Here is a 115343-nt window from a genome sequence, read left to right as displayed (position 1 = left end):
TGCGTCCAGCGGTCCGTCGACCAGGCCCGCGAAACCGATCGCGATGCGAGCACCGCCGATCGGCAGCAGGCCGACCTCGGCCTCGCCGCCCGGGTCGAAGCGGACCGACGATCCGGCGGGGACGCACAGCCGCATTCCGTACGCCGCGGCCCGGTCGAAGTCGAGGCGCGGGTTGGCTTCGAAGAAGTGGAAGTGCGAGGTGACGCTGACCGGGACGGTCGCGGTGTTGTGCACGGTCAGCCGCAGCGCGGGCTCGGGCTCGGCGTGCGGCGGTGCGGGCAGTACGGCGCCGGGTGCGGCGTCGCCGAGCCCTCCCCCGATGGGCTCCGAGACGACCGCGAGCCGGGATCCGTCGTCGAAGACGGCCTCCACATGCACCTCGGTGACCACATCCGCCACACCGGGCAGGACGTCGTCGGGCCCCAGCACGCCGCGCGCGGCCTCGATCGCCTCGGCGAGCCGCTTTCCGTCCCGGGCCGCCTCGCAGACGGTGTCCGCTATGAGCGCGGTCGCCTCGGGGACATTGAGCCTCAGCCCACGCGCCCGGCGCGCCCGTGCCAGTTCGGCGGCGCCGAAGAGCAGGAGCCGATCTCGCTCGGTAGGGGTAAGTCGCAAGTCAGTACACCTCCAATTTGAACGCCACTCTAATCAAGAATTCCCTATTTGAGAACCGTTGTCGGAGAGCTTCGCTCTGGCTCATATAGAGCGGCACTCAAACTGTCGAACGTCAGGGGCGGCCTCATGCCGATAGAACAGCGCGGAGTCGACACCCCGTGGGCGGTGATCACCCTGATCGGCCTGGTCCGATGTCGCGGTGTCTACGGCTCGCAGGCGCAGCCGTCCGCCGTGTCCTGAACAGGAACGACGACGCCCGCCCCGGCTGCTGCCGGGGCGGGCGTCGCGGTACGGGACCGTGGCTCAGCCGAGCGGGTGCATCCAGCCGTGGGTGTCCTCGACAACGCCGCGCTGGATGTCCAGCAGGCGCTCACGCAGCTTCATCGTGACCTCGCCGGGCGCGCCGTCGCTCTGGGTCCACTCGCCGCCCGCGGACTTCACGATGCCGACGGGGGTGATGACGGCGGCGGTGCCGCAGGCGAAGACCTCGGTGAGGCTGCCGTTCTCGGTGTCGGCGCGCCACTGGTCGATGGAGACGCGGCCCTCCTCGGACTCGTAGCCGAGGTCGCGGGCGACCTTGAGCAGCGAGTCGCGGGTGACACCGGCGAGCAGGGAGCCGGTCAGGGCCGGGGTGATGATCTTGTTCCCGTACACGAAGTACAGGTTCATCCCGCCGAGCTCCTCGACCCACTTGTGCTCGACCGCGTCGAGGTAGGCGACCTGGTCGCAGCCCTGCTCGGCGGCCTCGGCCTGGGCGAGGAGGGAGGCGGCGTAGTTGCCGCCGGTCTTGGCGTCGCCCATGCCGCCGGGGACGGCGCGGACGCGGTTCTCGGAGAGCCAGATGGAGACCGGCTTGACGCCACCGGGGAAGTAGGCGCCGGCGGGCGAGGCGATGACGACGAAGAGGTACTCGTTGGCGGGCTTCACACCGAGGCCGACCTCGGTGGCGACCATGAACGGACGCAGGTAGAGCGACTCCTCGCCGCCGTGCGCCGGAACCCATGCCTTGTCCTGCTGGACCAGCACGTCGCACGCCTCGATGAACGTCTCGACGGGCAGTTCCGGCATGGCCAGCCGGTGCGCCGAGGCCTGGAAGCGCTTGGCGTTCGCCTCGGGGCGGAACGTGGCGACGCTGCCGTCGGGCCGGCGGTAGGCCTTGAGGCCCTCGAAGATCTCCTGCGCGTAGTGCAGGACGGTGGTCGCGGGGTCGAGAGAGAGCGGGCCGTAGGGGACGAGCTGGCCGTCGTGCCAGCCGCGGCCCTCGGTCCACCGGATCGTCACCATGTGATCGGTGAAGTAGCGGCCGAACCCGGGCTTGACCAGGATCGCCTCGCGCTCCGCGTCGGACAGCGGGTTCGAGGAGGGCTTGAGCTCGATCGTGGGCGTCGTCATGTGTGCGTGTCCTTCACCGGTTGTGTGTGTTGGACCGCGCTCACGTCGCCCCTGAGACAGGTGCTAGGACGTCCGAGCTTCACCGCGAGCGACGGCCCCGTTCGATTATCGCTCCGGGGTGGCCGTGCACGAAATGACGTGAATGCGGTCCAGTGGTCGATGGTGGCACCCGGGACCGCATAGGAGAAGCCGCCGGGTGCGGTTGCAACCCGGCGGCTTCGAAAATTCGAGTCGTCGGGTCAGCTCGCTACTCGTACCGCGAGCGCGTCGCCGATCTGGTCGGTCGTACGGGTCGTCCCTCCGTCGCGCTCCGCGAGGTCGGCGGAGACGGCGTCCTCGATGCGCACGGCCTGGGCCTCGTAGCCGAGGTGGCGCAGCAGGAGGGCGACGGAGAGGATCGTGGCGGTCGGGTCGGCCTTGCCCTGTCCCGCGATGTCGGGGGCAGAGCCGTGGACCGGCTCGAACATCGACGGGAAGGCGCCCGTCGGGTTGATGTTGCCGGACGCGGCCAGGCCGATGCCGCCGGTCACGGCAGCGGCGAGGTCGGTGAGGATGTCACCGAAGAGGTTGTCGGTGACGATGACGTCGAAGCGCTCCGGCTGGGTGACGAAGAAGATCGTCGCGGCGTCGACGTGCAGATAGTCGGTGGTGACCTCGGGGTATTCGGTCGCGACCTTGTCGAAGGTGTTCTTCCACAGGTGGCCCGCGTACACGAGGACGTTGTTCTTGTGAACGAGCGTCAGCTTCTTGCGGGGGCGGGCGTTGGCCCGCTCGAAGGCGTCACGGACGACGCGCTCGACACCGTACGCGGTGTTCACGCTGACCTCGGTGGCGACCTCGGCCGGCGTACCGGTGCGCAGCGAACCGCCGTTGCCGGTGTACGGGCCCTCGGTTCCCTCTCGGACGACGACAAAGTCGATGTCCGGGCGGCCGGCCAGCGGCGTCGCGGTGTTCGGGAACAGCTTCGACGGCCGCAGGTTGATGAAGTGGTCGAAGGCGAACCGCAGCTTCAGCAGGAGCCCGCGCTCCAGGACGCCGGACGGCACGGAGGGGTCACCGATCGCGCCGAGCAGGATGGCGTCGTGGCCCTTGAGGGCCGCCAGCTCCTCGTCCGGGAGGGTTTCACCGGTACGGTGCCAGCGCCGGGCGCCAAGGTCGTACTCCTTGGTCTCCAGCTTCACATCTTGCGGGAGAACAGCGTTGAGGACCTTGAGGCCCTGGGCCACGACCTCCTGGCCGATACCGTCACCGGGGATCACTGCGAGATTGATGCTGCGAGACATGCCCGCACCTTACTGCGCGTCCCACCTCCTGACACGCCACGTCCACCATACGGACACATGGCGACTCCCGGCGCCGGACGGCATGCCCGTATGAAGGTCACCGCGCTCGCCGAGTCGGGCGAGCGCATCGACCACTTCGAGATCGGCCGCGGCTGAGCACCGACCGGGCGGCCGGTCTCAGCGGCCGGTCTCAGTGGCCCGTGGAGCCGCCGTTGTCCCTGCGGTCGAGGGCCCGCTGCAGGGCGGCGGCGGCATTGCGGCGCTCCGACTCGGTCGGGCGGTGGGCGTGACGGACGCGGCGGACAGTCGTCTCGGCCATGGTGATCGACTCCTTGAGATCGCGGGGATTTCGAGATCGAAAAATCGTGAACGTGATTTCGAGATCAGGATTTCGAGGCGCCGGAAGGGGCGGGGAGCGGGCGCCGCAGGGGTTGCCTGCACGAGGGCGCGCACTCACGACCGCCAGTCGCTGGATCTAGCGAGACGTTCGGCTCCTACAAAGTTAGGACAGCTCGGCCGGTCTGTCTCCACAATTACTCGGACTTCCTACTATCTGAGACGGAAGGTTTACGACTGGCCAGCCCCCTGGTACGGGCTGATGTCGAACCTGCGGGCCCGCAACGAGCTGGGGCACCAGCCGCTGTACCCGTCGGTGTGGACGGCCCGGGAAGCGGGAGCGCTGCAGGAGGCCGCCCGGCGCACCCGGCTCCGGTCACAGCACATCGCCGTCCCGCCAGTCGAAGACCAGCGTGCCGGAGGCGGCGGGCAGCGCGTGGCCGGTCGTGGGCCGGATGTACGTGCTGCCCTCCTCGTCCGGCAGCCGCTCCATCCCGTGCCTTCCCTGTACGGCGATCCGCCCCGGCCACACCCGCCAGCCGCGCCCGGCGTACAGCGGGGCCCCGGCAGCCGACGCGGACAGGGCCCCGAAGGCGTACGCCCCGTCGACGACCTCCTCCAGCGCGGCCATCACCCGGCCCCCGAGCCCCTCCCGGCGGCGGTCGGCGCGGACGGCCACGGCCTCCACGTAGCCGATCCGGTACGAGCGGCCCTCGTGGATCACCCGGCGCTGGACGACGCTGCCGTGTGCGAGCAGCCCGCCGCCGTCCCGCACGTACGCGTGGATGCCGCCGAGGCCGTGGTCCCAATCGTCGTCGCTGAAGCCGCCCTCGAAGGCGGTGTCCAGGAAGGCGCGGATCTCGTCGAGGGCGGCCGGGGTCAGGCGGTAGGTGTGCGCGGTGCGCAGCGTCGGCTCCGTCATGTGTTTCGGCCTCCAAGGTTGTGAACCTGCGCGGACAGAGCGAACGTTCGCCGTCCTGCTGGCAGCGGTCCCGCGTCGGTGATTCCTGGTGGTCGATGATTCCTGGTGGGGGGCCGGGCAAAGGTGCGGGCCCCGTTCCCTGCGGGAGGCCACGAGTCCGCGTCCTGCCTCATGACCCGTACCGGCTGAATCCTGATGTCTGCCACGTCCGGCCGTCGGGCAGGACGGCGAGCGCCTCGTGGCCGTCCAGTGCTTCCAGCCAGTCCCGTGCGTCCTCGCCCCTGGCGAACGCCGCGGTGGTGTAGGCGTCGGTCGTGGTCAGCCGGGGCCCGATGACGGTGAGGGAGGCGAACGCGGTGGCCGGTGTGCCGCTGTACGGGTCGAGGATGTGGGCGCCTCTTTCGGCGGTGCCCGAGGTCGCGACGGCCAGGTCGTGGCGTGCGGTGATGACGGTGGCCAGTTCGCCGGGGCGCAGGGGGTGGGCGATGCCGATGCGCCAGGGGGTGCCGGCGGTTGCCCGGCCGCGGAGTTGGAGGTCGCCTCCGCCGTTGACGCAGGTGTGGTGCGCGCCCGCTTCGTGGAGCAGCCGGGACGCGGCTTCGGTGGCCCAGCCCTTGACGAGTCCCGAGGGGTCCAGGGCACCGGCCGGGACGATGCTGAACCAGCCGTTGGTGACGTGGCCGGCCCCCGCGCAGAGGGACAGCACTTCATGGACTTCGGGAGGGCAGTCGTTCAGGTGGATCTCGCCACGGTCGAGGCGGCTGATGTGGCTGTCGGACCGGTAGGTGGAGAACACGGCGTCGACCCGGTGAAGCTGACGCACGGCCTCGGCGAGGGCGCGGTGGATGGCCGGGGTGGGCTTGTCGCGGATGTCGAAGGAGAAGACGGTGCCCATGACGTGTTCGACGTGGCGCAGTCCGTGTGCGGTGTCAGGCATGAGCCCGGTCCAGGGCGCTCTGCAGGGATTGGATGTAGCCCTGGCTGGTGTAGCTGGCGCCGGTTACGGCGTCGATGTGCGCGCTCTGGGCGCCGATGGCCTCGTGGGTGAGACGGGGCAGCGCGTAGGAGGCGATCTGCTGGTCGCGGCCGTTCTGGTCCGGGGCCTGGAGAACCTTGACGGCAGTGATCCTTCCCTGCGAGAGGGCGGCGGCGACCTGCACGGCCCCGTAGGGGGTGTCGATGGGATCGCCGGTGAATGTGCCGGTGCCGGTGGATGCGCCGGATGAGGTGCCCGCGGGGGTGCGCGGGGAGGCGGAGTCCGTCGGGGAACGGGGGGCCACCCCGGCGAGGGCCGGGAACTGGTGCGGTTTGAGGGCGAGCAGCGCGACGACGAGGGCGCTGATCCCGGTGGTGGCGACGACGGCTCGGCGCATGGTGGTTCTCCTCAGAACGCGAACGACTCGTGGTGGATGCTTCGTGCCGGGACGCCGGCGTCGCGCAGGGCCTGGATCGCGGCCTGTGTCATGCCGGGCGGACCGCAGAGGTAGACGTCGTGCGCGGCGAGATCCGGAACCAGGGCGGTCAGGCCCCGGGCAGTGAGGGGTGAGGAGTATCCGGCCGGTTCGTCGACGACGTAGTGCACGGTGGCCCGTCGGTGGGCGGCTATCGCGTCGATTTCGCCGCGCAGGGCGAGGTCGTCGGCACGGCGCGCCCGGTAGACGAGGGTCACCTGTCCCGGCAGCGTCTCGAAGAGCGTGCGCAAGGGGGTGATGCCGACGCCGCCGGCCAGGAGCAGGACCTTGGGAGAGGTGCGGCGGTTCGCGGTGAAGCCGCCGTACGGTCCCTCTGCCCACACCCGGGTACCGGGCGCCAGGCCGGCGAGGGCGGCGCTGTGGCCACCGGCCGTCTTCACCGTGATGCGCAGACGTCTGGGGTGGGCGGGGGCGGAGAGGGAGTACGGATTGGCGGTCCACCACAGACCGCGGGTCATGAAGCGCCAGCGCAGGAACTGCCCCGGCTCGCCCCCCAGCTCGTCGAGATGTTCGCCGGTGAGGTGGACGGAGACGACGCCCGGCGCCTCGGGGTGGACCGCGCTCACGCGCAGGCGGTGGCGCAGTCCGCGCCGCAGCGGTACGGCGAACCGGTACCACGCGACCAGCGCGGCGACGCCGAGGAACAGCGTGTACCAGGCGATCTGGGCGACGCGGTTGCCGACGAAGTCGGCTCCGTTGGAGAGCTGGTGTCCGAAGGTGAGGAAGACGGCCAGGTAGGTGGCAAAGTGCAGGTAGTGCCAGGTCTCGTAACTCAGCCTGCGGCGGGCCGCACGGGCCGAGAGAACTCCGGTGACCAGGAACAGCAGGAAGCCGGCCGTGCCTTTGAGGAGGTCGGGATAGTGCAGGACGAGCCTGGAGGTCTGGCCCACCACGCTGGTGTGGGAGGTCAGTGAATAGCCCCAGATGATCAGCAGGGTGTGGGCGAGGGCCAGGGAGATGGTGCAGCGGCCGCCCAGGGCGTGCCAGCGGGCGAGCCGGTCGGTTCCGATGGTGTGGTCCAGCAGCGGAACACGGGCCATCAGGGCCAGCAGCACCGCGCAGGCGTACCCGGCCAGCAGCCCCGTGATGCGCCCCGCCCCGGTCAGCCAGCCCGCTGGGCCGACCACCGCAGTCGTGTCGCTCCACCACAGGGCCAGCACCCCCGCCCCGCCGGCCCCGATCACCAGCGGCGCCAGGAACGGCACAAAGCTGCGGCGCGGGCGCCGGTGGCGCATCCCGCGGCTCTCGTAGGTGGTGCTGGTGAACGTGGTGGTCATGGGCTCCTCCGGATAGGACTCGCTCCGGCGATGGGCGGCCAGCCTCACAGCCCAGCCTCTGCGTTCCTTCTGAATCCGCCCCGCCGGCCACCCTCGGCGCCGATTCAGACGAATCTCACAGACACCGCCCGCCCCGCTACGGCCCTCGCCGGGGGGATGCTGAAGGAACCATGGACAAGCCGCATACGACATCGCTTCTGCACCGCCCCGACGGAGGATCCGTGCGGGTCCTCGTCGTCGACGACGAACCCGACGTCACCGACGTCCTGAGCGGCGTCATGACCAGCGAGGGCTGGCAGGTCCGCACCGCCGCCGACGGCGCGGCCGCGCTCGCGACCGCCCGTGATTTCCGGCCCGACGCGGTGGTCCTGGACTGCATGCTGCCCGACCTCGACGGCCTGCAGGTCCTGCGCGCGCTCAGACGCGAGGCACCCAGCGTCTGCGTGCTGTTCCTGACCGCCCGCGACGCGGTCGAGGACCGCATCGCCGGCATCACGGCCGGCGGCGACGACTACGTCACCAAGCCCTTCAGCCTGGAAGAGGTCCTGGCCCGGCTGCGCGGACTGCTCCGGCGGGCCGGCATGACCGCCGAGCCGGGGGCACACCGGCTCACCGTCGGGAACCTCACCATGGACGAGGAAGCCAGGGAGGTCAGACGCGGCGGGGTCACCGTCTACCTGTCCCGGACCGAGTTCGAGCTCCTGCGCTTCCTCATGCGCAACCCGCGCAGAGTCCTGTCCAAGGACCAGATCCTCGACCGGGTCTGGGCCTACGACTTCGGCGGCCGCGCCCACGTCGTCGAGCTCTACATCAGCTACCTGCGCAAGAAGATCGACGCCGGACGGACCCCGATGATCCACACCGTGCGCGGCGTCGGCTACGTCCTCAAGCCGGATTCCCCATGAGACGCCCACTGCCCCGCAGCCTGCGCGGCCAGCTCACCGCCGGACTCGTCGCCCTGCTCGCCCTCGCCTGCCTCGCCGTCGGCATCACCACCGCCCTCGCCCTGCGAGGCTTCCTGGTGGGGCGCCTTGACGATCAGCTCTCCGCCTCCGGCGGCCGGTTCGCCGCCAGCCTGGAACACGAGGCCAGGCCCGACGCCGACAACCGCCCCGACACCCGGGGCCAGGCCGAATCGACCTTCGGCGCCCGCCTCGTGAACAGCTCCGTCACCCGGGCCGCTGTCGTCGACGACGCGAGCGACCGCCCCCTCCCCCTCTCCCCCGGGGACCGCCGCGCCCTGGCGGGGATCCCCGCTGACGGGCACGGACACAGCATCCGCGTCTCCGCTCTGGGGATCTACCGCGTCACGGCTGTCCGGGGCGACGACCAGGACATCCTGATCACCGGGCTGCCCCTGCGCCCGGTGGAAGAGACCGTTCACCGCCTCGAAGCGGTCGAAGCCGCACTGTTCGGCGCTGCCCTCACGGTCACCGGCGTCGCCGGGGCCCTGTGGGTCAGGTTCTCCCTGCGCCCCCTCCAGCACGTCACCGCCCGGGCCGCGGAGGTGGCCGGGCTGCCGCTCGCGAGCGGCGAGGTCGCCATGCCGGGGCCGCTTCCCGACACCGACCCCCGCACCGAGGTCGGTCAGGTCGGCACCGCCCTCAACCACATGCTCGGCCACATCGAAGACGCTCTCACCCGGCGCCAGGCCGGCGAGGAACGGCTCCGGCACTTCGCCGCCGACGCCAGCCACGAACTGCGCACCCCTGTCGCCAACATCCGGGGCCACGCCGAACTCGCCCTGCGCCACGAAGGCCCAGTTCCCGGCGCGGTCCGCCACGCCCTGGAACGCATCGAAGGCGAGTCGCAGCGCATGACCGTCCTGGTCGACGACCTGCTCCTGCTCGCCCGGCTGGACGCCGGGCGCCCCCTAGGACACGATCCGGTCGATCTGACCCTGCTGATCCTGAACGCGACGGACGACGCACGCGCCGTCGGCCCCGACCACCGCTGGCTCCTCGACCTCCCCGAAAAACCGGTCACCGTCACCGGCGACGCCCACCGGCTCCAGCAGGCCTTCGGCAACCTCCTCGCCAATGCCCGCACCCACACCCCGCCCGGCTCCGAGGTGACCATCACCCTCACCGCTGATCAGGCCGGCGTCGCCGTGAGCGTGAGCGACAACGGGCCAGGCATTCCCGAAGAGCTCCAGCCGGAGGTCTTCGGACGCTTCGTCCGCGCCGACCACGCCCGCTCCCGCACCACCGGAAGCACCGGTCTGGGCCTCGCCATCGTCCACGCCGTCATCACCGCCCACAGCGGAACCGTTGCCGTCACCAGCCGCCCGGGACGCACCACCTTCCGCCTGACACTCCCCGGCTGACGCCGTGCACCCAGGTCACCGCACCGGAGGGGCAGGCCGGAGGGCAGACCCGCACCACGGGCCGGCCGCGTGTGCCGGTTCTGTCCGACGCCTGGAGAGCCGTACCGTCCGGTCCCCTACCGCCCGGAGCGGACCCTGGCAGATGAGTCCCTCGCGCGTGCCGCGCGGCTGAGACGGCGGATGGACGAGCACAGGACCGTACGCCGGTTCTCGGCTCGGCCCGGCACGGCGGGTGGGCCCGGAAATGGAAACCGCCTCCCGGCCGGCAGGGGAACCGGGCGGGAGGCGGAAATCGTGGTGGGGCGCCGGGGGGTGTGCGGCGCCCCGGAGGGGGTCAGCCCTGGAGGGGGTCAGCCCTGGTGGGGGTAGGTGTAGTCGGTCGGCGGGACCAGCGTCTCCTTGATGGCCCGGGTCAGGGTCCAGCGCTGGAGGTTCTGCGGGGCGCCCGCCTTGTCGTTCGTACCCGAGGCACGGCCACCGCCGAAGGGCTGCTGGCCGACGACGGCACCGGTCGACTTGTCGTTGATGTAGAAGTTGCCCGCGGCGTACCGCAGCTTCTCCATCGTGTACGCGGCCGCGGCGCGGTCGCCCGCGATGACGGAACCGGTCAGCGCGTAGTCGGAGGCCGACTCCATCTGCTCCAGCATCTCGTCGTACTTGTCGTCCTCGTAGACGTGCACGGCGAGGATCGGGCCGAAGTACTCGGTCGTGAAGACCTCGTTGGCCGGGTCGGTGCACTCGATGACGGTCGGGCGGACGAAGTAGCCCACCGAGTCGTCGTACGTGCCGCCCGCGATGATCGTGCAGGACGGGTCGGCCTTCGCGCGGTCGAGCGCGGCCTTGTTCTTGGCGAACGAACGGTCGTCGATGACGGCGCCGATGAAGTTCGACAGGTCGGTGACGTCACCCATGGTGATGGAGTCGACCTCGGCGGCGAACTTCTCCTTGAAACCGGAGTTCCAGATGGAGGCCGGGACGTACGCGCGGGAGGAGGCCGAACACTTCTGGCCCTGGAACTCGAAGGAGCCACGGGTCAGCGCGGTCTTCAGGATGGCGTGGTCGGCCGACGGGTGGGCGACGACGAAGTCCTTGCCACCGGTCTCGCCGACGAGCCGCGGGTAGGTGCGGTAGTTGGCGATGTTGTTGCCGACCGTCTTCCACAGGTGCTGGAAGGTGGGGGTCGAGCCGGTGAAGTGGATACCGGCCAGGTCGCGGTGGTTCAGGGCCACCTCGGAGACGGCGATGCCGTCACCGGTCACCAGGTTGATGACGCCCTTGGGCAGACCGGCCTCTTCCAGCAGCTGCATCAGCAGCACGGCGGCGTGAGTCTGCGTCGGGGACGGCTTCCACACCACGACGTTGCCCATGAGGGCAGGGGCGGTGGGCAGGTTGCCCGCGATCGCCGTGAAGTTGAACGGCGTGATCGCGTAGACGAAGCCCTCCAGCGGGCGGTGGTCCATGCGGTTCCACACGCCCGGCGAGTTGGCCGGAGGCTGCTCGGCCAGGATCTGGCGCGCGTAGTGCACGTTGAAGCGCCAGAAGTCGACGAGCTCACAGGGGGTGTCGATCTCGGCCTGCTGGGCGGTCTTCGACTGGCCGAGCATGGTGGACGCGGCCAGCGTCTCGCGCCACGGGCCGGACAGCAGCTCGGCGGCACGCAGGATGATCGCGGCACGGTCGTCGAAGGACATCGCGCGCCAGGCCGGGGCAGCGGCCAGCGCGGCGTCGATGGCATCCTGCGCGTCCTGCTGCGTGGCGTGCGCGAACGTACCGATGACGGCCTTGTGGTTGTGCGGCTGCACGACGTCGAAGCGCTCGCCGCCGCCCATCCGCTTCTCGCCGCCGATGGTCATCGGCAGGTCGATCGGGTTCTCGGCGAGCTCCTTGAGCTTCACCTCCAGGCGGGCACGCTCCGGGGAGCCCGGGGCGTAGGAGTGGACCGGCTCGTTGACCGGCGCGGGAACCTGGGTCACAGCGTCCATGAGTGCCTTGTCTCCTTGCTTCAGCGGGGTGGGGGCAGCGGGGCGGGCGGGTCAGCCCTTGGTGAGGATGGAGCGGGCGAAGAACAGCAGGTTGGCCGGCTTCTCCGCGAGGCGGCGCATGAAGTAGCCGTACCAGTCGGTGCCGTACGCGGTGTAGACGCGCATCCGGTGTCCCTCGGCCGCGAGCCGGACGTGCTCGTCGCTGCGGATCCCGTACAGCATCTGGAACTCGTACTCGTCCAGTTTGCGCCCGGCCTTGCGTGCCAGCTCCTGGCTGATGGCAATCAGCCGCGGGTCGTGGGACCCGATCATCGGGTAGCCCTCGCCCTCCATCAGGGTCTTCAGGATTCGGACGAACGCCTTGTCGATCTCGGCCTTGTCCTGGTACGCGACGGAGGCGGGCTCCTTGTAGGCGCCCTTCACGATGCGGACGCGGCTGCCGGCGGCGGCCAGGCGGCGGGCGTCGTCCTCGGTGCGGAACAGGTACGCCTGGATCACACAGCCGGTCTGCGGGAAGTCCTTCCGCAGCTCCTCGTGGATGGCGAACATCGAGTCGAGGGTGGTGTGGTCCTCGGCGTCCAGCGTGACCGTGGTGCCGATCGCGGCGGCGGCCTCGACGACCGGACGGACGTTGGCGAGGGCCAGCTCGTGGCCGCCCTCCAGCGCCTGGCCGAACATCGACAGCTTGACGGACATCTCGGCCTTGGTGCCCAGGCCGAGGTCCTTGAGGCGGTCGATCAGCTCCAGGTAGGCGTCGCGCGCGGCGGTGGCCTGCTCCGGCGTGGTGATGTCCTCGCCCACGACGTCGAGGGTGACCTCCAGGCCCTTCCCGGTGGCGTCCTTGATGATCGGGACGACCTGCTCGACCGTCTCACCGGCGATGAACCGGTCGACGACCTGCTTGGTCCCCGGGGCGGCCGAAATGAATCGGCGCATCTTGTCGCTGCGCGACGCAGCGAGAATCACGGGAGCCAGCACGGGGCACCTCCAACAGAAAGGTATGTACGAGGGCCGTATCGGCAGGAACTGAATCAGACCGGTACAGCACGGAGAACCACCGTGAAATCTAAGGATCTCCCCGATCCTGTGCCATCGACAGCTGTCACGCATCCGTTCACCGGATCTCAGACATATGTCTGAAGTGGGTGCGAGAATGGCCGGGTGAAGGGCGATTACCAGGAGCTGGTCGACGAGATCTCCGGGCTGCTCGGCGTCCCCGCGACGCTGGAGAACCGGGATTTCGGCCTGGTCGCCTTCGGCGCCCACGACAGCGACGACGACACGGCGATGGATCCGGTCCGCACCCGCTCGATCCTGACCAGGCGCTCCACCCCCGCGGTCCGCGCCTGGTTCGAGGGCTTCGGCATCGCCCGCGCCACCGGCCCGGTACGCATTCCGGCCGCCCCGGAGGCCGGCGTGTTCCGGGGCCGGATCTGTCTGCCGGTGCGCCATCGGGGTGTCGTGCTGGGTTACGTGTGGCTGCTCGACGCGGACCCCGGGCCGACCGACGAGCAGCTGAACGCGGCGATGGAGGTGGCGGCCCGGATCGGGGGGCTGCTCTCCGACGAGGCGCGGGCCGGCACGGACCTGTCCCGGGAGTTCGGTGCGGTCCTCACCGCCGCGCGGGGCTGGCAGCGCGACATGGCGGTGGCCGCGCTGCACGAGGCGCTGGGCCGGGACGCGGAGGGGCTGCACACAGTGGTGTGCGTGACCCCGTGGACCGACGATCCGCCGTCCGTCCGTACGGTGCCCTCGGCGTCGGCGCTGACCTCGGTTCCGGCCCCGGGGGCGGCCGGGGCGGCCTCGCTGGCCGCACTGGTCCGACTGCGCTCCACCGAGGTCCTCGACCCGGCGCTGACCGCCGCGGACCGGCTGCGTTCCGCGGCGGGCCCGGGCGCCACGGCCGGGGTCGCAATACCCCGCCGGGGTCTGGCGGAGCTGGCGGCGGCCTGGCACGAGGCGTCGGCCGCGGCCCGCGCGGCGGCGGCCGAGGCCCGCTTCGGCCCGGTCGCCGAGTGGTCGGCGATCGGCCCGTACCGGCTGCTGACCGCGCTCCCCGCCGAGGCGGCCGCGGACACGGCGGTGCGCGCCCTGCTCTCCCCGCCGCACAAGGATCTGGCCCGCACCGCCGAGGTGTTCCTCGACTGCGCGGGCCAGGCGTCCCGGACGGCCGCGGCGCTCGGCATCCACCGCCAGACGCTCTACTACCGGCTCTCCCGGGTCCAGCAGCTCACCGGCCTCGACCTCAATGACGGCGAGGACCGGCTACTGCTGCACATGGCGCTCAAGGGCGCCCGGCTCTGACCACACGCCGATGCCGTCGGGACGGCCCTCAGCGCTCGTCCGGGGCGGTGACCGGGCTGGTGCTGACGAGGGCCGCCAGCACCAGCGGCGCGTCGCCGTCGCTGTGCCCCACGCTCACGCCCACCCAGCGGTCCGTGCCGCCGACCGGGCCCCAGACGGACAGGTCACCGTAGAGATCCTCGTCGAACAGTGCGCCGAACAGCGGCTCGACGGGGGCACCCTCCTGCCGGCTCAGCAGCGGCAGGTGCAGCGGCACCGCACGGTGCGGGCCCCATCGGCGGTCCAGTTCCCCGACGAGGGCGGCGAGATGGGCCTCGGCCGCGTCCTCGGCGTCGTTCCACTCGGGGGCGTACACCCCGGTCAGCGGGTCGCCCTCCCAGAGCGGGACGACACGGAAGCCCTCGCCGCCGGTCGCGGTCCACTCCCCCGTTTCCGGGTCCCCCTCGGCCGCGGTGGGCCCGGTCGCCGGTACGGGGCCGGCCAACAGCTCCTCGATGTCGGCCAGCGCGCGGGCCGCGTCGAAGGTCTCCCCGGCGCGGCAGCTCACAGGACGGCCCGGTCCATCGGGCGGGGCAGCGGATCGAGCGCCCCGGCCTCGCGGAGCCGCTCGTAGGCCGTCACCACCTCCGCGCTCGCGCCGGGGCCCGCGATGCGCAGGAGCACGCCGCCGCCGGGCAGTTCCTCCCGGGCCGCCTTCAGGCTGTCCGGGACGAGGGCCGCCCGGCCCGGGGAGAGGTATCCGACCCGGCCCACGACGGGATCACCGATGGAGAACCCGGCGTCGTCCTCCAGCGCGTCGAGCACGTCGTCGTCGCTCACGTCACCGAAGTCCGGCTCCCACACCCGGGCGAGGACGGCGAGGAGTTCGGCCTCCGGAACCTCCGCCCCGTCCGGCGCGTGGAGCGTCACCACGAGCGACTGGAGCAGGAACTCCGGGGCGCCCCCGCCCAGTCCGCTGATCTCCGTCTGCCAGCCGGGCGCACCCGTGCGGACCAGCCGCAGCGCGGTGCCCGTGAGGTCGGACCAGTCCTCGGCCGCCTGCACCACGCGCAGCGCGCCGAGCAGCGCTCCCTCGTCCGCCGGCAATTCGGCCCCGGCCCCGGAGCCGTGGACGTGCCGCCAGGGTCCGGCTCCGGCCGCGCCGCCGGCCGACGCCGCCTCGGGGAGCAGTTCCGTGAGCCCGTCCAGCGTCCGCTTCCAGCGTCCGGCAAGCGCTTCGGCCGGCTCCGGACGGGGGCCCCAGAAGCCCCGCACCACACGTCGCATGCACTTTCCTCCGTCGAGCTTCGTCCGTCGGGCGTGGCGCCGGGACAGGCCCCAGTGCCTCTCGTCGGGGTCATGCCGGGCTCGCGTGCCCCGGCGCCGCCGGGCGCCGCTGCGTGCAGGCTACTCGTCGAAGGCACCCGGTTTCCTGGTGCTGTCGTTCGGCTTCGGCTTGGTGTAGACGACCTTGATCGGCAGCTGCTCGTCGCGGAACGCCTGGCGGGCCGCCTTGGCCACGTCCGGGTCGGAGAAGTGCCACTCCACCGCCCGGCCGCCGGCCGCCTCCACCTGGGCCTGCGCCTCGGCGATGAACTTGTCCTTGCCGGACTTGGTGAGCGCGCCCTGTCCGGTCTGGGACAGATAGCTGCGGTAGCCGTTCTTGGCCTCCAGGAAGGTCTGCCTGCTCGAGTCCCAGCCGTCGTACTCCACGGCCGACTTGCCCTCCCTGGGGTGCGGTACGACGTACTCCTGGCCCCGGTTGGTGCCGGTGATCTGCTCCTGGTACCGCAGCCAGGACTCGTTCTTCCAGTTCGGTGCGGGGTTGCGGTCGCGGCTCGCCCAGTATCCGTCGCCCAGGTCCGCGTCGCCGAGCTTGTGGTCCTTGAGGTCCTTGCCCCAGGACGGCGGGTTGTAGTTGCGCGGGTCGGAGGTGTCGTTGCGCTTCGGCTCCGGGTACTTCTTCTTCTCCAGCTCGGCCTTGCGGGCGCGCTCCGGCTCCTCCAGGCGCTTCTGTTCCAGGTGGGCCGCCCGTTCCTGGGCGCGCGCCTGGGCGGCCTTGGCCTTGGCCGCCTCGTCGCACCCGCCGTCCGCGAGGACGACCCGGCGAGCGGGACCGGAGGCCAGCACTCCGGTGCCGGAGCCGCCGACTCCCGTGGTACCGCCGCCGTAACGCACGAGGGGCGGCCCGGAAGCGATGACACACCCGGTCCGGCGTGCCGCGTCCTCCGCCGCGTCCGCGGCGTCGTCGGCCTCCTTGGCGGCCTTGCGGACTCCGTCGAGGTCTCCGAGTTCGGCGGCCTTGCGGGCGCGGCGGGCCGCGGCCCCCGCGTCTGTGGCGGCCTCCGCCACCTTCTCGGCGACCTTGCCGAGCTTGCCGAGTCTGCCGACCTTGCCGACGACCTTCGCGACGTCGTAGCCGGGGATGAAGATGGAGCCGATGTTCCAGACGACATCGGTGACGGCACGGGTCTTCTCGCCGTTGTTCCAGCGGTCGCGGACCTCGTCGCCGACGAAGACGTCGTCGCCGACCTTCACCACGGTGTTGACCGACGCCTTGCCCCAGTCCCAGACCGCACCGAGGTAGTCGCCGTTGCCCCACTTGTCGCCGGCGTCCTTGGAGTCCTGAATCCACTGGTCGCCGAGTTGCTTGCCGTAGCCCGCGATGCCGGACCACGTCTCGGGCTTGAACAGGTCGATGATCCCGGTGACGTCGCCCCAGACCCCGTCGACCGCGAGCCCCTTGACGACCTGGGTCGTACGGTCCCAGGCGCAGCCGAAGAAGCCCCAGCCGCCGCAGTCCTCTTCCTTGGCCTTGTCGCCGCCGCCCTGGTCGTTCCCGTTGTCGTCCTTGTCGGACGCGGGTACGTCGTAGTCGGCCTCGGGTTCCTCGCCGTTCTCGGGATAGGTGTCGACCCCGCTGCCCGGACGGCCGTCGTCGGGGCCCCCGGTGCCGCCGCTCACGCTCGTACCGCCGGAGGAGCCCCCGACCGCGTTCCCGCCGGTCGTTTTCCCGCCGACCGCGTTCCCGCCGCTCGCGCTGCCGTTCCCGCCGGTCGTTTTCCCGCCGACCGCGTTCCCGCCGCTCGCGCTGCCGTTCCCGCCGGTCGTTTTCCCGCCGACCGCGTTCCCGCCGCTCGCGCTGCCGTTCCCGCCGGTCGTTTTCCCGCCGACCGCGTTCCCGCCGCTCGCGCTGCCGTTCCCGCCGGTCGTGTTCCCGCCGACCGCGTTCCCGCCGCTCGCGCTGCCGTTCTCGCCGGTCGTGTTCCCGCCGCTCGCGTCGCTGCCGCCGCTGCTGCCGGCCGGGCCGCCGTTCGTACCGCCCGTCGAGCCCGTACCGCCGGTGACCGTCGTGCCGCCGTCCGCGCCCGCGGCGCTGCTCGCGTCGGCTCCGCCGCCCGTGGCGCCGCCGTCCCGGCCGCCGCCCGCCTCGGCCTGGCCCGTGCCGTCGCCGGAGGCGGGGCACGAGTAGCCGCTCAGCGAGCAGATCGCCGACTGGAGCTCCGCGGTGATCCGGCCGCCGAGACCGCTCAGCGCCATGGCCGCGATCAGCGCGACCACGATCAGCACCAGGCCCAGGTACTCCATGGCCGTCTGTCCCCGGTCCCGGCGCCAGGTGATCATGTGCGGGAGCGAGAACTTCGGCCGCTCGCCCCGTTCCTGCGGCGGCAGCAGGAACCACGCCCGGCTCTGCTGCCGGGTGAGGAAGACCAGGATCAGGACCGGGAGCAGCAGCTGGGTGAAGCCGTGTGCCGACCCGTCCCCGATGTTGGCCACGCCGCCGAGGACCAGCCACACCTGGACGGCGATCAGTCCCCACCAGACCCGCTTGCCGCCGGTCCGTACGTGCCGCGCCAGCAGCAGGCCGAGGACTCCCGGCGCGGCGGCGTACAGCAGGATGCCGATGACTTCGGCGCCCAGCGCGTCCACCGCGAGCGCCGAACCGAAGAGGCCGAGCGCGCCCAGGACGGTCGCGCCGAACAGCACGAGGAGCAGCACTCGCACCGTGTTGAGCGGGCGCGGGAGCTCCCGCCGCCCCGCACCCCCCTGCGCCGGACCTTCAGGAACCGGTATGCCACCCATAGCAGACATACGCGCCCCGCCCCCCGGCGTCAGTGAGTGCCATGACAGTCACTCACCCTAGGGTCGGGCGCCGGGGGCGTCATGGGCCTCAGGGCCCAACATCGTCCCCATGTGGGCCCCATGAGGTGCCGTCACCGGGGCCGCGTCACGGCGTCCGCTTCCGCGGCACCCGCGACCGCCGGCCCCGCCACCCGACCCTGCCCTACCGGCCCACCCGTCCCTCCAGCACCGCCTTCAGACCGTCGGTCAGGTCCTGTGCGGACGGGGCGGATTCGCTGTCCATCAGCCACTGCACCATCACGCCCGCGAGCAGCGCCTGGCAGAACAGCCCGGCCACCCGCGCCTTCTCCGGGTCCGTCTCCGGATCGATGCCGAGCATGTTCTCGGCGAGCCCGTTCCGGCCCTCGCGCTGCGGGCCCACGAGGGCCTTCCGCAACTCCGGGTCCTGGTCGATCCTGGAGACGACCTCCATCTGGAGCTGCCAGACGGACCGGGTCTGCTCATAGCTGTCGATCACCCGTTCCCAGGTGTCGCGGAACTGGTCCAGCGGCGCCCGGGGCCCGCCGTCCGCGTCGCCGTCCACGGCCTCGTCCGGCTGCTCGGTGAGCACATCGCCCCACTCCTCCGTCACCTTGAGGAAGGCGAGGTTGAGCAGGGCTTCCTTGGAGCCGTAGTGGTAACCGATGGAGGCGAGGTTCGTCCCGGAGACGGCCACGATGTCGCGCGCCGTCGTCCGGGCGTACCCCTTCTCCAGCAGGCAGCGCTTGGCGCCTTCGAGCAGATCCTCACGATGTCCCATGAACGCAGCGTACCCGGCATGCAGACGTTTGTGTAAGACGCACGTCTAGATGCCGGGTACGCGGGGCCCTCGGGCCTTCGTCAGTCGGTCAGGTTCACCGTACGGGCCGACGCGGCCCCGATCTCCGAGGAGATCTCGGCGAGCACCGACGCCGGGACGTCGTCGTCGACGGTGAGCACGACCAGCGCCTCGCCGCCCACGCCCGACCGCGAGACCTGCATGCCCGCGATGTTCAGACCGGCCTCGCCGAGGATCCGGCCGACCGTGCCGACGACGCCGGGGCGGTCCTCGTAGCGCAGCACCACCATGTGGTCGGCCAGGGCCAGGTCCACGTCGTACTCGCCGACGGCGACGATCTTCTGGAGGTGCTTGGGTCCGGCCAGCGTGCCGGAGACCGCGACCTCCTCGCCGCCCGAGAGCGTGCCGCGGACGGTGACCACGTTGCGGTGGTCCGGCGACTCGGAGCTGGTGGTGAGGCGGACCTCGACACCGCGCTCCTGCGCGAAGAGCGGAGCGTTCACGTACGACACGGTCTCGTCGACGACGTCCTCGAAGACACCCTTGAGCGCGGAGAGTTCGAGCACCTTGACGTCGTGCTGAGTGATCTCGCCGTACACCTCGACGTCGAGGCGGACCGCGACCTCGCCCGCGAGCGCGGTGAAGATCCGGCCGAGCTTCTCGGCGAGCGGCAGGCCCGGGCGCACGTCCTCGGCGATCACGCCGCCCTGGACGTTGACCGCGTCCGGCACGAGCTCACCGGCGAGGGCCAGCCGGACGGACCTGGCGACCGCGATGCCGGCCTTCTCCTGGGCCTCGTCGGTGGAGGCGCCGAGGTGCGGGGTGCAGACGACCTGGTCGAACTCGAACAGCGGGGAGTCCGTGCAGGGCTCCTTCGCGTACACGTCGAGGCCGGCACCGGCGACCCGGCCCTCCTTGAGGGCGGAGGCGAGTGCGGCCTCGTCGACGATGCCGCCGCGCGCGGCGTTGACGATGCGCACCGAGGGCTTCACCTTGTGCAGCGCCTCGTCGCCGATCAGGCCGAGCGTCTCGGGGGTCTTGGGCAGGTGCACGGTGATGAAGTCGGCGACCTGGAGCAGCTCGTCCAGCGACAGGAGCTTGACGCCCATCTGGGCGGCGCGCGCGGGCTGCACATAGGGGTCGTACGCGACGATCTTCATGCCGAAGGCCGACATGCGCTGCGCGACCAGGACGCCGATGCGGCCGAGGCCGACGACGCCGAGGATCTTCTCGCTCAGCTCGACGCCGGTGTACTTGGAGCGCTTCCACTCGCCGTTCTTCAGGGCGGTGTTGGCCTGCGGGATGTTGCGCGCGGTGGCGACCAGCAGACCGCAGGCCAGCTCGGCGGCGGTGACGATGTTGGAGGTCGGCGCGTTCACGACCATCACGCCGGCCTTGGTGGCGGCGGAGACGTCGACATTGTCCAGACCGACGCCCGCGCGGGCGACGACCTTCAGCTTCTTCGCGGCGGCGATGGCCTCGGCGTCGACCTTGGTGGCGGAGCGCACCAGGATGGCGTCGACATCGGCGATCGCGGGGAGGAGCTCGGCGCGGTCCGCGCCGTTGCAGTGCCGGATGTCGAAATCCGGGCCCAGCGCGTCAACCGTGGCAGGCGACAGCTCTTCAGCGATGAGTACGACAGGTTTCGAGCTCACGTGGGTCCTCACAGATCCAGTGCGGACGGCCGTCCCGACGGCCGCAGGCGGTGGAGGGGCTTGCCGCGTGGAAGACGCACGACACTGTGGGCCTGACGCGTGTATGTGTGGAGAAGTGTAGTCATGCGCCAGGACGCGTACTGCGCCCCGATGGAAGGATCACCCACACGAGGGTGGACGACTTGTACACACGTACGACGCCGCCTCTTCCAGCGGTGAAGGGGATACGCCCCGGGGGCGGGTCGAGGAGACCCGCCCCCGGGGCGTCGGTGTTACGCGTCCTCGTCGTTGACCCAGCTCATGAGCTTGCGCAGCTCACGGCCGGTGGTCTCCAGGAGGTGGTCGCTGTCCGCCTTCTTGTACTCGTTGTACTTGGGCAGACCGTTGTGGTACTCGGCCATCCAGTTCTTGGCGAAGGTGCCGTCCTGGATCTCCGCGAGGACCTTCTTCATCTCGGCCTTGGTGGCGTCCGTGATGATCCGCGGGCCGGTGACGTAGTCGCCCCACTCGGCGGTCTCCGAGATGGACCAGCGCATCTTCTCCAGGCCGCCCTCGTACATGAGGTCCACGATGAGCTTCAGCTCGTGCAGGCACTCGAAGTACGCGATCTCCGGCTGGTAGCCGGCCTCGGTCAGGGTCTCGAAACCGGCCTTGACCAGGGCGGCGGTGCCACCGCAGAGGACGGCCTGCTCACCGAACAGGTCGGTCTCGGTCTCCTCGGTGAAGGTCGTCTTGATGACGCCGGCGCGGGTGCCGCCGATGCCCTTCGCGTACGACAGGGCGAGCGCCAGGCCGTTGCCCGAGGCGTCCTGCTCAACGGCCACGATGCACGGAACGCCGCGGCCCTCCTCGTACTGACGGCGGACCAGGTGGCCCGGGCCCTTGGGGGCGACCATGCAGACGTCGACGCCCGCCGGCGGCTTGATGAAGCCGTAGCGGATGTTCAGGCCGTGACCGAAGAACAGCGCGTCGCCGTCCTTGAGGTTGCCCTTGATGGACTCCTCGTAGACCTGGGCCTGGATCGGGTCCGGGACCAGGATCATGATGACGTCGGCCTCGGCGGCGGCCTCGGACGGCGTCACCACGCGCAGGCCCTGCTCCTCGGCCTTCGCCTTGGACTTGGAGCCCTCGTGCAGACCGACACGGACGTCGACACCCGAGTCACGCAGCGACAGCGCGTGGGCGTGGCCCTGGCTGCCGTAGCCGATGACCGCGACCTTGCGGCCCTGGATGATGGACAGGTCGGCATCGTCGTCGTAGAACAGCTCGGCCACTGGGTCTCTCCTTGGTGTGCAGGTGTTGCGTCCCACCGTACGGCGGGGTGCGTCAGATACGTTTTCGGGTCTCGCCATGCGAGCGGCGAGGGGGGTGGCGGCCGTGATCTGCCGGACAGGCCTCAGGCCGTACGGTCCAGGGCGCGCAGCGAACGGTCGGTGATGGAGCGCGCGCCGCGCCCTATGGCGATCGTGCCGGACTGGACCAGCTCCTTGATGCCGTACTGCTCCAGCATCTTGAGCATGGCCTCCAGCTTGTCGGCGCCGCCGGTCGCCTCGATCGTGACGGCCTCCGGGGAGACGTCCACGGTCTTGGCGCGGAACAGCTGGACGATCTCGACGATCTGGGAGCGGGTCTCGTTGTCGGCGCGGACCTTCACCAGGACGAGCTCACGCTGGATCGCAGCGGACGGCTCGAGTTCGACGATCTTCAGGACGTTCACCAGCTTGTTGAGCTGCTTGGTCACCTGCTCAAGAGGCAGGTCCTCGACATTGACGACGATGGTGATGCGCGAGATGTCGGGGTGTTCGGTGGTGCCGACCGCGAGCGAGTCGATGTTGAAGCCGCGGCGGGAGAACAGGGCGGTGATCCGGGCGAGGACACCGGGCTTGTTCTCGACCAGGACGGAGAGCGTGTGCTTGGTGGACATGGAGTCGGTCTCTCTCTGTCTCTCAGTCGTCTTCGTTGTCGCCGAAGTCGGGGCGGACTCCGCGGGCGGCCATGACCTCGTCGTTGGAGGTGCCGGCGGCGACCATCGGCCACACCATGGCGTCCTCGTGGACGATGAAGTCGATCACGACGGGGCGGTCGTTGATGGAGTTGGCCTCTTCGATGACCCTGTCCAGATCGGCCGGGTCCTCGCAGCGGATCGCGTAGCAGCCCATGGCCTCGGACAGCTTGACGAAGTCCGGGACGCGGGTGCCCTTCGCCGGGACGCCCTCGGTGTCGGCACCGGAGTGCAGCACGGTGTTGGAGTACCGCTGGTTGTAGAACAGGGTCTGCCACTGGCGGACCATCCCGAGCGCGCCGTTGTTGATGACTGCGACCTTGATCGGGATGTTGTTGAGCGCGCAGGTGGTGAGTTCCTGGTTGGTCATCTGGAAGCAGCCGTCGCCGTCGATCGCCCAGACCGTACGGTCCGGCATGCCGGCCTTGGCGCCCATCGCGGCCGGGACCGCGTACCCCATCGTTCCGGCGCCGCCGGAGTTCAGCCAGGTGGCGGGCTGCTCGTACTGGATGAAGTGCGAGGCCCACATCTGGTGCTGGCCGACGCCCGCCGCGAAGATCGTGCCCTCGGGGGCGAGCTCGCCGATGCGCTGGATGACCTGCTGCGGCGACAGGCTGCCGTCCTCGGGCAGGTCGTAGCCGAGCGGGTACGTCTCGCGCCAGCGGTTGAGGTCCTTCCACCAGGCTTCGTAGTCACCGACGTGACCTTCGGTGTGCTCGGCCTGGACGGCCTGGACCAGGTCGGCCAGGACCTCGCGGGCGTCGCCCACGATCGGCACGTCGGCCTCGCGGTTCTTGCCGATCTCGGCCGGGTCGATGTCGGCGTGGACGATCTTGGCGTACGGGGCGAAGCTGTCCAGCTTGCCGGTGACGCGGTCGTCGAAACGGGCTCCGAGGGCGACGATCAGGTCGGCCTTCTGCAGCGCGGTGACGGCGGTGACCGCACCGTGCATGCCCGGCATTCCGACGTGCAGCGGGTGGCTGTCGGGGAATGCGCCGAGCGCCATCAGCGTGGTGGTGACGGGCGCTCCGGTGAGCTCTGCGAGGACCTTCAGTTCGGCGGTGGCCCCCGCCTTGATGACGCCTCCGCCGACGTACAGCACCGGGCGCTTGGCCTGGGTGATGAGCTTGGCGGCTTCGCGGATCTGCTTGGCGTGCGGCTTGGTGACCGGGCGGTAGCCGGGCAGGTCCAGGGCGGGCGGCCAGCTGAACGTGGTCCGCGCCTGGAGGGCGTCCTTGGCGATGTCGACGAGGACGGGGCCCGGACGGCCGGAGGAGGCGATGTGGAAGGCCTCGGCGATCGTGTGCGGGATGTCCTCGGCCCTGGTGACCAGGAAGTTGTGCTTGGTGACCGGCATGGTGATGCCGCAGATGTCGGCTTCCTGGAAGGCGTCCGTCCCGATCGCCTTGGAGGCGACCTGGCCGGTGATCGCGACCAGCGGGACGGAGTCCATGTGGGCGTCGGCGATCGGCGTGACCAGGTTGGTGGCTCCGGGGCCCGAGGTGGCCATGCACACGCCGACCTTGCCGGTGGCCTGTGCGTAGCCGGTGGCGGCGTGTCCCGCGCCCTGCTCATGACGGACCAGCACATGACGGACCCGGGTGGAGTCCATCATCGGGTCGTACGCCGGAAGGATGGCGCCGCCGGGAATGCCGAATACCGTGTCGGCCCCCACCTCCTCGAGAGACCGGATGAGGGACTGCGCGCCCGTGACGTGCGGGGCGGAGGCGGCGGACGATCCGCCGGTACGGGCCCGCGGCTGGGGATGGTGGGCCCCGGTGGCCTGCTCGGTCATCGGCATTCTCTTCTCGAAGCTGAGGGTTTTTGCGGGTGTCTTGCGGGTACTTTGCGACGTTTTGCCTGGTGCCGGTGCAACAAAAAACCCCTCGTGCCGTGAGGCAAGCGAGGGGAGCACGTCGGTGTGGTCTGCAGAGCCTCAACGAGGGACTCTGCTTCAGCCGACGCGCTTTCCAAGTACGAGAATTCGGGTGCGCATGGCAATGACCCTCTCTCCGACGCACACGGGGTGTCAAGTGGGCGGGACGGGAGTCTCAGCATGTGAGCCGCTGAGCAGGGAAATCGAGCCGCCCGTCAGGACCGGCTGGGCGGTGCCGCTGCCGGGCACCGGGAACTCGCCGCGGGCCAGGGCGCGGCGCAGCCGGTACTCGTCGAGCGGCCCGGAGAAGGCCATTCCCTGGCCGTGCGTACAGCCCATGGCGCGCAGCGCGAGGACCTGCTCCGGTACGTCGACCCCGTCGGCCACGGACTGCATGCCGAGGTCGCAGGCGATGCGCAGGAGGCCGCTGGTGATCTTGTGCAGCCGGGCGGATTCCACGACGCCCTCGACGAGTCCGCGGTCCAGTTTCAGTACGTCGACGGGGAGCCGGCGCAGGGCGTTGATCGCGGCGTAGCCGCTGCCGAAGCCGTCGAGCGCGATGCGGACGCCGAGCCTGCGCAGGGCGACGAGGCGCCGTTCGAGCTCGTCGAAGGAGATGCGGGGGTCGCTGTCGGAGACCTCGATCATGAGGGCCCCGGAAGGCAGGTCGTGGCGGGTGAGCAGCGCCTCGACGGAGCCGAACGGCAGGCCCTTGTCGAGGAGCCTGCGGGCGGAGAGCCGCACGGCGACGGAGACGGGGTGGCCGGCTCTGGCCCGGTCGGCGGCCTGCTCGACGGCCTTTTCGAGGAGCCAGCGGCCGAGCTCGGCGGTGCGGTCGCTGTCGTCGGTGACGCGGAGGAATTCGGCCGGGGTGAACAGGATGCCCTGGGCGGAGCGCCAGCGGGCCTGGGCGGCGACGGCGGCGACGGTGCCGCTGGCGAGGTGTACGACGGGCTGGTGGAGCAGGGCGAACTCGCCGTCGCGCAGTGCGGTGCGCAGTCGGGCCGCCAGCTCGGAGCGGCGTACGACTTCGGCCTGCATCTGCGGGGCGTACAGCTCGACGCGGTCCTTGCCGCCGGCCTTGGCGCGGTACATGGCGAGGTCCGCGTTGCGCATGAGGTCGCTGGGGGTGATGCCGGGCTCGGCGAAGGCGACCCCGATGGACGCGGCGACCCGGACCTCACCGGTGCCGATGCGGTACGGCTGGGAGAGCGTGAGGCGCAGCCGGTCGGCGATCTCGTGGACCTGGCACTCGCGGGCGGACTGGTCGCGGGTGCCGTCGCCGAGGATGATGGCCGCGAATTCGTCACCGCCGAGGCGGGCGGCGGTGTCGTCGGCCCGTACGGATTCGTGGAGGCGGCGGGCGGCCTGGACGAGTAGCTCGTCGCCCGCCTGGTGGCCGAGACGGTCGTTGACCGCCTTGAAGCCGTCGAGGTCGATGAAGAGCACGGCGGTGCCCGGGTCGCCGGAGCGGCGGCCGCCGAGGGCCTGGCGGACCCGCTCGGTGAACAGGGCGCGGTTGGGCAGGTCGGTGAGCGGGTCGTGCTCGGCGTTGTGCTGCAGCTGGGCCTGCAGCCGTACCCGTTCGGTCACATCGCGGCTGTTGAGGATCAGGCCGCCCTGGTGGCGGTTGACGGTGGATTCGACGTTGAGCCAGTCGCCCGTACCGGATCTGAACCGGCACTCGATCCGGGTGGTGGGTTCCTCGGCCGGGGAGGCGACGAGGAACCGGCGCACCTCGTGGACCACCCGGCCCAGATCGTCGGGGTGGATGATCGAGGAGAGCTCGGCGCCGACGAGGTCTTCGGCTTCGCGCCCGTACACCCCTGCGGCGGCGGGGCTGACGTAGCGCAGGACGCCGGTGGGAGCGGCGATCATGATGACGTCGCTGGAGCCCTGCACCAGGGAGCGGAAGTGGTTCTCCTTCTGCGCCAGTTCCTGGGTGAGGGCGATGTTGTCGACGAGCATGATGCCCTGCCGGACGACCAGGGCGAGCACCACCGTGCAGCCGGTGAAGACCACGACGCGGTCCACTCGGCGGCCCTCGATGACGTTGTAGAGAATGCCGAGGGTGCAGACGGCGGCGGCGAGATACGGCGTCAGCGCGGCCAGCGATCCGGCGATGGGGCGGCTGGTCGGCCGTGGCGCGCCCCGCGGCGGGAAGGCGTGGTCCGGGGCGTTGGCCGCGCCCCAGGGGGCATACGCGAGGAGCAGGGATCCGGCGAACCAGCCCGCGTCCAGCAACTGGCCGGAGTGGTAGGTCTGGCGCAGCAGCGGTGAGGTGAACAGGGCGTCGCACAGGACCGTCAGGGCGAGGGCGGCGATGGCGGTGTTCACCGCGGAGCGGTTGATGTTGGACCGCCGGAAGTGCAGGGCCAGCACCATGGAGACCAGCACGATGTCGAGCAGCGGATAGGCCAGCGAGAGGGCGGCGCGGGCCACGCTCGCGCCCTCCGCGTCCACGAGGTGCGCGGTGTGGGCGAGGGCGAGACTCCAGGAGAGCGTGAGGAGCGATCCGCCGATCAGCCAGGAGTCCAGTGCGAGACAGACCCAGCCGGCCCGGGTGACGGGGCGTTTGGCGAGGACGAGCAGTCCGACGATGGCCGGCGGCGCGAAGCAGAGGTAGAAGGCGTCGGCGAGGGAGGGGCTGGGCACCTGGAGTCCGAGCACGACCTCGTACCACCCCCAGACGGCGTTGCCCCCGGCGGCCATGAGCGAGGAGAGCGAGAACAGCAGCCAGGCGGGGCGGCAGCGGTCACCGCCGGCCCGCCCGTAGAGGAAGCAGGAGACGGCCGCGGCCAATGCGGCGGCGCTGAGGCCGAAGTCCCCCATGAACAGCGCGAGTTCCTTCGAACCCCAGCCGAGCGCGGCCCCCACCGCGTAACCCCCGCAGACGAGGCCGAGCAGGACCTGCGACACCAGCGAGGACGCGCCGCCGACGGTCGCCCGCCGGGAGAGGAGCGCCCCGAGGGCGCCGGCCGGCGCGCTCACTGTGGCACACCCGGCGACGGGTGCGCACGCACCCGGCGCCCCGCCGGGGTTCCCGTCGCGATGCCCGGCACCCACGGCATTCGCCACGCGGCCGGGCCCGTCCGCGTACGCCCGGTGTGCACAAGCCCCTCCGCCGCGCGGTCACACGCACCACGCAACGCGACGCCCGCACCGCGGACGGGGAGCAGGAAGGCCCGAGCTGCCCCGGGTCGCCGTCGGCTGTGCTGCGGTGTCGGATCGTTCGCCCATCGGCCGTGCATCGCCCGTCCCCCTCGCGTGTTGCGTCCTCCCTGGCGCCGCCCCCTCCTCGGCGCAGCGCCCCTTTCGCGACGATACACCAGACCAGTCACAGAGGGACATAGCCTCTCTACTCTCCGTGACGATGAACGCAGTTGTCGGTACGGTACGCAGCCGGGCGGACCCGTAGCGTGGTCAGCCGGTGGTGTGTACGACGTTCCGCACCGGCTCCCCCGCGGCGAACCGGCTCAGCTGCCCGGCCACCAGGCGCTTGGCGCGCGGCAGGAACGCCGAGGTGCTGCCGCCCACATGAGGGGTGATCAGGACGTTCGGAGCATGCCAGAGAGGATGACCGGCGGGCAGCGGTTCCGGGTCGGTGACGTCGAGAGCGGCGTGCAGTCGGCCGGACTCGAGTTCGAGCAGCAGCGACTTGGTGTCGACGACGCCGCCCCGTGCGACGTTCACGAGCAGCGCTCCGTCCGGCATCGCGGCGAGGAAATCCGCGTCCACCAGCCCTTGCGTGGACGGGTTCAGCGGGGTGGACAGCACGACGACGTCGGCCTCGGGCAGGAGTGCGGGCAGGTCGTCGAGTGTGTGTACGGGGCCGCGTGCGGTTGTCCGCGCAGAGCGCGCGACGCGCGCCACCCGCGCGCACTCGAAGGGCGCGAGCCGGTCCTCGATGGCGGCGCCGATCGAGCCGTATCCCACGATCAGCACGGACTTGTCGGCGAGCGCGGGGTAGAAACCGGACCGCCACTCCTCCTTGTCCTGACCGTGGACGAACCCGGGGAAGCCGCGCAGGGAGGTGAGGATCAGGGCGAGGGTGAGCTCCGCCGTCGACGCCTCGTGGACCCCCTTGGCGTTGCACAGCCGTACTCCGTCCGGCAACAGGCCCAGGCCCGGCTCGACATGGTCGATGCCCGCGGTCAGTGTCTGCACGACCTGGACGTGTGTCATGCCGGCGAGCGGACGGACCGAGATCTCCGGACCCTTCATGTAGGGCACGACGTAGAAGGCGCAGTCGGCCGGGTCGGCGGGGTAGTCCGGTCCGCCGTCCCAGAAGCGGTAGGCGAGGCCATCGGGGAGCCCCTCGATCTCGTCAGCGGGAATCGGCAGCCATACGTCGGGAGTCTTCGTCGAAGTCATGGCCAGGAGGCTAATGCCGTAACCGGCAATGTTTGCCCGGGGCAAAGCTTGCCGGGAGGGGCACCAGTCGCCGGGAGGCTGCGCGAGGGAGGGTGATCGGCAGAGGTTACTTTGGGGTGCGTTGCGGTCCCGTGGCGGGGGCGGAAGGGTTGGGGGAGTTGGAGCGCAGGAGTCTCGGTGCGGCGGCGCTCGCCGTGGGGGCCGTCGGTCTCGGCTGCATGCCGATGAGCTGGGCGTACAGCGCGTCGCAGCAGCGCGGTGACCGTGCGTTGCGTGCGGTGCACGCCGCGCTCGACGCGGGCGTTCAACTGCTCGACACGGCCGACATGTACGGCCCCTTCACCAATGAACTGCTGGTGGGCCGGGCGCTGAAGGGCCGCAGGTCCGATGCCTTCGTCTCCACCAAGTGCGGGCTGCTGGTGGGCGATCAGCACATCGTCGCCAACGGCCGCCCCGGCTATGTGCGGCGGGCCTGTGACGCCTCGCTGCGTCGGCTGCAGACCGATGTGATCGATCTGTACCAGCTGCACCGGGCCGATCCCGAAGTGCCGGTCGAGGAGACCTGGGGCGCGATGGCGGAGCTGGTGACCGCGGGCAAGGTGCGGGCGCTCGGGCTCTGTGCGGTCGGGGCGCGGGCCTCGCGCAGGCCGGGTGCCCGAATGTATGACGAAACGATCCGTCAGCTGGATCGGGTGCAGCAGGTCTTCCCGGTGAGCGCGGTGCAGGCGGAACTGTCGGTCTGGTCGCCGGAGGCGCTGGAGTCGTTGCTTCCGTGGTGTTCGGCGCGGGGTGTGGGGCTGCTGGCGGCGATGCCGCTGGGGAACGGCTATCTGACGGGCACGCTGACCCCTGGACAGGGCTTCGAGCCGGAGGATCTGCGGGCCAGACATCCGCGGTTCACGGCCGAGATGATGGCGGCGAACCAGCCGGTGGTGGTCGGGTTGCGACGGATCGCCGAGCGGCACGGGGCGACCGCGGCGCAGGTGGCGCTGGCCTGGGTGCTGCGGCAGGGGCCGCATGTGGTGCCGGTGCCGGGGACCAAGCGGGAGCGGTGGGCGGTGGAGAACGCGGGAGCGGCCGGGCTGACGCTGACCGCGCAGGATCTGCTGGAGATCGCCCGGCTGCCCGCCGCGCGGGGGTCGTGGGACTGACACCCACCGGGTCGACGGCACCGTCCTCGGGGTCGGCGATCGAGGGAATCGGCGGGTACGGGGAACCCTGGGCGGCTCGGCGGTGTAAGAGACAGTAGTCAGGTGGCCGTCGAAGGGATCGATGCTGTGCGCGGTGTTGGGTTCGGATCTGTACGAGGCCCCGCGGGGCGTGGGGGGTTGCGGGGACGGCGCCGGCGCGGAGGCGTACGACGCGGGTCGGTGGCCGCGCTGGCCGCGGGTCTGCTGCTGACCGCGGGCTGTTCCTCCGGGGACGGTTCCGGCAGCGCGCCGGGCGTCGGCGACCTGCCGTCCCGCTCCGCCCCCGCCGCCTCGGGCCCGTCGGCCTCCCCGTCCCCGTCGGTCGCCGCGCCGCCCGCGAAGGGCTCGGTGAAGGTGGTCTCCACGCTCACCGACGGCCTCGCCTCGCCGTGGGGGCTGGCCGAGCTGCCCGGTGGCGATCTGCTGGTCTCCTCGCGCGACAAGGGCACGATCACCCGGATCGACGGGAAGAGCGGGAAGAAGACCCTGCTGGGCGCCGTGCCCGGGGTGTCGCCCGGTGGCGAGGGCGGGCTGCTGGGCATCGCGGTCTCCCCCACGTACGGTTCGGACCATCTGGTGTACGCGTACTTCACGACGGCGTCCGACAACCGCATCGCGCGCATGCAGTACGACGAGAACGGCACGACGCCCGGCCGGCTGCTGGGCGCTCCGGACACGATTCTGCGGGGCATCCCGAAGGGCTCGATCCACAACGGCGGGCGGATCGCGTTCGGCCCGGACCACATGCTGTACGCGGGCACCGGGGACACGGGCGACGACCGCCTCGCGCAGGACAAGAAGTCCCTGGGCGGCAAGATCCTGCGGATGACCCCGGACGGTCAGCCGCTGCACGGCAATCCGGCGGCCGACTCCGTGGTGTATTCGTACGGGCACCGCAATGTGCAGGGACTGGCCTGGGACGAGCGGAAGCAGCTGTGGGCGTCCGAATTCGGGCAGGACACCTGGGACGAGCTGAACCGGATCGTGCCGGGTGGGAATTACGGCTGGCCGGAGGTCGAGGGCAAGGCCGGGAAGAAGGGGTTCATCGATCCGGTGGCACAGTGGAAGACGTCCGAGGCGTCCCCGAGCGGCATCGCCTTCGCCGAGGGTTCGATCTGGATGGCGGCACTGCGCGGCAAGCGGCTCTGGCGGATTCCACTGTCCGGCAGGGGCGACGGGGAACTGGTCGCGGCCCCGCAAGCGTTCCTGAAGGGTACGTACGGCCGTCTGCGCACCGTGCTCGCCGCGGGCGGCAACAAGCTCTGGCTGGTCACGAGCAATACGGACACCCGTGGCACCCCGAAGCCGGGAGACGACAGGATCCTGGTGCTTGCGGTGCGGTAGCGGCTACAGCAGGTGAAAGGGCGTGCGGGCGGTGTTCAACTTCTTCGAGGAACTCTTCGCGCCGGGCCGCAAGCATGTCGCCGAGGAGCAGAAGCGGCTGGAGCTGACCCGGGTGGATCTCGGTGTCGGTGACCCGGGGCGCGGGCCGATAGACCTGGCCTCCGGGAAGGTGATCGTCAGAGCGCCCGGTGACGGCGACGGTCCCGACAGCGACAGTGACGGCGACAGTGACGGTGACGGCGACGGCGACGGCGACGGCGACGTGGAGGCCGGTGCCGGGGGCCGCGAAAGGGCTCCCGGGCCGGATGTGGCCGACGGTCCGCAGGACGGATCTGACCACGGGCCCGACGCCGGCCCCGACTCCGGGCCCCAGAAGGCTCCGGAGACCGGGCCGCGGGCCTGACCGGACCACGGACCTGACCGGACCACGGGCCTGACTGGGCCGCGGACCTGACCGCACTGCGGGCCTGACTGGGCCGCGGACCTGACCGCACTGCGGGCCTGACTGGGCCGCGGACCTGACCGCACTGCGGGCCTGACCGGGCCGCGGGCCTGACCTTGAAGGGGCCCCGATGCGGCCGGTCCGCGGCTCCGGGGCGTCAGGAGCTGTTCCGGGCGGCGGTGGCGGGGTAGAGGCGGAGCCGGTGGGCCAGGGCGGCCGCCTCGCCTCGGCTGGAGACGCCGAGCTTGGCGAGGATGTTGGAGACGTGCACGCTCGCGGTCTTGGGCGAGATGTAGAGCTCCTCGGCGATCCGGCGGTTGGTGTGACCCGCGGCGACCAGTCGGTGCACATCCTGTTCGCGTCGCGTCAGTCCGAAGGACTCCACCGCCGCCGCGGCCGCCTCGCGCAGGTGGTCCTCGGCCTGCTCCCGGTCCGCCGCCTCGTCGGCGGCCTGGGCGGGGACGGTGACGGCGTCCGGTATCTCGTGGGCGGTGCCGTGGGCCGGGTCCGGGGCGGCGAGGGTGATGCGGGCGCGGCCGGCCAGCAGCTCGATGGTCTCGGTCAACGGGCGCGCGCCGAGCTGCCCGGCGGTGCGGTGGGCGTCCCGCAGCAGGGTGGTGGCCGCGGGCCGGTCGCCGGAGGCGATGAGCAGCGCCTCGGCCCAGCGGTGGCGGATCTGTGCCAGCTCGTACGGGCGGTGGAGCGGAGCGAAGGCGGTGGCGGCGCGGGACCAGTGGTCAGGGGTGTCGAGACCTTCGGCCCGGGCCAGTTCGGCGTCGACCAGGAGACCGTGGGCGGCCCATACGGGGACGAGCATCGGCAGCCGCTTCAGGTGGGCCCGGACAGCGGCGAGGATCGCCGGCCGGCCGGCGTCGGCGGCGGGCAGGCCCCGTGCGTCGGCCTCGGCAGCGGCGGCGGCGTGGAGCAGCGGCAGGGCGTACCGCTGGGTGCCGGGCGGGAAGCCCTGTTCCGACCGGGCCTCGAACTCGGCCCGCGCCTCGGCGAGCCTGCCCTGCTGCGCGGCGAGGATCGCGGCATGCCGCACGGAGGGGATGAGGTGCTGGGGCTGCGGGTCCCGGGTGCCGAAACAGCGTCGGGTAAGGGCGAGTTGGGTTTCGGCCTCGGCCAGGTCGCCCTGGGCGAGGGCCAGTTCGGTACGGCGTGAGGCGACGAGCCCTTGCGCCTTGCTGGACCGGGCGACGCGGGCCGCCGCGTCGACCGTCGCCCGGCATTCGTCCCAGTGGCCGAGGGAGAAGAGCGAGGCTGCCTGGTTGCAGCGGACCCATGCCTCCATGTCGGCGATGCCGTGGCTGCGGCTGATCTCGATGCCGTGGTCCGCGGCGGCCACGGCCTCCAGGGAGCGGCCCATGGCTTCGAGGGTGGAGGGGAGGTTGATGCCGGCCCGGCTCATGATGCCGACCAGATGCAGCTCATCGGCGCGGTCGCGGACGGCGTACATCTCGGCGATGCCTTCGTCGACGCTGCCGGCGTCGGCGGTGAGCCGGCCGCGGGTGAGCCGGGCGTGCAGTTCGGTGTACTCGTCGTCGACGAGCCGGGCGTACTCCACGGCCCGTTCGACGGCGAGCAGCGTCTCGGCGCCGGGGCGGTGCAGGGCGCCCCAACCCGCAACGCTCGCCAGGACGTCGGCGTGGACGACGGACGGGGGCAGTCCGCGGACGAGTTCCTGGGCGTTGGCCAGTTCCTGCCATCCGTCGCCCCGGGTGAGGTCCTGCATGAGCCGGGACCGCTGGACCCAGAACCAGGCGGCGCGCAGCGGGTCGTCCTCGCCCTCCAGGACGCGCATGGCCTTCTTTGCGATGGCCAGGGCCCGTTCGCGGTCGCCGCCGAACCGGGCGGCTACGGTGGCCTCGGCCATGAGGTCGAGATAGCGCAGCGGGGTGGCGTCGGGGTCGCAGCTGCAGATGGGGTAGCTCTCGGCGTAGTCGATGGGGCGCAGGGTGTTGCGTACGTCTTCGGGGACGTCGTCCCACAGCTCCATCGCCCGTTTCAGCAGGCGGAGTTGTTCGGAGAACGCGTAGCGGCGGCGGGCCTCGACCGAGGCCTTCAGTACGGCGGGCAGGGCCTTGGCGGCGTCGTGCGCGCCGTACCAGTAGCTGGCGAGCCGGGTGGCGCGTTCGCCCGCGCGGACGAGGGTGGGGTCGGCCTCCAGGGCTTTTGCGTAGCGCCGGTTGAGCCGGGAGCGTTCGCCGGACAGCAGATCGTCGCTGACGGCCTCGCGGACCAGGGAGTGCCGAAAGCGGTAGCCGTTGCCCTCCGGGGTGGTGAGCAGCAGGTTGGCGCCGACGGCTGCCCGCAGTGCCTCGATGAGGTCGTCCTCGGCGAGCCCCGCGACTGCGGCCAGCAGCTCGTACTCGACGGCGGAACCGCCCTCGGCGACGATCCGGGCGATCTTCTGGGCGTCTTCCGGAAGCGCTTCGACGCGGACGAGCAGGAGGTCGCGCAGCGAGTCGGAGAGCCGGGAGTCGTCGCCGCTCTCCAGGCTGCAGGCGAGTTCCTCGACGAAGAAGGCGTTGCCGTCGGACCGTTCGAAGATCTCGTCCACGAGGGCGGCCTCGGGGGTGGCGGCGAGGATGCCGGTGAGCTGGCGGCGGACCTCCGCGCGGTTGAAGCGGGCGAGTTCGATCCGGCGGACGGTACGGAGCCGGTCCAGCTCGGCAAGGAAGGGGCGCAGGGGGTGGCGGCGGTGGATGTCGTCGGAGCGGTAGGTGCCGATCACGACGAGGCGGCCGCTGCGCACGGTGCGGAAGAGGTAGGCGAGGAGATGGCGGGTGGAGGCGTCGGCCCAGTGCAGGTCCTCCAGGACGAGGACGACCGTGCACTGCGCGGAGATGCGTTCCAGGAGTCTCGCGGTGAGTTCGAAGAGGCGGGCGGTGCTGTGCTCGTCGGTGGCGTCCCGGTGGGCCTCGCCGAGCTCGGGGAGCAGCCGGGCCAGCTCGCCCTCCTGCCCGGCGCAGGCGGCGGCCATCTCGTCGGGCAGGGTGCGGCGCAGGGCACGCAGGGCGGTGGAGAACGGGGCGTAGGGCAGCCCGTCGGCACCGATCTCCACGCAGCCGCCGACGGCGACGACGGCCTTGCGGCGCACCGCCGCCGTGAGGAACTCCTCGACCAGCCGGGTCTTGCCGACGCCCGCCTCGCCGCCGACGAGCAGCGCCTGCGGCTCGCCGCCGGGGCCGTCGGCCCGGCCGGTGCCCTCGCCGGTGGCGCGGCTCAGCGCATCGATGAGCGAGGCGAATTCACCTGCGCGGCCGACGAATACGGGACTGACGGACCTGGTCTCCACGTCGCCGAGCATCGCACACGGGTCCGACACCACGGGCCCCGTATTCCGGTCGTCGGCATGGCTCGACCGCGTCACGTGGCTGTCAGGCCGCGTGGACGAACCGGTCCCGGTCCGTACTCGCCGGCCCCTCGGCCTCCTTGATCACGGAATCACGACGGGCGACCCGGCGCGCGGCCCGGCGGGCGCGAAGGATCTCCCGGGCGAGCCGCTCCTGTTCGGCCCGGCGGTGCAGTTCGGTCGCGTACATCTTGTGGAGTTCGAGCGGGTACATGTGCTTCTCCCGGAGGACGACGGCCCGTTGGGGCCTGGGGGCGGCAGTGCTTCTGCCGTGCCCCCACTGTCGTCTCCCAGGGGGTGCCGTCACATCGGGCGAGTTCCGCATCTTCGCGGCGTGCGGGGCCTTAGCCGGGTGCGGACACCGTCGCATACGGGTCGGTGCCGCACCGGCGGATGTCTTAGGCGGTCGGGGCGTTGTGCGTACTCACCGGGTGGCGACCGCGGTCGGCAGGGGCACGATGAGGTCGAAGTACATGCCTGCGGAGATCACCACGCCGAGAACGCCGAGCGCGATGCCGGCGGTCGCGACGGCCCGCACCCAGCCGGGCTGCGGGTTCGGGGAAGGCGCGCCGAAGGCCGGGCGGACCAGGGCGAAGATGCCGACCAGCAGGGCGAGCAGCGCGAAGAGGCCGTTGACCAGTGCCGTGGAGTGCCAGGCGTCGCCGTAGATCTCGGAGATCTGCTGGGCCGCGGTGCCACCGGACGAGGTCTTGATCTGCCCGATCAGGGTCTCGCGCTCGGCGGCGACCTTACCGGTCCAGGACCCGGTGAGCGCGACGATGCCGAGAGCGGAGGCGGCGACGGCCGCGGCGGCCGAACCGAGACCGGACGGCTTCTTGTCGGCGTCCTCGAAGTCGAGGTCGTCGAGGTCTTCGGGGTCGAGGCCGGCGAAGTCGGGGTTCGCGGACTCGGATGCCTCAGACCCGGATGCCTCGGACCCGGAGGCCGTGAATCCGCCGTCCTTCACACCGCTGTCCTTCACACCGGCGTCCTTCAAGCCGCCGTCCTTCACTTCGGCGTCCTCGACACCGGCGTCCTTGACGTCCGCGTCCTTTACGTCGACGTCCGGGGCGGAGCCCGTTCCCTCGTTGTCGGCCGGAGCTGCGGGGTCGGTGGGGGTGGTGGGCTTTGTCGGGATCCTGGGGTTCATGCTCCGCACGCTAGGCGGGGCAGATGAGAACCCTCTTAACGCCAGGTCCCGGCCCGTGCCCGCAGCCGGTCCTGCCCCCGCCCCCGCCCCGCCCTCAGGACTTCCGCGCCCGCCACTGCGGAGCCAGCACGGACCAGATCTCCGAGTCGTGCCGCTCACCGCGGTACAGGTAGTTCTGGCGCAGCACCCCGTCGCGCGTCATGCCGAGCCTCTTGGCCACGGCGACGCTGCGGGTGTTCGCGGCGGAGGCGTCCCACTCCACGCGGTGCATGCCGCGCTCGTAGACCGCCCAGTCGATCAGCTTCTCCGCCGCCCTGGTGATCAGTCCGCGCCCCTGCCCCGCCGGTTCCAGCCAGCAGCCGACCTCACAGTTCCCCGACTCCGCGTCGAAGATCCGGAACAGGACGCCGCCGACGAGCGTGCCCTCCAGCCAGATGCCGTACAGGCGTCCCGTGTCCGCCGCCTGCTTCTCCGCGTACCGCTGGAGCAGGGCGCGCGCCGACTCCAGATCGGTGGCGAAGGAGGCGAACGGGATCCACGGGTCGACGAGCTCGCGGGCCCGGTCCATGTGGGCGAGGAATTCCGCCGCCTGCCAGATCTCCAGCGGACGCAGTTCCGCGCCGTCGTCGCCCAGGGATATTGCGAACATCATGCTCCTTCTCGAACCGCTTCCGCCGCGCGCACTGTCTGCGCGCCTTCCGCCGGCTCCACCGGTTGTGCTGCCTGCGGGATCTTCGCATGCAACGCGTCGCACTCGGGAGCCTCGATGCTGATCCGCGGCAGCCGCCGGTCAAGCCAGCCCGGCAGCCACCAGTTCGCGCCGCCCAGCATGTGCATGAGGGCGGGCACCAGCAGCGTACGGAGGACGAACGCGTCGAGGGCCACGGCCGCGGCCAGCGCGATGCCGAACATCGCGATGACCCGGTCCCCGCTGAGGACGAACGCGAGGAAGACCGAAATCATGATCACGGCCGCGGAGTTGATCACGCGGCCGGTCTCGGCGAGGCCGACCCGGACCGCCCGTCTGTTGTCCCCGGTCTCCAGCCACTCCTCGTACATCCGCCCCACCAGGAACACCTGGTAGTCCATGGAGAGCCCGAAGAGCACGGACACCATGATCACCGGCAGGAACGGTTCTATGGGCCCGGAGCTGCCCAGTCCCAGCAGTTCGCTCCCCCATCCCCACTGGAAGATCGCGACGACGACTCCGAACGAGGAGGCGACGGCGGCCACATTCATCACGGCGGCCTTCAGCGGAATGCCGATCGACCGGAACGCCAGCAGCAGGAGCAGACAGCCGAGCCCTATGACGACGCCGATGAAGAGCGGGAGCTTGCCGATGATGACCTGGGCGAAGTCGTCGTAGCCGGCCGTCACCCCGCCCACATGGGCCTGGAGCGAGGTGTTCGCCTCGGCCTTCGGGAGGACGTCCGTACGCAGCCGCTCGACGAGCTTGCTGGTCTCCCGCGACTGCGGTGCCGATTTCGGAACGACGGTGACGAAGGCCGTACTGCCATTGCTGCTGTACGTGACCGGGCCGGTCGAGGCCACACCGTCGGTGGCCCGCAGGGTGGCCGGCAGGCCGTCCATCGCGAGCCGTTCGTCGGCGCCGTCTATCTGCGCGGCGATCGTCAAGGGGCCGTTGACGCCGGGCCCGAATCCGTCGGCCAGCAGGTCGTACGCCTGCCGGGTGGTCGATGTGGAGGGGTTGTTGCCCTGGTCGGAGGTGCCCAGATGCAGGGTGAACGTGGGCAGCGCGAGCACCAGCATCACCACGGCGGCGAACGCGCCGAGCAGCTTGGGGTGGCGTTCCACGAAGGCGGACCAGCGGGCGGCGAAGCCGGTGGGCGGTTCGGGCTGCGGCCCGCGCTCGGCGAGTCTTCTGCGCTCGCGCCTGCTCAGCGCCCGCATGCCGATGAAGGACAGCAGGGCGGGCAGCAGGGTCACGGACGCGGCCACGGTCAGCACGACGGTGAGCGAGGCGGCGATCGCCACGCCGTTGAGGAATCCGAGCCGCAGGATCAGCATGCCGAGCAGCGCGATACAGACGGTGGCCCCGGCGAAGACGACGGACCGCCCGGTCGTCACGACGGCGTTCTGCGCCGCCTCGGTGACCGTCAGACCTCTGCGTAGTCCGCTGCGGTGCCGGGTGACGATGAACAGCGCGTAGTCGATGCCGACGCCGAGCCCTATCAGCATGCCCAGCATGGGCGCGAAGTCGGCGACGGTCATCGCGTGGCCGAGCAGCACGATGCCCGCGTAGGCCGTGCCGACGGAGACGAGGGCGGTGGCGATGGGCAGCATGCTGGCGGCGAGGGAGCCGAAGGCGAGGAAGAGGACGACCGCGGCGACGACGACCCCGATGGCCTCGCTGAAGTGGACGGACGGCGCTTCGGTGAGGGCTATCGCCGAGCCGCCCAGTTCCACCTGGAGGTGGTCGCCGGCGGCCGCCTTCGCGGTGTCGACGACGGCCTGGACCTGCTGCGCCGGGATGTCCTCGGTCTGCTGGTCGAAGGTGACCGTGGCGTAGGCGGTGTGTCCGTCCTCGCTGATCTGTCCGGCGCCGGACGCCCCGTAGGGTCCGGTGACGGCGCCGACACCGGGCAGTTCCTCGACCGCGTGCAGGGTGCTGGTCATCGTCTGACGGACGTCGGCGGCCCGCACAGTGGAGTCGCTGGTGTGCCAGACGATGGTGTCGGTGTCACCGCCCAGGTTCGTGAAACCGCTCTTGAGGAGATCGGTGGCCCGGCCGGCCTCGGTGCCTGGCACGTCGTAGTTGTTGGAGTATGCGGAGCCCGCGAATCCCGCCACGGTGACCGTGCCCCCGAGGGCCAGCAGCCAGATGAGTACGGCGATGAGACGGTGCTTGATGCACCAGCGGGCAATTGCAGCCAACGGACATGCTCCCTGCCGGTTCGTGGCTCCTCAGCGGGACAACACATGAATTACCCGCAAAGAGCGCATGACCTGAGAACTGCCACTCTGGCAGCCAATGGTGATCGTTTGCCCCTTTCGTGGCCATACTCACAAATGGTCCCGGCGGGAACGCCGTGCCCCGCCACGACGTACGGCGCCCCCGCACGGACCCGGATCAGCCGGAGACGCTCGCCCGGCCGTTCTCGATGTGCCCCATCAGCCGACGCCGGAAGACGTCGTCCCCGTCGACGGTGACGGCCAGGTCGTACCAGCCGTGCGCGTCGGCCGCCGAGTGCACGACCGTACGGCTCCGTCCCGGCTTGACCTTGACCGTCCGGGTCCAGTCCCGCAGATCCTCCTCGTCGACGTATCCGAGCGGCCGGACGGTGAAGGTGAGCGTCGTGCGTCCCGTGTTGCGCAGCGTGAGATGCAGATCCCGTTCACGCGCGTCGACCCGTGAGGCGACTTCGGCCCCGGCCGAGGCGCCGTCCTGTGCGGGCCCGGCGAACTCGCGCCGGAAGCCGTTCGGCCCCGTCACGGTGAAGCGGTACGCCGTACCGGTAAGGGGCACCGTCCATTGCGCCGTGCCCCTTACATCCCGGTGCTGCGGTACGGGGAACTCGCCCGCGTACGGATACAGCGCGAAGTGCGCGGACGAGCGCCCCGTATTGGTGAGGGCCACCTGCACCGCCCCGTCCACCAGCTTCGCCTGGGCGTCCGGCTGGTACGGCAGCGGGCGGGCCGGTCGGGCCCCGGGCTCCTGTACGGGCATCTGCTGCACGAGCGGCGGCTTCGGCGACCAGCGTCCGCTGAACGGCGGGATGGTGCCGGGCTGCTCCACGTCGGGCCGGCGCTGCGCGCGCGTGAAGTCGAAGGCCGAGGTCAGATCGCCGGTGACGGTGCGCCGCCAGTCGCTGATGTTCGGTTCCTCCACGCCGGTCCAGCTCTCCAGGAAGCGGATCACGGAGGTGTGGTCGAAGACCTCGGAGCAGACGTAGCCGCCCACGGTCCACGGCGACACGACGAGCAGCGGCACCCGTATCCCGAGACCGGTGGGCTTGCCCTCCCACTGCTCCCCGGTCACCTCGGGCGGCGCGACCGGCGGCGGCACGTGGTCGAAGAAGCCGTCGTTCTCGTCGTAATTGATGAGGACGGCGGTGTGCCGCCACACGTCGGGGTGCTTGCCCAGCGCGTCCAGGACCTTGTAGACGATCGTCGCGCTATGGATCGGCGAGGAGACGCTCGGGTGCTCGGAGTCGACGGCCGAGGGCACCAGGTAGGAGACCTCGGGCAGTGTGCCCGCCGCCACGTCCTTGGCGAACTCCTCGGCCAGCGTTCCGGTCTTCACGCGGCGCAGCGCGCGCTCGAAGAGGCTGCGTTCGGTCTTGTCCAGGGTGGCGACCCCCTCTTCGAGCAGGCCGAACAACCGCTCCCGCTCGGTGGCGTCCGCCTTCCGGACCGCCGAGTAGAACGACTCCATGTACGTATGGCCGCCGGTCTTCGCCAGTGCCTTGCGGGCGATCGCCTTGAAGGTGGCGAAGAACTCGATCTGGTTGTCGGTGAAGTTCTCCCACTCGGTGTACGTGCGCCAGCTGCGGCCGGCCTTCTCCAGCCGCTCCGCGTACGTGCCCCAGTCGTACCCGGGGTGCGTGCCCTCGTTGTACGCGTCGTTCCCGACGGCCCGCTTGCCGTTCGCCTCGTTGCCCGTCTTCCCGCTCCACAGGTGGTTGCGGTTGGGGCTGGTGGAGGTGTGGATGGAGGAGTGGTAGGCGTCGCAGACCGTGAAGGTGTCGGCCAGTTCGTAGTGCAGCGGGATGTCGCGGCGGTCGTAGTACGCCATGGTGGCGGCCGTCTTCGCGGTCACCCAGCCGTTCATCCACCCGCCGGCCCACGCCTTGCCGCCGCCGCTCCAGGAGTGGTCGAGCGCGCCGATGTACTGGAGGTCCTTCTTCTGCGTCTCGGCGGCGTTCCGCACCGGGAACGGCAGTACGGAGGCGCCCAGCGGGGCGGGCTGCTCGAAGACCGGCTTGCCGGAGGGCAGCTCGACGGCATTGCGGTCGCCGAAGCCGCGCACTCCCCGGAGCATGCCGAAGTAGTGATCGAAGGAACGATTCTCCTGCATCAGGATCACCACGTGCTTGATGGCGTCGAGCCCGTCACCGCCGGACCCCGCCGAGGGCGCCGGCTGCGCGGCGATCGCGGCCTGCAGCGACGGCGGCAGCAGCGACCCCGCCGCCGCGACGCCGAGCGCACCGCCGCCGAGCGCGAAGAGCCTTCGCCGTGAAATGTCCGTGGTCAAGTGAGCCTCCCGAGTTCGGTCGTACAGCCGGGAAGCTATGCAAGCGAGGTGGCCTCGGGAAGGATTTCGTACGGCTCCGTGGTGAACGTCCAACAGGTCGGCCGGGAAAATCCAACCGCCGCCCCGCATCGGGTCACACCCCGATCAACCGCAGCGCACCCCACAGCGCCACCGTCGACGCGACCAGCGTCGCCGGTACGGTCAGCAGCCCGAGGCGGGTGAAGTGGCCGAGGTCGGGCGCGGCGCCGTGGGTGTGCAGGATGCGGCGCCAGAGCAGCAGGGACGCCGAGTCGGCCAGGTGCGCACAGGCGTGGACGTACGGGCGGGGGCGGACGCCGACGCGGGCCGCGGTGGCGAGGACGACGGGGGTCAGCAGGACCACGGTCGAGCACGACGGAGACGATCTCGGCAGTGACGGTGTTCGGCGGACTTCGGCTCTCCGGAAGGCCGAGGGGGCGGTGCACCCGATCATCGGGTGCACCGCCCCCTCGCCAGACGTGCGTCGACCGCCCGGTGTACGGAGGGCGGGTCAGCCCTCGACGCCGAGCTTCTCCAGGATCAGCTCGCGGACCCGGGCCGCGTCCGCCTGGCCGCGGGTGGCCTTCATGACCGCGCCGACGAGCGCGCCCGCCGCCGCGATCTTGCCGCCGCGGATCTTGTCCGCGACGGCCGCGTTGGCGGCGATGGCCTCGTCCACGGCCGTGGACAGCGCGCCCTCGTCGGAGACGACCTTCAGGCCGCGCTTCTCGACGACGGTGTCCGGGTCGCCCTCGCCCACGAGGACGCCCTCGATGACCTGGCGTGCCAGCTTGTCGTTGAGGTCGCCCGAGGCGACGAGCTCGGCCACCCTGGCGACCTGCGCCGGCGTGATCGGCAGCTCGTCGAGGGCACGGCCGGTCTCGTTGGCGTTACGGGCCAGCTCGCCCATCCACCACTTGCGGGCCTGGTCCGAGGGGGCGCCCGCGTCGGTCGTGGCGACGATCAGGTCGACCGCGCCCGCGTTGAGGATGGACTGCATGTCGTGCTCGGAGACGCCCCACTCCTCCTTCAGCCGCTTGCGGCGCAGCCGCGGCAGCTCGGGAAGGCCCTTGCGGAGTTCCTCGACCCACTCACGGGCCGGGGCGACCGGCACCAGGTCGGGCTCGGGGAAGTAGCGGTAGTCCTCGGCGTTGTCCTTGATGCGGCCGGCCGTGGTCGAGCCGTCCTCCTCGTGGAAGTGCCGGGTCTCCTGCACGATCGTGCCGCCCGAGCTCAGCACCGCGGCGTGGCGCTGGATCTCGAAGCGGGCGGCGCGCTCGACGGAACGCAGCGAGTTCACGTTCTTCGTCTCGGAGCGCGTACCGAACGTCTCGGTGCCGTTGGGGCGCAGCGACAGGTTGACGTCGCAGCGCATCTGGCCCATCTCCATCCGGGCCTCCGACACACCGAGCGCCTTGATGAGCTCGCGGAGCTCGGCGACGTACGCCTTGGCGACCTCGGGGGCGCGAGCGCCCGCTCCCTCGATCGGCTTGGTGACGATCTCGATGAGCGGGATACCGGCCCGGTTGTAGTCGAGCAGGGAGTGGGACGCGCCCTGGATGCGGCCGGTGGCACCGCCGACGTGGGTCGACTTGCCGGTGTCCTCCTCCATGTGGGCGCGCTCGATCTGCACCCGGAAGATCTCCCCGTCCTCCAGCTGGACGTCCAGATAGCCGTCGTAGGCGATCGGCTCGTCGTATTGGGAGGTCTGGAAGTTCTTCGGCATGTCCGGATAGAAGTAGTTCTTCCGGGCGAAGCGGCACCACTCGGCGATCTCGCAGTTCAGCGCGAGACCGATCTTGATGGCGGACTCGACGCCGATCTCGTTGACGACCGGCAGTGCGCCGGGCAGGCCGAGACAGACCGGGCAGGTCTGGGAGTTGGCGTCCTGCTTGAGCTCGGTCGAGCAGCCGCAGAACATCTTGGTCTTGGTGCCGAGCTCGACATGGACCTCCAGGCCCATGACGGGGTCGTAGGACGCGAGCGCGTCCTCGTACGACACCAGGTCGGTGACAGTCACGGTGAAACTTCCCTCTCAGCCCAGCAGTACGTCGTCATCGCCGAGGCGCTTGAGTTCGCGCAGCAGCAGGGCGACACCGGTGGCGATGGCGGCGGCGGAGACAACGGCGTCGATCAGTCGGAGCGTGTCGTGCTCGTAGCGGGCCTTCTTGGCCTGCTTGATGACGCCGAGCGCCCCGAACGCGGTGGTGCCGATGGACAGATACGTACCGGTCTTGGACTTCTTGAAGCCCTTGGCCTTGGTCAGTGCGCTCACAGTGACGGAGCCTCCTCCAGCAGCGGGTGCCCCCACTTTTCCACGAAGGCGGCCTCGACGGCGGCTCCGACCTTGTAGAGACGGTCGTCCTTCATGGCGGGGGCGATGATCTGCAGTCCGACCGGCAGGCCGTCCTCGGGGGCCAGGCCGCAGGGCAGCGACATGGCGGAGTTGCCGGCGAGGTTGGTCGGAATGGTGCAGAGGTCCGCGAGGTACATCGCCATCGGGTCGTCGGCGCGCTCGCCGATCGGGAAGGCGGTGGTGGGCGTCGTCGGGGAGACGATGACGTCAACCTGCTCGAAGGCCTTCTCGAAGTCCTGGGTGATGAGGGTGCGGACCTTCTGCGCCGAGCCGTAGTACGCGTCGTAGTAGCCGGAGCTGAGGGCGTACGTACCGAGGATGACGCGGCGCTTGACCTCGTCGCCGAAGCCGGCCTCGCGGGTGAGCGCGGTGACGTCCTCGGCCGACCTCGTGCCGTCGTCGCCGACGCGCAGGCCGTACCGCATGGCGTCGAAGCGGGCCAGGTTGGAGGAACACTCGGACGGCGCGATCAGGTAGTACGCCGACAGGGCCAGGTCGAAGGACGGGCAGTCCAGCTCGACGATCGTGGCACCGAGCGACTTCAGCAGCTCGACCGACTCGTTGAAGCGCTGGACGACCCCGGCCTGGTAGCCCTCACCGGCGAACTGCTTGACGACGCCGACGCGCATGCCCTCGACGCTGCCGTTGCGTGCGGCCTCGACGACCGGCGGGACCGGGGCGTCGATGGACGTCGAGTCCATCGGGTCGTGCCCGGCGATCGCCTCGTGCAACAGGGCCGCGTCCAGGACGGTGCGTGCGCAGGGCCCGCCCTGGTCCAGGGAGCTGGAGAACGCCACCATGCCGTAACGGGAGACGCCGCCGTAGGTGGGCTTGACGCCGACGGTGCCGGTGACGGCGGCGGGCTGGCGGATGGAACCGCCGGTGTCCGTGCCGATGGCGAGCGGGGCCTCGTACGACGCGAGCGCGGCAGAGGAGCCGCCGCCGGAGCCGCCGGGGATGCGGGTGAGGTCCCACGGGTTGCCGGTCGGGCCGTAGGCGCTGTTCTCGGTGGAGGACCCCATGGCGAACTCGTCCATGTTGGTCTTGCCGAGGATGACGATGTCGGCGGCCTTCAGCTTCTTGGTGAGGGTCGCGTCGTACGGCGGGATCCAGCCTTCGAGGATCTTGGAGCCGACGGTGGTCGGCATGCCCTCGGTGGTGAAGATGTCCTTCAGTGCGAGCGGGACACCGGCCAGCGGACCCAGCTTCTCGCCGGCCGCCTTCTTCGCGTCGACGGCGCGGGCCTGCGCGAGCGCGCCCTCGCGGTCGATGTGCAGGAAGGCGTGGACCTTCTCGTCGACCGCGTCGATCCGGGCCAGGTGGGCCTCGGTGACCTGGACGGCCGTGAGTTCGCCCGACGCGATCTTCGCGGCGATCTCGGCCGCGGTGAGCTTGATGATGGTGCTGTTGTCCGTCATGGCTGTTAGTCCTCCCCCAGGATCTGCGGCACCTTGAAACGCTGCTGCTCCTGGGCCGGGGCGCCGGAGAGCGCCTGCTCGGGGGTGAGCGACGGACGGACCTCGTCCGCGCGCATGACGTTCGTCAGCGGCAGCGGGTGGGAGGTCGGCGGTACGTCTTGGTCGGCGACCTCGGAGACGCGGGCGACCGCGCCGATGATGTCGTCGAGCTGACCGGCGAAGTGATCGAGCTCTTCGCCCTTCAGCTCCAGACGCGCCAGCCGGGCGAGGTGGGCGACCTCCTCGCGCGTGATGCCAGGCATGCAGCGATCCTCAGGGGTTGGTGTGTGGTTTTGGACCAATCCTATGGTGTCGCCCGCGGCCCCTCCCGCCACCCGGGCGAACACCCCTGATATCGGCCCGCCCCACCCGGTCGCCGAGGCCGTCGCTCAGGCGGTCGCCGGGCCCGGCTTCACCGGGCGGCCCGTCGGCCGGTGCTCCAGCTCCGCGGCCGCTCTGGCAGCGGCGGCCGCCGCTGCCGCCAGCTCCGCGGGCCGCCGCCACCCGTGCTCGCCGCGCGCCCGCAGCCAGGCCGTCGTCTCCTGCGGCGGCATCGCCGCGGCGACCAGCCAGCCCTGCACCGCGTCGCACCGCAGATCCCGCAGCCGCTCCCAGGTCTCGTCGTCCTCGACGCCTTCCGCGACGACCAGCAGTCCGAGGGAATGGGCCAGGTCGATGGTGCAGCGGACGATTTCCGCGTCCTCGTTGTCGACGGCCAGCCGGGCCACGAACGAGCGGTCGATCTTCAGCTCGCTGACCGGCAGCCGGCGCAGGTGGACCAGCGAGGAGTACCCCGTACCGAAGTCGTCGAGGGACATCTTCACGCCGTGCCCGGTGAGCCCGGCGAGGGTGTCGGCGGCGCGCTGCGGGTCCTCCAGCAGCACATGTTCCGTTATCTCCAGCTGCAGGGCCCCGGCCGGGACGCCGTGCCGGGCGAGCCGGGCCGCGACGCCGCCCGCGAATCCGGGGGTGTGGACGTCGCGCGGGGAGACGTTGACCGCGACCGGGACGAACAGGCCCTGCGCCCGCCACCGGGCGACCTGGGCCAGCGCCGTCTCCAGGACGTACTCCGTGAGGTGCGGCATCAGGCCGGACGACTCGGCGATGGCGATGAACTCGTCCGGGGGGACCCGTCCGCGCTCCGGATGTACCCAGCGCACCAGTGCTTCGAGGCCGGCCACCTGGCCGTCGAAGCGGACCTTCGGCTGGTAGTGGAGCTCCACCTCGCCGGCGTCCAGCGCGCGCCGCAGATCTCCGAGGAGCCCGAGCCGGTCCGGGGTGTTGCTGTCACGCTTCGACTCGTACACCTCCACTCCCGTACGGTCGCGCTTGGCCTGGTACATCGCCACGTCCGCGCGCCTGAGCAGCCCTTCGGCGTCCAGCGCGTGGTCGGGGTAGACGGCGACTCCGGCGCTCGCCTCCAGGACCAGGGTCAGACCGTCCAGATCGAGCGGGGAGGACAGCTCGGCGACCAGATGGCGGGCGACCCGCTGGGCGCTGGTGGTGGAGTCCGCGGTCGGCAGGAGCACGGCGAATTCGTCACCGCCGAGCCGCGCGGCCTCCGCTCCGCGGGGGAGCGCCAGCCTGAGGCGTTCCGCTATCTGCAGCAGCAGCCGGTCCCCCGCCAAATGACCGAGAGTGTCATTGACCGCACGGAAACGGTCGAGGTCGATCAGGACGAGAGCGGATCTGGCGCCGGTGGACTCTGCGTCCTCCAGGGCCGTCCAGGCGCGTTCCAGCAGCCATTGCCGGTTGGGCAGTCCGGTCAGCGGGTCGCGCAGCTGCTCCTCGGCCCGGGCACTGGCGATCCGGAGGGTGGAGTCCAGGGCGATCAGCGGGACCGCGAAGAGCGGCAGGAGTACGGGCATGGTCGTCGCGACGACGCAGATCAGCGGTGCGATGCCGAGCAGGGCGACCGCGATGAGGCCCTGGCGCAGCAGGGCGGTGCGGGCGACGGTCGGCAGGCCGCCGCCCTGGGGTGCCCGTGCGTACCACAGCAGGACCCGGGTGACCAGCAGATAGGTGGAGGCGGCCAGCAGGACTTCGGGGACGGCGTCGATGCCCCAGTCGAGTGGCTGCCAGGGGGATTCGACGGTCTGCACATCGTCGAACGCGGCGAGCACCAGGGCTGCCGCCCCTATCCCCAGGATGTCCACCGCGCCGTGCAGCAGCCCCTGCCGCCAGCGGTGTCTGCGGGCGATGCCGACGAGGACGACGACGACCAGGCTGACCAGCCCTGCGGGGACCCAGCCGTAGACCAGCAGCACGGCGAGGGTGACGGCGGCCCCGGAACCGGTGCCGCCCCACCAGCGGTCGTGTCCGAGCGCGACGAGGTGGCCGACGATGATGCCGGTGAGGACGGCGAGGGACCAGCCGGCCCTGCCGTCGGGGAAGAGCGCGTGTCCTTCGCTCACGGTCCGGTAGAAACCGGTCGCGAGCTGAACAACGGCGATCGCCACGACGACGGCACCCACTCTGGGCGTGAGGCCGACGAAACCTTGCAGCCGCGACACCGGGGCGGCGCTCTCGGTCGGTTTCATTCCGTCCCTCTCACAGCCGGCGGTGCCGATGTCACCCGATGGTTCGGCTCCATGCCACCACGACCCGTTATTTCCACCCCGTGGCCGGCACGGCAGGTGCACATCTCAACAGTAGGCCGCAGAGGGCCTCTACGGGCAGCGCTCTACAGCTCTTGCCCGAATGCGAACCGACCGACCGTCAGCATCTGGTATGCGCCGATCGGGTGAATTCGACCACCCGACGCCACCCCTTGCCCCTGCCCGTCCCCCTACACCCTTTCTGCGCCTCCCCGTTCACCGTTCACCCATCGCCCGTCCTCCGACCACCCGTCAACCGGTCCCGTTCCATCGATTCCCGGTCAATATTCTGTCCCGTTCCGCTTGTTGATCCATCCCGTTTCGTCCGTGCCGCCCGTCCTCCGAAAGGGGTCTGTCCATTCCGAAGCAGATCTGTCCTATTCCGCCGGTTCTGCGACGGGGACGGCCGCCTCGCGTGCGGCGTCCGGGCCTTGTTCGAGCAGCACGGCGAAGCCGTCCTCGTCCAGCACGGGCACCTTCAGCTGCATCGCCTTGTCGTACTTCGAGCCCGGGTTGTCGCCGACGACCACGAAGGAGGTCTTCTTCGAGACGGAACCCGTCACCTTGGCCCCCCGGCCCTGGAGCGCCTCTTTCGCGCCATCCCTGGTGTGGCCGGACAGTGTGCCCGTGACGACGACGGTGAGTCCTTCGAGCGGGCGCGGCCCCACTTCCTCCCCCGCCGCCTCGTCCTCCATCCGGACCCCGGCCTCCCGCCATTTGCGCAGGATCTCGCGGTGCCAGTCCTCGGCGAACCATTGCTTCACCGATGCGGCGATGATCGGACCCACCCCGTCGGCCTCGGCCAGCTCCTGTTCGGTCGCCTCGTCGATCCGGTCGATGGAGCGGAACTGACGGGCCAGTTCCTGGGCCGCGATCGGGCCCACGTGACGGATGGAGAGCCCGGTGAGGATCCGGGCGAGCGGAGCCTCCTTGGCCGCGGCGACGGCGTCGAGCATGGCGAGGGCGTTCTTCTTCGGCTCGCCCTGCTGGTTGGCGAAGACCCAGGCGGTCTTCTCCTCACCGGTCTTCGGATCGCGCTTGGGCAGTCCGCTGTCCGGGTCCAGGACATAGGCCCGGATCGGCAGCAGTTGCTCGACGGTCAGCCCGAAGAGATCGCCCTCGTCGCGCAACGGCGGCTCGGCGGGCTCCAGCGGCTTGGTCAGGGCCGCGGCCGCGACGTAGCCGAAGTGGTCGATGTCGAGGCATTTGCGGCCCGCGAGGTAGGCGAGACGCTCCCTCAACTGGGCGGGGCAGGAACGCGCGTTGGGACAGCGGACATCGACGTCGGCTTCCTTCATTGGCTTCAGTTCCGTACCGCACTCGGGGCAGTGCGTCGGCATCACGAACGCCCGCTCGGTGCCGTCGCGCAGATCGACGACCGGGCCGAGGATCTCCGGGATCACATCGCCCGCCTTGCGGAGCACCACCGTGTCCCCGATGAGGACGCCCTTCGCCTTCACCACGTTCTGGTTGTGCAGCGTGGCGAACTCGACCTCGGAGCCCGCCACCTCGACCGGCTCGACCTGGGCGTACGGGGTGACCCGGCCGGTGCGTCCGACGCCGACGCGGATGTTCACCAGCTTGGTGTTGACCTCCTCCGGCGGGTACTTCCAGGCGATCGCCCAGCGCGGGGCGCGCGAGGTCGAGCCAAGCCGGCCCTGGAGCGGGACCTCGTCAACCTTGACGACGACACCGTCGATCTCGTGCTCCACGGAATGCCGGTTCTCGCCGAAGTACGCGATGAACTCCCGTACCCCGTCGAGGGAGTCCACCACCTTGTTGTGCCTGGCGGTGGGCAGGCCCCATTCGTGCAGCAGCTCGTAGGCGTGCGAGAGGCGGTCGATGTCGAAGCCGTCGTGGGCGCCGATGCCATGCACCACCATGTGCAGCGGGCGGGTGGCGGTGACCTTCGGGTCCTTCTGCCGCAGTGAACCGGCCGCCGCGTTGCGCGGGTTGGCGAACGGTTTGTCGTCGGCCTCGACGAGCCGGGCATTGAGCTCCTCGAAGGCCTCCATCGGGAAGAAGACCTCGCCGCGGATCTCGACCAGCGCCGGAATCCGGTCCCCCTTCAGCCGGTGCGGGATCTCGGAGATCGTACGGACGTTGGGGGTGATGTCCTCGCCGGTGCGGCCGTCGCCCCGGGTCGCGGCCCGGGTCAGCCGACCGTGCTCATAGGTGAGGTTGACCGCGAGACCGTCGACCTTCAGCTCGCACAGGAAGTGGTGGTCCGAGGTGCCGACCTCCTTGGCGATCCGCTCGCCCCAGGCCGCCAACTCCAGGTCGTCGAAGGCGTTGTCCAGCGAGAGCATCCGCTCGCGGTGCTCGACGGAGGTGAATTCCGTCCGGTACGGCCCCGCGACCTTCTGCGTCGGCGAATCCGGCGTGCGCAGCTGCGGATACGTCTCCTCCAGGGCCTCCAGCTCGCGCATCAGCCGGTCGAACTCGGCGTCGCTCACGACCGGCTGGTCGTTCACGTAATAGCGGAAGCGGTGCTCCTCGATCTGCTCGGCAAGGAGTGCGTGCCGCTCCCGTGCCTGTGCGGGCACTGCCATCTGCTGTTCGCCGGCCATCGTCTCGTCCTCCAGTTACCCGTTGCCCCGTTACTCAGGGTTGTCTGCGAGCGATCTCGCGGCCCGGGCGCAGTGGGCGAGCGCGGCGCGCGCATACGCGGGCGAGGCACCCGCGAGCCCGCACGACGGGGTGATCACCACGGACTCCGTCAGAGTCCCCGGATTCAGCCCCAGCCTGCGCCACAGCGTCCTGACACCCATGACGCTACCGCCCGGGTCTGACAAATCACCCGAGGCCGGGTCGGTGCCCGGAACCACCCCGAGGAAGAGCTGCGTGCCGCCCTCGACCGCTTCCCCGATCGCCTCCTCCTCACGCTCGGTGAGCAACGAGAAGTCGAACGAGATACCGTCCGCCCCGGCCCGGCGCAGCAGCGCGAACGGCACCTCGGGCGCACAGGTGTGAACGACCGTCGCGCCGTCCCCGCCCGCGGCCAGCACATCGCGCAGGGTTCCCTCGACGACCTGGCGGTCCACGGCCCGGTAGGTGCGGTAACCGCTCGCCGTCCTGATCCGGCCGTGCAGGACGCCGGTCAGCGACGGTTCGTCGAGCTGGAGGATCACCTCGGCGCCGGGCACCCTGCGCCGTACCTCCGCGAGGTGGGCGCGGAGGCCCTCGGCCAGTGAGCCCGCCAGGTCGCGGCAGGCCCCCGGGTCACCGAGCGCGGCCTCGCCGCCGCGCCGTTCCAGTGCGGCGGCGAGCGTCCAGGGGCCCACGGCCTGGACCTTGAGCGGTCCCTCGTACCCCTGGGTGAACTCCTCCAGCGCGTCGAGGTCCTCGCCGAGCCAGGACCTGGCCCGGCGGGTGTCCCGTCCGGGCCGGTCGCTGATCCGCCAGCCGCTGGGCTCGACATGGCCGTAAAGGTCGACGAGCAGCCCGATGGTCCGCCCGATCATGTCCGCGCCGGGTCCGCGGGCCGGCAGTTCGGCCAGGTACGGCAGGCCCTGGCCGTCCCCGAAGGACCCGGTGACGGTCTTCGCCGCCTCCCGTGCGTCTGACCCGGGCATGGAACCGATTCCGGTGGCCGGGCGAACCCTGAACTTACTCTTCTCGCTCACACGGGAAGCCTAAGGCCGTGCCAGGCCCCGTCCACCGGCGGCGGTCCGGGGCCGCGGAGACTCAGCGCCCGGGTCGCACCGTGAGGTCGTTGACCTCGGCGTCGCGCGGCAGGTCGAGGGCCATCACGATCGTGGTGGCCACCGACTCCGGGTCGATCCAGCGGGAGGCGTCGTACTCCTTGCCCTCCTGCTGGTGGACCTTGGCCTGCATGGGACTGGCGGTGCGCCCCGGATAGACGGAGGTCACGCGGATCCCGTTCGCGTGCTCCTCGTGGCGCAGCGCGTCGGCGAGCGCCTTCAGGCCGTGCTTGCTCGCGGCGTACGCGCTCCACTCGGCGCTCGCGGAGAGGCCGGCGCCCGAGTTGACGAAGAGCACATGCCCCTGGGCGACCCGCAGTTGCGGCAGGAAGAGCCGGGTCAGCTCGGCGGGCGCGACCAGGTTGGCGTTGAGCTGGAAGTGCCACGCCTTGGGCGTGAGGTCACCGACCTGGCCGAGCTCGACGACGCCCGCGATGTGCAGCAGCGAGTCGACCCGCTCCGGCATCGCCTGCTGGGCGAGCGCCCAGGAGAGCCTGTCCGGGTTGGAGAGGTCACCGACGAGCGTGCGAGCGCCGGGGTGGAGCGCGGCCAGCTCCTTCGCGCGGCCCGCGTCACGGGCCATCAGCACGGTCTCGTCGCCGCGCCCCAGGAGACGACGGGTGACGGCTGCGCCGATGCCGGAGCCGGCGCCGGTGATGACATGAGTGGGCATGCCCCCATGATCGCATCCCACCCGATCGCATCCGGCCAGATCGGGCCCCGTCCGATCTCGCCCGGCCGACTCACATCCCGCTCGATCAAGCCCCCCTCACGCCCGCACTCCCCTCACTCCCCGCCGCCGCGTCACCGCAGGCCGGAACCCTCCTCCAGGTAGGCCAGGGCGCCCACGCCGTCCTTCGCGAAGAACACCAGATCGCTCAGCGGAAGCGGCAGGAAGCCCTCGTCCTCCATGCGCTGGAACTGCTGGCGCAGCCCGTCGTAGAAGCCCGCCGTGTTGAGCAGGACCACCGGCTTGTCGTGCTTGCCGTGCTTCTTCAGCTCCAGGATCTCGGTCGCCTCGTCGAGCGTCCCCGTACCGCCCACCATGATCACGATCGCGTCGGCCTTCTCAAGGAGCAGCGCCTTGCGCTCGGCGAGATCGCGCGCGATCACCATCTCGTCGGCGTTGGTACGTGCCTTCGCGGCCAGGAAGTCGACCGACACCCCGACCAGCCGTCCGCCCGCTTCCTGTACCCCGTCGGCGACGACCTTCATCAGCCCGCTCTCCGACCCTCCCCAGACCAGCGTGTGTCCGCCCCGGCCGAGCAGCTCGGCGAATTCACGGGCGGGCTGGGTATAGCGGTCGTCGAGGTCGGCGGCGGAGAGGAAAACGCAGATGTTCATGCAGACACCGTAAAGGCCGCCTCTGACACTCCCGGGTGGACGGGTGGAAATCCGGCCGTCGTCGGGGAAGAAACCGGCCCGCGATGCTGCTGAACCAGACATGACTTCCGCACAAGGCCACGTCATCACCGTCGAACCCGGCACCGAGCATGTACGTGTGGTGCGCGACGGACAGGTGCTCGCCGAGAGCCGGCGCCCGCTCGTGCTGCGCGAGACGGGCTGTCCGCCCCGCTACTACCTGCCGCCCGAGGACGTCCGTACAGAACTGCTGACGGCTTCGAACACCCACACCCACTGCCCGTTCAAGGGCGACGCCTCCTACTGGTCGCTGCCGGACGCGGTCGATCTCGTCTGGGCCTATCCCGAGCCGAAGCCCGAAGTCGCCGCGATCAAGGACCACTTCTGCTTCTACGACACCGAGACCATCTCCGACTGATCGCCAAGCACCCCTGCGACCTGCGGAGTTGAAAATCCTCAAAAAATTCACGGCCGCAGCGATAACTTTTTGACGGAATCGCAGTCCTCCTCACATGGACAAGACTCTCTCCCGCGACGGAACCTTGATCGCGTATCGGCGCCGGGGCGAAGGACCGCCGGTGATCCTGGTCGGCGGAGCATTGAGCACGGCGGCGACCGAGGCCCCCTTGGCGCGCCTCCTCGCGCCGCACTTCGATGTCGTCACGTACGACAGGCGCGGCCGCGGCTCCAGCGGCGACAGCGGGCCGTACAAGGTGGAACGCGAGATCGAGGACCTGGCCGCGCTCGTCACCGCGGTGGGCGGCCGGGCCTCGGTGTTCGGCCTGGGGGCCGGCGGGGCGCTGGCCCTGGAGGCCCAGGCGGCCGGGCTCCCCGTCGACCTGCTGGCGGTGTACGAGCCGCCGTACACCCCCGGGCCCTCCGGTGTGCGGTTCAAGGCGCGCTGCACGGCCCGGCTGCACCGGACACTGTCCGCCGGTGACCGCGACGGGGCGGTGGAGCTGTTCCTGTCCGTGACGGGCGTCCCGGCCGACGTGATCGCCCGCATGCGTCGCGCCCCGCTGTGGCACGGCCTGGTGTCGATGGCGCACACACTCGCGTACGACGACGCGCTGCTCGGCGACGGCACGATCCCGGCCGAGCGGTTCGCGTCCGTCACGGCGCGCACGCTGGTGGTCTGCGGCGGCTCCAGCCCCGCCCGCGCCCGGCTCTCGGCCCGCGCCCTCGCCGACGCACTCCCCCGCGCCCGCCACCGCACCCTGACGGGCCAGACACGCGAACTGGCGCCGCAGGCGATGGCCCCGGTCCTGGAGGAGTTCTTCGGCAGGGACATGTACGCACGCCAGGCCTCCTGAACCGACGCCCCGCCCGGTGACGCCCGTACGGGGGTCGGACGTGGCCGCGCGGGGCCTCGCCGAGCTCAGGCTCCGAGCCCGAGCTCGAACCAGACGGTCTTGCCGCCCGGCCCGTACGCCCCCTCCCCTATGGCACACCCGCCCCAGCGGTCGGCGACGAGTTCGAGGATGGCCATGCCTCGCCCGGCTTCGGCGTGGGGGTCGGCGGGCGGGGCGTAGAGCTTGGGCAGGTCCGGGCTCATGTCCCAGACGCTGATCCGGAGCACAGGGTGCCGCCACTGGAGCCGGACGGCTGCGGGACCTTTGGTGTGCCGCACGGAATTGGTGGTCAGTTCTGACGTCAACAACTCGGCTCGGTAGCTGAGTTCGGCCAGTTCGTGGGCGCCGAGGATGGCTCGGAGTGTGGTGCGGGCGATGCGGGGGCTGCGCGGGTCGCAGGGGAAGGCGAGCTCGTACTGCCAGGGTTCGGCGAACGGGATGGGGGCGGGGTGGCGGGTGTACGGGGTGCAGGGGGTGGATTCAGCCCTCACGGGCACCTCCTGGGGTGCGTGCGAGTGGTGACAAGTGGACGTGCGCCACGGGTGATTGCGGTCGGGGTGGCGGTGGCAATGCCGGTCCGGAGCCCGCCGTTCCCGGGTGGGCGGGGTGGATCGGTGCGCTTCCGCAACCCACGGTCACGTCGGCGGCGCAGGTCATAAACTAAGGCACTGCGACTCACGTGTGAGCACTTTTCCACGAATGAGTGAGTCGCCATTTGACTCGCTGGACCGCTTCACAGGCCCCTGCAAGACTGTGCGCGCACGAGAGAGGACTCATGGCTTCACGAAATGCACCCACAGGCCGCCAGCGTCGCCTGGCCGTTGAAGTCCGGCGCATGCGCGAGCAGGCCGGCATCTCGATCCTGGAGGCGGCCGCAATGCTCGGCGCGGACCGCACGATGATCTCCAACATCGAGGCCGGCCGCACCGGGCTCAGCGAGGAACGCGTCCGCCAGATCGCCTGCCACTACGGGTGCCCGGACTCGGCTCTGATCGATGCACTCGCCTCAATGGCAGGCGGTCGACGGGCGCGGCACTGGTGGGACGAGTACCGAGGCAAACTCCCCGACGGCCATCTCGACGTCTCCGAGATCGAGCACTTCGCCACACGCATCCGGACGGCACAGACCGTCCACCTGCCGGGCCTCTTCCAGATCGAGGAGCACGCGCGGGCGATCTTCGACTTCGCGGTGCCACAATTGCCCCGACTGGAAGTGGAACTCCGGGTAGCCCACCGCATGGGTCGCCAGGCCGTCGTCACCGGAGAGAACCCGACGCCGTACCTCGGCATCATCCACGAGGCTGCGTTGCGGCTCGAGTTCGGCGGCCGGGACGTGTCCCGCCGACAGCTCGACTATCTCGCGGACGCATCCGAGTTGGATCACGTGACTCTGCTGGTCATCCCGTTCAGTGCGGGCCCCTTCCACGGCGCCGGACAGTCGGTCCTCTACGCCGAGGGCTCCGTCCCACAGCTTGACACGGTCCAGCTCGACACCTCGTTCGGCGGTCAATTCGTCGATGCCCCGACGCCACTGGGGAACTATCGTTCCCTTTTGGACCTGATGGAAGGCTCCGCGCTCTCTCCCGAGGAGTCGCGAAGGCTCATCCGGTCGATCGCCCGCGAGCTGTGAGAGGTCACGATATGCCCGAACGTCACTGGCACCGCTCTTCATTCTGCGCAGGGGGCGGCAACAACTGCGTCGAGGTTGCCGCAGCAGAGGGCACAGACATCGCGATCCGCGAGAGCGAGAGCCCGGAACGCGTCGTCACGACGAACCGGGCCGCACTCCGTGCGCTGGTGCTCGGAGTGAAGGCCGCCGGCATCGACCGCAGCTGAACGGGAAACACTGAACTCCGGGAGAGACACCCGGACGGCCCCAGCGTCCGGCCCGACCTGGCGCCCTCGCAGACCGGCTCGGCCGCCAGGTTCCAGGGCACTTCAGCGGTCCGGGCACGCGGACAACAACGTCTACCAGGAGCTTCACTCCGCACCGCCCGGCCACGCCGCCAGGTTGGAATGGGGCTCTGTGCCGGCCCCGGCGGTCAGCCGGAAGCCGCCGCCGTTTCCCGGCGCGCCGTCGTCGCGATGGTCGCCGAGCCGACCACTCGGGAGCCGTCGTACAGGACGACCGCCTGGCCGGGGGCCACGCCGCGTACCGGCTCGGTGAACGAGACGTTCAGCGTCCCGTCCACCAGTTCGGCCGTCACTTCCGTCTCGCCGCCGTGGGCGCGGAGCTGGGCGGTGTACGTGCCGGGGCCGGAGGGGGCGGTGCCGCACCAGCGGGGCCTGATGGCGGTGAGGGCGGTGACGTCGAGGGACTCGACCGGGCCGACCGTCACCGTGTTGTTCACCGGGGAGATGTCCAGGACGTAGCGCGGCTTGCCGTCGGCGGCGGGGTGGCCGATGCGCAGGCCCTTGCGCTGGCCGATGGTGAAGCCGAAGGCGCCCTCGTGGGTGCCGACCTTCGTGCCCGACTCGTCGACGATGTCGCCCTCGGCCGTGCCGAGCCGGCTCGCCAGGAAGCCCTGGGTGTCGCCGTCGGCGATGAAGCAGATGTCGTGGCTGTCGGGCTTCTTGGCTACGGCGAGGCCCCGGCGCTCGGCCTCGGCGCGGATCTCGTCCTTGGTGGTGAGGGTGTCGCCGAGCGGGAACATCGCGTGGGCGAGCTGCTTCTCGTCCAGGACACCGAGGACGTACGACTGGTCCTTGGCCATGTCGGAGGCGCGGTGCAGTTCGCGGCTGCCGTCCTCACGCAGGACGACGGTGGCGTAGTGGCCGGTGCACACGGCGTCGAAGCCGAGCGCGAGGGCCTTGTCGAGCAGTGCGGCGAACTTGATCTTCTCGTTGCAGCGCAGGCACGGGTTGGGGGTGCGCCCGGCCTCGTACTCGGCGATGAAGTCGTCCACGACGTCCTCGCGGAAGCGTTCCGCCAGGTCCCAGACGTAGAACGGGATGCCGATGACGTCCGCGGCGCGGCGCGCGTCGCGGGAGTCCTCGATCGTGCAACAGCCGCGCGCTCCGGTACGGAAGGACTGTGGGTTCGCGGAGAGGGCGAGGTGCACACCGGTCACGTCGTGTCCCGCCTCGGCGGCGCGGGCCGCGGCGACGGCGGAGTCGACACCGCCCGACATGGCGGCGAGCACACGGAGGGGGCGCTGGGAAGTCTGAGTCATAGCTCCACCAGGGTACGGGGCGTCGGGAACCGAATGCTCACGGATAAGCGTTGTCGATCACATGGGGACCAAGGGGAGGGCGGGCGCCAAGGGGTCCGCAGGGGCGAAGTCCGGGCACGGCATCAGCCGGCGCGGGCTGCTGATCGGCGCTGCCGTCACGGCCGCGGGTACCGCAGTGCTGGCGAGGGAGAAGCTGGAGCGCGCTTGGTGGCGATTGCCCGGGGTGGACAAGCCCCGCACGCCGGGCGAGGTGGACTTCGCACGGGCCGAGTGGATATCGGCGTCCGCGGCGAACTGGCGGCGGGCCGACCGTCCCGCCGACTATCCGATCGACCGGGTCGTCATCCATGTCACCCAGGGCAGCTATCAGAGCGCGGTGAAGGTCTTCCAGAACCCGGGGCACGGGGCGGCGGCGCACTATGTGGTGCGCAAGGACGGCCATGTGACGCAGATGATCCGTGAGCTGGATGTGGCGTTCCACGCGGGGAACAGGTCGTACAACGAGCGCAGTGTCGGCATCGAGCACGAGGGGTTCGTGGATCGCCCGCAGGACTTCACGGCGGCGATGTACGGGGCGTCGGCGCGGCTGACGGCGGCGATATGCGGGCGGTACGGGATGCCGGTCGACCGCAAGCACATCATCGGGCATGTGGAGGTGCCGGGCACGGACCACACCGATCCCGGGAAGCACTGGGACTGGGACCAGTATCTGAAGCTGGTCCGGGCGGCGGCCACGCGGTGACCGGGTGGCCCCGCCAGTGACCGCGTGGCCCCGCCGATGACCACGCGGCCCCGCCCGATCCCGGACAGGGCCGAGAGGCCCTAGCTGAGTCCCGCCGTCCGTGCCCGCTGCACCGCCGGTCCGATCGCGCGGGCCACCTCGTCGATGTCCTGCTTGGTGGACGTGTGGCCGAGCGAGAAGCGCAGGGTGCCGCGGGCCAGGTCCGGGTCGGTGCCGGTGGCCAGCAGGACGTGGCTGGGCTGGGCGATCCCGGCGGTGCAGGCGGAGCCGGTGGAGCATTCGATGCCCTGGGCGTCGAGCAGCAGGAGCAGGGAGTCGCCCTCGCAGCCGGGGAAGGTGAAGTGGGCGTTGGCGGGAAGCCGGCCGCCCGGGGCCGGGTCACCGCCGAGGACGGCGTCCGGCACGGCCGCCAGCACCGCCGCGACGAGGTCGTCGCGGAGGGCGCCGATCTCGCGGGCGAATTCCTCGCGCCCGTCGGAGGCCAGCCGTCCCGCGACGGCGAAGGCGGTGATGGCGGGCACGTCGAGGGTGCCCGAGCGTACGTGCCGCTCCTGGCCGCCGCCGTGGAGCACGGGTACGGGGGTGTACTCGCGGCCGAGCAGCAGCGCGCCGACGCCGAACGGTCCGCCGATCTTGTGCGCGCTGACCGTCATCGCGGCCAGCCCGGACCGGGCGAAGTCGACTTCCAGCTGTCCGAACGCCTGCACCGCGTCGGCATGCATGGGTACGTCGAACTCGCGGGCCACGGCGGCCAGTTCACGTACCGGCATGATCGTGCCGATCTCGTTGTTGGCCCACATCACGGTGACCAGGGCGACATCGTCGGGGTTACGGAGGATCGCCTCGCGCAGGACGTCCGGGTGGACGCGTCCGTGTTGATCGACGGGGAGGTATTCGACGTTCGCGCCCTCGTGTTCGGCGAGCCAGTCGACGGCGTCCAGCACCGCGTGGTGCTCGACCGGACTGGCCAGCACCCGGGTGCGGTGGGGGTCGGTGTCGCGGCGGGCCCAGTACAGGCCCTTCACCGCGAGGTTGTCCGCCTCGGTGCCCCCGGAGGTGAAGACCACCTCGCTCGGGCGTGCGCCGAGGGCGTCGGCGAGGGTCTCTCTCGACTCCTCGACGGTACGGCGGGCCCGGCGCCCGGCGGCGTGCAGTGAGGACGCGTTACCGGTGACGGCGAGCTGGGCGGTCATCGCCGCGATCGCCTCCGGAAGCATCGGCGTGGTCGCGGCGTGGTCGAGGTAAGCCATGGTGGGCTCGATTCTACGAGCCCGGGGGGTGCGGGGTGTGTGCCGGGCGGATTGCCGCCCGGCACCCGGGGGCGGGGTGTGTGCCGGGCGGATCGCGACCTGGTAGCCGCACCGGGCGGGGCACCGCGCCTCGCTCCCCCGTGCGGCTATGCGCGCGGAGCCCTGGCCAGCTGGCGGGACTGGGCCACCAGTCGGTCCGCGCTGTCCCAGACGTCCGCGTCCTCCTCCAGGAAGCCGCCCGCGAGGTTGCGGGTGGTGATGGAGACGCGCAGCGGGCCGGGGGCGGGGCGGCAGCGGATGTGGGTGGTGAGTTCGACGGTCGGCGTCCAGCCCTTGAGGCCCAGCTCGAAGGAGGTGGGCGGCAGTGCGTCGACGGTGAGCAGCAGCGAGAGCGGGTCGGCGTCGCGGCCGTCCGCGAGACCGAACCAGCCGCGCATCTCGCCCTTGCCGGAGGGGGCGCCGACGGCCCAGCCGATCGTCGCGGGGTCGAGCCTGATGTCGAGCCGCTCGGTGATGGCGGAGCTGCCGGGGATCGGGGCCGGGCCGTCGCTCGGGCCGAGGCAGTGCGCCGGCGGCGGGATGGCCGGCGGCTTCGCCGATGTGCGGACCTCGTCGGACAGTGCGTCCAGATCGCCGTAGGTGGCGATGACACGGATGCGCTCGATCTCGGAGCCGTCCTCCGCGTACTGGAAGAGGGAGGCCTGGCCGGTGGAGAGGGTGCGGCCGGTGCGGACCGTCTGGGTGCGGATCACCGCGGGGCCCGGGACGGACGCGGTGAGGTAGTGCGCGGAGACCGAGAAGGGGTCCGGATGCGGCAGGGCCTCACCGAGCGCGCGGCCGAGCATGGCCAGCAGATAGCCGCCGTTGACTGCGCGGATGATCGTCCACCCGGCGGAGAGCTCGGCGTCGTAGACGCCTTCTTCGCGAAGGGTGACGGCGGTGTCGCGGTCGAACTCGCTGTCCCCGATGGTTGCCTGCGCGGTCCGCGTCGCCTGCTCTGCTGTCTGTGCCATGCGATGCACCGTACACCGATTGTATTACTGAGCGGTAGCTTTCTGACGGTCGAAAGATGTCATCCTTCGGCGTCGGCGCGAGGCTTGCCAGGCGCGGGACTCGTCAGGCGCGGGACTCGTCAGGTGGCCTCGGACCCCTCCTCGGCCGTCGCCGACCGCCGGTTGTAGGCGCGCGGGGCCCGCCAGTGGTAGCGCATCGAGAGCAGCCGCAGCACGAAGGCCGTGATCACCGCGGCACCGCTGGTGAACGCGTTGAGCACCTCGAAGCGGATGCACAGCACGATCACCGTGGCGCCGACGATCGCGGGTACCGCGTACAGGTCGCGGTCCCAGCGCAGCAGCGAGGGCACCTCGTTGGCCAGGACGTCACGCAGCACACCGCCGCCGACCGCGGTGGCCAGGCCCAGCGTCGCCGACGCGGTGAGGCCGAGGCCGTAGCCGTACGCCTTGACCGTGCCGGTGACGCAGAACAGCCCGAGGCCGGCCGCATCGAAGACGTTGACGCCCACCTGGATCCGTTCGACCTGCGGGTGCAGGAAGAACACCAGGAAGGCGGCGATGAGCGGGGTGGTGAAGTAGCCGAGGTCGGTGAAAGCCGCCGGCGGGACCGCCCCGATGACGATGTCACGGAACAGCCCCCCGCCCAGCGCGGTCACCTCGGCGAGTACCGCGATGCCGAAGACATCGAAGTTCTTGCGTACGGCGAGCAGTGCGCCGGAGATCGCGAAGACGAAGATTCCGGCGATGTCGAGCGCATGCTGGACGGAGGACGTGAACAGTTCGTTGAGCACCGGGCAATTGTGCCGGTACTACTCCTTCGGGCTGTCCTCCGGCGTTTCGGGCGTTGCGGCGCCGTCGCCGGCCGCGCTCTTGTCGGCCGTGCCGCCCTGGGCCCCGCTCCCCTCCGCCGCGTTCCCCTCCTGCGCGTTCTCGTCGGGCGCGTTGCCCTGGGCCCCGCTCTCCCCCGCCCCGCTCTCCTCCGCCGCGTTCTCGTCGGCCTCCGGCTCCCGTACGACGTCGGCCTCCGGCTCCCGTACCGCGTCGGCATCCGGCTTCCCCACCTCGACGACCTCGATCGCCTCGCGCGCGGCCGCCGTCACCGTCTCGCCGGGTACCTGGTCCGGCGCGTTCTCCGGATGGTGGCAGGCCACCTGGTGCCCGGTCTTCAGCGCGACCAGCGGCGGCTCCTGCGTCTTGCAGACCTCCGTGGCCTTCCAGCACCGGGTGTGGAAGCGGCAGCCGCTCGGCGGCGAGATCGGCGACGGCACGTCGCCCTTCAGCAGGATGCGCTCACTCTTGGCCGAGCGGCGCTTCGGGTCCGGGATCGGGACCGCCGAGAGCAGCGCCTTGGTGTACGGGTGCATCGGCGCCTTGTAGAGCGACTCGCGGTCGGCCAGCTCCACGATCTTGCCGAGGTACATCACCGCGATCCGGTCCGAGACGTGCCGGACGACCGAGAGGTCATGGGCGATGATCACGTACGTCAGGCCCAGCTCGGCCTGGAGGTCGTCGAGCAGGTTCACCACCTGCGCCTGGATGGAGACGTCCAGCGCCGACACCGGCTCGTCCGCCACGACCAGCTTGGGGTTGAGCGCGAGCGCGCGGGCGATCCCGATGCGCTGGCGCTGGCCGCCGGAGAACTCGTGCGGATAGCGGTTGTAGTGCTCGGGGTTGAGGCCCACCACCTCCAGCAGCCGCTGCACCTCCTTCTTGACGCCGCCCTCGGGCGTGACGCCCTGCAGCTTGAAGGGGGCACCGACGATCGTGCCGATCGTGTGCCGGGGGTTCAGCGAGGAGTACGGGTCCTGGAAGATCATCTGCATGTCGCGGCGCATCGGGCGCATGGCGCCGACGCCGAGGTGCGTGATGTCCCTCCCCTCGAACTCGATCTTCCCCGCGGTGGGTTCGAGCAGCCGGGTGATCAGCCGGCCCATCGTCGACTTCCCGCAGCCGGACTCCCCGACGACGCCCAGGGTCTCGCCCGAGCGCACCTCGAAGTCGATCCCGTCGACGGCCTTCACGGCACCGGCGCCGCGCTGCAGCATGCCCTTCTTGAGAGGGAAGTGCTTCTGCAGCCCGGTCACCTTGAGCAGCACCTCGCGGGAGGCTGCGTCCTCGACCGCCCCGCCGTCCCCGGCAGACCTCTGCGCCGGAACGTCCACGCCCTTGTCCTCGCTCGTCACGGCCTTGTCCTCGCTCACAGCTTGGGCGCAATCTCTTCGGTCCAGATACGCTCCCGCTGCTCCTGCGACATGTGGCAGGCCGCCCAGTGCCGGCTGCCGACCTCCTGCAGCTCGGGCCGTACGGTGCGGGTCACGTCGTCCTTGGGTACGTCCGCGTACGGGCAGCGCGGGTTGAAGGCGCAGCCCGACGGGATGTTGATGAGCGACGGCGGGGAACCCTTGACCGGGATGAGCCGGTCGGTCTGGTCGCGGTCGAGGCGCGGCATCGAGCCCAGCAGTCCCCAGGTGTAGGGGTGCCGGGGCTCGTAGAACACCCGCTCGGCCGGTCCGCGCTCGACGCAGCGCCCGCCGTACATCACCAGGATGTCGTCGGCGAGCTCGGCCACGACGCCCAGGTCGTGGGTGATGATGATGACCGCGGAGCCGAACTCCTTCTGCAGGTCCCGGATCAGGTCGAGGATCTGCGCCTGGACGGTGACGTCCAGTGCGGTCGTCGGCTCGTCTGCGATCAGCAGCTCGGGGTTGTTGACCAGCGACATGGCGATCATCGCGCGCTGGCGCATGCCGCCGGAGAACTCGTGCGGGTAGCTGTCGACGCGCTTGTCGGGCTGCGGGATGCCGACCCGGTCGAGCATCTCGATCGCCCGCTTGCGGGCGGTCTTCTTGTCCACGGCGTGATGGACGCGGTACGCCTCCACGATCTGCTTGCCGATCGTGTAGTACGGGTGCAGCGCGGACAGCGGGTCCTGGAAGATCATGGCCATGTCGCGGCCGCGCAGCCTGCGCACCTCGTCGGGGTCCGCGGACAGCAGTTCCTTGCCGTCCAGCCAGATCTCGCCGGAGACCTGCGCCTTGCGCTTTCCGTACTGACCCGCGGTGTGCAGGCCCATGATGCCCAGCGACGTGACGGACTTGCCGGAGCCGGACTCGCCGACGATGCCGAGGGTCTTGCCCTTCTCCAGCTGGAAGTTGAGCCCGTCGACGGACTTGACCAGGCCGTCGTCGGTCGGGAAGTGCACCTTGAGGTCGCGCACTTCGAGGAAGGCGGTGGGAACGGGCGAGCCCGCCGGGGCGGGTTCGCCCAGCGTGGCACCGCTCTTGTGCAGTTCGGTCATCCCAGCCTCACTCGCGGGTCGATGACGGCGTACAGAATGTCGACGACGAGGTTGGCGACGGCGATCGCGAGAGCCGCGAACAGTGTGACGCCGAGGATCACGGGCAGGTCCTTGTTGCTGATGGCCTGGACCGCCGCGAGCCCGAGCCCCGGCAGGTTGAACGTGGACTCGGTGAGGACGGCGCCACCGAGGAGCACACCGATGTCGAGGCCGAAGACGGTGAGGATCGGCGTCATCGCGGAACGCAGGGCGTGCCGGGTGATGACGGTTCCCTCGCCCAGGCCCTTGGCGCGGGCGGTGCGGATGTAGTCCTCGCCGAGCACTTCGAGCATGGTGGCTCTGGTGAGCCGGGCATACATCGCGGCGTTCAGGAAGGCGAGCACGATCCACGGCAGGATCAGCGTCTGGAACCAGGTGCCGATGCCGTCGTCCGTGGAGAGGTTGTCGGCGATGTGCACCCAGCCGAGGGTGTGCACGAACAGGCCCATCGCGACCATGCCGGTGAAGAAGATCGGCAGGGAGACGCCGGCGAGGGCGGTGGTCATCGCGGCACGGTCCCAGATGCTGCCGCGCCGGAGCGCGGAGACGACACCGGTGGCGACGCCGCCGAGGAGCCACAGGACGCAGGCACCCGCGGCAAGCGCGCCGGTCACGGGCAGGGCGTCCTTGAGGGTGGTCCAGACCGGCACTTCGGTGCGGAAGGAGTAGCCGAAGCAGGGTGCGGCGCAGTGGGTGACGTCGTCACCGTTCGCGTAGTCGCGCCCCATCGGGATGCCCTTGACGAAGTCCCAGAACTGGACGAGGAGAGGGTCGTCGAGACCCAGTTTTATCCGGATGCCCTGGAGCTGCTCGGCACCGGAAGCCTTGCCGGCGAAGAGGACTGCGACGTCCTGACCCGCCCACTTGGGCAGCATGAAGAAGATGGTGAAGGTCGCGAGCAGTACGACGAGCACCATGATGACTACGGCGAACAGGCGCCGGATGAGATAAGCAAGCACTGTGCGCGGCCCGCCGGTGACCGGGAACCCCTTGTGGGGGCTCCCGGCCACCGCCCCGGGCCATCACCTGCCCTTCGGACTGGCGGGTTTCGGCGGCGGTAGAGCAGTCAACCGGGTTGACTGCACATGCTGTTGACTACAGCGATTACTTGACGACGCCGAGCGAGACGTAGTCGTAACGGCCGTTGTACGCGTCGGACATGTAGGCGTTCGTCAGTCGCTTACCGCGCCAGGTGATGTTCTTCTCGTAGATGAAGGGCATCCAGTCGGCCTGGTCCAGGATCCGCTTGTCGAGGTTCTTGTAGATCTCGCCGGCCTTGACCGGGTCGGTCTGCGCGATCGCCTCGTCGAAGAGCTTGTCGATCCCCGGGTCCTTGAGCTGCGACTCGTTGTAGTTACCGGTCTCGGACAGGAACCGGCTGTCCCACAGCGGCTGGCCGAAGCCCTGGCCGGACGGGAAGTCCGGGCCCCAGCCGCTCATCGTCATGCCGTAGCCGCGCTTCTTCACGACGGACGGCGAACCGGTGATGCTGGAGGCCTCGGCACCGTCGATCGGGTCGACCTCGATCTTGATGCCGACCTTGCCGAGCTGCTCCTGGAGCGCCTCGGCGACGTCGACCTCGCCCGGGTTGTTGTTACGGGCGGTGAGCTTGGTCGAGAAGCCGTTCGGCTTGCCGCAGGCCTTCAGCTCTTCCTTGGCCTTGGCGGCGTCCGGCTTGCCCTTGCGGGCGAGGACACCGTACGGGTCGTAGTCGCTGTGACCCTTGATGGAGGCCGGCAGGGTGCTGTTGGCGATCGCGCCACCGGCGATCTCGCCACCGCGGGTCTGCTGCAGGGCCGCGAAGTCCGTGGCGTAGAAGACGGCCTTGCGGCAGTGGACGTCGTCCAGCGGCTTCGCCGTGTGGACGAGCGCGACGTAGCGGACGAAGGACGTCTGCATGTTGTCGACGCTGTCCTTGTGGTCCTGGACAGCGGTGACACGGCCGGACTGGGTCATGCCGGTGCCGTTGAGGTCGACGTCGTAGTCGCCCTCCATCAGCTTCTTGTCGTTCTCCTCCAGGTTGGCGGAGATCGTCACGGTGATCTTGTCCGGCAGCGCGGGACGCAGCGGGTCCGAGGACTTCTGCCACTTGTCGTTGCGGACGAGCACGATGCTCTTGCCCGGCTTGTACGTCTCGAACTTGTACGGGCCCGAGGAGAACGGCCGCTGGGTGTACTTCGCCTTGGTGTCCTCCGACGCCTTCACGGGCGAGCCCGAGGGCATGGCGAGGAACTGCTCGAAGTCACCGTTGGGCTTGGGCAGCTTGAAGACGATGGTGTTGTCGTCGGGCGTCTCGATCGCCTTCAGACCGAGCTTGTCCGCGGAGGAGTCCTTGTACGGGCCCTTGTACTCGTGCTTGGGGTCAAGCGTCTGCATCAGGTACTGCGGGCCACCGGTGATGGTGTCCGTCGCCCAGATGCGCTCGATGCCGTACTTGACGTCCTTGGAGGTCAGCTTGGAGCCGTCCTCCCAGGTGAGGCCGTCCCGCAGCTTGTACGTGTACGTCTTGCCGCCGTCCGAGATCACACCGGGGCCGGTGGCGAGGTCGCCGACCAGCTTGGTGGAGGCGGCGCCGGGCTTGGTGTCGTACGTGACCAGCTGGCGGGTGTAGAAGCGCATGAAGTCCCAGGCCATGCCGTAGTAGGCACGCTGGGGGTCGGCGGAGTCGAGGTCCTGCTTGCCGACCATCTTGAGCGTTCCACCCGTTTTGGTGGACGGGTTGGCGACCTTGTTGAACGCCGCGTTGAAGCCGGCGCCCTTCGCCGTGCTGCTGCCGCCGCCGCTGTCGCCGTCGTCGCCGCCGCCGCACGCCGAGGTGGTCATCAGCGCCGCGACCACGAGGGCCGCACCAGCGGTGAGCCGTCGTTTCGAGGTAACTGTGGACATTTTCTCGTAACCTCCGAGATCGCGGTCCCAGGCCATTGCTTGCCGGAGAACCATGGGAAGAGCCACCTGACAGTGCGGCAGGGGCAAGTCGTGGGTTATCGGGTTCCCTTGGGATCCAGGGCATCGCGCAGCCCGTCCCCGAAGAGGTTGAAGGCCAGCACGGTGATGAAGATCGTCACGCCGGGGACGACCATGAACATCGGGTCGTGCTCGTACGTCTCCAGGGCGTCCCGCAGCATGCCGCCCCAGGAGGCCGTGGGCGGCCGGACACCGGCACCGAGGAAGCTGAGGGCCGCTTCGGTGAGGATGTTGGTGGGGATCATGAGCGTCGCGTAGACGGTGATCGGCGCCACCAGGTTCGGCAGCAGCTCGCGGAAGAGGATGTGCCCGCGCCCGCCGCCGAGGCTGCGCGCCGCCTCCACGTACTCGCGCTCGCGCAGTGAGAGCGTCTGGCCCCGGACGATGCGTCCCACGTACGGCCAGCCGAAGAAGCCGATGACGGCGACGAGTACGGCGATGCGCACCCCGCTGCCGGTGAGGCCGAGCAGATCGTCGGGGAGGACGGAGACGAGGGAGATGATGAACAGGAGCTGCGGGAACGACAGCAGCACGTCCATGGTCCGGCTGATCACTGCGTCGACCCAGCCGCCGAAGTAGCCGGCGATGATCCCGAAGAGCGTGCCGAGCGCCACCGCGACCAGGGCCGCGAGGAACGCCACGAGCAGCGAGATCCGGGCGCCGTAGACGATCCGGCTGAAGATGTCGCGCCCCTTGTTGGGCTCGACGCCGAAGAGGAAGTCGCCGCTCACGCCACCGAGGGAGCCGGTGGGGAGATTGGTCAGCGGGTCGAGCTTGTCCTGGTGGAACTCGTTCGGCGGGTGCCCCAGCAGGCCCACGATGAGGGGCGCGAAGATCGCCACCACGATCAGGACGAGGACAACGATGCCACCCGTCAGCGCGACCTTGTCCTGCTTCAGGCGATTCCAGGCGATCTGCTTGAGAGAGCGCCCCTCGACCTTCTTCACCCCGGAGTCGGCTGCGGGACCACCGGTCGCGATCGGGTCCGCTTCCGTGGTCGGCTCATGCAGTGGTGCCGTCATCGTGGCAAGGACCCCTCTCAACCGGCGGTGGCCGGGCCGAACTGGCCGCTGTGGCGGCACGGATCAGTCAGTCGTACACAGAGGCGGCAGGACGCCCTTGCTGCGGGAGTCTTCATTGCCGTTGCGCGCGGTAGCCATACCGTCAGACGAATGGATGCCTAACCGTGATGCGGTCAGGGGTGTTCCGTTATCCGGACGGATGTGAACGCCCGCCGAACACAGGGCAGTTGAGGCGGAAGGGGGCACGCGCGTAGATTTACGTCGCTTTCGCCATCAGATCTCCCCAGTACGGAGATCTCAGACATCGGGAGCGGGAAACCCCGCGGAGGGTTTCCGCGAGGCGCGCACGGGAGCGCGACGGCATGCACAAGGACCAAGAACGCGGGCCGGGATTCGGGGAGTTGGTGCGGTATGCGTACGTTACGTTCCGGTAATCAGGACCATACGCATGCTTTCCCCGTGCACCCGGCACGTACACCTGTGTTCCGGGTGCACCGGAGTGCGCCGGAGTGCCCCGGTACGTACACGACTGCCGGCAGGCTCAGTACGCGCCCTGCGGCGGCGGGTAGCCGTAGCCGGCCGCCGGGGCGTGCGCCTCGCGGTCGTAGAACGGGCGGGTGTTGGCGCGCAGCCACATCGCGACCGGGTCGTACTCGTCGGACATCGCGACCGTGGAGACGGGCAGCCCGTCCGGGACCGCGCCGATCGACTGCTGCATCATCGCGCGCACCGCGTCGACCGAGGGCTGGCTGGTGTCGTAGAGATCGAGGCCGATGGCGAGATACGGAACCCCGAGCGCGGGCTGCACCCAGGCGCGGCGCAGCGAGCGGATCGCGGGGGTGTGGTGGGCGTTCTGCGTGAGCAGGGCATAGAACTGCGGGATCTCGATGGCCGGCTCGGTGAGCCGGAGCGGGCCCGCGGGCATCCGGTCGAGGCCGGTGGCGATCCGGCGCAGGTCCAGCCAGGGGATGCCGACGCCGCCGCCCGGGGCGTGCGGGTTGAGCCAGATGCCCCAGCGGTCGGGGAAGAGGGCGCGGGCGATGTCGCGGCCGGTGACGAGCTCATGGGCCCGGTTCCAGCCGCTGGCGGAGAGCTCCTGGGCGGAGGTCACACAGGGGGCGTAGCCGAGGCCGTCGACCTCCATGTTCCCGTACTGGGCGTCGGGCGAGCCCGCCTGACCGTGCCAGAGGAGCATCCAGATCCGGTCGTTCGCGAGGGCCTGCAGCAGTGCCTCGTACGCGTCGTAGCGCCCGGGCGTCACTTGGCGCAGCATGTGCTCGACCTGCCCGGCCGCCGCGGTGCCTGACGCACTCACCTGGTCCCGCCCCTCTTCGATCCACTGTGTCGGCCCGCCGCTCCCGGGGCACACGGGTGCGGCACGGTGCCGTGGTACCAGCCATCAAACCAGCTTATGCGCCGGTCCTGACACCGACTTGACGCCTCGGCCCGACGCGGCGATCGGCTTCTGAGGCGTCGGCGTGCTATTGGGTCTCGCGCCGGTAGAACGGCTTGACCTTCTCCCGCATCCAGTCGCCGACCGGGTCCTGCGCCACGTCGAGCAGAACCAGATTGACCGGCCAGGGCACCTCGACGCGGCCGAGCGCACGGCCGAGGGCGTCCATGGGGGCATTGCGTCCGGCGCCCTCCCAGGTGGAGAACTCCACGCCTATGAAGAGGACGGGCTCGCCCCCTTCGATGCTGGCCAGGGCCCGGCGCGCGGTGAGCACGACACCGCTCTCCTCGAATTCACCGGCCGCCGCGGCGAGGAAGTCGACGGGCTCCTCCTTCCAGTCCGGCTCGTACAGCCGGACCCGGCCGCCGCTGGCCGGTCCGTCCAGCGGGGTGCGTCCGGCGCGGCAGAGCTCGGCCACGGCGGGCGGCGGCAGCGGCATCCCGACGGCGCCGCCGGGGTTCACCGCGATGCCGAGTTGCGGGGGCAGTCCGCGGGCGAAATCGCGGGCGGGCGCGACGGCGAAGGACATGGCGGTACCGACACAGCCGAGGAACTGCTGTTCGGAGCTGAATACGGGGACGTACGCGGCGCCCTCGATCTCCAGCGTCGGCAGGTCCAGGTCCAGGGAGTCGGGTCCGCCGCCGCCCGGCAGGGGCACCCAGACCTGGCTGCGCCCGAGCACCTCGACGAGCCGTCCGCCCGCCTCCGGGCTGCCCACCGAGGCCATCAGCACCTCTTCGAGCTCATTGGCGGGCCATCCGCTCTGCGGATGGGACTGGCCCTGTGCCGGAATGTCCACTGCTTCCCCTTCTTCCCCGAGCCTTCCGGCAGAAGGTTAACGTCCGGCTCACGGGCCTTCCGGCAGAAGGTTGACGTCCGGCTCACGGGCCCTGTACGTCCGCGAACGCGATCCGGGCCAGCAGCCCGGCCGCCTCCCGGTCCAGCAGCACCGCGGAGGCGCATCCGGGCGGCAGCAGGCCGGTCCCGGTGGCGCGCAGCAGCCTCCCCACCGCCCTGCGGTGCCGGGCGAAGGCGTATCCGGAGACGCCGCGGCCGCGTTCCCGCTGGCCGTCCATCGCCGTCTGCGGTGTGACGTCGAGCAGGACGAGGTGCAGGGCGCGGCCCCGGCGCCGCGCGGCACGGGCCAGCCAGCCGCGTACCCACGCCTGGGTTCCGCAGTCGTGGACGACGACGGACTCGCCGGAGCGCAGCACCCGCCACAGCCCCCAGTAGTGGGCGACGCGGACGAGGGGACGGTAGAGGGCGTACGGCAGTAACCCGGGCACGAGCCCCGCCCAGCGATCCCGGGTGTCCTGGGAGTCGATGGCGTGGGCCGTCGTCACCGCCCGCCGGATGAGGGTGGATTTGCCGCTGCCGGGCAGCCCGGACACCACCACCACGTCGCCCGCCGCGAAGTGCAGGCTGCGCGGGCTGCGCCCGCCCCGCTCCCGCAGGTCCCGCACGACGGGCCCGTGCGGGCCACGCGCCTCCGTGGCGGGCGCCGCCCCCGGTTGTGCGGGCATCGCGCCGTGCGCGACCCCCGCGGTCGTCGCGTACCGCTGCAACGTCATCACCCCTCCCCCTGTCGGGTCACCCCACGCATGCCCCTGAAGTGTAAAGAAAAGGTAATGCGGCACAACCGTCCACGCCGTTGATTCCCACGAGGGACCGGGGCCCCACTCCGGCGCGATGCATGCGATGATGACCCGGCCAACTGCATAAAGGCCGCTTGAATCCGCGCGGGAGAGTTCCGGTCAGATGTGCCGGGCGCCGAAGGAGCAAGTTCCTCCCTTGAATCTCTCAGGCCCCGTACCGCGTGGATGAGGCAGATCTGAAAAGCGGGCCGCTCTGCGGCCCCACCCAAGGTGCAAGCCGAACCCTTCGGAGGGCTCTCGGCGAACCTCTCAGGTTCCGATGACAGATGGGGAGGGATCGTCCTGTCGTCATGCCCCGGGAGCCACATCCATGAGCACCGCCCCCCGTCTCACCTCCCACCCGTCGCCCACCACCGCCCTGCCGGAAGGCGCTTCGCGCCACAGCCCTCTTCAAGCCCTACACCGTTCACTGGGCGCGACCATGACCGACTTCGCGGGCTGGGACATGCCCCTGCGGTACGGCAGCGAGCGCGACGAGCACAACGCGGTCCGCACCAGGGCCGGGCTCTTCGACCTGTCGCACATGGGCGAGATCACCGTCACCGGCCCCGAGGCCGCGGCCTTCCTGAACTTCGCGCTGGTCGGCAACATCGCGACCGTCGCCGTGGGCCGCGCCCGCTACACGATGATCTGCTCCGAGGACGGCGGCATCCTGGACGACCTGATCGTCTACCGGCTGGGCGAGACCGAGTACATGGTGGTCGCCAACGCCGGCAACGCCCAGACCGTGCTGGACGCGCTGACCGCGCGGGCCGACGGTTTCGACACCGAGGTGCGCGACGACCGCGACGCGTACGCGCTGCTCGCCGTCCAGGGCCCGGAGTCCCCCGCCATCCTGGCCGCCGTCACCGACGCCGACCTGGACGGCCTGAAGTACTACGCCGGTCTGCCCGGCACCGTCGCAGGTGTCCCCGCGCTGATCGCCCGTACCGGCTACACCGGCGAGGACGGCTTCGAGCTGTTCGTCGCCCCGGAGCACGCCGAGCAGCTGTGGAAGGACCTCACCGAGGCGGGCGCCTCCCGCGGCCTGATCCCGTGCGGGCTCTCCTGCCGCGACACGCTGCGCCTGGAGGCGGGCATGCCGCTGTACGGGCACGAGCTGACCACCGGGCTGACCCCGTTCGACGCCGGTTTCGGCCGGGTCGTGAAGTTCGAGAAGGAGGGTGACTTCGTCGGCCGCGAGGCCCTCCGGGCCGCCGCCGAGCGCGCCGAGACCGCCCCGCCCCGCAAGCTGGTCGGCCTGATCGCCGAGGGCCGCCGCGTACCGCGCGCCGGCTTTTCCGTGGTCGCCGGGGGCGAGGTCGTCGGCGAGGTCACCTCGGGCGCGCCCTCGCCCACCCTGGGCAAGCCGATCGCCATGGCGTACGTGGACGCCGCGCACGCCACGCCCGGTACCGCGGGCGTCGGGGTGGACATCCGGGGCAGCCACGAGCCGTACGAGGTCGTGGCGCTGCCGTTCTACAAGCGTCAGAAGTGACGTCCGCGCACCTCGGAAGTGACGTAGTCCCGTCTCACACCGTAAGACCACCGTTCATCAGCACTCCCCCGCGTACAGGAGAATTCAGGTCATGAGCAACCCCCAGCAGCTGCGTTACAGCAAGGAGCACGAGTGGCTGTCGGCCGTCGAGGACGGTGTGGCCACGATCGGTATCACCGAATTCGCCGCCAACGCGCTCGGCGATGTCGTATACGCCCAGCTCCCCGAGGTCGGTGACACGGTGACCGCGGGCGAGACCTGCGGCGAGCTGGAGTCGACCAAGTCGGTGAGCGACCTGTACTCGCCGGTGACCGGTGAGGTCACCGCCGCGAACCAGGACGTCGTGGACGACCCGTCGCTGGTCAACTCCGCTCCGTTCGAAGGCGGCTGGCTGTTCAAGGTACGCATCGCGGAGGAGCCGAAGGACCTGCTCTCCGCCGACGAGTACACCGAGTTCTCCGGCAACTGAGACCCAAGGGACCACCTGATGTCGCTTCTCAACTCCTCCCTCCACGAGCTGGACCCGGACGTCGCCGCCGCTGTCGACGCCGAGCTCCACCGTCAGCAGTCCACCCTCGAAATGATCGCCTCGGAGAACTTCGCTCCGGTCGCGGTCATGGAGGCCCAGGGCTCCGTCCTCACCAACAAGTACGCCGAGGGCTACCCCGGCCGCCGCTACTACGGCGGCTGTGAGCACGTCGACGTCGTCGAGCAGATCGCCATCGACCGCATCAAGGCGCTGTTCGGCGCCGAGGCCGCGAACGTCCAGCCGCACTCCGGTGCGCAGGCCAACGCCGCCGCGATGTTCGCGCTGCTGAAGCCCGGCGACACGATCATGGGCCTGAACCTCGCCCACGGCGGTCACCTGACCCACGGCATGAAGATCAACTTCTCCGGCAAGCTCTACAACGTGGTCCCGTACCACGTCGACGAGACCGGCGTCGTGGACATGGCCGAGGTCGAGCGCCTGGCCAAGGAGTCCAAGCCGAAGCTGATCGTCGCCGGCTGGTCCGCGTACCCCCGTCAGCTGGACTTCGCCGCCTTCCGCCGCATCGCGGACGAGGTCGGCGCGTACCTGATGGTCGACATGGCGCACTTCGCGGGCCTGGTGGCCGCGGGTCTGCACCCCAACCCGGTGCCGTACGCCCATGTCGTCACGACCACCACGCACAAGACCCTCGGCGGTCCGCGCGGTGGCGTCATCCTGTCGACGCAGGAGCTGGCCAAGAAGATCAACTCGGCGGTCTTCCCGGGCCAGCAGGGTGGTCCGCTGGAGCACGTGATCGCGGCCAAGGCGGTCTCGTTCAAGGTCGCGGCGACGGACGAGTTCAAGGAGCGCCAGCAGCGCACCCTGGACGGCGCCCGCATCCTCGCCGAGCGCCTGGTCCAGCCGGACGTCACCGAGGTCGGTGTCTCCGTGCTGTCCGGCGGTACGGACGTCCACCTGGTCCTCGTCGACCTGCGCAACTCCGAGCTGGACGGCCAGCAGGCCGAGGACCGGCTGCACGAGCTGGGCATCACGGTCAACCGGAACGCCATTCCGAACGACCCGCGGCCGCCGATGGTCACCTCGGGTCTGCGGATCGGTACGCCGGCCCTGGCCACCCGCGGTTTCCAGGCCGAGGACTTCACCGAGGTCGCGGACATCATCGCGTCGGCCCTCAAGCCGTCCTACGACGCGGACGCCCTGAAGGCCCGCGTCGTCGCGCTGGCCGAGAAGTTCCCGCTGTACCCCGGCCTGTAGTAGTCCGGGACGAGGGGCGTCCCCCGGAGTAATACGGGACACACTTCGTCATCTTCCGGGCGGGGCACCGCGCACACTGGGCAGTGAGCGCGGTGCCCCATCCCTTGCCCCACTGCTCTTCGGGCCGACCGGTCCGTACGGCACCACCCGGCAGACAACGGCGTCTACCAACCCTTATGAGGAGTCACCCGTGGCCATCTCGGTCTTCGACCTGTTCTCGATCGGCATCGGCCCGTCCAGCTCCCATACGGTCGGCCCGATGCGCGCCGCCCGCATGTTCGCGCGCCGGCTGAAGAACGAGGGCCTGATCGCCCACACCGTCTCCATACGCGCGGAGCTGTACGGCTCCCTCGGTGCGACCGGTCACGGCCACGGCACCCCCAAGGCGGTCCTGCTCGGCCTGGAGGGCGAGTCGCCCCGTACGGTCGACGTGGAGTCCGCCGACGACCGGGTGGAGCACATCCGTACCACCGGCCGGATCAATCTGCTCGGCATGCACGAGATCGACTTCGACGCCGACGAGCAGCTGGTCCTGCACCGCCGCAAGGCCCTCCCGTACCACGCCAACGGCATGACGATCTTCGCCTTCGACCGTGAGGGCGCCACGCTGCTGGAGAAGACCTACTACTCCGTCGGCGGCGGCTTCGTGGTCGACGAGGACGCGGTGGGAGAGGACCGGATCGTCCTCGACGACACCGTCCTGAAGCACCCCTTCCGCACCGGCGACGAACTGCTGCGGCTCGCTCAGGACACCGGCCTGTCCATCTCCTCTCTGATGCTGGAGAACGAGAAGGCCTGGCGCACCGAGGACGAGATCCGCTCGGGTCTGCTGGACATCTGGCGCGTCATGCAGGCCTGTGTCTCGCGCGGCATGTCCCGCGAGGGCATCCTGCCCGGCGGCCTCAAGGTCCGCCGCCGCGCCGCGAACACCGCCCGCCAGCTGCGCGCCGAGGGCGACCCCCAGACCCACGCGATGGAGTGGATCACCCTCTACGCGATGGCGGTCAACGAGGAGAACGCGGCGGGTGGCCGGGTCGTCACCGCCCCCACCAACGGCGCCGCGGGCATCATCCCGGCCGTGCTGCACTACTACATGAACTTCGCGGCCGGCGGCGCCACCGAGGCGGAGAAGGAGGACAGCGTGGTCCGCTTCCTCCTCGCCGCCGGAGCCATCGGCATGCTCTTCAAGGAGAACGCCTCCATCTCCGGCGCCGAGGTCGGCTGCCAGGGCGAGGTCGGCTCCGCCTGCTCGATGGCCGCGGGCGCCCTCGCCGAGGTCCTGGGCGGCACCCCCGAGCAGGTCGAGAACGCGGCCGAGATCGGCATGGAACACAACCTCGGCCTGACCTGCGACCCGGTCGGCGGTCTCGTCCAGATCCCGTGCATCGAACGCAACGGCATGGCCGCCGTCAAGGCCGTCACGGCAGCGAAGATGGCGCTGCGCGGCGACGGCAGCCACAAGGTCTCCCTGGACAAGGTCATCAAGACCATGAAGGAGACGGGCGCGGACATGAGCGTGAAGTACAAGGAGACGGCGCGGGGCGGGCTGGCCGTCAACATCATCGAGTGCTGACGCTGTAGGCCCTGACCAGCGATTTTCCATCTTTCAGCGCTGTCAGGGCCTTCCTTTCCTGCACAGCGAAAAGTCCCTCACAGCGAAAAGTCTCCGGAATCGCCCCGGAACAGACCGCCGACGGCCGTGCCCGCCACCGGTGAGTCCATCCGGCCACGGCAGGGCTGCGGCCGGATGCCGCGAACCGGCTGTCGCCGACGGCGGAACCGGCCCGGCCGGGCCGCCGAAACCTGCCAAGTGTCCCTCGCCCGCGCATCGTTCCTGATACGGGCGTGACACGTCGACGACAGCCCCCTGGCCCGGCGCGGGCGCCCCCGCGTTCCGGCCGGGTTGCCCGGCCCCGGCGCTGTGGCACGACGCATCGCCGGTACCCGTCGCCGACCGGGCTCCGGCCTCGTGCCGGAGTCAGTCCCGGTCCGGCGTCGGACTCAGCCCCGGTCCGGCGTCGGAGCCCGGTCCGGTGTCGGACTCAGGCCCGGTCCGGCGTCGGAGCCCGGTCCGGTGTCGGACTCAGGCCCGGTCCCGGTTGTCGACGATGCGCTTGATCTTGCCGATCGAGCGCATCAGGGTCTCCGGGTCCACGATGTCGACCGCGACGCTGACGCCGACGCCGTCCTTGACGCCCTTGGCGATCTCCGCGGCGGCTGCCGCACGCTGCCCGGCACCGGCGTCGGCGCGTGCCTCGACCCGTACGGTCAGGTGGTCCATGCGACCACGACGGCTCAGCTCCAGCTGGAAGTGCGGGGCGACGCCGGCGGTGCCGAGCACGATCTCCTCGATCTGGCTGGGGAAGAGGTTCACCCCGCGCAGGATGATCATGTCGTCGCAGCGTCCGGTGACCTTCTGCATCCGGCGGAAGGGCGCCCGGGCCGTGCCGGGCAGCAGCCGGGTCAGGTCCCGGGTGCGGTAGCGGATGATCGGCAGCGCCTCCTTGGTGAGGGAGGTGAACGTCAGTTCGCCCTCTTCCCCGTCGGGTAGCGCCTCGCCGGTGAGGGGGTCGACGACCTCGGGGAAGAAGTGGTCCTCCCAGATGTGCAGCCCGTCCTTGGTCTCCACGCACTCCTGGGCGACGCCGGGGCCAATGACCTCGGAGAGCCCGTAGATGTCGACGGCGTGGATGTCCATGCGTTCTTCGATCTCCCGGCGCATCGCCTCGGTCCACGGCTCGGCGCCGAAGATGCCGACCTGCAGCGAGGTGCTGCGCGGGTCGATGCCCTGCCGTTCGAACTCGTCCAGCAGCGTGAGCATGTAGGAAGGGGTGACGAGGATGATCTCGGGCTGGAAGTCCTGGATGATCTGCACCTGCCGGGCGGTCATGCCGCCGGAGGCGGGGATGACCGTGCAACCGGCCCGCTCGGCTCCGTAGTGGGCGCCAAGACCGCCGGTGAACAGGCCGTATCCGTAGGAGTTGTGCACCTTGTGGCCGGGTCGGCCGCCCGCGGCGCGGATCGAGCGGGCGAAGACATCGGCCCACATCGACAGGTCGTTGTCGGTGTAGCCGACGACGGTGGGGCGGCCGGTGGTGCCGCTGGAGGCGTGGATGCGGCGGACGTCCGCCATGGGGACGGCGAACATCCCGAAGGGGTAGGTGTCGCGCAAGTCCGCCTTGGTGGTGAACGGGAAGCGCGCGAGGTCCTCCAAGGTGCGGCAGTCCTCGGGCCGTATCCCGGCCTCGTCGAACTTCTTCCGGTACAGCTCGACGTTGTCGTAGGCGTGCCGGAGCGTGGCCTGGAGGCGGGTGAGCTGCTGCTCCCTGAGCTCCTCGCTGCTCATCCGCTCACCGGCGTCCCGGAGCTCCCCGGGGAGTGGGGGGCCCAGCCGCTGTCCAGCGCCGGCCGAGGCCATCAGGTTGCTGCCCATCGTCATTCCTCCACACTTCGGATCACGCGGCTTCGCCCCCGGAATTCCGCGATGACTTCCTCGCCCCGCCGGACGCTCACGTCGTAGATTCCGCTCCGGCCGTAGGTGGTGCGTTCCTCGGCCCGCGCCCGCAGGACGTCGCCTTCCGCGGCGGGCGCCACGAAGGTGATGTCCGCGCCCGCGGCCACGGTCACCGGGCCGTAGCTGTTGCAGGCGCAGGCGAAGGCCGTGTCGGCGAGCAGGAAGACGTAGCCGCCGTGGGCGATGCCGTGTCCGTTGACCATGGTCTCGCGCACGGTCATCCGTAGTTCCGCCGTACCCTCGCCGGCTTCCAGCAGTTCGATGCCCAGCCGCTGGGACGCCTCGTCGGCGGCGAACATCTCCTGCGCGGGACCGGCCTTCGGCGGCTCCTCCTGCTCCTGTGCCGGTGCCGGTGCCGGTCCACCCGTCACCTGTCCGGAATCGGAGATTTCCACAGTCTATCGACCACCCTTGCTGCCCGACCGAACATTCGGTTAGCGTTGCGACACGGTTAAACAATCAGCATCTGAAGTGCCTGTCAAGAGGTGGAATGTCTTGTCCGAGACCCCCAGCGAGCGCCCCGACTTCTTCGCCCGCCACCAGAACCTGATGGAACAGGCGGTCGCCGCCGCGGGCGAGCGCGACCACTGGTCGGCGTACGCGGAATCCCCCAGTCCCAAGGTGTACGGCGCCGAGGCGGCGCCCGAGGGCGAGACCGCCTTCCGTGCCCGGCTGGACGCTGCCTTCGAGCTCCCCGGCCACCCACGGAGCGGGACGGTCTCCCCGGGCGAGTACTCCCCGTACGGCTTCCGCCTGGGGATCGACTATCCGCAGGTGACGCCCGAGGAAGCGGTGGCCGCGGCGAAGGCGGCCGCCCCGTCGTGGCGCGCGGCCACCGCCGACGAGCGCGCGGGGGTCGCCGCCGAGATCCTGGCCCGGCTCAATGCCGCGAGCTTCGAGATCGCGCACGCCGTGCAACACACCACGGGGCAGCCGTTCGTGATGGCCTTCCAGGCCGGCGGCCCGCACGCCCAGGACCGCGGCCTGGAGGCCGTGGCGTACGCCTGGGCCGAGCAGAAGAAGCTCCCGGCGACCGCTCGTTGGACCAAGCCGCAGCGCAAGGGCGATGCGCTGGTGATGGAGAAGACCTTCACGCCGGTCGGCCGCGGCATCAACCTCCTCGTCGCCTGCAACACCTTCCCCACCTGGAACGGCTACCCGGGCCTGTTCGCCGGCCTGGTCACCGGCAATCCGGTCGTCGTCAAGCCGCACCCGGGCGCCGTTCTGCCGCTCGCCATCACGGTCCGCATCGCCCGTGAGGTGCTGGCCGAGGCCGGTTTCGACCCGGACGTGGTGATCCTCGCGGCCGAGGGCGCCGGGCAGCGCACCGCCACCGAGCTGGCCGTGCACCCCGATGTACGGGTCGTGGACTTCACCGGCTCCAAGGAGTTCGGCAACTGGCTGGAGGACAACGCCCGCCAGGCCGTCGTCTACACCGAGAAGGCCGGGCTGAACACCGTCGTCCTGGATTCCACCGACAACTACCAGGGCCTGCTGCGCAACCTCGCCTTCTCGCTGTCCCTCTACAGCGGCCAGATGTGCACCACCCCGCAGAATCTCCTGATCGCCCGGGACGGGATCCGTACGGACCAGGGCCCGCGTGCGGCGGCCGAGTTCGCCGATGATCTCGCGGGCGCGCTGGACAAGCTGCTCGGCGATCCGCAGCGGGCCGCCGGCACGCTCGGCGCGATCGTCAGCGCCTCGGTGAGCGAGCGGCTGGACGAGGCGGCGGGCCTGGGCAAGCCCGTCCACCCCTCGCAGGCCCTGGAGCACCCCGAGTATGCGGGCGCCACGATGCGCACGCCGCAGGTCGCGCTGCTGGACGTGGCGGATGCGGACAGCCGGGAGATCTTCACCCGCGAGTGGTTCGGCCCCATCTCCTTCGTGATCGCCACCGACTCCACCGAACACAGTCTGCGGCTGTTCACCGATACGGTCCGCGCCCACGGCGCGCTGACCTCGACGGTGCACGCCACCGGCGAGGACGTCCTCGCGGCCGCCCGGTCCGCGGCCCTGGAGGCCGGCGTGCATCTCTCGGAGAACCTGACCGGTGAGGTGTTCTCCAACCAGACCGCCGCGTTCAGCGACTTCCACGGCAGCGCCGCCAACGCGGCCGCCTCCGCGACGCTCACCGACTCGGCGTTCGTCACGGGCCGCTTCGACGTCCTGCAGTCGCGCCGGCACATCGCCGCCACCCCCGCCGCAGTCGCCGAGCCCACCACCCGCGAGGAGAATTCCCGTGCCTGACAAGGTTCTTGACGAGGTCTATCTCGTCGACGGTGCCCGCACGCCGCAGGGCCGCTACGGCGGCGCGCTGGCCTCTGTACGCCCCGACGACCTGGCCGCACTGGTGGTCGGGGAGGCCGTGCGCCGCAGCGGTGCCCCGGCCGAGGCGATCGACGAGGTCATCCTGGGCGCGGCCAATCAGGCCGGCGAGGACAACCGCGACGTCGCGCGCATGGCCGTGCTGCTCGCCGGCCTGCCGCACTCCGTGCCCGGTTACACCGTCAACCGGCTGTGCGCGTCCGGCCTGACCGCGGTCGCCTCGGCCGTGCAGGCCATCCGTGGCGGAGAGGCCGAGCTGGTCGTGGCCGGCGGCGTGGAGTCGATGACCCGCGCCCCCTGGGTGATGGCCAAGCCCGGCACCCCCTGGGCCCGACCGGGCGAGGTGCACGACACCTCGCTGGGCTGGCGCTTCACCAACCCGCGCTTCGCCGCGGCCGACCGCGACGTGGTCGGAGCGGGCCCGGCGACCGCCAGGACGACGCTCTCGATGGGCGAGACGGCTGAGGAGGTCGCCGCCCTGGACGGCATCACCCGCGCCGAGTCCGACGCCTTCGCGCTCCGCAGCCACGAGCGGGCCGTCGCCGCGCAGCAGGCAGGCCACTTCGACCAGGAGATCGTGCCGGTGCCCGTCAAGGACGGCGAGGTGACCCGCGACGAGGGCCCCCGTCCCGGCACCACCCTGGAGAAGCTCGGCTCCCTACGCACGGTCTTCCGCAAGGACGGCATCGTCACCGCCGGCTCCGCCTCCCCTCTGTCCGACGGCGCGGCCGCACTGGTCGTCGCGAGCGCGGCGGCCGTCGAGCGGTACGGCCTCACGCCCCGGGCCCGGGTGATCACCTCCGCCTCCGCCGGTGTCCAGCCCAACCTCATGGGCCTGGGCCCCGTACCGGCGACGGAAAAGGCACTGGCCCGCGTGGGCTGGAAGGCCTCCGAGCTGGACGCCGTCGAGCTGAACGAAGCCTTCGCGGCCCAGGCGCTCGCGGTCACCCGCCGGCTCGGCCTGGACATGAACAGGGTCAACGTGGACGGCGGCGCCATCGCGCTCGGCCATCCGCTCGGCTGCTCCGGCGCCCGCATCCTGCTGACCCTGATGGGCCGCCTGGAGCGCGAGGACGCCCGCAAGGGCCTGGCCACCCTGTGCGTCGGAGTCGGCCAGGGCGTCGCGATGCTGGTGGAGCGGGTATGAGCCCGACGGCGTCCACGGGGACGCACGAGAAGAACGGCGCGGCGGGCGCGGCGTACAAAACGCTGCTCGTCGAGGAGCGCGCCGACCGGGTCGTGGTGACCCTGCACCGCCCCGAGGCCCGCAACGCCATCAGCGGGCAGATGATCGACGAACTGCACTCCGTCTGCGACGCGCTGGAGCGCGACCCCAGACTGCTGCTGCTCACCGGGCACGGCGGGGTCTTCGCGGGCGGCGCCGACATCGCCGAACTGCTGCGCCGCGGCCGGGAGGACGCCCTGCGGGGTATCAACAGCCGGCTGTTCGAGCGGGTGCGGCGGCTGCCGATGCCGACCGTCGCCGCGGTGGACGGCTGGGCGCTGGGCGGCGGCGCCGAGCTGTCGTACGCCTGCGACATCAGGATCGCCGGACCCGACGCGGTCTTCGGTAATCCGGAGCCGGGCCTCGGCATCCTCGCCGCGGCCGGCGCCTCCTGGCGGCTGCCGGAGCTGGTCGGCGAGTCCGTGGCCAAGCAGGTGCTGCTGGCCGGGCGCACCCTCGATGCGGCAGCAGCGCTCGCCACCGGACTGGTCATGGAGGTCGTGCCGGCGGACGAACTGACCGAGCGGGCCCATGCGTTGCTGGACCGGATGGCGCGTTCCTCGGCGACCGCGCTGCGGCTGACCAAGCTCGTGGTCGACGCGCCCGGAGCGCATCCGGTCGCCGACGACCTCGCGCAGGCCGTGCTGTTCGAAGGACAGGACAAGAAGGACCGGATGACACGGTTCCTGGAGAAGAAGGCGAGCCGATCATGAGTTCCCCGGCGCACGACAGCGGCCCGGGCGCCGCTGCGGAGTCCGCCCCCGCGGCCCGTACGGAGGCCGCCGCGCAGGCCGCCCCGGAGTCCGTCGCGGTGATCGGCGGTGGGCGGATGGGCGCGGGCATCGCGCAATCCTTCGCCGCCGTCGGCTCGCGGGTCACCGTGGTCGAGAGCGGCGCCGAGGCCGCGGCGGCCGCACTGGAGCGCGTGGCCCGCGGCCTGGCGCGGGCGGCCGAGCGCGGCAAGCTGACGGAGTCCGCCGACGCGGTGCTCGCCCGGGTCGGCACGGTCGCGTCCGTGCAGGAGCTGCCCGCCGGGATCCGGCTCGTCGTCGAGGCCGTCTCGGAGGACGCAGCGCTCAAGGCCCGGCTGCTGGCCGCCGCCGAGCAAGCCGTCGATGAGGACACCGTGCTGGCCACCAACACCAGTTCGCTGTCGGTCACGGAGCTGGGCACCGTGCTCCGGCACCCCGGCCGCTTCCTGGGCATGCACTTCTTCAACCCCGTGCCGGCCTCCACCCTGGTCGAGCTGATCGTCGCGCCCGGCACGTCCGATACGACCCTGAAGTCCGCGCTGGCCTGGACACACGCCCTGGGCAAGACGGACGTCGTGGTCAAGGATTCCCCCGGCTTCGCCAGTAGCCGGCTGGGCCTGGCGCTCGGCCTGGAGGCCATCCGGATGGTCGAGGAGGGCGTCGCCGAGCCGGCTGCGATCGACGCGGCGATGAGCCTGGGCTACAAGCACCCGATGGGCCCGCTGCGCCTGACCGACCTGGTCGGCCTCGACGTACGGCTGGCCATCGCGGAACATCTGCACGCCACGCTCGGCGAGCGGTTCGCCCCGCCCGCGCTGCTGCGCGAGAAGGTCGCCCGCGGCGAGCTGGGCCGCAAGAGCGGGAAGGGCTTCTACACATGGGACTGACCGAGGCCCCGAAGACGCCGGACGAGTCCTGCAGGGGCGCGGAAGCCTGTACGGAAGCCCGTACGAGAACCGGCGCGGAAGCCCGTACGGGAACCGGCGCGGAGCACGGCGTGGAGTACCGCCTGCAGGACGGCGTGGCCGTGATCGAGCTGGGGCGTGAGGCGGCGGCGCAGACCGCACTCGGTGCGACGCACGACCACCGGGCAGCCGTGCGCTCCTTCCTGGACCGCGCCGAGCCCGTCTTCGAGGGGCGCTGAGCGCCGCCGTAGCCCCCTCGGGTGCCGCGGCGGCACCGCTCTCGCCGCCGCGGCTGTCAACGGATTCACGGCCGCCTCTTGCCACAGACGCCGAAGTACACGAGACTAGGATCGACCGAACGTTCGGTCGGGGAAGGATGGTCATGCCAAGCTCTGCATCCCCGTCGCCAGACGGCACCGACGAGCGCTTCCAGGAGCACTTCGACCGCACCATCGCCAAGGACCAGCGGGTCGAGCCCCGCGACTGGATGCCGGAGGGATACCGCAGGACGCTGGTCCGGCAGATCGCGCAGCACGCCCACTCGGAGATCATCGGTATGCAGCCGGAGGGCGACTGGATCACGCGTGCGCCGTCCCTGCGCCGCAAGGCGATCCTGTTCGCGAAGGTGCAGGACGAGGCGGGGCACGGGCTGTATCTGTACTCGGCGGCCGAGACTCTCGGTGCGGACCGGGAGGATCTGGTCGAGCGGCTGATCTCCGGCCGCCAGAAGTACTCCTCGATCTTCAATTACCCGACTCCGACCTTCGCCGACGTCGGGGTCATCGGCTGGTTCGTCGACGGCGCGGCGATCTGCAACCAGGTGCCGCTGTGCCGCAGTTCGTACGGTCCGTACGCGCGGGCCATGGTGCGGGTGTGCAAGGAGGAGTCCTTCCATCAGCGCCAGGGCTACGAACTGCTCATGACGATGATGCGCGGCACCGAGGAGCAGCGGGCGATGGTGCAGGACGCGGTCGACCGCTGGTGGTGGCCCTCGCTGATGATGTTCGGTCCGCCGGACGACGACTCCCCCAACTCCGCCCAGTCGATGGCCTGGCGCATCAAGCGGCACTCCAACGACGAGCTGCGGCAGAAGTTCGTCGACATGACCGTTCCGCAGGCCGAGAAGCTGGGCGTCACGCTCCCCGACCCCGAACTGCGGTGGAACGAGGAGCGCGGCCATCACGACTTCGGTACGCCGGACTTCGCCGAGCTGATGCGCGTCATCAAGGGCGACGGTCCGTGCAACGCCGAGCGGATCGGCCGGCGCCGCGCGGCGCACGAAGAAGGCGCCTGGGTGCGCGAAGCAGCGGCGGCGCATGCGGCCAAGCAGGCCCGCCGGGAAGAGACGGAGCACGCCGCATGAGCGGGACGAACGGCCAGTGGCCCCTGTACGAGATATTCGTGCGGAGCAAGCGCGGACTCAACCATGTGCACGTCGGCTCGCTGCGCGCCGCCGACGACCGGATGGCGCTCACCCACGCCCGCGACCTCTACACCCGCCGCAACGAAGGCGTCAGCATCTGGGCGATGCGCAGCGACGGCATCGCCGCCTCCACCCCCGACGAGAAGGACCCCTTCTTCGAGCCCAGCGGCGACAAGATCTACCGCCACCCGACGTTCTACGACATCCCCGCGGATGTCCCACACATCTAGTCGGACCAGGAGCAGACATGAGTGACGATCACGTGTACCTGTCCCTGGCCGGGGCCGGGGCCGGGGCCGAGGGTGCGGACGGTGATGCGCGCTGGGCCTTCGGCACCGGCTTCGCCGACCCGCTGCACGGTGTGGCGACCACGCTGCCCGAGGGCGTCGACGGCCAGGCACTGGCGGCCTGCTGCACGGCGCTGGGCGATGACGCGCTGGTCAGCGCGCAGCGGCTGGCGCAGTGGTGCACCCGCGCGCCGGAGCTGGAGGAGGAGGTCGCGCTCGCCAACATCGGCCTCGATCTGCTCGGGCAGGCCCGCCTGCTGTACTCCCGGGCCGGCCAGGCCGACGGCAGCGGTCGGGACGAGGACGCGTATGCCTACTTCCGCGATGCGGATGAGTTCCGCAGCGTGCGCCTGGCCGAACTCCCGGGCGGGGACTTCGCGTTCTGCGTCGGTCGGCTCCTGGTGCAGTCCGCCTGGCGGCTCGCCCTGTTCGAGCAGCTGACCGACTGTGCGGACCCGGTACTGGCCGCGGTGGCCGCCAAGGGCGTCAAGGAGCTGGCGTACCACCGTCAGTACGCCGCCGAGTGGGTCGTCCGGCTCGGCGACGGCACCGAGGAGTCGCACCGGCGCATACAGGCAGCCTGGGACGCACTGGCGCCCTGGCTCGGGGAGTTGTACGAAGACGGGGTCGCGGAGAGCTTCGGTGTCTCGCCGCGGCCGGTGGCCGCAGCGACGCGTACGGTGCTGGCGCAGGTGGCCGGGGCCGCCGGGCTGACGGACTCCCCGACAGCCCCGGTTCCCGGTTCCGGCCGCGCCGGCGACCGCACGGAGCACCTGGAGCCGCTGCTGGCCGAGCTCCAGATCGTGGCCCGCGCCCACCCGGAAGCCACGTGGTGACGATGGCCGGGACCCTGAGCGCGGAGCAGGTCGCCGCGCAGGTGGTCGACCCGGAGCTGCCCATGCTCACCCTGGCGGAGCTGGGTGTGCTGCGCGCCGTGGAGACCGGCGCGGACGGCTCGGTGACCGCCACCCTCACCCCCACGTACTCCGGGTGTCCAGCGATGGCGGAGATGCGGGCCGACCTGGCGGCGCGCCTGGAGTCGGCCGGGTTCACCGACGTCCGCATAGAGACGGTCCTCCACCCGCCGTGGACGACGGACTGGATCTCCGCGGAGGGCCGCCGCAAGCTCACCGAGCACGGCATCGCGCCGCCCGGTCCGGCCCCGCGGCACCGGGGCGGCGGCCCGCTGCCCCTGGTGCTGTCGCCGACCCGGCGGGCCGTGCCCTGCCCGTACTGCGGCTCGGCCGACACCGAGGAGACATCCCGCTTCGGCGCCACCTCCTGCCGGGCCCTGCGCCGCTGCCGCAGCTGTCTGGAACCGTACGAGCAGGTCAAGGAGATCTGATGACCGCCCCCACCACCACCTCCTCCGCCGCCACCGTCTCCGCCCCCAACATCTCTGCCCCCACCGCCTCCGCCCCCACCGTCTCCGCTGCCCCAGCGACGGGCCGGACCCGCCGTCGCCCGGCGTTCCACACGCTGCGGATCGCCGCGGTCGAGCCGCTGACCGAGGACTCCGCCGCGGTCACCTTCGACATCCCGGCCGAGCTGGCCGAGGCGTTCGCGTTCGCGCCCGGCCAGTCCCTGACGCTGCGCCGCGAGATCGAGGGCCGCGACGAGCGCCGCTCGTACTCCATCTGCTCGCCGGTGGGCAGCGGCCCGCGGATCGGCGTACGCGCGGTCCCCGGCGGCCTCTTCTCCTCCTGGCTGGTCAACGACGTACGCCCGGGAGAGGAGGTCGAAGTGATGGTCCCCACCGGCCTGTTCACCCCCGACCTCAGCGAACCCGGCCACCACGTCCTGATCGCCGCCGGCTCCGGCATCACCCCGATGCTGTCCATCGCCGCCTCGGTCCTGGCCGCCGACGACCGCTCCCGCGTCACCCTCTTCTACGGAAACCGGCGCACCAGCACGGTGATGTTCGCCGACGAACTGGCCGACCTCAAGGACCAGTACCCGACCCGCTTCCAGCTCGGGCACGTCCTCTCCCGCGAGCCGCGCGAGGCCGAGATGCTCTCCGGCCGCCTGGACGCCGACCGCCTCGCCGCCCTCATCGGCTCGCTGATCGACATCGGCGACGCCGACCACTGGTGGCTGTGCGGTCCGCACGGCATGGTCCGTGACGCGCAGGGCGTCCTCGACGGCCTCGGGGTGCCCGAGGGCCATATCCACCAGGAGCTGTTCTTCGCGGACGACGAACCGATACGGGAGGTGCAGCATGCGGAGGCCCCCGCGGACGGCCCCGTCAGCGAGGTGACCATCAGCCTCGACGGCCGCACGACCACCACCCCGCTGCCCCGCCACCGCAGCATCCTGGAGGGCGCCCAGCAGGCCCGCCCCGACGTGCCGTTCGCCTGCAAGGGCGGCGTCTGCGGCACCTGCCGCGCGCTGGTCTGCGACGGCGAGGCCGAGATGCGCCGCAACTTCGCGCTGGAGCAGTCCGAGGTCGACGCGGGCTATGTCCTCACCTGCCAGACCTTCGCCGTATCCGACTCTCTGACCGTCGACTTCGACAGCTGAGACCGGGTACCCGGTACCCGGTACCCGGTACCCGAGATTCGAGATTCGAGATTCGATCACTGAGAGAGGCCATGCGCGTCCATTTCGAGGCCGCCGACGGCGTCGGGACCATCCGTCTGTACCGCCGCCGATGAGCGCGCTGGACATCGCCACCCAGGACGCCCACACCGGCATGCGCAGCTTCGCCGAGGAGGGCCCGGGGAAGGCCACATTCCGCTGAACACCCCCGCTGCGGGCGGCCGGCGCGGGCAGACGACTCAGGCCGACCGCCGGCCGCTTCGTGCGAGGTCGGTCCACGAGGCGGCCATGCCTGTCCACGGGGCTCGGGCACTCCTCGCCGGAGATCACGCTCGACCACTACGCCCACTTCATGCCCGGCGCTGGTCGGCACACAGGCTTGTCATTGTCCGGCTCTGCTTGGATGATCGGCGGAGGTGGGGTCAGTGCCCGGCGCGGGGCGCGGACGCTCAGGAACGGACGGGAAAAGCCTATGGAGTGGGTCGTTGGAAGTGGCGTGCTCGGGGGCTTGCTGCTGATCGCCCTGGGCACGGCGTCGATACGCACCGGCTGGACATTGCCCGGGGTGGGCCGCCACGTCACCCGACCCTCGATCTACGGCCTGGGAGCACTGTTCGTGGGCGCGCCCTGCGTAATACAGGGTCTGTTCTACTTCCGAATCGTGCCGACTCCGTCTTGGGAGATCCATTTCTTCGGCGCGAACGCCCTACTGCTCTCGGGGCTGGTCCTCATGGGACTCGGTCAGATGCTGCCGTCGCGCCGTTCGTAGTCCTTCCTCGTTGCGTTCGGACGCGGTTGCCTTCGGACTCGGTTGCCTTCGGTGCGGCAGCGCTCTTCAGTCGTCCGCGCGCCATGGTCTGCGCAATGAGGCACATTCATACACTTTGGATCGAATTGCAATTCGAGTAGCTGTACGAATGCTCACCGTGCTACGTTCCCGCACCTCCGGCGGACGGCTGTCCCGGGCCGGCCTGCTCCGCGCTGCCCGACTGCCGTCCTTCATCCACCACTTGGAGGTTTCATGTCAGGACGGCAACTGCCTGTCCCCCGTCGTACCGCTCTGAGCCGCGGAACGGTCACCGCCGTCGCGGCGTTCGCCCTCGCTGTCGGATCCGTGACCGCGCTCGCACCGGAGGCCCGTGCCGCGAGCCCTGCGACAGCCGCTGCCGCGGGCGGAGTCGAAGTCGTCCAGTACGTACAGGACTCGCTCTACGCTGCCGGGGACACCGGCTATCTGCACCGCAGGGCCGCCACGGACGGTTCACCGGGGCCGTACGTCTGGCGCGGCTACGACGGCAGCGAGCAGACGCTCGACACCCTCACCGGCGCGCTCCCCGGTGAGTACGGCTACTACGGTGCCGGTACGGACGTTCTGCGGGTCTCCGCGGCCACCAGTGGTGTGGTGCAACTGCGTGATCTGGCGACCGGCGTGACCAGTGACGTCACCCTGCCCGACGGGCAGTACCTCGTCGGCGTCTTCGGCTCCGCAGTGATCACCCAGGAGTACAACGAGGTCTGGCAGCCCGCCCGCCTGCACGTCCTGCGGACCACGGACGGCTGGACAACCGTCACCGACATCCCGGTCGAAGCGCCGGAAAGCCAGTTCTTCCACACCCAGCCGCTGCTGGCCGGCGACCACCGCACAGCGCTCATCCGGCTGCGGCACGCGAACGACATCGGGGTGCTCGATCTCGCGACCGGCAGCCTCACCACCCTCGCCACCCACGCGCGCGTCGACGAGCCGCTCCACCTCCAGGCCGCGCTCTCGCCGACGCACCTCGCGGTGTACGAGGAGGGCACGAGCGAGGCTCGTGTCGTACAGCGCGACGACGCGGCCGGGGCGCAGACCGTGGTGCCCGTGCCTCGATACGGGACCGACACCCCGTTCGTGGGCCTGGCCGGGGAGTGGCTGCTGACCGCCTACCGCCCGGCGCCCGGCACCTCGACGGGCCCCGGCGGTCCGCTCGTCGCCACCCCGTTGCAGGGCGGCAACACCCGTACGCTGCTGCCTTCCGCGGGTCCGCAGATCGCGCAGGTCCCGGGCGGTGGAGCCGTCGCCGTCGGTCCCTCGCCGGACGGCAGTTGGGGCGCGCAGCGCATCGTCGTGAGCGCGAGCGGAAAGCCGACGGTCCAGCCGCTGTAGCCGCGACGCCCGGCCGCGTCGGCCGGTCGTCGATCATGGGTGGGGGTCCGCCGCCCGGCGGGCCCCCGGTCCGGATTGGGGACGGGACACCGATGGATGACGCACTGGCACGGATCCTGACGGCCGCCGCGTACGGCAGGTTTCCCCCGCCGGACGGGACGACGACCGTGGTGGGGCAGCCCAATGCCCGGGACGCGGGGGTGCTGGCGTTCACCGCGCACTCGGTGGTGTTCACCGACGAGGATCCGCGATGGGTGCGGGCCGTGCTGGCCGCCACCCCCGGCGACGCGCTCGCCGCGACGATGAATCCGTACTTCCTGGGCGCGCTGCTGGCCCGGAGCGGCCGCCACATGAACACCATCGATCTGCTGACGGTCGCGGCCGCGCTGCCGGGCGAGCCGGAGATCGAGCTCAGTGAGATCGAGGACCCGGAGCATCCCCGGGTGGCGCGGGCGATGAAGTACCGCGACGAGGTGCGGGTCTGGTCCGCCGCCGGCGGAGTGGTGATCCTGGGCCGGGGAGTCGCGGGGCGCTGGGAGACGGCGATCGAGGTGGCCGAGGAGGCGCGCGGCCGGCGGCTGGGCGAACGGCTGGCGCGGGCGGCCCGGCATCTGGTGCCGGACTCGGTGGTGTGGGCCCAGCAGTCGCCGGGGAACGCCCGCAGTGTGCGGACGTTCCAGGCGGCGGGCTACCGGCCGGTGGGCTCGGAGGCCCTGTTCGTCGCGGGGTGAGGGTTCAGCGGATCAGCTGCGCCACGGCTTGTAGTGCGGGTTGTCGACGCACTTGTTCATGATCTCGGTCTTGGTCGCCTGGTCGATGGGGCATGCCCCGACGATGAACGTGCGGTCGACGCCGCCGGGGAAGGCGACCTCCACCTGGTCGGCGTACTTGTGGGTGTCACCGATCGTCTTGTTCACGTCGATGCCGCCGGGAGCGTCGATGTAGTAGTTGAACTCGCTCTTCCACCGCTTGTACAGGTCGTGGTCGTACGTGGTGGAGACGAACGGCGAGTCCTGGTTGACCAGGACGTACTTCTCCAGGTCGTACTGGCCGTAGACGATGTCCCTGGCGTGGAAGCCCTCGTCGAAGATGGTCTGCGGGCCCCGGCCGTCCGCCCGGTAGAGCTGACGGCAGTTGTCCCGCCAGGAGGGGCGCGGGGCGATCCGGCGGATGTCCACCGGGTCGGCGGCGGCGAAGAGATCGTCGGCGACGACCGGGCAGCCACCGGGCTTGAACGCGGCGGCCTCGGGAGCGGCGGCCGGGGCGGCCTCGGTGGCGGCGGCCGGGACGAGTACGGCGGAGAAGGCGATAACGGCGACCGCGGCCCGACGCCGCAGACGAGAAGTGATCATCATGATGGTCACTGTCTCGGCAGTGCGATGCCGGGCCGTCGAGCGTCACCCGAAGGCGAGCGTGTCAGGCGGAGCGTTGACGCCGGGCCGTCAGCGGAAGACGCCGGTGTGGCCGAGCGAGTAGCGGCCCGGCTGCGGGTAGACGGCGAGTCCGTGCGGGCCGCTGCCCACCGGGATGCGGGCGAGCTGTTTGCCGGTGGTGGTGTCGATCGCGTACACCACGGAGTTGTAACGCCCGCTCAGCCAGAGGACTTTGCCGTCCGACGAGACTCCGCCCATGTCGGGGCTGCCGCCGCCCGGCAGGCGCCACTTCTTCACCAGCTCGCGCCGGCCGAAGTCGAAGACCGAGATGGAGCCCTCGCCCCGGTTGGAGACGTACATCTCCTTGGAGTCGCGGCTGACGTAGAGGCCATGGGCGCCCTTGCCGGTGCGCAGCAGCTTCGGGGTGGTGAACTTCTTGCCGTCCAGCACCCACACACCGTTCGCGATCATGTCCGCGATGTAGAACGTACTGCCGTCGGGAGACAGCTTCACGTCCTGCGGCATCGCGCCCTTGAAGGGCAGCTTCTGCTGGCCTACGACCTTCATCTTCGCCGTGTCGACCTTGAGGAGTTCGCCGGAGAACTCGCAGGAGACGATGAAGTACCGGCCGTCCGCGGAGAAGTCGGCGTGATTGACGCCCGCACAGCTGACCGGGACGGTCTTGGCCGTCTTCATGGTGTGGGCGTCGCGGAAGACCAGTTCGCGGTCCATCGAGGCCATCACCACGGCGTATTTGCCGTCCGGGGTGAAGTAGAGGTTGTACGGGTCGGAGACGGGCACCGTGCGGCCCACCTTCCCGGTGGCGGGATCGATGGCCGTGAGACTGTCGCCGATGTCGTTGTTGACCCAGAGGGTCTTCAGGTCCCAGGACGGGACGACGTGCTGTGGCTGGCGGCCGACCTTGATGGTCCGGATGACCTTGTACGTGGCCGGGTCGATCACCGACACGGTGTCGGAGTTGGTGTTGGGGACGTACACGCGGGACGGGAAGTCCTTGACGGCCGGGGAGAGCTTCCCGGGCCGGTCGGCCGCGTAGACGTCCTTGGCGTCGAGCACGGGTGGCATGCCGGGCAGGCCCGGTGGTGTGACGCGTTCCGTTTCGACGGGCGGTGCGGCGACCTCGCTGCCGACGGCCTTGACGGTCCCCTTCTCGGCGGGGGTGCCACAGCCGGTGAGTACGGCGAGGAGAACACCCCCGAGCAGGGCCGCGGTGTGCTTGGTGGAGGGAGGCATCAGGTCAGCAGCTCCGTGGTCGTCACCGCGCGCAGTTGGCGGCGGTCGATTTCGGTGAGGAGGAGAGGCAGGGCGGCGACCGTGTCCGCGTAGCCGAAATGCAGGCTCACCACCGATCCGTTGCGGATCTCCCCGGCCACCTTGCGGGTCACGGCCGCGGCGCCGGGAGAGGTGAAGTCGAGGGAGTCCACGTCGTACGAGAGGACGTGCGGGTAGCCCGCCCGGGCGGCGAGCCGCTGGACGAGCGGGGTGGCGTACCGGGTGCGCGAGGGCCGGAACCAGGTGCCGATGGAGCCGGTGAGGCGGCGCAGCCGCTGGGCGCAGCCGGTGATCTCCGCGTATGCCTCGACCTCGCCCATCGCGGAGATGTCGAGGTGGCGCTGGGTGTGGTTGCCGAGGTCGTGGCCGCCGTCGAGGATGCGGCGGGCCATCTCGGGGTGTTCGTCGAGCCAGCTGCCGACGGCGAGGACGGTGATCCGGGCGTGGGCCCGTTCGGCCTCGGCGAGTACGGTCCGGGCGATGGCGGGGTCGCCCTGGCCGTGGAAGGTGAGGGCGACGCGGGCGCGGTCGCGGGGGCCGTGGTCGATCTGGGCCGGCTGCCCGGGGAAGCGGCGCGGGGCGGGCGCGGGGTGCGGGGCCGGGTGCCCGGTGGTCGCGGGATTGTTCTTCGGGCTCGGCGCGGCTGTGCCGGTCCTGGCCGACGCACCGGCGGCGTCGCCGCGGTCCGCGCATCCGGCGGTCAGGGCGCCGGCGAGGGCGGCCCCTGCTCCCGCGCGCAGGGCGCTGCGGCGGTGCACCGGTGGGTCGGAGGCGTTCATACGCAGAACAATAGGGGTGAAATGTTCTGAAAATCACAATTAAGACTTATGGGTGACGCGAATGAATCACTCGACGAATCCCATAAATATTCATAGTTTTCCAGGCAAGTGACCCATCACACCTGCGATTCACCCGGAGAATGATCCATATTTTCCATGAATGCCCTGTTTGCACCTTTGGCGGAGAGGTCGCCCGTCTGCCATAGTCGGTGACACGACCGCATGACCCGAGCTCGGTCGTCACAAACGGCCGTGAGAACACCCCCCCATTTCACGGCCCCCCACACAGCAGCCCCCGAAGCGCCCCACAACGGCGGACCGGGGGCTTCTGTGCTTCCCGGGCACGCGCAAGCCTGGGTTCAGCGGTCAGCGGTCAGCGGTCAGCGGTCCGAGATCCGCATCTCGAACCAGGTGGTCTTGCCGCGCGGCAGCAGATCCACGCCCCACCGGTCGGAGAGCCTGTCGACGAGGAAGAGCCCCCGCCCGCTGATGTCCATCTCGCGGACGGGCATCAGGCACGGCAGTCCCCGCGAGGGGTCGCGCACCTCGATCCTGATCCAGCCGCGGCGGCGCAGCATCCGCAATCCGAAGACCCGGGCGCCGGTGTGCCGGACGGCATTGCCGACGAGCTCCGAGACGAGCAGGACCGCGTATTCGGCGGTCTGCGGGGAGAGCGCCCACTGGCGCAGCACCACACAGGAAGTGAGCCGCCGGGCAGTGGCCGCGGACTCCGGACGGGAGGGCAGCCGGACTTCGCCTTCCGCCGGATTTCCGAACAACTCCAGTGCTTTGAAAGCCTGTTCTTCCTCGATGGTCGGCATCCAGCGTGCCGCCGCCGCGCCGCTGTGCGGTCGCGGCTGTTCCACACCCTCCAGGCCCGCCATGCACACCATCATGGCCGCAAGGCGGGCCTCTCGGGGCCGTTCCAACGGAATCCGCACCCCGGAATGCATCATTCCGCCGAGGTCGGTAGGCATATGCCATTGGCAGAATGCGGGCCGTCGCACCCCAGTTGACCTGCTTGGATACCGCGTCCGAGCGGGATTGCCGGCCCCTGCGGAGAGCTGGTCCTCAAGGTTCTGTTAAGGCCCAGCTAATCCGCTCGCACGGATGAACCCGCGTCATTCCGTGCCCAACTGACTTCTGCTCAGAGGAACTTGGCCTTGCCCGGACCCTCTTCCACAAAGCTGCGCATTCCGCGCTCCCGGTCCTCGGTGGCGAACAGACCTGCGAACCAGTTCCGCTCGATCGTGAGCCCGGTGTCGATGTCCGTCTCCAGACCGGCGTCGATGGATTCCTTGGCGGCGCGCAGCGCGAGGGCGGGCCCCTTCGCCAGCCCGGCGGCCCAGGCGTGCGCCTGCTCGTACACCTCGGCGGCGGGCACCACGCGGTCCACCAGTCCGATCGTCAGGGCCTCCTCGGCCTTTACGTGACGGCCGGTGAAGATCAGGTCCTTGGCCCGGGAGGGGCCGATCAGCCGGGCGAGACGCTGGGTGCCGCCCGCGCCGGGGATCAGCCCGAGCAGGATCTCGGGCTGGCCCAGCCTGGCGTTGTCTGCGGCGATCCGGAAGTCGGCGCAGAGCGCCAACTCGCAGCCGCCGCCCAGCGCGTAGCCGGTGACTGCGGCGACGACGGGCTTGGGGATCCGGGCCACCGCGGTGAAGGAGTCCTGCAGCGCCTTGGACCGTACGACCATCGCCGTGTGGTCCATCACCTGCATCTCCTTGATGTCCGCACCCGCCGCGAACACCTTCTCGCCGCCGTAGAGGACCACGGCCCGCACGTCCTCGCGCCGGGTCGCCTCCTCGGCGAGTTCACGCAGCCGGTCCTGGGTGGCGACATTCAGAGCGTTCATGGGCGGACGGTCCAGCAGGATCGTGCCGACACCGTCGGTCACTTCGAGATTTGCGGTCATGAGAGGCAGGTTAGACCGGCGGGCAATTGCCGGTCGCGGTCTAACCTGCGCGGGCGACGGCGGGCCCGGTGCTGTTGGTCACAGCGCCGGGCCCGCCCGTGTCAGGTGCTTCGGGAGCTACTTGGTCCACTCCGACCAGGACATGTTCCAGCCGTTGAGGCCGTTGTCCGGCTGGATCGTCCTGTCCTTCGAGTTCTTCACGACGACGACGTCGCCGATGAGCGAGTTGTCGAAGAACCAGGCCCCCGGGGTCTTCTTGCTCCAGGCGCCGCGCACGTCCTGCAGGCCGACGCAGCCGTGGCTGGTGTTGGTCGTGCCGAAGATGCCGGAGCCGCCCCAGTAGTTGCCGTGGATGAAGGTGCCCGAGGTGGACAGGCGCATCGCGTGCGGCACGTCCTTGATGTCGTACTCGCCGCCGAAGCCCACGGTGTCACCGTTCATCCGGGTCACCTTGAGCTTCTCGCTGATGACCATCTGACCGTTGTACGTGGTGGTCGCCGGGGCGCCCGCCGAGATCGGGATGTTCTTGATCTGCTTGCCGTCACGGACGACCTTCATCCGGTGCGTGCTCGCGTCGACGGTGCTGACCTGCTTGCGGCCGATGGTGAAGGCGATCGTCTTGGCCTGCTTGCCGTAGACGCCGGGACGCCCCTCGACGCCGTCGAGGTCGAGCTTCACGGTCACCTTGGTGCCCGCGGCCCAGTAGTCCTCGGGGCGGAAGTCGAGGCGGTCGTTGCCGAACCAGTGGCCCTCGATCGGTACGGAGGGCTCGGCGGTCACCTTGATGGCCTTCTCGACCGCGGCCGGGTCGGTGATGCCGCGGGTGAAGTGGATCGAGACGGGCATGCCGACGCCGACCGTGGAGCCGTCCTCCGGGGTGTACTGCCCGATGAAGGTGTTCTGCGGGACCAGCGTCGTGAAGCTGGTGTCCTTGGCCGACTCGCGGCCCTTGGCGTCCTTGGCGACCGCGTGGACCGTGTACTTGATCGCCGCGGCCAGATGCCGGTCCGGTGTCCAGCTCGTGCCGTCCGCCGCGATGCTGCCCTCGACCTCGACGCCCTTGGGACCGGCGACCTTGACCGTCGTCAGTTTCCCCTGCGCGGCGGAGATCTTCAGCGCCCCGCTGGTGGCGACGGAGTCCGCCCCGTCCTTCGGTGCGATGGTCACCACGGCCTGCGAGGCCGTGGTGTCATCGACCTTCGCCCCGCCCTTGCGGTCCTTGCCCGCGCTGCCGGCGTCGTCTCCCCCGCCGCACGCCGTCACCAGCAACAGCAGCGCACCCAGGACCAGAGCCAGCAGTCCGGTGGCCCCACGTCCTCGCCGCCCGCTGTCCACCCCGGCCGATGTCCCCGATATCGGCTGCCCGTTCAATGTGGTCGTCTCCCCTCACGCGGCCTGGCCCCGCCAAGACCCTGGGGCCCTCGGGCCCCGCCCCCGCACGCTGCACATGCGCGCTCAGCGAAAGATAATCACACTCACTGTGCGGAATTGACCCCGCAGAATGTCACTGTTCAGTCCCAACTCATCCTGGAACTTCTCCAGGTGACACGGGGTACGGGGGTGGCGGGCGGTCAGCGGAGGGCGGAGCCGGCCTTCCACTGATTCCAGTTCAGGTTCCAGCCGCCGAGGCCGTTGTCGGGCGCGACCTGCTTGTCCTTGGAGTTGACGACCTCGACGACGTCGCCGATGAGTGTCCGGTCGAAGAACCAGCCGGCCGGGGTGTAGCTGCTGCCGCCCCGTACGTCGCGCAGCCCGACGCAGCCGTGGCTGACGTTGTCCGAGCCGAAGACGTCCTCGCCCGACCAGTAGTTGCCGTGCAGGAACGTGCCGGATTTGGTGAGCCGGAGGGCGTGCGGGACGTCCTTGATGTCGTACTCGCCGCCGAAACCGACCGTGCGGCCGTCCATCCGGGTCACGTCGTACATCTCGCTGACGACCATCTTCCCGTTGTACGTGTCCATCCCCGGGTAGCCCGCCGTGATCGGGACCGTGGAGACGAGCCGGCCGTCGCGGCGTACCTCCATGGTGTGGGCGGCCACGTCGACCAGGGACGTCTGCGAGCGGCCCACCGTGAAGGCGATCGTCTTGTCCTGGGTGCCGTACACGTGCGGCGCGCCCTCCACATCCCGCAGCCCCACCTCGACGGTGACCTCGGTGCCCGGCTTCCAGTAGGCGGTGGGACGGAAGTCGAGGCGGCTGTCGCCGAACCAGTGCCCCACCACCTCGACCGCCGGCTCGGAGCTCACCCGGATGGCCCGCTGCACGGCCGGGCGGTTCCTGACCGGGCGGTTGAAGTCGAAGGAGACGATCATTCCGGTGCCGACCGTGGACCGGTTCTCCGGCCTGAAGTAGCCGATGAAACGGTGTTCGGGGACCACCGTGGTGAAGGTGGTGTGGCGGGCCGAGCGGTGCCCTGCGCCGTCCACGGCCACCACGTCGACGCTGTACTTGGCGGCGAGCCTGAACCGGCCCGTCCGCCCCCACGGTGTCCAGGAGAGACCGTCGTGCGCGATCCGGCCCGGCACCTCCTGGCTCTGCGTGTCCTCGATCCGCGTCACCTTGACACTCTTCAGCCGCCCGTCGGGGACCTTGACCTCCATCCGGTCGTCCGGGCCGACGTTCCTCGCCCCGTCGCTCGGGGTGATCAGGATCGCGCCCTGCGGGGAGCGCGCCTTCCCGCTGGAGGCGGGTCCGGCGTCGGTGCAGCCGCTCAGCAGGGCCAGCACGGTGAGCAGTCCTGCCCATGTCGGCGCGGTGGCCGAGCTCGCCACCGCCCTCTTCGCTACGTGGTTCACGTCCCCCCAACGACGGCGGCCGGTCGGGGGAAACGTGAGTCCTGGCGCCGGTGTGGGCAGAACAGAGGGGAGGACCACACTCGGGGAGCCGCGGCCGGGACGCCGTGCGCTCCTTTTCGGTGCCGGTCCCCACGAGCCGCGGGAGGCGAGCAGGTGTCGAGCGCAGCCGAGCAGGAGGCAGTGCAGGAGACCGGGGAGACGCAGGAGCGGGAGGAGCGGGAGAGGGTGCCGGTGGTCGTGCCGGGGCGGCCGGCCACGGTGTGGCCCGGTGCCCCGATGCCGCTCGGGGCCCGCTTCCGGGTGGGCCCCGACGGGGTGGCGGGCACCAATTTCGCGCTCTGGGCGGGCGGTGCGGAGGCCGTCGAGCTCTGCCTCTTCGACGAGGCGGGAGACGAGCGGCGCCTTCGGCTGACCGAACTGACCCATGAGATCTGGCACGGCTTCGTGCCCGGCGTCCGGCCGGGTCAGCGGTACGGCTACCGGGTGCACGGCCGCTGGGACCCCTGGACCGGTGCGCGCTGGAACGCGGCGAAGCTGCTCCTCGATCCGTACGCGCGTGCCGTGGACGGCTCGTTCACCCTCCCGGCCGAGGTGTACGGCCATGTGCGGGACTGGCCGCACCAGCAGGTCGCCGACACCGTGCGCGACGAGCGGGACTCCGCTCCGTACGTCCCGAAGGGCGTCGTCGTCCACGACGACGACGACTGGGCGCAGGACCGGCGGCCCAAGACCCCATGGGCGGACTCCGTCATCTACGAGCTGCATGTGCGCGGCTTCACCAAGCTGCACCCCGGGATCCCGAAGGCGCTGCGGGGCACGTACGCCGGTCTCGCCCATCCGGCCGCCGTGGATCACCTGCGGCGGCTGGGAGTGACGGCGGTGGAACTGCTGCCGGTGCATCAGTTCGCCCACGAGGACCATCTGCTCCGGCGCGGCCTGCACAACTACTGGGGCTACAACTCCATCGGCTACTTCGCCCCGCACGCCGACTACTGCGCGAGCGGGACCGCGGGCCAGCAGGTCGGCGAGTTCAAGCGGATGGTACGGGCCCTGCACGACGCCGGGATCGAGGTGATCCTCGACGTGGTCTACAACCACACGGCGGAGGCGAGCGAGCTGGGTCCGATGCTGTCGCTGCGCGGCATCGACAACCGCGGCTACTACCGCCTGCAGGCGGACGCCCGCAGGTACGCGGACTACACCGGCTGCGGCAACACCCTGCACGTGGTCCAGCCGCACGTCCTGCGGCTGATCACGGACTCGCTGCGGTACTGGGTCACGGAGATGGGCGTCGACGGCTTCCGCTTCGATCTGGCGGCCGCGCTGGCCCGCTCGATGCACGACGTCGACATGCTCTCCCCGTTCCTCGCGGTGATCGCCCAGGACCCGGTGCTGCGCCGGGTGAAGCTGATCGCCGAGCCGTGGGACGTCGGCAACGGCGGGTACCAGGTGGGCGCCTTCCCTCCGCTGTGGACCGAGTGGAACGACCGGTACCGGGACGCCGTACGGGACTTCTGGCGCGGTGCCCTGCCCGACGTACGGGATCTCGGCTACCGGCTGACCGGGTCCAGCGATCTGTACGCGTGGGGCGGCCGGCGCCCGTACGCCTCGGTCAACTTCATCACCGCCCACGACGGCTTCACCCTGCGCGATCTGGTCAGTTACGAGCAGAAGCACAACGAGGCCAACGGCGAGGACAACCGGGACGGCACCTCGGACAACCGGGCCTGGAACTGCGGCGCGGAGGGCGAGAGCGACGACCCGGCCGTCAACGCGCTGCGCCGCCGTCAGCTGCGCAATCTGCTCACCACCCTTCTGCTGTCGACGGGTGTGCCGATGCTGGTCGCGGGCGACGAGATGGGCCGTACGCAAGGCGGCAACAACAACGCGTACTGCCAGGACAACGAGGTCGGCTGGCTGGACTGGTCGCTGCTCGACCGGCCGGAGTGGCGGGCGCTGACCGAGCTGACCTCCCGGGTCCTCACCCTGCGCCACACCCATCCCGTGCTGCGCCGCCGCGCCTTCTTCTCCGGGCGTGCGCAGGCGGCGGACGGGCTGCGGGATCTGGCGTGGTTCACCCGGCAGGGCGCGGAGATGACCGAGGAGGACTGGTACGCACCGGCCGCGACGGTCGGGCTCTATCTCTCCGGGCGCGACATCCCCGGCCGGGACGCGCGCGGCGAACCCGTCACGGACGACAGCTTCCTGGCGATCCTGCACGCGGACCACCGGCCGAGCGGTTTCCGGCTGCCCGGACCGCCGTGGGCGCAGAGTTTCGAACTGGTCCTGGACACCTCGCGGGAGGACCAGGCCGAGGCGCCGGGCACCGTACACCCGGGCGGCACGGTGCTGACCGTGCCGCCCAGGTCGGTACTGCTGCTGCGGGTGAGGAAGTGAGCTCCGGAAAATGACGGTCGGGGAACGGGGAAGGGTCAGCCGAGGATGCCGCGGTCGTAGCCGATCGCCACGGCGGCGGCCCGGTCCTTGGCGCCGAGCTTGGCGAAGACATGGGTGAGGTGGGTCTTCACGGTGGCCTCGCTGATGAACAGTTCGGCGGCTATCTCCCGGTTCGAGGTGCCCTTCGCGACGAGTTCGAGCACCTCGCGCTCCCGGGCCGACAGTGCCTCGTGGCCCGGGGCCGCCGGGGTGCGCACCCGGGAGACGAGGCGGGAGGCGACGGCGGGCGAGAGCACGGTGCGGCCGTCGGCAGCGGCGCGTACGGCGGTGAACAGTTCCTCGCGGGGCGCGTCCTTGAGGAGGTAGCCGGTCGCGCCGGCCTCGATCGCGGGGAGGGTGTCGGAGTCGGTGTCGTACGTGGTGAGGACCAGCACCTTGGCGCGGGCGCCGCGCCCGGTCAGTTCGGCGATGGCGGCGACTCCGCCGCCGCCCGGCATCCGCAGGTCCATCAGGGCGACGTCGGGGTCGAGCCGGACCACGAGGTCGACGCCCGCCACCCCGTCCGGCGCCTCTCCGAGGACGCGGAACCCCGGGTCGGAGTCGAACATGCCGCGCAGACCGTCCCGTACGACGGGGTGGTCGTCGACGACGACGAGCGTGATGACGCGTGCGGAATCCTCAGCCATGGCAGGGCAACCGTACTTGTCATCAGCCGTGCCGGACCAGGGGCACCCGGGCGCAGACCGCCGTGCCGCGGCCCGGTTCCGTCTCCACCTCGACGGTGCCCGCGATGCGTTCGGCGCGGGCCCGCATGCCGCCGAGCCCGAATCCGCCCGCGCCGCGGCGGCGCGGCGGCAGGGCGGCGGGGTCGAAGCCGCGGCCGTCGTCCCGTACGTCCAGGGCGAGTTCGTCACCCATGAAGGAAAGGGTGATGCCGACGCGTGAGGCCCCGGCATGGCGGCCGGCGTTGGCGAGGGCCTCCTCGGCGATACGGAGCAGGGTGGCGGCTATCTCGTCGTGGACCGGCTCGGCGGTACCGGTGACGGTGAACTCGGCCCGCACCCCGTGGCGTTCGCCCCAGCCGGTGACGGTCTTCTTCAGTGCGCCCACGAGGTCGTCGTGCTCCAGTGCGGCGGGGACCAGATCGTGGACCGAGCGGCGCGCCTCGCCCAGGCTGTGCCGGGCGAGGGCTGTGGCGCGGTCGATGTGCTGCCGGGCCAGGGCCGGGTCGGTGCCGGCGATCGAGGTGACCACCTGGAGCTGGGCGATGATGCCGGTCAGGCCCTGCGCGAGCGTGTCGTGAATCTCGGCGGCCAGCCGGCGGCGCTCGTCGGCGACCCCGGCCTCCCGGGCCTGGAGCAGGAGTTGGGCATGAAGCCCGGCGTTCTCCGCCAGGGCCTGTTCGAGGCGGGCGTTGGCGGACTCCAGTTCGGCGATGGTGTCGACCTGGGCGCGGGCGTGATCGGCCTCCCGGTCGCCGATCTGGGCGAAGATCAGGGTGATGGTTGCGTGGAGGGCGAAGACGATGCCGAAGGCGATCCAGCTCATGAGGCCGGCCGGCGGGAGGCCGCTGCCGGACTGCGAGCCCGCCATGATGACGGCGGTGACCAGCAGCCCGGTGCGCACCGCCCGTTGCGGGAGCAGCCGGACGGCGTCGAAGTAGCCGAGAACCGCGAAGATGGAGAAGAACGGGTTGCACCAGGTCAGTCCGAAGGCGAGTGACGTGCGGGCGACGAAGTAGAACCGCGCCGCCCGCGACCGCGGGGGGAGCGCCGGCCCGTACCGTCCCCACCAGAGCTGGAGGACGAGCGCCACCGGGACCAGCGCCGCGGCGGCGTACACGTCCGAGCGGGACATGATGAGGCCGGCGGACACGGCAGAGGCCGCGGTGGCCAGGCCGAGCAGAGTGTACGGTCCGTACCGGAAGAACCATTCCCACCACTGCGCGGCCGTCGTGCCGGCTGTGGATGCCTGTGTCGCGTCCCCCGTGTTCATGGCTGAAGTCTCCCCCGCAACCGGTCACTCCCACCGGAACAGGCGGGTCGCGAGCAGGGTCACCAGGGCTGCCCACAGCGCCATCACGCCCAGTTGTGCCCAGCCGGGCCAGCCTCCCGACGCCGCCCGGTCCAGTGCCTGGGAGGCCGCGCCGAACGGGGTGACCTGAACGATGCGCCGGAGGGTGTCGGGCATGGTCTGCACCGGGATCCAGACCCCGGCGGTGAACATCATCACGAGGTTGGCAACCGTGCCGATGGCGGAGGATGCCTTGGTGGTGCGGGAAAGCGCACACAGCAGCGCGCCGAGGCCGAGGACGCTCGCGGTCGCCAGAAGCAGCGCCAGGACGTAGCCGAAGGGCTGTCCGGGCAGCCTCACGCCGAAGGCGGTGCGGCCGACGGTCATCACCAGCGCGGCGGAGCCGAGGGCCGCGGCGCCGTGCAGGGCGATCTGCGCGGTGAGCAGGGCGGACGGCGGCACCGGAGTGGTCGACATCCGGCGCAGGATCCCGCGCTCGCGGTAGCCGGTGAGGATGGGCGGCATGGCCCCGATCCCGGCCATGATCATGGCGAGCAGCACCGACACCGGTACGTACAGATCGACGACGCGGCGTCCACCGAGCGCGTCGTCGGGGTGTCGGAAGGACGGGATCAGGCCGAGGATCGTCAGCAGCGCGGTCGGGAAGACGAGGATCCAGAACAGGCTGCCGGGTTCGCGGAGGAAGAGCCGCGTCTCGGTCCTGAGCACCGCCGCCCACGGGGTGGCCGTCGTCCTGGCCGGGGTCGCTGTGGTCATCTCAGGCCGCCTGTTCTGTTTCCGTGAGATCGAGGAAGGCGTCGTCCAGCGTTGCTTCCCAGACGCGGAGCTGGTGTGCGGTGATGCGGTGACGGGCCAGTAGCGAGATCACCGCGTTGACGGTCTCGTCGGATCCGTTGATGACGATCCGGCCGTCCTTCCGCTCGACGGACACCGCCCCGGGCAGCAGGCCCAGTTCGGTGTCGTCGAGCGGCCGGGAAGGCGTGAAGGAGATGACCGTGGCACTGCCTGCCCTGCTGATCAGGCCGGACGGGGTGTCGAGGGCGACGACCTTCCCCTTGTCGATCACGGCGACACGGTCGCAGAGCCGGTTGGCCTCCTCCATGAAGTGGGTGACCAGAAGGACCGTCACACCGCTGTCGCGGACGTCCTCGATCAGCTTCCAGGTGTCCCGGCGGGCCCGCGGGTCCAGACCGGTGGTCAGCTCGTCGAGGACGACGACCCGCGGGTTGCCGACCAGGGCGAGCGCGATGGACAGCCGTTGTTTCTGACCGCCGGACAGCTTGGCGAACCGGGTGCCGTACATGGTGTGCAGAGCGAGCCGTTCGGCCAGCGCGCGCCAGTCGGCGGGGTCCGGGTAGAAGGCGCTGTACAGCTCCAGCGCCTCGGCCACGGTGAGTTTGGGCTGGAGTTCGCTCTCCTGGAGCTGTGCGCCGAGCAGCCCGGTCACCCGGCCGTGGTCGGCTACGGGGTCGAGCCCGGCCACCCGGACCGTACCGGCGTCGGGGACCCGCAGCCCCTCGACGCACTCGACGGTGGTGGTCTTGCCCGCTCCGTTGGGGCCGAGGATCCCGAAGATCTCCCCCTCGTCGACGGAGAAGCTCACTCCGTCGATCGCGGTGCGCCCGGCGTATGCCTTGCGCACCGCGTTCACTTCGATGATTGCCATGCCTACGAGCATCGTGTCCGGGGAACCGGCGCACCATCGTCCATCGCGCTCGAAGCGGCATCGGCCGATCGGTTGATACCGGGTACGACCAGCGGGCTCGGGCACCGCCGGACGGCGGGTCCGGGCACCGCCGGACGGCGGATCCGGCGCCACCGGACGGCTGCTCCCGCACGGCCGGACGGCTGAAAAACCACATGAGCGATGTCAGTGGTGAACCGTAGGCTCGACTGTGATGCCCGAAGAACATGTAGAGCCCAAGGAACGGTCCACCGCACGCTCCCTGCTGCGTTTGTGGCCCTATGTGAAGCCCGTGCGCAACCGCCTGTCCGCCGCCGCGCTGATCGCGATAGTCGCCTCGTGCATGGGTCTGGTGATCCCTCTCGTACTGAAGTGGATCGTCGACGGCCCGGTGGCGGACCGCGATCCGGGGGGTGTCTGGCTGGGCGCGCTGTACCTCCTCCTGCTGGGCATCGCCGAGGCCGTGCTCTTCGGGATCCGGCGGTGGCTGGTGGCCCGGCCGCTGGCGGGGGTCGAAGCGGCGATGCGGGCCGACCTGTACCGGCATCTGCAGCGGCTGCCGGTGGCGTTCCACGACCGCTGGCCGTCGGGGCAGTTGCTCTCTCGCGGGACCACGGACCTGATGCTGCTGCGCATGTTCCTGGCGTTTCCGCTGACGTTCCTGCTGGTCAACGGCACGACGATCCTGGTCGGGTTCATCATTTTGCTGATGCAGCAGTGGACGCTGGGGCTGGTGCTGCTCGCTCCGGTGGTGCCGTTGGTGATTCTCTGCTCGGTCTTCGAGACGAAGTACTCGGTCGTGGCGCGCCAGGCGCAGGACCAGGTCGGTGATCTGACGACGGTCGTCGAGGAGAGCGTGCTCGGCATCCGCATCATCAAGGGCTTCGGCCGGCACCGAAGCCAGGCCCTCGCGTTCCGTGCCCTCTCGCAGCGGCTGCGCGGTACGGAGCTGGGCAAGGCGCGTCTCCTCGCGGGCATCTGGGCCGTCATCACCACGATCCCCGAGCTGGCCATCGGGGCGGCGCTGGTCCTCGGCACAATCCAGGTCGCCGACGGCGGGCTGTCGGCGGGCACGCTGGTGGCGTTCCTCTCGACGGCGCTCGCGCTGCGGTGGCCGATCGAGTCGATCGGCTTCCTGCTGGCGATGAGTCAGGAGTCTGCGACGGCGACCGAGCGGTTCTTCGAGGTGATGGACGTGGCCGAGGAGGAGGACGCGGCCGCTGCCGACGGCCGCGCGCCGCAGGGCACGGACGACGGCCGGGGCGAAATGGTCTTCGAGGGCGTGGAGTTCCGCTATCCCGACGCGGAGCCCGGTTCCCTACCCGTACTGTCCCGGATCGATCTGCGCATCCGCCCCGGCGAGACGATGGCCCTGGTCGGGGCCACGGGTTGCGGGAAGACGACGCTCACCGCTCTCGTACCGCGGCTGCACGAGGCCACCAGGGGGCGGATCACGCTGGACGGCAGGGACATCACCGCCATGCCCCGGCAGGAGCTGCGCACGCTGGTGTCCGTGGCCTTCGAGGAGCCGACGCTCTTCTCGGCGACCGTCGGGGAGAACGTGCTGATGGGCGCCGAGGGCGCCGGGGAGGACGAGTTGCGGCGGGCGCTCGCCGTCGCGCAGGCCGACTTCGTGTACGACCTGCCCGAGGGCATCGGCACCCAGGTCGGCGAGCAGGGGCTCAGCCTCTCCGGGGGGCAGCGGCAGCGGCTCGCGCTGGCCCGCGCCGTGGTCGGCCGGCCCCGTTTCCTGGTGCTCGACGATCCGCTCTCCGCCCTGGACGTGCACACGGAGACGCTGGTGGAGGCCGCGCTGCGGCAGGTGCTGGAGGAGACGACGGCGATCGTGGTCGCGCACCGGCCGTCCACCGTCATGCTCGCGGACCGGGTGGCGCTGCTCTCCGAGGGCCGGATCACCGCCGTCGGCACCCATCAGGAACTGCTGCGCGGCAATGCGGAGTACGCGTGGCTGATGTCGGGGGCCACCGGCGCGCAGGAGGGTGCCCCCGCCGTGGACGCCGTCCCCGATCTGTCCGGCGAGGGCCGTCTCGTACCGGACGTCCCCGCCGAGAAGGGCCGTACCCGATGACCAGCCCCACGACCAGCACGACAACCGGTACGACAACCGGTACGACGACGACCGGGCCCGCCGACCGGCGGCCGGACGCGCGGAAGGAGCCTGCGGGCCCGTCCCCCTCCGACGGCGCCGGGGACCGGTTCGACCGGGACGATCTGCCCACGCCCCGCGGTGCGACCCGCGCGCTGCTGATGTCGCTGCTCCGGCCGCACCGGGGCCGGGTGCTGGTGTCGGCGCTGTTGCTGCTGATCCAGCAGGCGGCGGTACAGGCGGGCCCGCTGCTCGTCGCGTACGCCATCGACAGCGGTGTGCCCGCGTTCCGGGACGCGGACTACGGGCCGTTGATCGCGGTGGCCGTGGGGTACGCGCTGTGTTCGGCGGCCGCGGGGCTCATGCAGTACGCGTTCATCATGGTCTCCGCCCGGATCAACCAGGACGTGCTGCTCGATCTGCGCGGCCGGATCTTCCGCCACGCGCAGGCGCTGAGCGTGGACTTCCATGAGCGCTACACCTCGGGGCGGCTGATCTCCCGTTCCACCACGGATGTGGAATCGCTGCGGGAACTGCTCAGCGAGGGGCTGCAGGAGCTGATCGGCATCGTCCTGTCCTTCGTCTCCATCTCGCTGGTGCTCCTCTGGCTGGACTTCGGTCTCGGCGCGGTGGCGGTGCTCTCCTTCGTCCCGCTGTATCTGCTGGTACGGCGCTTCCAGCGGCGGGCCGGGGTGCTCTACGTGGCCCGGTCGACGGCGATCGCCGCGGTCATCGTGAAGTTCGCCGAGTCGATGAACGGCATCCGTCCCGTCCAGGCGTTCCGCCGCGAGCGCCTCAACGACGCGCACTTCGAGGACCTCAACTCGGCCCACCGGCAGGCGAACGGCGGCGCGATGCTGGAGATGGCGCGCTATGTCGTCGGCTCCCGGCTGGTCGCCAACACGGCGGTCGCGGGGATCGTGCTGTGGGGTGCGTACCGGGTGGCGTCGGGCACGCTGGCGCTCGGTGTGCTGGCCGCGGCCGTGCTCTATCTGCGCCGGTTGTACGACCCGATCGACCGGCTGGGCATGTTCCTCAACTCCTACCAGTCGGCCGCCGCCTCGCTGGAGAAGATCGCGGGCCTGCTGGCCCAGACCCCGTCCGTCCCCGAGACGGCGAATCCGGTCGGCCTGCCCGCGCTCGCGGGTGAGCACCCGGGCCGCGAGGTCGTCTTCGACTCGGTGCGGTTCGCCTACCGTACGGGTGGCGAGGTGCTGCCCCGCTTCGATCTGACGGTCCCGGCCGGTCAGACCGTCGCCGTGGTCGGTTCGACGGGCGCGGGCAAGTCGACGCTCGCCAAGCTGCTGGCCCGCTTCTACGACCCGACCGAGGGCCGGGTGCTGCTCGACGGGACCGATCTGCGGGATCTGGCCGTGCCCGAGCTGCGGCGGGGTGTGGTGATGGTGACCCAGGAGGCGTTCCTGTTCTCCGGGACGGTCGCCGAGAACATCGCGATCGGCAGCCCGGACGCGACCCGCGAGGAGATCGAGCAGGCCGCCAAGGCGATCGGCGCACACGATTTCATCGCCGGGCTGCCCGAGGGGTACGACACGGACGTACGCAAGCGGGGCGGCCGGATCTCGGCCGGTCAGCGCCAGTTGGTCGCGTTCGCCCGGGCCCTGCTCGCGAACCCGTCCGTGCTGATCCTCGACGAGGCGACGAGCTCCCTGGACATCCCCGGCGAACGGGCGGTGCAGCGGGCCATGGACACGGTGCTCCACGGCCGCACCGCGGTGGTGATCGCCCACCGTCTGTCGACCGTGGAGATCGCGGACCGGGTCCTGGTGATGGAACACGGCCGCATCGTGGAGGACGGCGCCCCGTCCGAACTCATCGACGGCACCGGCCGCTTCGCCGACCTCCACCGGGCGTGGCGGGAGAGCCTGGCGTGACGGGGAGGGTTCTAGGATCCGCGATTCCGTGAGCAATTCCACGTGACCATGAGCACCGTCCGAGCAAATCCAGGCGATCATGAGCAACGATCACGGTCTGTAGTAGTCAGTTGTTGGTCGTTTGCGATCTTCCGGGATGCGCGAGAGAAGTCCTTCGTACCGTCCCGGTATGGCGACAGCACGCTCAGGCAAGGGCCGCATCAAGAGCAAGAGCCCCACGGCGTCGATTCGGTACGTGGACGGGTCGACACGTGAAGTTCCCTTTTCTCAGCTCCGGTTGAGGGATTTCGCCGAGTCGGAGCCATGGCGTCGGGTCCGTTCGGCACATGGGATGGCGCGCTACTCGCTGGACACACCCTGATACGGGGCCAAGCCCCTGATCACGAATGTCCGTCAAAGCGGACCAATCCCAGGCAGTGAGTTCTTCAGTTCGGCCTCCCCCGCGATGGCGGATGTGATCGGCTGTCAGGCAGCGTGCTCGATGGCATGTTTTGATCTCTTGGAGGGGTAATTGATGCAGGGCTTAACGCGGGTACCGCTGGAAGGCGGCGGGGCGATTCTGTTCGAGGCTGGGCCGGAACTGGAACTCGGCGGGCCGGTGAAAGCGGGGCGGGTCGGGGATGCGATCCGTGAGCTGCCTCAGACGCTGCAGGCCGCTCTGGTGCCAGTTCGGGAGACCGCGCGGGCCGTGTTGGAGCAGTTGAAGGAGGCCGGGCCGGACGAGGCGGAGGTGGAGTTCGGGGTCGATCTCTCGTCTGAGACCGGTGCCATCATCATCAAGAGCGACGTAGCCGTTCATCTGAAGATCCGGTTGCTCTGGAAGAAGGATGAGCCCACACCCGCTGCGGGGGACGCCGGAGCATGAGTGTCAGGGACGGCCTGTCGACAGGCCACGGCCGCAACAGCTTTGTGGGGGCTGCCCCTGATCTGACGGCCTCCGGTGAGGCACATGGGTCCGTGCCGGATTCGGTGGTCCAGGTACTGGCAGCGGACGGTGAGGTGGCCGGGGCGGGCTTTCTGGCCGGTGAGGGTGTCGTCGTCACCTGTGCACATGTCGTGCGCGCGGCCGGACAGGGGCCAGACGGCCGGGTGGAGCTCGCCTTCCCGCACCTGCCGAGTGCGCCGCGGGTGTGGGGTGAGGTACCAGCAGAGCAGTGGCGGAAACCGGAGGCCGAAGACATCGCCTTCGTGGAGCTGAACAGTGTTCCGGCAGGCGTACGAGCGTTGTCGCTGGGGTCGGGGGCGGGGTGTCAGGGACACAGGGTCTCCTCGTTCGGGTTTCCCACCCAGGCACCGCCCGGCGGCCATTTCGGCTACGGCACGGCCGGTGACTTGTTGCCCGACAGCACCGGTACAGGCGAGCTGTTGCAGCTGTCGGGGGCCAACAGCCTGACGACCGGGTTCAGCGGCGGGCCGGTCGTGGACGGGGCGACCGGGCTGGTGATTGGCATGGTCACCTCTATCACCACTCCTGATGCCCACCTGAGGGGGCTGGGCATCGCGTATGCCACACCGGTCGATGTGCTGCGTCAGGTTCGGCCCGAGCTGGCTGAGCATGAGGTGTGCCCGTATCTGGGTTTGGAGCCGTTCACCGCCGGGGACGTCGGCTGGTTCCATGGCCGTGACGCGGCGGTGGAGGAGGTCCTGGAGGCGCTTGGAGGGCATCGGCGGATGCTGATGCTGCTGGGCTCCTCCGGAGCGGGAAAGACCTCTATGGTCAACGCAGGTGTGCTGCCTGCTCTGGCCAGCGGGGCACTCCCGGGCAGCGATCGCTGGCTGTCTGTGGTCGTTCGGCCCGGTCCGGACTTCTTCGCGGAACTGGAGAGTGCGGGGTTGCCCGGCGCCTCCACCTACGGCCTGACAGCGGCGGTCGAGGCCCGCCTCGAGACGGAGCCCGACTTCGATCGACTGCTGCTGGTCGTCGACCAGTTCGAGGAACTCCTCACTCAGCCGGGCCCCGCATCCGGTAGTGGGGCGTCCGAAAGGCGGCAGAGCGCGGCAAGTCAGCTTGTGGAACTGAGTGACTCCCCAGTCGCCGTGACCATTCTGTTGATCATGCGCAACGACTTCTACGCTCCTCTCGACGCCTTCGCCCCTCATCTTATGCGAGCCGCCTTTCCGGGACTGCTGAACGTGCCCGCGACCGTGGGCCGCCGGGAACTTGAGGCGATTATCACCAAGCCGGCCGAGGCCGTCGGCCTGCGTATCGAGAACGGCCTGACCGAGCGGATCATCAATGACGTTCTCGAGGTCGAGTCCACGGGCCGGCAGGCACCGGTAACCCTGCTGCCGCCCTTGGAGCTCGCCTTGCGGGAGCTGTGGCGGCGCCGCGAGGACGGTCGACTGACTCACGCCGCGTACGAGAGAACCGGCCAGGTCACCGGCAGTATGACCACTTGGTGCGATATGGCTCTCAACCAACTGCCCGACGATCATCGGCCCATAGCGCGGCGGCTCTTGACCGCGCTTGTCCGTCCCGCGGACGAGTCAGGCGGTATCCCCGCCACACGCCACCTTGTCCCTCTCACCCGTCTGCGTTCCCTGGTGGTCGACGCCCACCGGGGAGGTCCGGACGCCGAGTCCGTCTTCGATGCAGTGCTGGCGTCCCTCACCCGCTACCGGATCGTCATCACCGGAGCCACCACGCCCCGTGGTGCGACTGCAGGGGAACCGGCGGCCGAACTCATCCACGACGCGCTTGTCCGGGACTGGGTCAACCTCCGCAAGTGGGTCGCCCGTGATCAGCAGTTCCACCTTTGGCTGCACCGTGTCGCCGAACATCAGATCCGCTATTCCCGCAGCGGCCTGTCCGGGGATCTTCTGGACGGGTCCCTCCTGGCCGAAGGTCTGCAGTGGGTTGGACAGCGGCCGCTGCCGGCCGATGTCTCTGCGATCGTCACAGCCAGTCGGCGCCACCACCAAAGAGCCATCCGTCGCACGCGGCGCATCAACATCGCTCTCATCGCCTTGGTCGTCCTCGCACTGATCGCCACAGGTATCGCCTTCCAGCAACAGCGCAGCGCCGCCACCGCAGAGCGGCAGGCCCTGTCCCGGCAGCTCTCCGCCCAATCGGCAAGCCTCCTCACCGAGAACGCCGACCTCGCGTTGTTGTTGGCTGTCCAGGCGTATCGCACGAGCCCCACAGCCGAGGCAACCGCGAGCCTTGAGGGTGCGTCCCAATTCCCCCTGACGCGAAGTTTTGATGTCCCCGAGGACGCCCGCTCGGTGGCCTTCGATCCCCACGACGGGAATATTCTCGCGATTTCTCGTGACACCCGTGTGCAACTACGAGACGCGACAACCGGTAAAACCTTCCACACCTTCACCTACGGCGACACCCTTAGTTCGATTGCGTTCGACCCTGAAAACAGTGGAATCCTTGCCCTTGCCGGGACCAAGGGGGTGCAAATCAGGAACACGGCCACTGGAAAACTTCTGAACACCGTCGCCCGCAGCAGAACTATCAGTGCTGTGGCTGTGGATCCGAAGGGGAATACTTTAGCCACGGGAAGTGTCGACGGCGACGTCGAATTGTGGGACATGGGCACCGGTAGGCTTATCCGGAGCTTCGACGATCCAGGCGCTTCGAGCAGCGGTTCCATCGAATCCGTGGCCTTCAGTTCCAATGGACACACGCTTGCCGCAGGCAACGATTTGGCCTGGCTATGGGATGTCGCGACCGGCAAAGTGTTACGCGAATCTCCGGGGGAAGAATCCGAAGACTCTGCGTCCTCTGTCGCGTTCAGCCCTGATGGAAAGAAGCTCGCGACCGGACCCGGCGGAGCGGTGGGGGCAAAGGTGAAGCTGTGGGACGCCACCACCGGTCAGAACAAGGCTACCCTGGCCAGCACTGATTTCGTCTCGGTGGCTTTCAATCCGGACGGCAAGGCCGTCGCCACCAGCGGCGGGAATGGAGTCCAATTATGGAGCTCGGAAACCGGCCAGCTCCAGGCCACTCTCAGCCGCACACCTTTCACGTCCGTCGCGTTCGGTCCGGACGGGCGCACTCTTGCCGCCATTGACGAAGACCGCGAAATGGTGCGGCTATGGGACGCCAGCATCCATCAGGCCCGAGGCATTCTTCCCTGTACCGGAAACGGCCCGGTGGCCTTCAGCCCGGACGGGAGGACACTTGCCGCTTCTGCCCCCGCATTCCCTTACTCTATCGCGACGTTGTGGGACTACCATGCAGAAAAGTCCCAGAACAATCCATCGTGTGACGACGAAGGGGCACCTGTCGGCCGGCTCTTGGGGCCCCTCACGCTGTCGGACAGTCCTTTGGGCGGCTTCCCGGTGAAGTTCAGCCCCGAAGGTCACCTTGTCGCCACTGGACCGACCTACACAATGGAAGGAAAGATCGATCGCCAGGCACACCTGCGGGGTGCGGTCAACGGCGGGAGCGAAATGCTCCCTGCGGGAACCATGGCTCTTGCCTTCCACCCCAAGGATATTCGCACTCTCGCCATTTCCGACAGCGCGGACGTCCGGCTGTGGGACCTGAACACTCATAAGGATTGGCCACTTCCGGGGTCGAGCAGCGAGACCAATCTGGAGTTCGATCCGGACGGGCATACCCTGGCCACCTGGGGGAAAGACAAAGGGGTCCAACTATGGGACCTGAAGACCCGAAAAGCCTGGCAACTCCCACGAACAAGCGCCCAAACTGATCTGGAGTTCGATCCCGACGGGCACACCCTGGCCACCTGGGGAGCGGGCAAAGGGGTCCAACTATGGGACGTAAAAACTCGAAAGGTCCGGACACTTCCGGGAACGAGCAGCAGCACTGGTGCGGCATTCCATCCGAAGGACAGCCGCATCCTGGCCACCTGGGGAGCGGGCAAAGGGGTCCAACTATGGGACGTAAAAACTCGAAAGGTCCGGACACTTCCGGGAACGAGCAGCAGCACTGGTGTGGCATTCCATCCGAAGGACAGCCGCATCCTGGCTGTCGAAAGTGACGAGGGTGTACAGCTGTGGGACATCGCCATCGACCACCTCTGGGCCACCCTGCATGACAGCGGTACCACGAATGGCCTGTACTTCAGTCCGGACGGGCGCACTCTCGCCACCAGTGACAGCAACTCGCTACCAGTGCGCCTGTGGGATGTTCACCTTCCGCATCCTCCCGAGTCGATTCAACAGATCTGCAAGGCGGTTGTCCGCGATCTCACCCGGCAGGAATGGTCGCTGTACCTGCCGGATCAATCCCCAAGAGCTGTCTGCGACTCATGACGACTACACTGGTAACTGACGATTTCTCAGCGAAATGACCATGTGATGGCTGAGGTGTTGGGTTTGGCCGGGGCGGTCGTGGATGCCCCGGCCGCAGACAAACGTGTGGAGCTCCTTGCAGGACCGTTCTCTCCCACAGGTCGTCCGCTGCGAAAAACCCAGAGGCTCCGCGGTGGCCACCTTGTTGCCATACTGGACGTCCCACACCACGTGGTGGCGTACCTGGCCCGCCTGCTGGCCGCCCACCGCCGCCGGGTCAGGACGCCGAGGACCTCGCGTACTCTGATCCCGTTCCGCCATGCAGTGCTGGTTCCGTGAACGCGGCTGCGCGCACCGCCTCGCCCGGGAGGCCGGCGTCTCGCAGGCCACCGGCTACCGCTACCTCTACGAGGGCATCGACCTCCTCGCCGCCCAAGCCTGGCTCTCCACGAGGCCCTCGACCGCTGCCGACGCGAAGGCACCAGTCACATCATCCTCGGCGGCACCCCTGATCGCCCCCGACCGCGTCGCCGGTGGCCGCGACAACGGCAACGACCTCTGGTTCAGCCAGAAAAACAAGGCGTTCGGCGGAAACGTGCAAATTCCCGGCCCCCGACCGCACTCCGCTATGGGTCTCCGGCGCTGAGCCCGGCTCCACCCCTGACATCGCCGACGCCCGCATCCACGCACTCCCCCGCTCCATAAGGCCGCGGCCCACGGCCTGCCCACACTCTTCGACAAGGGATACATCGGCGCCGGCATCGGCATCCTCGTCCCGGCCCGACGCGCGACGCCCGACGCCCGAAGGGACGGTTGGAGCGAGACCTGCACGTGGACACGCGAACCACGAACAGCCTGATCAGAGGGAGCAATTGTCAAGAGTTGTGGATTGGCTGAGATGCTGATGCGTTCTTGCGTTCCAGCAGTGTGACCGTGACGCCGGGCGCGATCTGGCGCTCGCCGACAGGTATGAATCCGCGCCGACGATAGAGCGCAACCGCGGGCAGGTTGGCAGTTCCGGTGGAGACGACGGTCAGTTCCGCGGGCTCGATTGAGTCCAGAGCGTCGAGCAGTGCCGTTGCGACGCCGCGGCGATGCACGACGGGATGGACCACGAGGCGGCAGATGTCCAGAGCATCGTTCGGCAAGCGGGTCCAGGCGACCGCTCCGACAAGTCTCAACTCGTCGCGAACCCCGAGGAAGGACTCGTCACATGCGCGCAACTGCTCAAGGGTCTCGTGCAGGGGCGGGATGCCGTCGAAGCCGATGAGCCGGGCTTCGACCGCGTAGGAGGCCCGCTGAAGGTCCCACAGATGACGCAGGGTGTCGGGATCGGACAGGTCGAGCCGAACGGGTTCAGCAAAGGGTCGGTGGGATTCGGTGGCGGCGTGCCGTTGGCCGGTCATGCTGTGATCCTTTCAGAACGCTCGACCAGGACGCCGTTCTCGAACCGGGCGCCCGCACGGACCAGGGGCACCAGGTGGGCTCCGGTGATCGCGCGCCAGCGTTCCTGGGCGGATTCGACGAGCTTGAACACCATCGCGAGGGCTGCGGCCGGGCTGCTGGCGCCGCGGGTGGCCTTGGTGCGGAGCTTGACTGTGGAGAACGTCGACTCGATCGGGTTCGTAGTGCGCAGGTGGATCCAGTGCTCGGCCGGGAAGTCGTAGAACGCCAGCAGTTCCTCCCGGTCGTCGGTGATCTTCGCGACGGCCTTGGGCCACTTCGCGCCGTAGGTCTTCGCGAACGCCTCGATCGCCTTCTCGGCATGGGCGCGGTCATCGGCGTTATAGATCACCTGCATCGCCTTCGTCGCGCCTGGCTGTGCAGACTTCGGAAGGCAGTTCGTGACATTTCTGGCCTTGTGAACCCAGCACCGCTGGTGCCGGGCAGCCGGGAACACCTCGGCCAGTGCCTTCCACAGCCCCATTGCGCCGTCTCCGATAACCAGCTCGGGGGCGCGCATGCCGCGCCTGCGGCAGTCGCGCAGCAGGTCGGCCCCCGACTCGGTGGACTCGCGCAGTCCCTCGGCAAGCGCGATCAGCTCCTTGGTGCCGTCCAGCCGGACGCCGAGCAGGACCAGCACGCACGAGTGCGCCTGACCCAGCCGGACCTTGGGGTGCACGCCGTCGGCCCACACGTACACGTAGTCGCACTCCGACAGGTCCCGGTCCTGGAAGGTGGCGTGGTCGTCCTGCCACTGCTTCGTCAGCCGCGTCACCGTCGCAGGTGACAGCCCTGCCGTGCCGCCGAGGAACTGCTCCAGCGCCGGAACGAAGTCGCCGGTGGACAGGCCGTGCAGGTACAGCAGCGGCAGCACCTCGGAGATCTTCGGTGACTTGCGGCACCAGGGCGGCAGGATCCTGGAGGAGAACCGCTTGCGCTCCCCGGTGGCCTCATCGACGCGGCGGTCGTTCACCCGCGGCGCTTTCACCTCCACCGGCCCGGCGGCCGTGACCACGGTCCGCGGCTGGTGGTAGCCGTTGCGGACCACCAGGCGGCGGCCGGCGCCTTCCGTCTCCGCCGCCAACTCGGCTATGTACTGGTTGACTTCGGCCTTCAGGGCAGCGGCGAGCATACGGCGGGCGCCCTCGCGCACGATCTCATCGATCAGGGAGCCGGATTCGGTGGAGCCGTCGTCGGTGACTACGCTGAGCACGGGCGTACCTTCCCGGCCCGCGCTG

At 70.3% G+C, this 115343-nt stretch carries 98 protein-coding genes and 1 riboswitch (1 of these 99 cut by a window edge); of the genes, 34 read left to right on the top strand and 64 right to left on the bottom strand.

Annotated features, from left to right (window positions below):
* From ureA to OH735_RS26855, 8 genes are all read right to left on the bottom strand, one after another.
* Window positions 1-615, bottom strand: the 5' portion of a protein-coding gene (ureA, locus tag OH735_RS26890; RefSeq protein WP_406384210.1) for an urease subunit gamma. It extends 69 nt beyond the left edge of the window; 615 of the gene's 684 nt are visible here — the first part of the coding sequence; the start codon lies at window positions 613-615; its stop codon lies off the left edge, out of view.
* 303 nt (window positions 616-918) lie between these two features.
* Window positions 919-2007, bottom strand: a complete 1089-nt coding sequence (locus OH735_RS26885) for a branched-chain amino acid aminotransferase (protein WP_406384209.1) — start codon at window positions 2005-2007, stop codon at window positions 919-921.
* A 239-nt stretch (window positions 2008-2246) separates the two neighbouring features.
* Window positions 2247-3290, bottom strand: coding sequence for a 3-isopropylmalate dehydrogenase (locus tag OH735_RS26880; RefSeq protein ID WP_406384208.1), 1044 nt, complete (start codon window positions 3288-3290; stop codon window positions 2247-2249).
* A 190-nt stretch (window positions 3291-3480) separates the two neighbouring features.
* On the bottom strand, window positions 3481-3609 hold the full coding sequence (locus OH735_RS26875) for a hypothetical protein (RefSeq protein ID WP_274535172.1): 129 nt from the start codon (window positions 3607-3609) through the stop codon (window positions 3481-3483).
* 393 nt (window positions 3610-4002) lie between these two features.
* The gene (locus OH735_RS26870; protein ID WP_406384207.1) at window positions 4003-4548 is read right to left on the bottom strand and encodes a GNAT family N-acetyltransferase; all 546 of its coding nucleotides are present in this window, start codon (window positions 4546-4548) and stop codon (window positions 4003-4005) included.
* 169 nt (window positions 4549-4717) lie between these two features.
* Window positions 4718-5485, bottom strand: coding sequence for an FAD:protein FMN transferase (locus OH735_RS26865; RefSeq protein WP_406384206.1), 768 nt, complete (start codon window positions 5483-5485; stop codon window positions 4718-4720).
* A complete protein-coding gene (locus tag OH735_RS26860) occupies window positions 5478-5921 on the bottom strand; it encodes an FMN-binding protein (protein ID WP_406384205.1) in 444 nt (147 codons plus the stop codon). Before OH735_RS26860 ends, OH735_RS26865 begins: the two co-directional genes overlap by 8 nt.
* Window positions 5922-5932: 11 nt before the next feature.
* Entirely contained in the window at window positions 5933-7297 is a 1365-nt protein-coding gene (locus OH735_RS26855) for a ferric reductase-like transmembrane domain-containing protein (RefSeq protein ID WP_406384204.1), read from the bottom strand.
* A 170-nt stretch (window positions 7298-7467) separates the two neighbouring features.
* Between OH735_RS26855 and OH735_RS26850 the strand changes: the two genes are divergently transcribed.
* Both OH735_RS26850 and OH735_RS26845 read left to right on the top strand, forming a co-directional pair.
* Window positions 7468-8202, top strand: a complete 735-nt coding sequence (locus OH735_RS26850; protein ID WP_406384203.1) for a response regulator transcription factor — start codon at window positions 7468-7470, stop codon at window positions 8200-8202.
* Entirely contained in the window at window positions 8199-9623 is a 1425-nt protein-coding gene (locus OH735_RS26845; RefSeq protein ID WP_406384202.1) for a sensor histidine kinase, read from the top strand. The genes OH735_RS26850 and OH735_RS26845 overlap by 4 nt, the downstream gene beginning before the upstream one ends.
* Window positions 9624-9973: 350 nt before the next feature.
* On the opposite strand, the gene pruA is transcribed toward OH735_RS26845, so the two are convergent.
* Together pruA and OH735_RS26835 are read right to left on the bottom strand one after the other, a co-directional pair.
* Window positions 9974-11605, bottom strand: a complete 1632-nt coding sequence (pruA, locus tag OH735_RS26840; RefSeq protein WP_406384201.1) for an L-glutamate gamma-semialdehyde dehydrogenase — start codon at window positions 11603-11605, stop codon at window positions 9974-9976.
* Between the two features lie 51 nt (window positions 11606-11656).
* Window positions 11657-12583: a proline dehydrogenase family protein gene (locus OH735_RS26835; protein ID WP_406384200.1), complete on the bottom strand. Its 927-nt coding sequence runs from the start codon at window positions 12581-12583 to the stop codon at window positions 11657-11659.
* 183 nt (window positions 12584-12766) lie between these two features.
* Between OH735_RS26835 and OH735_RS26830 the strand changes: the two genes are divergently transcribed.
* Entirely contained in the window at window positions 12767-13909 is a 1143-nt protein-coding gene (locus OH735_RS26830; protein WP_406384199.1) for a PucR family transcriptional regulator, read from the top strand.
* A 28-nt stretch (window positions 13910-13937) separates the two neighbouring features.
* On the opposite strand, the gene OH735_RS26825 is transcribed toward OH735_RS26830, so the two are convergent.
* The 10 genes from OH735_RS26825 to OH735_RS26780 all read right to left on the bottom strand — a co-directional run bounded on the left by OH735_RS26825 (window position 13938) and on the right by OH735_RS26780 (window position 28695).
* The gene (locus OH735_RS26825; protein ID WP_406384197.1) at window positions 13938-14456 is read right to left on the bottom strand and encodes a hypothetical protein; all 519 of its coding nucleotides are present in this window, start codon (window positions 14454-14456) and stop codon (window positions 13938-13940) included.
* On the bottom strand, window positions 14453-15175 hold the full coding sequence (locus OH735_RS26820) for a hypothetical protein (RefSeq protein ID WP_406384196.1): 723 nt from the start codon (window positions 15173-15175) through the stop codon (window positions 14453-14455). Before OH735_RS26820 ends, OH735_RS26825 begins: the two co-directional genes overlap by 4 nt.
* 120 nt (window positions 15176-15295) lie before the next feature.
* Window positions 15296-17980, bottom strand: a complete 2685-nt coding sequence (locus tag OH735_RS26815; protein ID WP_406384195.1) for a Tox-REase-5 domain-containing protein — start codon at window positions 17978-17980, stop codon at window positions 15296-15298.
* Window positions 17981-18173: 193 nt separating this feature from the next.
* Window positions 18174-18770, bottom strand: a complete 597-nt coding sequence (locus tag OH735_RS26810) for a TetR/AcrR family transcriptional regulator (protein ID WP_406384194.1) — start codon at window positions 18768-18770, stop codon at window positions 18174-18176.
* 80 nt (window positions 18771-18850) lie between these two features.
* Window positions 18851-20443, bottom strand: coding sequence for a phosphoglycerate dehydrogenase (gene serA, locus OH735_RS26805; RefSeq protein ID WP_406384193.1), 1593 nt, complete (start codon window positions 20441-20443; stop codon window positions 18851-18853).
* Between the two features lie 272 nt (window positions 20444-20715).
* Window positions 20716-21717 (bottom strand): ketol-acid reductoisomerase, encoded by a 1002-nt coding sequence (gene ilvC, locus OH735_RS26800; RefSeq protein ID WP_406384192.1) that lies wholly within the window; start codon window positions 21715-21717, stop codon window positions 20716-20718.
* A 122-nt stretch (window positions 21718-21839) separates the two neighbouring features.
* A complete protein-coding gene (gene ilvN, locus OH735_RS26795; protein ID WP_018553223.1) occupies window positions 21840-22367 on the bottom strand; it encodes an acetolactate synthase small subunit in 528 nt (175 codons plus the stop codon).
* Window positions 22368-22389: 22 nt separating this feature from the next.
* Window positions 22390-24246, bottom strand: coding sequence for an acetolactate synthase large subunit (locus OH735_RS26790; protein WP_406384191.1), 1857 nt, complete (start codon window positions 24244-24246; stop codon window positions 22390-22392).
* 228 nt (window positions 24247-24474) lie between these two features.
* Entirely contained in the window at window positions 24475-27312 is a 2838-nt protein-coding gene (locus OH735_RS26785) for a putative bifunctional diguanylate cyclase/phosphodiesterase (protein ID WP_406384190.1), read from the bottom strand.
* 432 nt (window positions 27313-27744) lie between these two features.
* A complete protein-coding gene (locus OH735_RS26780) occupies window positions 27745-28695 on the bottom strand; it encodes a 2-hydroxyacid dehydrogenase (protein WP_406384189.1) in 951 nt (316 codons plus the stop codon).
* 194 nt (window positions 28696-28889) lie between these two features.
* On the opposite strand from OH735_RS26780, the gene OH735_RS26775 reads away from it, so the two are divergent.
* From OH735_RS26775 to OH735_RS26765, 3 genes are all read left to right on the top strand, one after another.
* Complete coding sequence (locus OH735_RS26775; protein ID WP_406386755.1) at window positions 28890-29846, top strand: aldo/keto reductase; 957 nt, start codon at window positions 28890-28892, stop codon at window positions 29844-29846.
* 219 nt (window positions 29847-30065) lie between these two features.
* Window positions 30066-31229, top strand: a complete 1164-nt coding sequence (locus OH735_RS26770; RefSeq protein WP_406384188.1) for a PQQ-dependent sugar dehydrogenase — start codon at window positions 30066-30068, stop codon at window positions 31227-31229.
* Between the two features lie 22 nt (window positions 31230-31251).
* Window positions 31252-31632 carry a DUF6191 domain-containing protein gene (locus OH735_RS26765; RefSeq protein WP_406384186.1) on the top strand — a complete coding sequence of 127 codons (381 nt, stop codon included), beginning with the start codon at window positions 31252-31254 and terminating at the stop codon, window positions 31630-31632.
* 196 nt (window positions 31633-31828) lie between these two features.
* Here OH735_RS26765 and OH735_RS26760 read toward each other — a convergent pair whose 3' ends face one another.
* The 16 genes from OH735_RS26760 to OH735_RS26685 form a co-directional block, all read right to left on the bottom strand.
* A complete protein-coding gene (locus tag OH735_RS26760) occupies window positions 31829-34984 on the bottom strand; it encodes an AAA family ATPase (RefSeq protein ID WP_406386753.1) in 3156 nt (1051 codons plus the stop codon).
* A gap of 70 nt (window positions 34985-35054) precedes the next feature.
* Complete coding sequence (locus OH735_RS26755; RefSeq protein ID WP_406384185.1) at window positions 35055-35243, bottom strand: hypothetical protein; 189 nt, start codon at window positions 35241-35243, stop codon at window positions 35055-35057.
* Window positions 35244-35453: 210 nt separating this feature from the next.
* The gene (locus OH735_RS26750) at window positions 35454-36179 is read right to left on the bottom strand and encodes a hypothetical protein (protein ID WP_406384184.1); all 726 of its coding nucleotides are present in this window, start codon (window positions 36177-36179) and stop codon (window positions 35454-35456) included.
* A 94-nt stretch (window positions 36180-36273) separates the two neighbouring features.
* A complete protein-coding gene (locus OH735_RS26745; protein ID WP_406386752.1) occupies window positions 36274-36828 on the bottom strand; it encodes a GNAT family N-acetyltransferase in 555 nt (184 codons plus the stop codon).
* On the bottom strand, window positions 36828-39074 hold the full coding sequence (locus OH735_RS26740) for an MMPL family transporter (protein WP_406384183.1): 2247 nt from the start codon (window positions 39072-39074) through the stop codon (window positions 36828-36830). Before OH735_RS26740 ends, OH735_RS26745 begins: the two co-directional genes overlap by 1 nt.
* A gap of 196 nt (window positions 39075-39270) precedes the next feature.
* Window positions 39271-41394 (bottom strand): phosphocholine-specific phospholipase C, encoded by a 2124-nt coding sequence (locus OH735_RS26735; protein ID WP_406384182.1) that lies wholly within the window; start codon window positions 41392-41394, stop codon window positions 39271-39273.
* Between the two features lie 133 nt (window positions 41395-41527).
* Window positions 41528-41776: a hypothetical protein gene (locus OH735_RS26730; RefSeq protein WP_406384181.1), complete on the bottom strand. Its 249-nt coding sequence runs from the start codon at window positions 41774-41776 to the stop codon at window positions 41528-41530.
* A 147-nt stretch (window positions 41777-41923) separates the two neighbouring features.
* Window positions 41924-43432: an Asp-tRNA(Asn)/Glu-tRNA(Gln) amidotransferase subunit GatB gene (gene gatB / locus OH735_RS26725; protein WP_406384180.1), complete on the bottom strand. Its 1509-nt coding sequence runs from the start codon at window positions 43430-43432 to the stop codon at window positions 41924-41926.
* A 15-nt stretch (window positions 43433-43447) separates the two neighbouring features.
* Window positions 43448-43687, bottom strand: coding sequence for a hypothetical protein (locus tag OH735_RS26720; protein WP_406384179.1), 240 nt, complete (start codon window positions 43685-43687; stop codon window positions 43448-43450).
* Window positions 43684-45186 carry an Asp-tRNA(Asn)/Glu-tRNA(Gln) amidotransferase subunit GatA gene (gene gatA / locus OH735_RS26715; protein WP_406384178.1) on the bottom strand — a complete coding sequence of 501 codons (1503 nt, stop codon included), beginning with the start codon at window positions 45184-45186 and terminating at the stop codon, window positions 43684-43686. Before gatA ends, OH735_RS26720 begins: the two co-directional genes overlap by 4 nt.
* A gap of 5 nt (window positions 45187-45191) precedes the next feature.
* On the bottom strand, window positions 45192-45488 hold the full coding sequence (gene gatC, locus OH735_RS26710; RefSeq protein ID WP_015036350.1) for an Asp-tRNA(Asn)/Glu-tRNA(Gln) amidotransferase subunit GatC: 297 nt from the start codon (window positions 45486-45488) through the stop codon (window positions 45192-45194).
* Window positions 45489-45614: 126 nt separating this feature from the next.
* Window positions 45615-47765: a putative bifunctional diguanylate cyclase/phosphodiesterase gene (locus tag OH735_RS26705; RefSeq protein ID WP_406384177.1), complete on the bottom strand. Its 2151-nt coding sequence runs from the start codon at window positions 47763-47765 to the stop codon at window positions 45615-45617.
* A gap of 434 nt (window positions 47766-48199) precedes the next feature.
* Window positions 48200-50392 (bottom strand): NAD-dependent DNA ligase LigA, encoded by a 2193-nt coding sequence (ligA, locus tag OH735_RS26700; RefSeq protein WP_406384176.1) that lies wholly within the window; start codon window positions 50390-50392, stop codon window positions 48200-48202.
* Window positions 50393-50422: 30 nt separating this feature from the next.
* Window positions 50423-51448, bottom strand: coding sequence for a methionine synthase (locus OH735_RS26695; RefSeq protein WP_406384175.1), 1026 nt, complete (start codon window positions 51446-51448; stop codon window positions 50423-50425).
* A 61-nt stretch (window positions 51449-51509) separates the two neighbouring features.
* A complete protein-coding gene (locus tag OH735_RS26690; RefSeq protein ID WP_406384174.1) occupies window positions 51510-52199 on the bottom strand; it encodes an SDR family oxidoreductase in 690 nt (229 codons plus the stop codon).
* 131 nt (window positions 52200-52330) lie between these two features.
* Window positions 52331-52870: a TIGR00730 family Rossman fold protein gene (locus OH735_RS26685; protein WP_406384173.1), complete on the bottom strand. Its 540-nt coding sequence runs from the start codon at window positions 52868-52870 to the stop codon at window positions 52331-52333.
* A 100-nt stretch (window positions 52871-52970) separates the two neighbouring features.
* Between OH735_RS26685 and OH735_RS26680 the strand changes: the two genes are divergently transcribed.
* Both OH735_RS26680 and OH735_RS26675 read left to right on the top strand, forming a co-directional pair.
* Complete coding sequence (locus tag OH735_RS26680) at window positions 52971-53306, top strand: DUF427 domain-containing protein (protein ID WP_406384171.1); 336 nt, start codon at window positions 52971-52973, stop codon at window positions 53304-53306.
* A 94-nt stretch (window positions 53307-53400) separates the two neighbouring features.
* Window positions 53401-54201 (top strand): alpha/beta fold hydrolase, encoded by an 801-nt coding sequence (locus OH735_RS26675; protein ID WP_406384170.1) that lies wholly within the window; start codon window positions 53401-53403, stop codon window positions 54199-54201.
* Window positions 54202-54266: 65 nt separating this feature from the next.
* Here OH735_RS26675 and OH735_RS26670 read toward each other — a convergent pair whose 3' ends face one another.
* The gene (locus OH735_RS26670; protein WP_406384169.1) at window positions 54267-54731 is read right to left on the bottom strand and encodes an ATP-binding protein; all 465 of its coding nucleotides are present in this window, start codon (window positions 54729-54731) and stop codon (window positions 54267-54269) included.
* 344 nt (window positions 54732-55075) lie between these two features.
* Between OH735_RS26670 and OH735_RS26665 the strand changes: the two genes are divergently transcribed.
* A complete protein-coding gene (locus OH735_RS26665; protein ID WP_406384168.1) occupies window positions 55076-55870 on the top strand; it encodes a helix-turn-helix domain-containing protein in 795 nt (264 codons plus the stop codon).
* Window positions 55871-55881: 11 nt separating this feature from the next.
* Window positions 55882-56076 (top strand): DUF397 domain-containing protein, encoded by a 195-nt coding sequence (locus OH735_RS26660; protein ID WP_406384167.1) that lies wholly within the window; start codon window positions 55882-55884, stop codon window positions 56074-56076.
* A gap of 206 nt (window positions 56077-56282) precedes the next feature.
* Here the strand turns inward: OH735_RS26660 and mnmA are convergent, their stop codons facing one another.
* Window positions 56283-57413, bottom strand: a complete 1131-nt coding sequence (gene mnmA / locus OH735_RS26655; RefSeq protein WP_406384166.1) for a tRNA 2-thiouridine(34) synthase MnmA — start codon at window positions 57411-57413, stop codon at window positions 56283-56285.
* Window positions 57414-57474: 61 nt separating this feature from the next.
* On the opposite strand from mnmA, the gene OH735_RS26650 reads away from it, so the two are divergent.
* A complete protein-coding gene (locus tag OH735_RS26650) occupies window positions 57475-58155 on the top strand; it encodes an N-acetylmuramoyl-L-alanine amidase (protein WP_406384165.1) in 681 nt (226 codons plus the stop codon).
* A gap of 80 nt (window positions 58156-58235) precedes the next feature.
* Here the strand turns inward: OH735_RS26650 and OH735_RS26645 are convergent, their stop codons facing one another.
* The 11 genes from OH735_RS26645 to OH735_RS26595 form a co-directional block, all read right to left on the bottom strand.
* On the bottom strand, window positions 58236-59405 hold the full coding sequence (locus OH735_RS26645) for a cysteine desulfurase family protein (protein ID WP_406384164.1): 1170 nt from the start codon (window positions 59403-59405) through the stop codon (window positions 58236-58238).
* Window positions 59406-59551: 146 nt separating this feature from the next.
* The gene (locus tag OH735_RS26640) at window positions 59552-60418 is read right to left on the bottom strand and encodes a thioesterase family protein (protein ID WP_406384163.1); all 867 of its coding nucleotides are present in this window, start codon (window positions 60416-60418) and stop codon (window positions 59552-59554) included.
* Between the two features lie 119 nt (window positions 60419-60537).
* Window positions 60538-61209 carry a trimeric intracellular cation channel family protein gene (locus OH735_RS26635; protein WP_406384162.1) on the bottom strand — a complete coding sequence of 224 codons (672 nt, stop codon included), beginning with the start codon at window positions 61207-61209 and terminating at the stop codon, window positions 60538-60540.
* 18 nt (window positions 61210-61227) lie between these two features.
* Window positions 61228-62580, bottom strand: a complete 1353-nt coding sequence (locus OH735_RS26630) for a dipeptide ABC transporter ATP-binding protein (RefSeq protein WP_406386751.1) — start codon at window positions 62578-62580, stop codon at window positions 61228-61230.
* Window positions 62581-62615: 35 nt separating this feature from the next.
* Window positions 62616-63716, bottom strand: a complete 1101-nt coding sequence (locus OH735_RS26625; RefSeq protein WP_406384161.1) for an ABC transporter ATP-binding protein — start codon at window positions 63714-63716, stop codon at window positions 62616-62618.
* Window positions 63713-64714, bottom strand: a complete 1002-nt coding sequence (locus tag OH735_RS26620; protein WP_406386749.1) for an ABC transporter permease — start codon at window positions 64712-64714, stop codon at window positions 63713-63715. The genes OH735_RS26625 and OH735_RS26620 overlap by 4 nt, the downstream gene beginning before the upstream one ends.
* 145 nt (window positions 64715-64859) lie before the next feature.
* Window positions 64860-66641 carry an ABC transporter substrate-binding protein gene (locus tag OH735_RS26615; protein WP_406384160.1) on the bottom strand — a complete coding sequence of 594 codons (1782 nt, stop codon included), beginning with the start codon at window positions 66639-66641 and terminating at the stop codon, window positions 64860-64862.
* 95 nt (window positions 66642-66736) lie between these two features.
* Complete coding sequence (locus OH735_RS26610; protein ID WP_406384158.1) at window positions 66737-67741, bottom strand: ABC transporter permease; 1005 nt, start codon at window positions 67739-67741, stop codon at window positions 66737-66739.
* Window positions 67742-68282: 541 nt separating this feature from the next.
* Window positions 68283-69056: an enhanced serine sensitivity protein SseB C-terminal domain-containing protein gene (locus OH735_RS26605; RefSeq protein WP_406384157.1), complete on the bottom strand. Its 774-nt coding sequence runs from the start codon at window positions 69054-69056 to the stop codon at window positions 68283-68285.
* Window positions 69057-69222: 166 nt separating this feature from the next.
* The gene (locus OH735_RS26600; protein WP_406384156.1) at window positions 69223-69993 is read right to left on the bottom strand and encodes an enhanced serine sensitivity protein SseB; all 771 of its coding nucleotides are present in this window, start codon (window positions 69991-69993) and stop codon (window positions 69223-69225) included.
* Between the two features lie 82 nt (window positions 69994-70075).
* A complete protein-coding gene (locus tag OH735_RS26595; protein ID WP_406384155.1) occupies window positions 70076-70765 on the bottom strand; it encodes an AAA family ATPase in 690 nt (229 codons plus the stop codon).
* Between the two features lie 159 nt (window positions 70766-70924).
* Window positions 70925-71019, top strand: a riboswitch (glycine riboswitch).
* 140 nt (window positions 71020-71159) lie between these two features.
* Between OH735_RS26595 and gcvT the strand changes: the two genes are divergently transcribed.
* The 4 genes from gcvT (at window position 71160) to OH735_RS26575 (ending at window position 75643) form a co-directional block, all read left to right on the top strand.
* Window positions 71160-72326, top strand: coding sequence for a glycine cleavage system aminomethyltransferase GcvT (gcvT, locus tag OH735_RS26590; RefSeq protein WP_406384154.1), 1167 nt, complete (start codon window positions 71160-71162; stop codon window positions 72324-72326).
* 91 nt (window positions 72327-72417) lie between these two features.
* Window positions 72418-72795: a glycine cleavage system protein GcvH gene (gene gcvH / locus OH735_RS26585; protein WP_406384153.1), complete on the top strand. Its 378-nt coding sequence runs from the start codon at window positions 72418-72420 to the stop codon at window positions 72793-72795.
* Window positions 72796-72813: 18 nt separating this feature from the next.
* Window positions 72814-74070 (top strand): serine hydroxymethyltransferase, encoded by a 1257-nt coding sequence (gene glyA, locus OH735_RS26580; RefSeq protein WP_406384152.1) that lies wholly within the window; start codon window positions 72814-72816, stop codon window positions 74068-74070.
* A 190-nt stretch (window positions 74071-74260) separates the two neighbouring features.
* On the top strand, window positions 74261-75643 hold the full coding sequence (locus OH735_RS26575; protein ID WP_406384151.1) for an L-serine ammonia-lyase: 1383 nt from the start codon (window positions 74261-74263) through the stop codon (window positions 75641-75643).
* 510 nt (window positions 75644-76153) lie between these two features.
* Here the strand turns inward: OH735_RS26575 and paaK are convergent.
* Both paaK and paaI read right to left on the bottom strand, forming a co-directional pair.
* On the bottom strand, window positions 76154-77503 hold the full coding sequence (gene paaK, locus OH735_RS26570; protein ID WP_406384150.1) for a phenylacetate--CoA ligase PaaK: 1350 nt from the start codon (window positions 77501-77503) through the stop codon (window positions 76154-76156).
* Window positions 77504-77505: 2 nt separating this feature from the next.
* A complete protein-coding gene (gene paaI, locus OH735_RS26565; RefSeq protein WP_406386747.1) occupies window positions 77506-77883 on the bottom strand; it encodes a hydroxyphenylacetyl-CoA thioesterase PaaI in 378 nt (125 codons plus the stop codon).
* A gap of 196 nt (window positions 77884-78079) precedes the next feature.
* Here paaI and paaN point away from each other — a divergent pair, with 196 nt between their 5' ends.
* From paaN to OH735_RS26500, 13 genes are all read left to right on the top strand, one after another.
* Window positions 78080-79831 (top strand): phenylacetic acid degradation protein PaaN, encoded by a 1752-nt coding sequence (paaN, locus tag OH735_RS26560; RefSeq protein ID WP_406384149.1) that lies wholly within the window; start codon window positions 78080-78082, stop codon window positions 79829-79831.
* Entirely contained in the window at window positions 79824-81056 is a 1233-nt protein-coding gene (locus OH735_RS26555) for a thiolase family protein (RefSeq protein ID WP_406384148.1), read from the top strand. The genes paaN and OH735_RS26555 overlap by 8 nt, the downstream gene beginning before the upstream one ends.
* Window positions 81053-81847 (top strand): enoyl-CoA hydratase/isomerase family protein, encoded by a 795-nt coding sequence (locus tag OH735_RS26550; RefSeq protein ID WP_406384147.1) that lies wholly within the window; start codon window positions 81053-81055, stop codon window positions 81845-81847. The genes OH735_RS26555 and OH735_RS26550 overlap by 4 nt, the downstream gene beginning before the upstream one ends.
* Window positions 81844-82773: a 3-hydroxyacyl-CoA dehydrogenase family protein gene (locus OH735_RS26545; protein WP_406384145.1), complete on the top strand. Its 930-nt coding sequence runs from the start codon at window positions 81844-81846 to the stop codon at window positions 82771-82773. The genes OH735_RS26550 and OH735_RS26545 overlap by 4 nt, the downstream gene beginning before the upstream one ends.
* Window positions 82764-83030 carry a hypothetical protein gene (locus OH735_RS26540; protein ID WP_406384144.1) on the top strand — a complete coding sequence of 89 codons (267 nt, stop codon included), beginning with the start codon at window positions 82764-82766 and terminating at the stop codon, window positions 83028-83030. Before OH735_RS26545 ends, OH735_RS26540 begins: the two co-directional genes overlap by 10 nt.
* A gap of 143 nt (window positions 83031-83173) precedes the next feature.
* Window positions 83174-84154, top strand: a complete 981-nt coding sequence (paaA, locus tag OH735_RS26535; RefSeq protein WP_406384143.1) for a 1,2-phenylacetyl-CoA epoxidase subunit PaaA — start codon at window positions 83174-83176, stop codon at window positions 84152-84154.
* Window positions 84151-84444, top strand: a complete 294-nt coding sequence (gene paaB, locus OH735_RS26530) for a 1,2-phenylacetyl-CoA epoxidase subunit PaaB (protein WP_127829793.1) — start codon at window positions 84151-84153, stop codon at window positions 84442-84444. The genes paaA and paaB overlap by 4 nt, the downstream gene beginning before the upstream one ends.
* 17 nt (window positions 84445-84461) lie before the next feature.
* Window positions 84462-85337: a 1,2-phenylacetyl-CoA epoxidase subunit PaaC gene (paaC, locus tag OH735_RS26525; RefSeq protein ID WP_406384142.1), complete on the top strand. Its 876-nt coding sequence runs from the start codon at window positions 84462-84464 to the stop codon at window positions 85335-85337.
* Between the two features lie 2 nt (window positions 85338-85339).
* Complete coding sequence (paaD, locus tag OH735_RS26520; protein ID WP_406384141.1) at window positions 85340-85846, top strand: 1,2-phenylacetyl-CoA epoxidase subunit PaaD; 507 nt, start codon at window positions 85340-85342, stop codon at window positions 85844-85846.
* Entirely contained in the window at window positions 85846-87021 is a 1176-nt protein-coding gene (paaE, locus tag OH735_RS26515) for a 1,2-phenylacetyl-CoA epoxidase subunit PaaE (RefSeq protein WP_406384140.1), read from the top strand. Before paaD ends, paaE begins: the two co-directional genes overlap by 1 nt.
* Window positions 87022-87547: 526 nt before the next feature.
* On the top strand, window positions 87548-87808 hold the full coding sequence (locus OH735_RS26510; protein WP_406384139.1) for a hypothetical protein: 261 nt from the start codon (window positions 87548-87550) through the stop codon (window positions 87806-87808).
* 252 nt (window positions 87809-88060) lie between these two features.
* On the top strand, window positions 88061-89182 hold the full coding sequence (locus OH735_RS26505) for a hypothetical protein (RefSeq protein WP_406384138.1): 1122 nt from the start codon (window positions 88061-88063) through the stop codon (window positions 89180-89182).
* A 92-nt stretch (window positions 89183-89274) separates the two neighbouring features.
* Window positions 89275-89913 (top strand): GNAT family N-acetyltransferase, encoded by a 639-nt coding sequence (locus OH735_RS26500; RefSeq protein WP_406384137.1) that lies wholly within the window; start codon window positions 89275-89277, stop codon window positions 89911-89913.
* A gap of 12 nt (window positions 89914-89925) precedes the next feature.
* On the opposite strand, the gene OH735_RS26495 is transcribed toward OH735_RS26500, so the two are convergent.
* The 7 genes from OH735_RS26495 to OH735_RS26465 all read right to left on the bottom strand — a co-directional run bounded on the left by OH735_RS26495 (window position 89926) and on the right by OH735_RS26465 (window position 97337).
* On the bottom strand, window positions 89926-90534 hold the full coding sequence (locus OH735_RS26495) for an ADP-ribosyltransferase (protein ID WP_406386745.1): 609 nt from the start codon (window positions 90532-90534) through the stop codon (window positions 89926-89928).
* Window positions 90535-90624: 90 nt separating this feature from the next.
* Window positions 90625-91809: a hypothetical protein gene (locus OH735_RS26490; protein WP_406384136.1), complete on the bottom strand. Its 1185-nt coding sequence runs from the start codon at window positions 91807-91809 to the stop codon at window positions 90625-90627.
* Window positions 91809-92627, bottom strand: a complete 819-nt coding sequence (locus OH735_RS26485) for a polysaccharide deacetylase family protein (protein WP_406384135.1) — start codon at window positions 92625-92627, stop codon at window positions 91809-91811. The genes OH735_RS26490 and OH735_RS26485 overlap by 1 nt, the downstream gene beginning before the upstream one ends.
* A 380-nt stretch (window positions 92628-93007) precedes the next feature.
* A complete protein-coding gene (locus OH735_RS26480) occupies window positions 93008-93523 on the bottom strand; it encodes an ATP-binding protein (RefSeq protein WP_406386743.1) in 516 nt (171 codons plus the stop codon).
* 251 nt (window positions 93524-93774) lie between these two features.
* Window positions 93775-94542 (bottom strand): enoyl-CoA hydratase/isomerase family protein, encoded by a 768-nt coding sequence (locus tag OH735_RS26475; RefSeq protein WP_406384134.1) that lies wholly within the window; start codon window positions 94540-94542, stop codon window positions 93775-93777.
* A 117-nt stretch (window positions 94543-94659) separates the two neighbouring features.
* Window positions 94660-95913, bottom strand: a complete 1254-nt coding sequence (locus tag OH735_RS26470; protein ID WP_406384133.1) for an Ig-like domain-containing protein — start codon at window positions 95911-95913, stop codon at window positions 94660-94662.
* A 200-nt stretch (window positions 95914-96113) separates the two neighbouring features.
* The gene (locus OH735_RS26465) at window positions 96114-97337 is read right to left on the bottom strand and encodes an Ig-like domain-containing protein (RefSeq protein ID WP_406384132.1); all 1224 of its coding nucleotides are present in this window, start codon (window positions 97335-97337) and stop codon (window positions 96114-96116) included.
* A 153-nt stretch (window positions 97338-97490) separates the two neighbouring features.
* Between OH735_RS26465 and glgX the strand changes: the two genes are divergently transcribed.
* The gene (gene glgX, locus OH735_RS26460) at window positions 97491-99734 is read left to right on the top strand and encodes a glycogen debranching protein GlgX (RefSeq protein WP_406384131.1); all 2244 of its coding nucleotides are present in this window, start codon (window positions 97491-97493) and stop codon (window positions 99732-99734) included.
* Between the two features lie 35 nt (window positions 99735-99769).
* Here glgX and OH735_RS26455 read toward each other — a convergent pair whose 3' ends face one another.
* The 4 genes from OH735_RS26455 to OH735_RS26440 are packed head-to-tail and all read right to left on the bottom strand — an operon-like array spanning window position 99770 to window position 103434.
* Window positions 99770-100420, bottom strand: a complete 651-nt coding sequence (locus OH735_RS26455; protein ID WP_406384130.1) for a response regulator — start codon at window positions 100418-100420, stop codon at window positions 99770-99772.
* Between the two features lie 22 nt (window positions 100421-100442).
* On the bottom strand, window positions 100443-101729 hold the full coding sequence (locus OH735_RS26450; protein ID WP_406384129.1) for a sensor histidine kinase: 1287 nt from the start codon (window positions 101727-101729) through the stop codon (window positions 100443-100445).
* 24 nt (window positions 101730-101753) lie between these two features.
* A complete protein-coding gene (locus OH735_RS26445; RefSeq protein ID WP_406384128.1) occupies window positions 101754-102524 on the bottom strand; it encodes an ABC transporter permease in 771 nt (256 codons plus the stop codon).
* Between the two features lies 1 nt (window position 102525).
* Complete coding sequence (locus tag OH735_RS26440) at window positions 102526-103434, bottom strand: ABC transporter ATP-binding protein (protein WP_406384127.1); 909 nt, start codon at window positions 103432-103434, stop codon at window positions 102526-102528.
* A gap of 232 nt (window positions 103435-103666) precedes the next feature.
* Here OH735_RS26440 and OH735_RS26435 point away from each other — a divergent pair, with 232 nt between their 5' ends.
* From OH735_RS26435 to OH735_RS26415, 5 genes are all read left to right on the top strand, one after another.
* Window positions 103667-105541, top strand: coding sequence for an ABC transporter ATP-binding protein (locus tag OH735_RS26435; protein WP_406384126.1), 1875 nt, complete (start codon window positions 103667-103669; stop codon window positions 105539-105541).
* Window positions 105538-107451 carry an ABC transporter ATP-binding protein gene (locus OH735_RS26430; RefSeq protein ID WP_406384125.1) on the top strand — a complete coding sequence of 638 codons (1914 nt, stop codon included), beginning with the start codon at window positions 105538-105540 and terminating at the stop codon, window positions 107449-107451. Before OH735_RS26435 ends, OH735_RS26430 begins: the two co-directional genes overlap by 4 nt.
* 514 nt (window positions 107452-107965) lie before the next feature.
* Window positions 107966-108316 (top strand): CU044_2847 family protein, encoded by a 351-nt coding sequence (locus OH735_RS26425; protein ID WP_406386742.1) that lies wholly within the window; start codon window positions 107966-107968, stop codon window positions 108314-108316.
* Window positions 108313-112683: a trypsin-like peptidase domain-containing protein gene (locus OH735_RS26420; protein WP_406384124.1), complete on the top strand. Its 4371-nt coding sequence runs from the start codon at window positions 108313-108315 to the stop codon at window positions 112681-112683. The genes OH735_RS26425 and OH735_RS26420 overlap by 4 nt, the downstream gene beginning before the upstream one ends.
* A 298-nt stretch (window positions 112684-112981) precedes the next feature.
* Window positions 112982-113308 (top strand): hypothetical protein, encoded by a 327-nt coding sequence (locus OH735_RS26415; RefSeq protein ID WP_406384123.1) that lies wholly within the window; start codon window positions 112982-112984, stop codon window positions 113306-113308.
* A 229-nt stretch (window positions 113309-113537) separates the two neighbouring features.
* On the opposite strand, the gene OH735_RS26410 is transcribed toward OH735_RS26415, so the two are convergent.
* Together OH735_RS26410 and OH735_RS26405 are read right to left on the bottom strand one after the other, a co-directional pair.
* Window positions 113538-114068 (bottom strand): GNAT family N-acetyltransferase, encoded by a 531-nt coding sequence (locus tag OH735_RS26410; RefSeq protein ID WP_406384122.1) that lies wholly within the window; start codon window positions 114066-114068, stop codon window positions 113538-113540.
* Window positions 114065-115318: an IS256 family transposase gene (locus OH735_RS26405; RefSeq protein ID WP_406384121.1), complete on the bottom strand. Its 1254-nt coding sequence runs from the start codon at window positions 115316-115318 to the stop codon at window positions 114065-114067. Before OH735_RS26405 ends, OH735_RS26410 begins: the two co-directional genes overlap by 4 nt.
* Between the last annotated feature and the right edge of the window lie 25 nt (window positions 115319-115343).

The organism is Streptomyces sp. NBC_01618 (assembly GCF_045209435.1).
Lineage (GTDB): Bacteria > Actinomycetota > Actinomycetes > Streptomycetales > Streptomycetaceae > Streptomyces.
This window is presented reverse-complemented; position numbering and strand designations above follow the sequence as displayed.

Excerpts from the sequence above, each read along its gene's own strand:
- OH735_RS26885 (WP_406384209.1), bottom strand. The coding sequence starts at position 2,007 with ATGACGACGCCCACGATCGAGCTCAAGCCCTCCTCGAACCCGCTGTCC.
- OH735_RS26880 (WP_406384208.1), bottom strand. The coding sequence starts at position 3,290 with ATGTCTCGCAGCATCAATCTCGCAGTGATCCCCGGTGACGGTATCGGC.
- OH735_RS26875 (WP_274535172.1), bottom strand. The coding sequence starts at position 3,609 with ATGGCCGAGACGACTGTCCGCCGCGTCCGTCACGCCCACCGCCCGACC.
- OH735_RS26870 (WP_406384207.1), bottom strand. The coding sequence starts at position 4,548 with ATGACGGAGCCGACGCTGCGCACCGCGCACACCTACCGCCTGACCCCG.
- OH735_RS26865 (WP_406384206.1), bottom strand. The coding sequence starts at position 5,485 with ATGCCTGACACCGCACACGGACTGCGCCACGTCGAACACGTCATGGGC.
- OH735_RS26860 (WP_406384205.1), bottom strand. The coding sequence starts at position 5,921 with ATGCGCCGAGCCGTCGTCGCCACCACCGGGATCAGCGCCCTCGTCGTC.
- OH735_RS26855 (WP_406384204.1), bottom strand. The coding sequence starts at position 7,297 with ATGACCACCACGTTCACCAGCACCACCTACGAGAGCCGCGGGATGCGC.
- OH735_RS26850 (WP_406384203.1), top strand. The coding sequence starts at position 7,468 with ATGGACAAGCCGCATACGACATCGCTTCTGCACCGCCCCGACGGAGGA.
- OH735_RS26845 (WP_406384202.1), top strand. The coding sequence starts at position 8,199 with ATGAGACGCCCACTGCCCCGCAGCCTGCGCGGCCAGCTCACCGCCGGA.
- pruA (WP_406384201.1), bottom strand. The coding sequence starts at position 11,605 with ATGGACGCTGTGACCCAGGTTCCCGCGCCGGTCAACGAGCCGGTCCAC.
- OH735_RS26820 (WP_406384196.1), bottom strand. The coding sequence starts at position 15,175 with ATGCGACGTGTGGTGCGGGGCTTCTGGGGCCCCCGTCCGGAGCCGGCC.
- OH735_RS26815 (WP_406384195.1), bottom strand. The coding sequence starts at position 17,980 with ATGTCTGCTATGGGTGGCATACCGGTTCCTGAAGGTCCGGCGCAGGGG.
- OH735_RS26810 (WP_406384194.1), bottom strand. The coding sequence starts at position 18,770 with ATGGGACATCGTGAGGATCTGCTCGAAGGCGCCAAGCGCTGCCTGCTG.
- ilvN (WP_018553223.1), bottom strand. The coding sequence starts at position 22,367 with ATGTCCACCAAGCACACGCTCTCCGTCCTGGTCGAGAACAAGCCCGGT.
- OH735_RS26790 (WP_406384191.1), bottom strand. The coding sequence starts at position 24,246 with ATGCCGATGACCGAGCAGGCCACCGGGGCCCACCATCCCCAGCCGCGG.
- OH735_RS26780 (WP_406384189.1), bottom strand. The coding sequence starts at position 28,695 with ATGACTTCGACGAAGACTCCCGACGTATGGCTGCCGATTCCCGCTGAC.
- OH735_RS26760 (WP_406386753.1), bottom strand. The coding sequence starts at position 34,984 with ATGCTCGGCGACGTGGAGACCAGGTCCGTCAGTCCCGTATTCGTCGGC.
- OH735_RS26755 (WP_406384185.1), bottom strand. The coding sequence starts at position 35,243 with ATGTACCCGCTCGAACTCCACAAGATGTACGCGACCGAACTGCACCGC.
- OH735_RS26750 (WP_406384184.1), bottom strand. The coding sequence starts at position 36,179 with ATGAACCCCAGGATCCCGACAAAGCCCACCACCCCCACCGACCCCGCA.
- OH735_RS26745 (WP_406386752.1), bottom strand. The coding sequence starts at position 36,828 with ATGTTCGCAATATCCCTGGGCGACGACGGCGCGGAACTGCGTCCGCTG.
- gatA (WP_406384178.1), bottom strand. The coding sequence starts at position 45,186 with ATGACGGACAACAGCACCATCATCAAGCTCACCGCGGCCGAGATCGCC.
- gatC (WP_015036350.1), bottom strand. The coding sequence starts at position 45,488 with ATGCCTGGCATCACGCGCGAGGAGGTCGCCCACCTCGCCCGGCTGGCG.
- OH735_RS26705 (WP_406384177.1), bottom strand. The coding sequence starts at position 47,765 with ATGAAACCGACCGAGAGCGCCGCCCCGGTGTCGCGGCTGCAAGGTTTC.
- ligA (WP_406384176.1), bottom strand. The coding sequence starts at position 50,392 with ATGGCCGGCGAACAGCAGATGGCAGTGCCCGCACAGGCACGGGAGCGG.
- OH735_RS26690 (WP_406384174.1), bottom strand. The coding sequence starts at position 52,199 with ATGCCCACTCATGTCATCACCGGCGCCGGCTCCGGCATCGGCGCAGCC.
- OH735_RS26685 (WP_406384173.1), bottom strand. The coding sequence starts at position 52,870 with ATGAACATCTGCGTTTTCCTCTCCGCCGCCGACCTCGACGACCGCTAT.
- OH735_RS26680 (WP_406384171.1), top strand. The coding sequence starts at position 52,971 with ATGACTTCCGCACAAGGCCACGTCATCACCGTCGAACCCGGCACCGAG.
- OH735_RS26675 (WP_406384170.1), top strand. The coding sequence starts at position 53,401 with ATGGACAAGACTCTCTCCCGCGACGGAACCTTGATCGCGTATCGGCGC.
- OH735_RS26665 (WP_406384168.1), top strand. The coding sequence starts at position 55,076 with ATGCGCGAGCAGGCCGGCATCTCGATCCTGGAGGCGGCCGCAATGCTC.
- OH735_RS26660 (WP_406384167.1), top strand. The coding sequence starts at position 55,882 with ATGCCCGAACGTCACTGGCACCGCTCTTCATTCTGCGCAGGGGGCGGC.
- mnmA (WP_406384166.1), bottom strand. The coding sequence starts at position 57,413 with ATGACTCAGACTTCCCAGCGCCCCCTCCGTGTGCTCGCCGCCATGTCG.
- OH735_RS26650 (WP_406384165.1), top strand. The coding sequence starts at position 57,475 with ATGGGGACCAAGGGGAGGGCGGGCGCCAAGGGGTCCGCAGGGGCGAAG.
- OH735_RS26645 (WP_406384164.1), bottom strand. The coding sequence starts at position 59,405 with ATGGCTTACCTCGACCACGCCGCGACCACGCCGATGCTTCCGGAGGCG.
- OH735_RS26640 (WP_406384163.1), bottom strand. The coding sequence starts at position 60,418 with ATGGCACAGACAGCAGAGCAGGCGACGCGGACCGCGCAGGCAACCATC.
- OH735_RS26625 (WP_406384161.1), bottom strand. The coding sequence starts at position 63,716 with ATGACCGAACTGCACAAGAGCGGTGCCACGCTGGGCGAACCCGCCCCG.
- OH735_RS26615 (WP_406384160.1), bottom strand. The coding sequence starts at position 66,641 with ATGTCCACAGTTACCTCGAAACGACGGCTCACCGCTGGTGCGGCCCTC.
- OH735_RS26610 (WP_406384158.1), bottom strand. The coding sequence starts at position 67,741 with ATGACGGCACCACTGCATGAGCCGACCACGGAAGCGGACCCGATCGCG.
- OH735_RS26595 (WP_406384155.1), bottom strand. The coding sequence starts at position 70,765 with ATGACGTTGCAGCGGTACGCGACGACCGCGGGGGTCGCGCACGGCGCG.
- gcvT (WP_406384154.1), top strand. The coding sequence starts at position 71,160 with ATGAGCACCGCCCCCCGTCTCACCTCCCACCCGTCGCCCACCACCGCC.
- gcvH (WP_406384153.1), top strand. The coding sequence starts at position 72,418 with ATGAGCAACCCCCAGCAGCTGCGTTACAGCAAGGAGCACGAGTGGCTG.
- glyA (WP_406384152.1), top strand. The coding sequence starts at position 72,814 with ATGTCGCTTCTCAACTCCTCCCTCCACGAGCTGGACCCGGACGTCGCC.
- paaK (WP_406384150.1), bottom strand. The coding sequence starts at position 77,503 with ATGGGCAGCAACCTGATGGCCTCGGCCGGCGCTGGACAGCGGCTGGGC.
- paaI (WP_406386747.1), bottom strand. The coding sequence starts at position 77,883 with ATGTTCGCCGCCGACGAGGCGTCCCAGCGGCTGGGCATCGAACTGCTG.
- OH735_RS26550 (WP_406384147.1), top strand. The coding sequence starts at position 81,053 with ATGAGCCCGACGGCGTCCACGGGGACGCACGAGAAGAACGGCGCGGCG.
- OH735_RS26545 (WP_406384145.1), top strand. The coding sequence starts at position 81,844 with ATGAGTTCCCCGGCGCACGACAGCGGCCCGGGCGCCGCTGCGGAGTCC.
- OH735_RS26540 (WP_406384144.1), top strand. The coding sequence starts at position 82,764 with ATGGGACTGACCGAGGCCCCGAAGACGCCGGACGAGTCCTGCAGGGGC.
- paaA (WP_406384143.1), top strand. The coding sequence starts at position 83,174 with ATGCCAAGCTCTGCATCCCCGTCGCCAGACGGCACCGACGAGCGCTTC.
- paaB (WP_127829793.1), top strand. The coding sequence starts at position 84,151 with ATGAGCGGGACGAACGGCCAGTGGCCCCTGTACGAGATATTCGTGCGG.
- paaC (WP_406384142.1), top strand. The coding sequence starts at position 84,462 with ATGAGTGACGATCACGTGTACCTGTCCCTGGCCGGGGCCGGGGCCGGG.
- paaD (WP_406384141.1), top strand. The coding sequence starts at position 85,340 with ATGGCCGGGACCCTGAGCGCGGAGCAGGTCGCCGCGCAGGTGGTCGAC.
- paaE (WP_406384140.1), top strand. The coding sequence starts at position 85,846 with ATGACCGCCCCCACCACCACCTCCTCCGCCGCCACCGTCTCCGCCCCC.
- OH735_RS26505 (WP_406384138.1), top strand. The coding sequence starts at position 88,061 with ATGTCAGGACGGCAACTGCCTGTCCCCCGTCGTACCGCTCTGAGCCGC.
- OH735_RS26500 (WP_406384137.1), top strand. The coding sequence starts at position 89,275 with ATGGATGACGCACTGGCACGGATCCTGACGGCCGCCGCGTACGGCAGG.
- OH735_RS26495 (WP_406386745.1), bottom strand. The coding sequence starts at position 90,534 with ATGATCACTTCTCGTCTGCGGCGTCGGGCCGCGGTCGCCGTTATCGCC.
- OH735_RS26490 (WP_406384136.1), bottom strand. The coding sequence starts at position 91,809 with ATGCCTCCCTCCACCAAGCACACCGCGGCCCTGCTCGGGGGTGTTCTC.
- OH735_RS26485 (WP_406384135.1), bottom strand. The coding sequence starts at position 92,627 with ATGAACGCCTCCGACCCACCGGTGCACCGCCGCAGCGCCCTGCGCGCG.
- OH735_RS26480 (WP_406386743.1), bottom strand. The coding sequence starts at position 93,523 with ATGATGGTGTGCATGGCGGGCCTGGAGGGTGTGGAACAGCCGCGACCG.
- OH735_RS26475 (WP_406384134.1), bottom strand. The coding sequence starts at position 94,542 with ATGACCGCAAATCTCGAAGTGACCGACGGTGTCGGCACGATCCTGCTG.
- OH735_RS26455 (WP_406384130.1), bottom strand. The coding sequence starts at position 100,420 with ATGGCTGAGGATTCCGCACGCGTCATCACGCTCGTCGTCGTCGACGAC.
- OH735_RS26450 (WP_406384129.1), bottom strand. The coding sequence starts at position 101,729 with ATGAACACGGGGGACGCGACACAGGCATCCACAGCCGGCACGACGGCC.
- OH735_RS26445 (WP_406384128.1), bottom strand. The coding sequence starts at position 102,524 with ATGACCACAGCGACCCCGGCCAGGACGACGGCCACCCCGTGGGCGGCG.
- OH735_RS26440 (WP_406384127.1), bottom strand. The coding sequence starts at position 103,434 with ATGGCAATCATCGAAGTGAACGCGGTGCGCAAGGCATACGCCGGGCGC.
- OH735_RS26435 (WP_406384126.1), top strand. The coding sequence starts at position 103,667 with ATGCCCGAAGAACATGTAGAGCCCAAGGAACGGTCCACCGCACGCTCC.
- OH735_RS26430 (WP_406384125.1), top strand. The coding sequence starts at position 105,538 with ATGACCAGCCCCACGACCAGCACGACAACCGGTACGACAACCGGTACG.
- OH735_RS26425 (WP_406386742.1), top strand. The coding sequence starts at position 107,966 with ATGCAGGGCTTAACGCGGGTACCGCTGGAAGGCGGCGGGGCGATTCTG.
- OH735_RS26420 (WP_406384124.1), top strand. The coding sequence starts at position 108,313 with ATGAGTGTCAGGGACGGCCTGTCGACAGGCCACGGCCGCAACAGCTTT.
- OH735_RS26415 (WP_406384123.1), top strand. The coding sequence starts at position 112,982 with ATGCAGTGCTGGTTCCGTGAACGCGGCTGCGCGCACCGCCTCGCCCGG.
- OH735_RS26410 (WP_406384122.1), bottom strand. The coding sequence starts at position 114,068 with ATGACCGGCCAACGGCACGCCGCCACCGAATCCCACCGACCCTTTGCT.